Source organism: Dyadobacter sp. HNCC25DJ184 (genome assembly GCF_056895215.1).
The window spans coordinates 115,343-197,945 of the sequence record NZ_JBXHAQ010000014.1 but is presented as its reverse complement, the minus strand read 5'-3'; the positions used below and the strand labels follow the sequence as shown (position 1 = coordinate 197,945).

At 42.9% G+C, this 82,603-nt stretch carries 61 protein-coding genes and 1 pseudogene (1 of these 62 only partly in view); 30 read left to right on the top strand and 32 right to left on the bottom strand.

Annotation, left to right across the window (positions count from 1 at the left end):
• A pseudogene (locus AC1XUD_RS20365) lies at positions 1–345 on the top strand (hypothetical protein); the annotation flags it as partial.
• 897 nt (positions 346–1,242) lie between these two features.
• Here the strand turns inward: AC1XUD_RS20365 and AC1XUD_RS20360 are convergent.
• The gene (locus AC1XUD_RS20360) at positions 1,243–1,971 is read right to left on the bottom strand and encodes a LytR/AlgR family response regulator transcription factor (RefSeq protein WP_483362863.1); all 729 of its coding nucleotides are present in this window, start codon (positions 1,969–1,971) and stop codon (positions 1,243–1,245) included.
• A 51-nt stretch (positions 1,972–2,022) separates the two neighbouring features.
• Positions 2,023–3,156, bottom strand: a complete 1,134-nt coding sequence (locus AC1XUD_RS20355) for a sensor histidine kinase (protein WP_483362862.1) — start codon at positions 3,154–3,156, stop codon at positions 2,023–2,025.
• Positions 3,157–3,445: 289 nt separating this feature from the next.
• Here AC1XUD_RS20355 and AC1XUD_RS20350 point away from each other — a divergent pair, with 289 nt between their 5' ends.
• Entirely contained in the window at positions 3,446–5,911 is a 2,466-nt protein-coding gene (locus tag AC1XUD_RS20350; RefSeq protein WP_483362861.1) for a TonB-dependent receptor, read from the top strand.
• 425 nt (positions 5,912–6,336) lie between these two features.
• The gene (locus AC1XUD_RS20345; RefSeq protein ID WP_483362860.1) at positions 6,337–8,979 is read left to right on the top strand and encodes a patatin-like phospholipase family protein; all 2,643 of its coding nucleotides are present in this window, start codon (positions 6,337–6,339) and stop codon (positions 8,977–8,979) included.
• Between the two features lie 17 nt (positions 8,980–8,996).
• Here the strand turns inward: AC1XUD_RS20345 and AC1XUD_RS20340 are convergent, their stop codons facing one another.
• From AC1XUD_RS20340 to AC1XUD_RS20330, 3 genes are all read right to left on the bottom strand, one after another.
• Positions 8,997–9,815 (bottom strand): helix-turn-helix domain-containing protein, encoded by an 819-nt coding sequence (locus AC1XUD_RS20340; RefSeq protein WP_483362859.1) that lies wholly within the window; start codon positions 9,813–9,815, stop codon positions 8,997–8,999.
• Between the two features lie 75 nt (positions 9,816–9,890).
• A complete protein-coding gene (locus AC1XUD_RS20335; RefSeq protein ID WP_483362858.1) occupies positions 9,891–10,778 on the bottom strand; it encodes an SDR family NAD(P)-dependent oxidoreductase in 888 nt (295 codons plus the stop codon).
• Positions 10,779–11,004: 226 nt separating this feature from the next.
• A complete protein-coding gene (locus tag AC1XUD_RS20330; RefSeq protein WP_483362864.1) occupies positions 11,005–11,229 on the bottom strand; it encodes an SDR family oxidoreductase in 225 nt (74 codons plus the stop codon).
• 224 nt (positions 11,230–11,453) lie between these two features.
• Between AC1XUD_RS20330 and AC1XUD_RS20325 the strand changes: the two genes are divergently transcribed.
• Together AC1XUD_RS20325 and AC1XUD_RS20320 are read left to right on the top strand one after the other, a co-directional pair.
• Positions 11,454–11,798, top strand: coding sequence for a winged helix-turn-helix transcriptional regulator (locus AC1XUD_RS20325; protein WP_483362857.1), 345 nt, complete (start codon positions 11,454–11,456; stop codon positions 11,796–11,798).
• A 168-nt stretch (positions 11,799–11,966) separates the two neighbouring features.
• Positions 11,967–13,955: a hybrid sensor histidine kinase/response regulator gene (locus tag AC1XUD_RS20320; protein ID WP_483362856.1), complete on the top strand. Its 1,989-nt coding sequence runs from the start codon at positions 11,967–11,969 to the stop codon at positions 13,953–13,955.
• An 81-nt stretch (positions 13,956–14,036) separates the two neighbouring features.
• Here the strand turns inward: AC1XUD_RS20320 and AC1XUD_RS20315 are convergent, their stop codons facing one another.
• Complete coding sequence (locus AC1XUD_RS20315; protein WP_483362855.1) at positions 14,037–16,604, bottom strand: TonB-dependent receptor; 2,568 nt, start codon at positions 16,602–16,604, stop codon at positions 14,037–14,039.
• A gap of 569 nt (positions 16,605–17,173) precedes the next feature.
• On the opposite strand from AC1XUD_RS20315, the gene AC1XUD_RS20310 reads away from it, so the two are divergent.
• On the top strand, positions 17,174–17,734 hold the full coding sequence (locus AC1XUD_RS20310; RefSeq protein WP_483362854.1) for an ExbD/TolR family protein: 561 nt from the start codon (positions 17,174–17,176) through the stop codon (positions 17,732–17,734).
• A 139-nt stretch (positions 17,735–17,873) separates the two neighbouring features.
• On the opposite strand, the gene AC1XUD_RS20305 is transcribed toward AC1XUD_RS20310, so the two are convergent.
• Entirely contained in the window at positions 17,874–18,503 is a 630-nt protein-coding gene (locus AC1XUD_RS20305) for a hypothetical protein (RefSeq protein ID WP_483362853.1), read from the bottom strand.
• 884 nt (positions 18,504–19,387) lie between these two features.
• Between AC1XUD_RS20305 and AC1XUD_RS20300 the strand changes: the two genes are divergently transcribed.
• Together AC1XUD_RS20300 and AC1XUD_RS20295 are read left to right on the top strand one after the other, a co-directional pair.
• On the top strand, positions 19,388–21,256 hold the full coding sequence (locus tag AC1XUD_RS20300) for a M61 family metallopeptidase (protein WP_483362852.1): 1,869 nt from the start codon (positions 19,388–19,390) through the stop codon (positions 21,254–21,256).
• A gap of 39 nt (positions 21,257–21,295) precedes the next feature.
• Positions 21,296–21,982, top strand: a complete 687-nt coding sequence (locus AC1XUD_RS20295) for a hypothetical protein (RefSeq protein ID WP_483362851.1) — start codon at positions 21,296–21,298, stop codon at positions 21,980–21,982.
• A 56-nt stretch (positions 21,983–22,038) separates the two neighbouring features.
• Here AC1XUD_RS20295 and tamL read toward each other — a convergent pair whose 3' ends face one another.
• From tamL to AC1XUD_RS20275, 4 genes are read right to left on the bottom strand one after another with little or no spacing between them, the layout of a single operon-like run.
• A complete protein-coding gene (gene tamL / locus AC1XUD_RS20290; RefSeq protein ID WP_483362850.1) occupies positions 22,039–24,312 on the bottom strand; it encodes a translocation and assembly module lipoprotein TamL in 2,274 nt (757 codons plus the stop codon).
• The gene (locus tag AC1XUD_RS20285; protein WP_483362849.1) at positions 24,309–29,282 is read right to left on the bottom strand and encodes a translocation/assembly module TamB domain-containing protein; all 4,974 of its coding nucleotides are present in this window, start codon (positions 29,280–29,282) and stop codon (positions 24,309–24,311) included. Before AC1XUD_RS20285 ends, tamL begins: the two co-directional genes overlap by 4 nt.
• A gap of 39 nt (positions 29,283–29,321) precedes the next feature.
• On the bottom strand, positions 29,322–30,068 hold the full coding sequence (locus AC1XUD_RS20280) for a porin family protein (protein ID WP_483362848.1): 747 nt from the start codon (positions 30,066–30,068) through the stop codon (positions 29,322–29,324).
• Between the two features lie 21 nt (positions 30,069–30,089).
• Positions 30,090–31,184, bottom strand: a complete 1,095-nt coding sequence (locus tag AC1XUD_RS20275; RefSeq protein WP_483362847.1) for a PCMD domain-containing protein — start codon at positions 31,182–31,184, stop codon at positions 30,090–30,092.
• Positions 31,185–31,552: 368 nt separating this feature from the next.
• On the opposite strand from AC1XUD_RS20275, the gene AC1XUD_RS20270 reads away from it, so the two are divergent.
• Positions 31,553–32,488: a lysophospholipid acyltransferase family protein gene (locus tag AC1XUD_RS20270; protein ID WP_483362846.1), complete on the top strand. Its 936-nt coding sequence runs from the start codon at positions 31,553–31,555 to the stop codon at positions 32,486–32,488.
• A 179-nt stretch (positions 32,489–32,667) separates the two neighbouring features.
• Here AC1XUD_RS20270 and AC1XUD_RS20265 read toward each other — a convergent pair whose 3' ends face one another.
• A complete protein-coding gene (locus AC1XUD_RS20265) occupies positions 32,668–35,136 on the bottom strand; it encodes a mechanosensitive ion channel family protein (RefSeq protein WP_483362845.1) in 2,469 nt (822 codons plus the stop codon).
• Positions 35,137–35,520: 384 nt separating this feature from the next.
• On the opposite strand from AC1XUD_RS20265, the gene AC1XUD_RS20260 reads away from it, so the two are divergent.
• Both AC1XUD_RS20260 and AC1XUD_RS20255 read left to right on the top strand, forming a co-directional pair.
• Positions 35,521–36,252: a hypothetical protein gene (locus AC1XUD_RS20260; protein WP_483362844.1), complete on the top strand. Its 732-nt coding sequence runs from the start codon at positions 35,521–35,523 to the stop codon at positions 36,250–36,252.
• Between the two features lie 142 nt (positions 36,253–36,394).
• Positions 36,395–37,153, top strand: a complete 759-nt coding sequence (locus tag AC1XUD_RS20255; RefSeq protein ID WP_483362843.1) for a hypothetical protein — start codon at positions 36,395–36,397, stop codon at positions 37,151–37,153.
• A gap of 159 nt (positions 37,154–37,312) precedes the next feature.
• Here the strand turns inward: AC1XUD_RS20255 and AC1XUD_RS20250 are convergent, their stop codons facing one another.
• The gene (locus tag AC1XUD_RS20250; RefSeq protein WP_483362842.1) at positions 37,313–37,963 is read right to left on the bottom strand and encodes a hypothetical protein; all 651 of its coding nucleotides are present in this window, start codon (positions 37,961–37,963) and stop codon (positions 37,313–37,315) included.
• Positions 37,964–38,470: 507 nt separating this feature from the next.
• On the opposite strand from AC1XUD_RS20250, the gene AC1XUD_RS20245 reads away from it, so the two are divergent.
• The gene (locus tag AC1XUD_RS20245) at positions 38,471–39,868 is read left to right on the top strand and encodes a sulfatase family protein (protein WP_483362841.1); all 1,398 of its coding nucleotides are present in this window, start codon (positions 38,471–38,473) and stop codon (positions 39,866–39,868) included.
• Between the two features lie 176 nt (positions 39,869–40,044).
• Positions 40,045–42,468, top strand: a complete 2,424-nt coding sequence (locus AC1XUD_RS20240) for an ABC transporter permease (protein ID WP_483362840.1) — start codon at positions 40,045–40,047, stop codon at positions 42,466–42,468.
• A gap of 22 nt (positions 42,469–42,490) precedes the next feature.
• On the opposite strand, the gene AC1XUD_RS20235 is transcribed toward AC1XUD_RS20240, so the two are convergent.
• The gene (locus AC1XUD_RS20235; protein ID WP_483362839.1) at positions 42,491–42,892 is read right to left on the bottom strand and encodes a T9SS type A sorting domain-containing protein; all 402 of its coding nucleotides are present in this window, start codon (positions 42,890–42,892) and stop codon (positions 42,491–42,493) included.
• 315 nt (positions 42,893–43,207) lie between these two features.
• Between AC1XUD_RS20235 and AC1XUD_RS20230 the strand changes: the two genes are divergently transcribed.
• Entirely contained in the window at positions 43,208–44,269 is a 1,062-nt protein-coding gene (locus tag AC1XUD_RS20230) for an alginate export family protein (protein ID WP_483362838.1), read from the top strand.
• A gap of 49 nt (positions 44,270–44,318) precedes the next feature.
• Here AC1XUD_RS20230 and AC1XUD_RS20225 read toward each other — a convergent pair whose 3' ends face one another.
• The 9 genes from AC1XUD_RS20225 to AC1XUD_RS20185 form a co-directional block, all read right to left on the bottom strand.
• Positions 44,319–45,068, bottom strand: coding sequence for a metallophosphoesterase family protein (locus AC1XUD_RS20225; protein ID WP_483362837.1), 750 nt, complete (start codon positions 45,066–45,068; stop codon positions 44,319–44,321).
• Positions 45,065–46,144 (bottom strand): ACR3 family arsenite efflux transporter, encoded by a 1,080-nt coding sequence (arsB, locus tag AC1XUD_RS20220; RefSeq protein ID WP_483362836.1) that lies wholly within the window; start codon positions 46,142–46,144, stop codon positions 45,065–45,067. Before arsB ends, AC1XUD_RS20225 begins: the two co-directional genes overlap by 4 nt.
• A 6-nt stretch (positions 46,145–46,150) precedes the next feature.
• Positions 46,151–46,567: an arsenate reductase ArsC gene (locus AC1XUD_RS20215; RefSeq protein ID WP_483362835.1), complete on the bottom strand. Its 417-nt coding sequence runs from the start codon at positions 46,565–46,567 to the stop codon at positions 46,151–46,153.
• Between the two features lie 43 nt (positions 46,568–46,610).
• Positions 46,611–47,108 carry a GNAT family N-acetyltransferase gene (locus AC1XUD_RS20210; protein WP_483362834.1) on the bottom strand — a complete coding sequence of 166 codons (498 nt, stop codon included), beginning with the start codon at positions 47,106–47,108 and terminating at the stop codon, positions 46,611–46,613.
• Positions 47,109–47,129: 21 nt separating this feature from the next.
• Positions 47,130–47,693 (bottom strand): DUF6428 family protein, encoded by a 564-nt coding sequence (locus tag AC1XUD_RS20205; RefSeq protein ID WP_483362833.1) that lies wholly within the window; start codon positions 47,691–47,693, stop codon positions 47,130–47,132.
• A 62-nt stretch (positions 47,694–47,755) separates the two neighbouring features.
• Positions 47,756–48,085, bottom strand: a complete 330-nt coding sequence (locus AC1XUD_RS20200; RefSeq protein ID WP_483362832.1) for an ArsR/SmtB family transcription factor — start codon at positions 48,083–48,085, stop codon at positions 47,756–47,758.
• 268 nt (positions 48,086–48,353) lie between these two features.
• Positions 48,354–49,907 (bottom strand): SusD/RagB family nutrient-binding outer membrane lipoprotein, encoded by a 1,554-nt coding sequence (locus AC1XUD_RS20195; RefSeq protein ID WP_483362831.1) that lies wholly within the window; start codon positions 49,905–49,907, stop codon positions 48,354–48,356.
• 33 nt (positions 49,908–49,940) lie between these two features.
• A complete protein-coding gene (locus AC1XUD_RS20190; protein WP_483362830.1) occupies positions 49,941–53,120 on the bottom strand; it encodes a SusC/RagA family TonB-linked outer membrane protein in 3,180 nt (1,059 codons plus the stop codon).
• A 475-nt stretch (positions 53,121–53,595) separates the two neighbouring features.
• Positions 53,596–54,099 carry a DUF7678 domain-containing protein gene (locus tag AC1XUD_RS20185; RefSeq protein WP_483362829.1) on the bottom strand — a complete coding sequence of 168 codons (504 nt, stop codon included), beginning with the start codon at positions 54,097–54,099 and terminating at the stop codon, positions 53,596–53,598.
• Between the two features lie 202 nt (positions 54,100–54,301).
• On the opposite strand from AC1XUD_RS20185, the gene AC1XUD_RS20180 reads away from it, so the two are divergent.
• Complete coding sequence (locus tag AC1XUD_RS20180) at positions 54,302–54,712, top strand: RidA family protein (protein ID WP_483362828.1); 411 nt, start codon at positions 54,302–54,304, stop codon at positions 54,710–54,712.
• An 18-nt stretch (positions 54,713–54,730) separates the two neighbouring features.
• Here the strand turns inward: AC1XUD_RS20180 and AC1XUD_RS20175 are convergent, their stop codons facing one another.
• Positions 54,731–57,247 carry a phosphocholine-specific phospholipase C gene (locus tag AC1XUD_RS20175; protein WP_483362827.1) on the bottom strand — a complete coding sequence of 839 codons (2,517 nt, stop codon included), beginning with the start codon at positions 57,245–57,247 and terminating at the stop codon, positions 54,731–54,733.
• A gap of 158 nt (positions 57,248–57,405) precedes the next feature.
• Between AC1XUD_RS20175 and AC1XUD_RS20170 the strand changes: the two genes are divergently transcribed.
• Positions 57,406–59,541 carry a hypothetical protein gene (locus AC1XUD_RS20170; protein ID WP_483362826.1) on the top strand — a complete coding sequence of 712 codons (2,136 nt, stop codon included), beginning with the start codon at positions 57,406–57,408 and terminating at the stop codon, positions 59,539–59,541.
• A gap of 362 nt (positions 59,542–59,903) precedes the next feature.
• Here the strand turns inward: AC1XUD_RS20170 and AC1XUD_RS20165 are convergent, their stop codons facing one another.
• Positions 59,904–60,488, bottom strand: coding sequence for a DUF4142 domain-containing protein (locus AC1XUD_RS20165; protein ID WP_483362825.1), 585 nt, complete (start codon positions 60,486–60,488; stop codon positions 59,904–59,906).
• Between the two features lie 326 nt (positions 60,489–60,814).
• On the opposite strand from AC1XUD_RS20165, the gene AC1XUD_RS20160 reads away from it, so the two are divergent.
• From AC1XUD_RS20160 to AC1XUD_RS20095, 14 genes are all read left to right on the top strand, one after another.
• Entirely contained in the window at positions 60,815–61,387 is a 573-nt protein-coding gene (locus AC1XUD_RS20160) for a Crp/Fnr family transcriptional regulator (protein WP_483362824.1), read from the top strand.
• A gap of 353 nt (positions 61,388–61,740) precedes the next feature.
• Positions 61,741–62,259: a YceI family protein gene (locus AC1XUD_RS20155; protein WP_483362823.1), complete on the top strand. Its 519-nt coding sequence runs from the start codon at positions 61,741–61,743 to the stop codon at positions 62,257–62,259.
• A 30-nt stretch (positions 62,260–62,289) separates the two neighbouring features.
• Positions 62,290–62,508, top strand: a complete 219-nt coding sequence (locus tag AC1XUD_RS20150) for a tautomerase family protein (protein ID WP_483362822.1) — start codon at positions 62,290–62,292, stop codon at positions 62,506–62,508.
• A 7-nt stretch (positions 62,509–62,515) separates the two neighbouring features.
• The gene (locus tag AC1XUD_RS20145) at positions 62,516–63,250 is read left to right on the top strand and encodes an SDR family NAD(P)-dependent oxidoreductase (RefSeq protein WP_483362821.1); all 735 of its coding nucleotides are present in this window, start codon (positions 62,516–62,518) and stop codon (positions 63,248–63,250) included.
• A 68-nt stretch (positions 63,251–63,318) separates the two neighbouring features.
• Positions 63,319–63,699 carry a nuclear transport factor 2 family protein gene (locus tag AC1XUD_RS20140; RefSeq protein ID WP_483362820.1) on the top strand — a complete coding sequence of 127 codons (381 nt, stop codon included), beginning with the start codon at positions 63,319–63,321 and terminating at the stop codon, positions 63,697–63,699.
• An 11-nt stretch (positions 63,700–63,710) separates the two neighbouring features.
• Entirely contained in the window at positions 63,711–64,796 is a 1,086-nt protein-coding gene (locus AC1XUD_RS20135; protein ID WP_483362819.1) for an NAD(P)H-dependent flavin oxidoreductase, read from the top strand.
• A 4-nt stretch (positions 64,797–64,800) separates the two neighbouring features.
• Entirely contained in the window at positions 64,801–65,550 is a 750-nt protein-coding gene (locus tag AC1XUD_RS20130; RefSeq protein WP_483362818.1) for an MBL fold metallo-hydrolase, read from the top strand.
• A 157-nt stretch (positions 65,551–65,707) separates the two neighbouring features.
• The gene (locus tag AC1XUD_RS20125; RefSeq protein WP_483362817.1) at positions 65,708–66,235 is read left to right on the top strand and encodes a hypothetical protein; all 528 of its coding nucleotides are present in this window, start codon (positions 65,708–65,710) and stop codon (positions 66,233–66,235) included.
• Positions 66,236–66,335: 100 nt separating this feature from the next.
• The gene (locus tag AC1XUD_RS20120) at positions 66,336–66,986 is read left to right on the top strand and encodes a cysteine hydrolase family protein (RefSeq protein ID WP_483362816.1); all 651 of its coding nucleotides are present in this window, start codon (positions 66,336–66,338) and stop codon (positions 66,984–66,986) included.
• Positions 66,987–67,097: 111 nt separating this feature from the next.
• The gene (locus AC1XUD_RS20115) at positions 67,098–67,445 is read left to right on the top strand and encodes a nuclear transport factor 2 family protein (RefSeq protein ID WP_483362815.1); all 348 of its coding nucleotides are present in this window, start codon (positions 67,098–67,100) and stop codon (positions 67,443–67,445) included.
• Positions 67,446–67,586: 141 nt separating this feature from the next.
• Positions 67,587–69,275: a PQQ-dependent sugar dehydrogenase gene (locus AC1XUD_RS20110; RefSeq protein WP_483362814.1), complete on the top strand. Its 1,689-nt coding sequence runs from the start codon at positions 67,587–67,589 to the stop codon at positions 69,273–69,275.
• Between the two features lie 101 nt (positions 69,276–69,376).
• Complete coding sequence (locus AC1XUD_RS20105; RefSeq protein WP_483362813.1) at positions 69,377–70,510, top strand: glycoside hydrolase family 76 protein; 1,134 nt, start codon at positions 69,377–69,379, stop codon at positions 70,508–70,510.
• A 177-nt stretch (positions 70,511–70,687) separates the two neighbouring features.
• Positions 70,688–71,536: an SMP-30/gluconolactonase/LRE family protein gene (locus AC1XUD_RS20100; protein ID WP_483362812.1), complete on the top strand. Its 849-nt coding sequence runs from the start codon at positions 70,688–70,690 to the stop codon at positions 71,534–71,536.
• 287 nt (positions 71,537–71,823) lie between these two features.
• Positions 71,824–73,287 (top strand): Gfo/Idh/MocA family protein, encoded by a 1,464-nt coding sequence (locus AC1XUD_RS20095; protein WP_483362811.1) that lies wholly within the window; start codon positions 71,824–71,826, stop codon positions 73,285–73,287.
• A gap of 87 nt (positions 73,288–73,374) precedes the next feature.
• On the opposite strand, the gene AC1XUD_RS20090 is transcribed toward AC1XUD_RS20095, so the two are convergent.
• From AC1XUD_RS20090 to AC1XUD_RS20060, 7 genes are all read right to left on the bottom strand, one after another.
• Positions 73,375–74,064: a phosphonatase-like hydrolase gene (locus tag AC1XUD_RS20090; protein WP_483362810.1), complete on the bottom strand. Its 690-nt coding sequence runs from the start codon at positions 74,062–74,064 to the stop codon at positions 73,375–73,377.
• 159 nt (positions 74,065–74,223) lie between these two features.
• Positions 74,224–75,561: a DUF5690 family protein gene (locus tag AC1XUD_RS20085; protein ID WP_483362809.1), complete on the bottom strand. Its 1,338-nt coding sequence runs from the start codon at positions 75,559–75,561 to the stop codon at positions 74,224–74,226.
• Between the two features lie 27 nt (positions 75,562–75,588).
• A complete protein-coding gene (locus tag AC1XUD_RS20080; protein WP_483362808.1) occupies positions 75,589–76,560 on the bottom strand; it encodes a metallophosphoesterase family protein in 972 nt (323 codons plus the stop codon).
• An 11-nt stretch (positions 76,561–76,571) separates the two neighbouring features.
• Positions 76,572–77,729, bottom strand: coding sequence for a TIGR03364 family FAD-dependent oxidoreductase (locus AC1XUD_RS20075; protein ID WP_483362807.1), 1,158 nt, complete (start codon positions 77,727–77,729; stop codon positions 76,572–76,574).
• Between the two features lie 43 nt (positions 77,730–77,772).
• Positions 77,773–78,861 carry an alkaline phosphatase family protein gene (locus AC1XUD_RS20070; RefSeq protein ID WP_483362806.1) on the bottom strand — a complete coding sequence of 363 codons (1,089 nt, stop codon included), beginning with the start codon at positions 78,859–78,861 and terminating at the stop codon, positions 77,773–77,775.
• Between the two features lie 33 nt (positions 78,862–78,894).
• The gene (locus AC1XUD_RS20065; RefSeq protein WP_483362805.1) at positions 78,895–80,373 is read right to left on the bottom strand and encodes a SusD/RagB family nutrient-binding outer membrane lipoprotein; all 1,479 of its coding nucleotides are present in this window, start codon (positions 80,371–80,373) and stop codon (positions 78,895–78,897) included.
• Between the two features lie 11 nt (positions 80,374–80,384).
• Positions 80,385–82,603: the 3' portion of a SusC/RagA family TonB-linked outer membrane protein gene (locus AC1XUD_RS20060; RefSeq protein WP_483362804.1), read on the bottom strand. 1,033 nt of this gene lie beyond the right edge of the window; only the last 2,219 of its 3,252 coding nucleotides appear in the window; the start codon falls outside the window, past its right edge; its stop codon occupies positions 80,385–80,387.

Genomic DNA, 82,603 nt, shown 5'->3' with positions numbered 1-82,603 from the left:
TATAAAACTGCTACAACAAATGCAAGAGGATATGATTTCCACACCGTTATTTTGCTGAATTACGATGTACTCAACTACAAAGAGACCTTTTTTCTGCAGTTAGGAATTGGTACAGCTTTTAATATTCAGAGATTAAAATATCCGTATAGAGAGCCTTGTAGTAGCGGGTGTGCGACTTTTATTGGCGAGACATCAAAGTCATATCTTGAAGTACCTTTTAATTTGAATATAGAGTATTCCATCCGTAACAACTTTAGGCTAGGGTTCAAATATGGATGTTTTTATAGCAGAGATTCTGGTATTATTGGGATGCATTTTGGTCCTAAATTTAGAGTTTCTATTTAATGCTTAATTGATAGAAAGTATTATAGTGCAGTTTTTATTATCTATTATCAAAGCAAATAAACAATGAGAAGAATGTTGCTTTTACCCCTGTTAGCTATTGCGGTTCGGTCTGGATGTCCGAAAGAGAGCGAATCATATTCTCCGAAAGATTCTGTTTCCTATAAGTGCTAGAAAGGGAAATAAGCCTAGTGGACTGTAAGTGTCCCAATTCAAGCCGCCTGCCGTCATTTCCAATCAAATATCCTTTTTCATACTGAATTTGAGAGAACGTAGGGAGAATGATGCAAATAAAAAAAAATTCACACCAGATTTTTAACAAACATGAAAGGGAGGCTACATGAAAAATAGAGAAGGCGAAAATAATCTATTTTGCGAAAAATTGCGCGGATATTTACTTTCTGCTTTAAGGAAATTTCCCAGAGAATTTTATGAGCAACTCAAACCTATTTTGCCCGACATTTAAGCCAAGCTATGGCCATATGGCCAGAATCATTAATTCTTCAACAAGTATACTTTCAGCAATCATCTGATGATCGTCTTTTTCTGCCAAAAATATTTAAACGCAAGTATCGTGATAACCATCCTGAGGTCCATCCTTTTTTCGATTTCTTGTCGAAAAGGTTCTTATCAAAATATTGATGAATATCAGTGGGTTTATCTGTCCGTTCCGGCCGTTGTTCAACGGGGACATAAGGCCCTTTAAATTCCTTATGTTTTGCCTGGCCGCTTTCGTTACGAACAATTTGATCATTAGATTCAATCACCCCCAAAGCGGAGTACCTATTTCGCTGAAGTTTTGGTTTCAATTGCGCTATAACCGGCTGATTTTGAAGTATATCACTTATATAATCTTCCATATCCCTGGTGGTGTTAATAGATGAAATTTAATGGATTTTCTTACTTTATCCAAAGCTTCTTATTCACCACGCGTTCAATCACCTGTTCGCGGTAGTTGCGGCTGATGGGGATACGGATGGAATTCATAAATATCTCGTTTCCCTCTATTCCTTCAATTTTATCAAGCGAAACAATGAAAGATTTGTGAACTCGCATAAAAGACTTATTATCCAGGTTTTCTTCAATATTTTTCAGATAAAGCAAGGTCATGAACTGCCCTTTTGTGGTGTAGATCGTGACATAATTTTGCATTCCCTGAACGTACAGAATTTCTGCCAGCTGTATTTTTTCATATTTGCTTCCACATTTTATGAAGAAATAATCAGGTGCAGCTTCGGCAGATTGGGTGCTGTTGCTGGTTTGATTTGTAATGAGTCGATGGTAGTCGCGGGCTTTTGTGGCAGCTTTAAAGAAACGTTCAAACGTGATGGGTTTCAACAGATAATCAAGCACATTCAATTGAAAACTCTCTAATGCAAAACTTGGGAATGCTGTGGTGATGACCACCATCGGCGGATTTTTTACAATTTTCAGAAAGTCAATGCCATTCATTTTCGGCATTTGTATGTCCAGAAATATCAAGTCTACAATGTTTTCGTCCAACTTCGTCATCAGCTCAACGGGATTCGAGCAAATTCCTTTCAACTTAAGAAAATCAACTTCTCTCACATAATTGGCAATACCTTCGCGGGCAAGCGGCTCGTCATCTACAATGATACAATTGATCATGAATCTGCAAATTGGTGTTGATAAATTTTATAAAATGAGGGTTCGCTGAAATCAAACCGCCACTTCAATTCGCTGTTGCACAGTCAGTTCAGACAGCTCCACATTTAGCTTCACTTCGAAGTGTGTATCCGTCTTCTGAATTTGCAATTCGTGCTGTCCGGGATATATCAGATCAAGTCGCCGCTGCACATTCACCAGACCAATACCACCATAATGCACCACATCCGTTTTCATGATCGGTGAAATGCTGTTGGAAATCACAAACTCCAACTCATTCTGTTTAAGCTTTGTACTAATTTTTATCCAGTTAATTTCATCCGAATTCTTTGAGACATGCTTAAATGCATTTTCTACAAAAACCATCAGAATAAACGGAGCTATACCGAGGCTTCCACCCGAATTGGCATAGGTCTTCATGTCAATTGCAACGTTATCATTTTGCCGTAGCTTTTCCAGCTCAATAAAGTTGAACATATAGGAAAGCTCCTTCGTCAATGGAATTTGCAAATCATTACATTCATATAACTGATATCGTAAAAGTTCGGAAAATTTGGCCAACGCATCTGAAGCCTGATCCGCATTTTTGTGTATCAGAAAGAATATGGAATTGATGGTATTGAACAAAAAATGTGGATTAAACTGGTTCCGGAGAAATTTCAATTCCGTCTCCAGCTTTTCCTTTTCCAATTCCTTCTCGCGGCTTTTTGTCTGGATCCAGTTTTTGGCAAGTTTAATACTCATCGCCAGCGTTGTACTCGCCACTGTTGAAGGTAGCGCATTACCCAAAAAACGCATAAAACAATCAGCCTCGCTCCCACCGCCGTATAGCTCGGCAAGCGACCGGCCGGTTAGAAATGAACTGAAATAATATCCACTAATTATGATCAGAGTAGCAACAATGATAGTGATCAGCAGCCTGATGATATATGCAGCAAACCTACTCTTTTCCAGATACTTAGGAATAAGATAATAAATATTGAAATACGCCGCTAATGCTTGAAATACCAGGTAAAAACAAAACTTTATGGCAAAGGGAAGTATAACGATCGTACTGTTCACCTTCGCCGGACTGCCCAATGTAATGACCCACCAGGTGTAGTGATATGCCAGCCAAAAAGGAATGTGATACAGCTTGTATTTGAAAAACCAGTTTTGGCTCGCTTTACTATAAGTCAATCCACTCATACAGAATACGTTTGGAGAATATTGGTTTGTCCAATTGCAATACCGAAAGTAATCAATACCGGACGCTTTTCCTGCCCCTGATATATGAACGGTTGGTAATTATTGACCAAATCACATTGTCGGACGACATCTGGTCTGAAATCCATATTTATTCCAGCCCAGCAGTCCTTTCACCGGATTTGTGCATTTGGTCAACTCGCTTTCGCACTTTATCAAACGGTTTTTCTTCACTTGTTTCACTTCTTCTCTTTTGTGGCAGAAATCCATTAGCCACAATCCAGTCACTCCAATGAAAAGAACATTGTTTTTTGTATTAATGAGCATATATCTCGCTAGCCAGGCTACCGCTCAGATTTCCGGAAAGTTTGTTACCACAAACAACCTACCTGTTCCATTTGCCAATGTAATGCTAATGAGCTCGTCAGACTCTTCGTTGGTTGCAGGCGTCACTACTGATGAATCGGGAACTTTTCTAATCAACCATAAAAAACCTGGTAATTATTTCGTCAAATTCACCGGAGTAGGATATGCAGAATGGAATTCTGGTGCCTTTGAACTCACCGCAGAAAATCCACAAAAAAGCATCGGTATTCAGTCTCTATCCGAAGACGTTAAACAATTAGGCGAGTTGACAGTAAAAGGCCAAAAACCACTTTTTCAACAAGAAATTGACCGCACGGTTATCAATGTTGAAAGCAGTGTACTCACAAAAGGGAGCTCGGCATTGCAGGTTTTGGAACGCTCTCCCGGGGTATATGTGGACCGGCGAAACAATAATATTGCACTGAACGGAAAAAGCAGCGTAATGGTAATGCTCAATGGAAAGTTGATGAGACTTCCGATGGCCCAACTGACGGCCATGCTCAACAGCATGAACGCGGATGATATCGAGAAAATAGAACTAATTACGACGCCACCAGCCAAATACGATGCAGACGGAAGCGCTGGTATGATCAATATTGTGTTGAAGAAGCGGGAGGAAGTTGGCACTACCGGCTCGGCTTCTGCCACGGTCGGGTATGGATATAAGGAAAAAGGCGCTGGAAGCATCAGTTTGGAACATAATACTGGAAAAATAAACACTTTTGGTTCCTATTCCTTTTTACACGACCATGGACGAGATGGCTGGGATGCAACCGGAGGACAGAATATGCCAGCATTCGGTGGCGAGCTTACGGTGGACGCAGGAAGTCAGACAACCGCCATTTCAAATGGTCAAAATGCAACGCTGGGACTCGACTGGAATCCTGGAAAAACAACAGCCGGAGCGAGTATCAATCTGAGTGGGAACAAGGCACAGCGGGAAATGAGCAATTACGGAGCATATAAGCTTGTTAATTCTGATTCGTTGCTGCTTTTGAAGGCGAAAATTAACAGCCAGTCACGGTGGACCAACATGCTTACGAGCGTTTATATCGAACAAAAGTTACGGGAAGGAGAAAAATTAAACGTGGATTTCGATTACCTGATCAACGATAGCAAAAACCCGAATGAAGGATATACCGCCTATTTTGACAAAAACGGAAATGAGGCCATTCCAGCCGGCAAATTTTTCTCTAATCAGCAAAAGGGAGTATCGGGCTCTACGATTCGTGTAGGAGTGGTTAAACTGGATTATGGGCGACAATTATCTGAAAAACTTAAACTTGAAACTGGAATCAAAGGCACACTGACTAAAAGTTCGAGCCTGTCAACCATCGAAAATTTTATCGACGGTGAATGGGTCGGGAGTTCCAGATATACCAATGATATTGATATGAAGGAAAGCATCGGAGCTGCATATGCTTCATTCAATATGGCAGCCACGAGCAAATTGAACATCATGGCAGGCATGCGATACGAATACTCACATACCTATGCAGACGCAGACAAACCTGAGAACAGAATTGACCGAAGGCTAGGCAAATTATTCCCAAGTTTCTTTCTTTCGAAAAAGCTGAATGACCAGTCTGAGCTCCAGTTTTCATATACCAAACGGATTAACCGTCCATCGTTCAACGACCTTTCCTCTTATCTGCTGTATATCGACCCGATGTCCGTTGCGACGGGCAATCCCTCCTTGCGCCCTACCGTTACGACCAATCTCAAAACGGGATATAATTTCAAAGGCTTATCCTTCTCTCTTTTGGCAAGCAGAGAAAAGAATCCGATCGTGCTATATCAGTTGGCGGCAAGTCCTGCGGGAGATATCATGTACAATTCCCCACAGAATATGGCTTTTCAAAATAGCCTGATGCTTCAGGCCAATTTACCAGTTCCAGTAACCAAATGGTGGAATATGAGCATGGGAATCAGTGGCGGTTTGCGGCAATTCAAGCTCGATCACACCGTCGAAAAATTGAAGAAGACGTACCCAACCTGGTCGATCAACGGAAGCCAGACTTTTACGTTGCCCAAAAATATCTCGCTCGAACTTTCAGGTTTTTACAACGGATTGCAATACGAAGGATCCAAAAAAATTGATGGATTTGGTATGCTCAATGCTGGCGTAAAAATGGATCTGAAAAATAATTGGGGAAGCGTTCAAATGTCGGTTAGCGACTTATTCAAATCGATGCGCGTAAGCGGATATTTCGGAACACTCACCGAAGAAGCATTTTCGCTATATGCGCATTTCATCTACCGCGCCGAATCTGCCAGATATCGCACGGTAAGACTCACTTACTCAAAGTCATTCGGAAATGTGAAAATTAAGAGCGAACTCAAACAGGGAAATAGTATAAAAGATGAGCAGGAAAGGATTCGGAAGAACTGATCGTTACTGATTCATAAACAAGATGCAGCCACCCCAGAATACCGAAATCCTTTCACCTAATCTTCCCCTGATCTTTCATTAAAAGCATCATCTGCGCGTATTTACAGCCGCACCGCGGATCATCCACGAATTCCCCAAAACACCACCACCAGTGCGTAACTCTGGTGCGGAAGATTATTACCAAGCGCCCCCTTTAAACCACTCAATAAAAGCCCCTTATAGCTCTTGCCTCTTCCAACCTTAATCTTTATATTACAGGTCGCATCCAGTCTACTATCCGTTAAGAGTTCCGTTTTTTCCATTACAATCATTTCTTATTAACACACGCTCCAACAAACCTGCGCGGTTTAGTCGGATTTTGGTGTGGATGAAGTGGTCTGAAAACTGATGGATATCCGGAATTAACCCAAACCCTTTACAACGTTATGAAAACCCCGGTACTCACGAAGCGTAAGATAGAAGTAATCGAAAAAGCCAGACTGGCATTAAATGGTAAACATTTTTCCCTGAAAGAACTCAAAAGTCTGACCACCGAACTCGAAGGACTAGATCAGTTTAATTACGCTTCTGAAATTTTGCTGGAGCAAATTACCATGGCCGAATCCGTGGGTATTCCGGTGCCGTTGAAGGACAAACAGACGCTTGCCAAATACATTTACAAAGACCAATCGCTCCCCTCATCGCTCAAATTTAAAAAGGCGCTGGATATTCTGAATCTGGTTGATGACCTGTCGACCTCAAGAAGGTGTGAGACGCTGGGACTTGCGGGTGCAATTTATAAAAGGAAGTGGCAATATAACCATCAGTTCAAAAACCTGGTTCTTTCGCGTTACTATTATAAAAGAGGGTACGATGAATGGGCTGAGTATATTAAAAACGGTGGTGCATTGTGGGATAAGAAATCAGGATTTAATGACCTTGGTTTCACTGCGATCAACTATGCCTATCTGAATGAATTGATGGCGGTCGATATGCTGGAAGAACATGGAAAAGTCACCAATATCACGCCTGGTATCGTCGAAAGATTGCAGGAAGCGGAAAATGTCAGGCTGCATATTATTGCCGTATTGACCCAGTATGAAACTTCCGAAGACTTCAAGAATCACTTTGACAAATGGGTATATCCAACCATCGCAGAGGCTTATTTTGGGACTCGGCAATACGACAAAGCGGCAAGCTATATCCTGAAATATATCAATGTAAGCAGATCAGAAAACGCAAACCAGGACGACCCTGATAATGAGAGCATTGCCTGGGAGGCAAGGACATTTCACCAACAGCTCCTTGTCATTGCTTACCTGCAATTGTTTCAGCAAGAGTACATTCTGGCCAACACCGAAAATATCCCTAAAGACCATATTCTCGGCAGGATCTCCACTGACATAGATATTCGTAAAATCAACGATTGTATCAATACATTCCGGGAACTGGATGGCGGGACTACAGAAGCCAAAATCAAAAAGGACGGGAAACTTGGACTGGCCCTTTCAGGCGGCGGTTTCCGTGCTTCTATTTACCATATCGGCGTTCTGGCTGCATTGGCGGAAGCTGACAGGCTCAAAGAGGTGGAAGTAATTTCGTGCGTTTCGGGAGGATCTATAATTGGTGCATATTATTATCTGAAACTGAAATTATTGCTCGAAGAAAAAGAAGACTCGGCCATATCTCGCGAAGACTATATTGCTTTGGTAAAAGAAATCGAAACCGATTTTCTCAAAGGCGTGCAGCATAACCTCCGCTTCAAATTGCTTACCGATCCCTGGAAGACGCTTCAAATGATCTATAAGAAAGATTATTCCAGAACACACCGGATTGCGGAATTGTATGAAGAGTATCTGTACAACGATCTCTTAGGCAAAAATGACGACGATGAGCCGATCTATATGCACGATCTTTATATCAACCCGGCGGGAGAACAGAATTTCAGGTTAGCGACGGATAACTGGCATCGTAAAAACAAAATTCCGCAACTGGTGCTCAATGCCACTTGTCTGAATACGGGTCACAACTGGCAGTTTACGGCCTCGTGGATGGGCGAGCCACCAGGCGCGATACAGACAGATATCGATGTCAAACCTCGACTGCGACGGATGTATTATTCAGATGCCCCAAAGGAATATCAAAAATTTCGATTGGGATATGCCGTGGGTGCGTCATCTTGTGTACCGGTACTTTTCTCCCCGCTAATGTTGAAAGACCTGTATCCAGGAGTCGACCTGCAGCTCGTTGATGGAGGACTACATGATAATCAGGGAATTGGGGCGTTGATCGAACAGGAATGCAATGATATGATTATCAGCGACGCCAGCGGTCAGATGGGCACAAATTCAAAGCCTACCAGAGGAATGGGAGGGGTTTTTTATCGAGCCGATACCATTTTACAGGAGCGGTTGCGGGAGTTACAATTCAAGGATATTCAGGAGCGAAGCCAGACCACACAGATCCGGGAATTGGTAAAAATACATTTGAAAGACGGCCTGCAAAGTAAGCCTGTCAACTGGAAACATTGTGACGATCCGGCCAGAAAAATCATGTACAATTTCACCGAAAAGGACGAATCAGCGTTGACAGAATATGGTGTATTGATCAATGTGCAACAGGCGTTATCCGAAATAAGAACGGACTTGGACTCATTTCACGACACAGAAGCTTATGGATTGATGTACAGCGGCTATCAGCAAACAAAACTCAAACTGAACGACGAAACTTCGCCAGCCATAGAATGGGATTTTTTGAAAATAGAAAAACAAATGACGGATTCCGAAGAGGCGCAGGAAACGATCAAAAAGTTAAAGCTCAGCAAAAATCTTTTTTTCAAAGGCATATTATTGCTCGGTCTACAGGAGCCGGTTAAATGGTCGTTTATTGGCCTGGCGATTATAATTGCACTTGGAGCTATGCACAAAATTCAGTCCCAGTACTACTTCTCATTACAGAAAGCCATTATTACCGGTTTTGTAACCGTGTTCAGCATTGCTTTTCTATTTGCAGCCGTTATGGTGATCTATGGGGTGTATGTCTGGATATTTGAAGAGGCATATAACAGATATGGCAAGCTTCGGGAGTAAACTGAAAACTCCCGATGTCAATGTTTCGCTAGTCTGGACGGTGGTATTCCATAAGCTTTTTTGAAAGCATGCGAAAAATGAGAGAGGTCTTCAAACCCAGTTTCCAGATATACTTCTGAAGGTGCGTGGCCTTTTTCTTTGATCAGATAATGAGCTTCCTGTAATCTCCGTTGCAGCAACCACCTGCTTGGGGAACTACTGAAGATATACTCAAAATCTCGTTTGAAAGTCGCCAGGCTCCTACCGGTCAGATATGCAAATCTGTTGAGATGCACATTAAACTGGAAGTTTTTGTTCATAAAAGCCTCGAGGTCGATTTTGCCGGGCTCGCTAAAATCGAACAGTATATCCTTCATTGCCGGATCTGATTGCAGCAGGATCATAATCGCTTCACGAAGTTTCAACGATTGAAGCTGCTCGTTAATCAGTTGATCACCTTCCACATATGGCAACAGCGAATCCATGAAACTCTTAACCAGCGCACTACTTTTCAGATGCAGGACACCCTCCGATTCCCGGCGTTTAACCGTTTCTGACTGATAGCCATATTCCATACTGAAACTTCTTAAAGTCGGCTGATCCAGATAAATGGAAAGAGAGCTGAACACCCCTCCTGGTGGTGGCTGCTTCACGAATCTGACCAATTGATTACGTCGGACAAACCGATAATCGCCTTCCTCGAAGATATATTCATTGTCACTGTTATTCAACGTCATCTTTCCCGATATCTGATAACTCAGTACATGCTCGGACGTGAACTGCTCTCCTTCCCGATTGCGGTTGAAGTAACAGGAATATGCAATACCTGATTGTTTATTTGATTTTAATTCGGCCATATTCAAAAATATAAAAAAGCGAGGGACATCATGGTATATTCTCACCCTTGATGTCGCCCGGCCTTAAGTTCGATATTATTTTCTCTGAACGCCAGCGATATACCACTTACCTTCCGCCGTACCAAGAAAGTCAACCGAATCATCGTGATCGGTGGACAAACTAACATTCATCCATTCCTGCATTTCAGCTTCACGCGCCTCATTGGCGCTTTTCAAAATCCCGATTGCCTCGCTACCCAAAACCAAGTGTACAGGTGGTGCAGGATGCGATGCCAATGCATACATTGCCTTTGCCGCTTTCGCCGGATCACCAACCGGAATGAAATTTCCACCTTGAAAGAAATCTGCCCGCTGGTTCACAATCTCATATCCTTCGATTTGAGATGCATATGACATTGAGGCACCAGCCCAATCGGTACGGAAACCGCCTGGTTCAACGCTCGTAACATATATACCCAACGGTGCAACTTCCTTCGCCAGGGCTTCAGTAAATCCGCCTAAACCAAACTTTGCAGCCTGATACATCGTCAAACCGGCATTACCTACCCTCCCACCTATTGAGCTGATCTGCAAAATTCGTCCTCCTCCCTGCTCACGCATATGCGGCAAAACGGCCCGGGTGATTTCAATCGGTGCATATAAATTTGTTTCCAGTTGGCTGCGCACCTGTTCATCAGTATAAGCCTCTGCCGCTCCTACAATTCCAAAACCAGCGTTATTAACGAGTACATCGACTCTGCCAAAATGGACAACGGCACTTTCCACCGCGACATGAATCTGTTCGGAATTAGTAACATCCAGCTCTATCGGAAATATCTGATCGCCAAATTGACTTACCAAATCGTCCAGCTGACTAATATTCCGCGCCGTTGCCGCTACTTTGTCTCCGTTTTCTAAAACTGCTTCTGTAAGGCTCCGCCCCAGTCCACGGGAGCTACCTGTAATAAACCATACTTTTGTCATTTTGTTTTTGTTTTAATGCAATACAAAAGTAGTTTACAACTAAAGGTTGGACTTGGCTGAAAAGCTCAAAGTAGTTGGTTCAAAAGCTCATTTGCGTATCGGGGGGACGGTTGAACTCACAACATAAATCCTCCGTCCAGGATAAACTCCAAATTGGTAATAAAACCTGCGTTTTCAACCTTTAAATAGAATACCCGCTTTTCAACGTCTCCCGCAGCACCCATTTTCATGAGTGGGATCCTATCGTAAGCGTATCAAACAATTGCTGTAAAGTCGCCTCGTCCATCCCTGATTTGTTGAGTACCCCCGTTTTCGTAGGCCCGAGACTGACGATATTCACCCTGGTCTTTCTCGGCGGCAGTTCCGAAGCCGATGTTTTGGCAGTTGAATTCAAAGCTGCTTTGATGGCATGATATACAGAGCTGTTGGGTTTATTCCCATTTGCAGCAATGGATCTGCTTAAATTGCGTCCTTTCTCCTCCCTCCGATAATCACTTTTGCATCAAGTGCGACTAATTCTTTAGCGGTTGCATAGCCAATTCCACCATTTCCGCCTGTTGCGATTGCTACTTTTTCTCTAAAATTATTAAGTCTGTTTTTTCTACAAAAGGATTTTGAAATTGGTATAATTTTGTAATCAGTATTACATAGTATATCAGATATCCAGTTAAGGAAATGAACAGAGTCCAAACGGAAGAGCTTCGCGCACTGCAGGATGCCCTTTATTTTATTGGGGGAAAGTGGAGGATTCCGATCATCAATTCAATTTGCAATGGCAATAAACGTTTTCGTGAAATCGAACGCAGTATTCCGGGAATTACTACAAGAATGTTGTCCAAAGAACTAAAAGAAATGGAAATGAATAAATTAGTCAGAAGGACGGTTTATGCAGATATTCCTGTTTTAATCGAATATGAACCGACGGAGTACTGCAAGTCTTTCGGAAACATCATCGAATCGATGATAAATTGGGGAAGAGAGCACAGGCAAGCGGTGATTGAAAAATCGGCAACAAAATGATATTCATTAAAATAGCCCCTTATCTAGGATATTAAATCCAACATCTCTGGTTAAATAAAGAATTATTGAGAAAATTTACTTTTTATCACTATTTTTCTGTGAAATAGTTTTACGCCTCTATTAGATTCAATGCTCAAACTATTTTGAAATTTCATCGCTACGCTAGTTATGTCCGACCACTATTATCAAGACGAGTCTGTCGACCCCGAAAGTCAAACGGATGACATGGCGATGCATTTGCAGACCCTTCTCGCCTCCATTGAAGATATTGTTTTTGAAATTGACGGATACAAGACTTTCAAAAATGTTTGGTGTCACGATGAGTCTTTACTCTTCATACCAAAGGAACATCTTTTGGGAAGAACCCTCGACGATGTTTCAATAGACTTGTATAATTTGTTCTCATCCCCCATCGATGAAGTAATTCTTACCGGACAAAGTCGGGAAGTGGTTTATCCACACTTGGATCCAAACCTAGAATGCTGGTTCCGAGCCAAGATCAGACCTGTCGTTAAGTCAAAGAATCTATCGGAATATGTACTGGTTTTGATCATTCAGGATATTACGACCCAAAAATTGGCGGACAAAGCCTTAAGGGAAACTAAGGAACGACTTGAACGAACCAATGATCTACTCCATTTTAGCCAGAAGCTGAACCAGACTGCAGGATGGGAATATAACGTCCAAACTAATGAGTTTTTCTGGACGCTTCATACACATGAGCTGCTGGACCTCGAGCCCGATTTTAAGCCCGGCCGACTAAGCGAAATGGCTATTGTGGCGGAAAAAGACCGGCTATTTATGATGGAAAAGGCGCAAGAAGCCATTCATGACTTTTTACCTTTTGATTTTGAACTGCCGCTAGAGACAAAGCGAGGTAATAAAAAGTGGCTTAGGGCGATAGGATTTCCTATCGTTAAAGGCGATAAAACCACAATGCTCAGGGGGGTAGTTCGGGATATTACAGCTGAAAAAGAAAATGAACTCGAGCTGATAAAGGCCAAGGAAACCGCTGAGATCGCCTTCAAGGCAAAGTCGGATTTCCTTTCCGTTATCAGTCATGAAATCAGGACGCCGCTGAATGGTATTATTGGTATTTCCAACTTGCTGAAATTGAACCACACTGATGACCAGAAGGCTTATGTAGACAACCTCATTTTTAGCGGCAACCATCTTCTCGAGCTCTTGAATGAAGTTTTAGATCTGACTAAAATTGAAAACGGTGCTTTGGAGCTCATTATGAGCGAAGTATATATCCGGAATTTGATCAGTAATATCACGAGTCAGTTCGAGGCACTGGCAGAAGCAAAAGTAATTACCCTGACCAGCACTGTTGACCCCGAAATTCCGGAGATAATCATCGCTGATTCAGTTCGGCTTGGACAGATCCTAAACAATCTCATCAGCAATGCCATCAAATTTACGGACCATGGTGGCGTATCGATCCAGTTGCGGCTACTTCAAAAGGAGGCGAACAAAGCGACTATCAATTTTGAGTTAATTGATTCGGGTATTGGTATTCCTTATGAATTTCAGGAAACTATATTCCAGAGTTTCAAGCAGGTACATCAAGGTGCTTACCGCAAACATTCTGGAACGGGACTGGGACTTACAATCACTAAAAAGTTGCTGGCACTTCACAACAGTAAGATTAGTCTGGCCAGTACGCCAGGAAAAGGCACCCAGTTTTCGTTCGATTTGATTTTTGAAATCCCCAATAAAGTGGATCAGCCAGTAACGGATAAAAACATCAAATCGCTCGATAACAAAAAGCATAAATTCATCGGACTGCGTGTGTTGCTCGTTGAAGATAATCAGATCAATATGATGGTTGCAACTCGGCAACTGGAGTATTTCGGAATCCGGCCTCATTGCGTATTTGGAGGCCAGGACGCTATCGAATCCCTTAAAAAGCAGCCATATGACGTGCTACTGCTCGATCTACATATGCCCGAAATTGATGGCTATGCGGTTGCTGGATTTGCTCGAGAGCATTATCCAAAAACGCATATCGTCATTTTTACGGCCGATATAATGAAAGATGTAAGGGAAAGGCTGGCTGAAATGGATATCCACTATATTCTAAGTAAGCCGTTTGCTCCTGAAAAATTATGGGAGATTCTTTATCAGTTGACGGAAGACTCGTTGGAGGTTTGACTTCCAATTCCAATAAAATAAGAGCCGCCACAAGGGAAATTAAATCCCTCATGGCGGCTCTTATTTTTTTCAGGAGAAATATCAGAAAGAATAACGCAGCGTCATACCGTAAGTTCTTTGATCTCCAAGTACTGCCGCATATTGACCAGCGTTACCTGCTGCAGGCAATAGCTGCTCAAAATAATTTTTGTTTCCAAGGTTACGGGACCAGACAAGAATTGTGATACCGTTTGAAGCACGGAAACCAACTCTTCCATTGATGATCGCATACCCATCAATATTCAAATATTGAGACGGCGAAGAGCTGGATGAGAATTCTGAACGGTAGAAACCTTCCAAGGCAAGGAAGTACCGCCCTTTCAAACTGATCATCTTACCACCAGTAGAAACTTCGCTACCCAATGAACCAGCCCATTTTGATATACCTGGTAGTCTGCCACCCGAAATATCTTTAAAGGCTGACTCACCCCCCGTTTCTTCCAATGGAACCGGAGCGTTTTTGAATGAAACATATTTGCCATCCGTATAGGAAACTGCTCCCGTGAATGAAAGATTGTTCGTAACTCTCAGATTTCCATCCAATTCCACTCCTTTCACACGTACCTTTTCTGCATTGGCAAGATACCCTCTGTTAACCCCGACCTCCGCAGTTTGTACCTGCGTCTGGTAATCTTTAATGTCTGTATTGTAAAGTGTCACATTTATATTAGACTGAGGTGTAGGTTTGATTTTCACCCCCACTTCATAGTGTGTCACATATTCAGGTTTTACCTTCGCAAGGTCAATCAGAACCGCCCCATTGGCAGTCGGCAGACCTCCGAGGTTCACACCCACCGGCTTGTAACTGTTCGCAAAAGTAGCGAACGCATTTACGTTTCTGTTTGGCTTATATGCAAGTGTTACCTGGCCAGAGAAATTGTTTTCGTTCACTTTGAATTTGAATGCCTGGTTGGTATATACCGAGTTTTTCAATGCAATAAGAGCAGGATCATCTGTCTGCAAACCACCGTAGGTTTGTCTGTTGTAATCCACATCTTTTTTGTCATAGTTGAAGCGCAGACCAGGTAGTAAGTGAAGCGAATTTGTGATTGCCCAGTCAAACTGAGTAAACACTGCCGCGCCGAATGTCTTTAATCTCGAGGTAGTGTGCGTTCCAAAACCATCAAACAAACCAGGTGTCTTCCATAGTGGGCTAGTCGAACTTTGCGAGAATCTCCACTGCGCAGAACCAGATTCTTCCGTTTGAACAGGATCTGATTTCAAATCCTGATTAATCAAAAATACTCCAAAAACACCGCTTAGCCGATCTGTGAACTGGCCAGCATAACGAACTTCCTGCGTAAACTGATCGTGTCTTGAATTACCCTGAGATTTCGTCAAAACCGGTAAACCAGTGAAGTCGCGGTCATTGGAAGGATCCCATATCCAGTAACGCCATGCTGTAGTCGATGTCAATTTACCCTTTCCAATTTTTGCATCAATGTTCACCGACGCTCCACCGAAATCATTGTTAACTCTCCATGGAGAATCCGCATCTGTAATTCTGTCGAAGGGATTGGTTGTCGGCAATTTATAGTTCAAATCCGCAATAATATTGTTGAACTGACGATACGCGGCACGTTTTGTAGTTACAACCCCTGCCACTACTGTCGCATTACCATCCGGTCTTTGACGCGCATTGTCTCCTGCAAAAGTGATGTTTACCTTATCGTTCGGTGTGTACAACAACTGTGCTCTGAACCCTACGTTGTTCAACGTATTTACAGGCTTCAACGTAGTTTGGTTGTAAAGTGTACCGTCGCGCTGAGTTCCTGAAAACGAGAGACGACCCGCAAGCTTTTTACCAAGAGGGCCCGTTACTGAGGCTTTTGCCTGGATATAGTTCAGGTTTCCGTAGCTTGTTTCAAAACTTGCTCCCGGCGTAAAACTTGCAGCGCGGGTTGTGATATTAAAGGCTCCTGCGGTTGTGTTTTTCCCAAACAAGGTTCCTTGTGGTCCGCGAAGTACTTCAATTTGATCGATATCAACAAAGTCGATAACTGTTGCAGCTGGACGAGCATAATAAACGCCATCTACATAAAACCCAACTCCCGGGTCGATACCGTCATTGGTAAGACCGAAAGATGAACCCATTCCACGAATATTAAGGGTTGTATTCCGTCCGTTGGATGAGTAAAGCTGAACCGAAGGGATCATCTCTTTCAAACGGTTGGGGTTAAACGCACCTGCATCCTCAGCAGTTGCCCCGCGTATAACGGTAATTGGAATTGGAATTTCCTGCACCGACTCCTGACGACGGCGGGAAGAAACAATCACATCCTCAAGCTGATTGGAATTGACATCCAGTTTAATCTCCACTTTGCTACCATCGATTACGACTTCTTTCTTAATGTAACCAACATAAGAAACGACAAGCGTAAAAGGCAATTTCTGACCTGTAACAAGTCCGAATTCTCCGTTTACATCTGTAACAGCTCCGTTGGTGGTTCCTTTAATGGTTACGGTCGCGCCAACTAAAGCTTCGTCGTTGCGTGAGTCGAGTACTTTCCCGGCGACTGTAGCATTCACTGTTGGTGCGTTTTGTGCCGATAGTAATAGTGGGAAGAAAAATACAGCGAGAAAGGTGGTTTTTCTTAAAAATTGTTTCATGCTATTGAAGTTGGTGGTTTCTGAGTTTCTCAAAACTGTTAAAAATGGTTGCTAGTTGGACGTTTCCAATTCGGAAGTTCGGCTGATCCGAATAATATGCTACTGGCAACAACAACCTTTTGTAAGTCCGAAAATCGATTTCATTTTTAGTGTCCTTTTATACATGGCAACAAATGTATAAAATTTATATAGTATATAGAACTAGTAGGGTAATAAAAATTCACCAATTTGTTTTTGAGTAGTAGTAAAGAAAATGAGCCTCATGCTACTCCTTACACCTCCAAACACAAACATATATGGCGATTGGAGACTACCGAGGGCTTTTTTGCATATCCACAAAAGTGGCCTGATCAGTTTCATGCTCCGTTGCCGACCTGTCATTTCTTCGAAAGAAAAATTTACAAAAAGTTACGGGAGTCAAAAAAAACACTGTATTGATGTGTTTATATACAATTTAATTATATATTTAATTAACCGATTAAATTTACGAATTTGGAACGATGGATATGAGAGAATGCAATTACCCAACGCATGATTTTTCATAGAATCACTTTAACCTAGATACGAATATGGCAGCAATCGCAGAATCCGACAGCAAACAACTTCATGGCGACCTCAGAATCAGGGGCAAAAGGCTTTCAACCCGTGTAGATATGACGCCGATGGTAGATCTTGGCTTTTTGTTGATCACCTTTTTTATGCTCGCGACGACCATGACTAAACCCACGTCCATGACGGTTGCAATTCCTGTGGACGACATTCAAACCGACCCGGTCAGAGCGTCCGGGGTTCTAACATTATTTCTAGGTGCAAATGACAAAGTTTATTACCTGGATGGAATTGCCGCGGATGATTCCAAAGCCACTTCTTCATTAAAGACTGTAAACTATGGGACGGATTTAAGAACTGCGATTTTTGCTTCCCAAAAACGGGTCAGTCTTACAAACCATGACGAAAAAAATAGTCAGCTCATTGTCGTAATAAAACCGACCGCCACTTCCAGTTATAAGAATATGGTAGACGCTCTGGATGAAATGGCCATTACCAGATCAAGGAGATATGCGCTGGTAGATAACCTCACAGAATCGGAACGAAAAGTTCTTGGAAACAGGATTTTAGGCAATAAATAACACATCTGCTTTATATCAATACCATTTGTATAATCCATATTATTACTCATCAACTCGTTTAAAAATCAAAAGCCCTTAATCGCCAGACTACTAGAACCTGGCGTTTAAGGGTTTTAGAGGCTATAATTTAGTTTCCTGATTAGAACGTAAACCATTTCTCCGGCATTGCTGCGAAGGTATTCCCCTCCCCCACTTTCTCCTTATATTTCGGTGCCACAGAAGGATTCTTTGGATAACTCGCGCCATTCCATTTCAAAAGCCGATTCGCACTGCCACTATATACTACTAAATTTTTCCATCCACTAGTTTTCTCCTCGAGTATTGTAACTGGAAAATCGATCACAGTAAAATAGGTGATAAGCTTCTGTTCGTCTGACAAAAGTATTGCTGTGCAACCTCCTGAACCACACCAGTTCATCCCTTTGAACCAAACAAACTGTTCATTTTTTCCATCTGCATTCAGATCAGTCAAAAAATAGGAGAACTGGCGATCTTTGGGATCAATTCCTACAAGCTGTTTTTCTAGAATCGCAGGAAGAGCATTTCGGATTTTACCAATAATTAAAGTATCCGAGGTTTCGGACAAGTCTGACGTATCGCCCGAATGAACGGATTGAAGGATGTCATTCCCGGTTACTGCGGAAGTATCAACAACGGTAGTATCCCCCATAGCTTCTTCCGTTGACCGTGTTTTATCACTTGAGCAGGCATTAATCCCGCCCACTAGAATCAATAAAGCTATTCCTGAGTTTTTTAAGTTTTTCATCATTTGAGATCAAGAAAGTCTGAACGAATTTGAAAAGGTGCACAAATTTGTAACTGACGTGCGTAGACTATTGCAAAGAAAATCTACCCGCAAAATAGTGATTCAACTACCACTTTTTCAACAAAAAGCTTTTTTATTAAAAACTATTTCGATTAGTTTGTGTAGGCTAGAATCGATATACAATACCGAACGATTGTGATTTAGATTCCCGGCAATAGCCAAACCACTCACTGCTCAACTACTTTTTTAGCATGAAAAATAAAATACTATACACACAAGTCATTTGTATTATCGAAGCATCCGCCTCATTGAAACTATATGTAGAACACCTTGTGTTGCGCCTGACGAATACTATCGCCCTGTTGTTTAAATTAGTCTCACCTGAGAATATAAAAAACGCCTTAACTTTAGCAGGAAAATACAATCAATGGCTTGATTTCAACGTTACGAGACGCTCTCCCATTTATAAAAAGTTATCAAAATTCTCCTGTCCGCTATTGGTCAGAGTATAACTCGCTACATCTATTTTCCCAATTTTAAACTTACAATTTTCATATAAAAAATTAAGAAAATTGTAGAATACAAGTCTCCGTTTTACAGTGCATATCTTCCATTTTTCTACAGATTTTCACACAAAATAAGACATCAGCAGGCATTGGATCTGTAAATTATTCATAATGATAAATGAAATCAGGGAGAATAGGGCGGTGAAATATTCTAAATACAATTTCAAAAAAATCAAATTAAATTCGATGAAATAGTCACAATCATAGGATCATTATTCACAAATAAGAAATTCCCAGGTCTTGAGAGATGCGATGTTTTGAATCACATTTGCTCAGCATTTTGATCAAACAATAATCGCTTCATTCATTAATATAAATTACATGATTAACAATATTTTACGCTCTGCATTAATCCTGATTGGACTTTGTGCGTGTTCCACATCCAGAAATCAACCAGGTAATTCGTCCTCAAAAGATGTTATAAGTGTTGCCATTGACCTGGTTCATGTTGAAAATGATCAAGTCCGTGTAAAGGTTACTCCTCCTGTTCAAAAAACGTCAACCGTAACTTATCAATTTCCGAAAATTATACCCGGAACATATGCAATTGCAGACTATGGGAGATATGTGGACGACATCAAAGCTTTTGATAAAAGTGGTGCCGAATTAAAGATTTCCCGGACGGATTCAAACACAGTTAAAATTGAAGATGCGACGCGATTGGCATATATCTCTTATCTGGTAAACGACACTTTCGATTCGGAAGATGGAAGCGACACTTTTTCAGAAGACAGCAAACAGATCTTTTCTCCCGCCGGCACCAATATCGACGCCGGAAAGCAGTTTATGATTAATATGGCCGGGTTTGTCGGCTATTTCACGGATCAACTCGAAAAGCCTTATCATATTACCATTACCCATCCGGCCGGGTTGTACGGCACAACGGCATTAGTGGACACTGACAATACCACAGAAACGGACAGCTACCATATTGCCCGTTATCCGGATGTGGTTGACAACCCAATCATGTATGCAGCACCCGACACAGCCAGATTTATGGTTGATGGAATGGAAGTATTGCTGGGTGTTTATTCAAGATTTGGAAAGACACACGCTAACGATCTGCGCCCCGACCTTCAAAAAATGATTACGGCCCAAAAGAAATTCCTGGGGAAAATTAATGACACGAAAAAATACGCGGTTCTAAATTATATATCCTCTGGAGCGAACGACGACGCAAAAGGTATAGGCGCATTGGAACATAACAATTCCACTTCGGCGGTGTTCAGAGAGCCTATGAAAAGCAAAGATCTGATTCATGTAATCAGTCATGAATTTTTTCACACGATTGCTCCACTTAAAGTGCACTCCAAAGAGATCCAGTATTTCGACTTTAATGCTCCGAAAATGAGTCGCCATCTGTGGTTTTACGAGGGTGTGACGGAATATTTCTCCAATTTTTTCCAGGCCAATCAAGGGTTGATTACTGACGATCAGTTTTACGATTTGATGGCCAGGAAAATCGAAAATTCGCACCAGTACAAAGACAACCTGTCCTTTACAGATATGAGCCAGAACATTTTGGAAAGCAAGATGAAAGCGCAATATCCGAACGTATACGAAAAGGGTGCATTGATTGCCATGTGCCTTGATATCATCATCCGGGAGAAAAGCAATGGAGAAAAAGGACTGCTTTGGTTAATGGGCGAGTTGTCGAAAAAATATGGTCCTGAGAAACCTTTCGATGATGCGGAATTAATCCCGGTTATTACGCAGCTCACCTATCCGGAAGTGGGTGAGTTTCTACAAAATCATGTGGAGAAAGGAGAAAGGATCAGCTACGATATGTATTTCGCAAAAGTAGGTCTTAAAAAAGAAATCGTCTCTTTTCCCGAACCGGTTGTTTTTATAAGCAATGATATTCCATATGTTAAAATGGATTCCTCTAGCACTCATATGCTGGCCAGCGTGCCTGATTCTGCCAATAACTTTTACAATACACTGGGTATCAAAGACAACGACATCTTCGTGAACATCAACGGTATACCAATTAATATGAGTGATCCGACTTCTATCATTTACCTCGGATATGATCTTGACGAAGGCAGCCCGATCACAGTAAAAGTGAACAGAGAAGGCAAAGACCTTGAGCTAACGGGCAAAGTCAAACTGAATTATGAGGACGGGGACGGATATCGATTCAGGGACGATTCGAAACGGGAACTGAATAAAAACTGGCTAAAAAATTAATGAATGAATATGATCTTTGTAAAACCAAACCAATTCAAAATGAAACGGATTCTCTACCCTTTGCTTTTTATGATAGTCGGCAGCCACGCCATGGCCCAAAAGGAAGTGGTTGTAAGCGCACTTTCAAAGTATAAAATTGACGAAAGTATATTGGATCCCAAATTGCGGGACAAGCCTACCGACATTTCTTATGATTTGAAGGAAACGGTTGTAACGGAAGGCCAGGAGAAAATCACGCTGGCACACTACGATGCTTCAAAAGCGGAAGATCAACGTTGGACGGTCATTTCTGTTGACGATCAGGATCCCAGTTCAACCGAAATAAAGAGATTTCTTAAAGAGCATAGTAAGCCGGCTTTTCCAACTCCGAAAATAGATGACAGTAGCTACAAGATCGACAAAGAAGATGCCAACAACCTGGTAATCAGCTCTAAGATCGACCCTACCTCCCTCGTTGAAGACAATGCTTTTTTAAAAGACTTCATAAACTATTTGACTATTGACCTCAAAACAGGAAAAATAGTAAAGGCTGAGGGCATCAATGAGAAACCATTAAAAATAAAAATATTCAATGTGAGTAAGATGAATACATATACCGAATTCGACTGGATCGAGGCTGACAAAAGGTATTTGCCCAAAAAAGATTATCTCAATATGATCATCAAGATATTGGGGAAAGACGCCAATAGTACTACCATTTTTGAATATTCGAATTTCAAAAAGTAAACACATTATCCCGGTCTGCCTGATAATTCAGCTGGGCCGGGATAATAACATACGCATCAGAACGGATAACCGACACCGATGCTCAAAATTAGATTCTCTTTTCGCCAGTTTTGGCTTGATAACTTGAATTCGTCCAAAACCCACCTGTGTCCTTTGGGATACCATGGTTTCTTAAAAGGGAAAGCAAGATCGAATCTCAAAATAAACAGCGAAAAGTCAAACCGAAGGCCTGCTCCCCCGCCGACAGCCAATTCAGAGAAAGCGTCATGCAGGCTGGCTCCGGGTTTTGTCGGATCATCTTTTCGAAGCCAGATATTTCCTGCGTCGATAAAAGCCGCTAGTTTAATCAGCGAATTGACCGAATGCCGCCATTCGCCATTCATCTCCAATTTGAAATCTCCATATTCAACATTGCTCAGAACTTGATTTGTGGAACGAAAGCTCCCCGGCCCGACCCTACCCGATCGAAATGCGCGAAGACTGTTACTTCCTCCAATAAAGAATTGTTCGCTATAAGGTAGTGTCTGCAAATTTCCATAAGCCACGCCTACACCAACCGACGTCCTGACAGCCAGCACATTACTGGCTCCGACTTTCATATATCCCCTTATTTCTCCTTCCAATTTTAGAAACTGAGATATCGGCAGGCCAAAAATACTCCGCTCATTTTGACGATCCGGGTCCCGGGGAATCAATAAGCCAAGCAGGTTTCCGCTGGATTTTAATTTGAAACCCATACCACCTTTCAGCCAGGCACCCGGCACAGCCGGTTTGTCGAGCCATACTCCATAAGAAGTCGCCGCATAGATTTGAGATTGGAACGTTTGCCGCAACGATGGAACAAGAACCAATACCGAATCGAAAATGGGAGAGCTTTTATTAAGCCTGAAAACCCCGATATCGAAAGGTGTAAGACTGTGTTCGACCGTCCTGTTGGATCTGAATTTATAGTCAAGCGTTAATGCTGCAACGTTGATCGAGAACAATTGCGGAATGTGGAAATATACTGATCCCAGTGAAAGTTTGGTTTCGGGTAACGCGCCGTTCAATCCGCCACTGATTCGAAATCCGGGTATTAAACGGGGAAGTGCCAAACTTAGTTTTCCACCAAAGTTGAAAGAATTGATCCCCAGCCTCCCTCCTCCAAACTGCAAGTCTGCCCCGCCCTGAATCTCTAGTGTCAACTTTTCAGCACCACCGAAAAGATTGCTATTAAACAGGCTTGAAGTGAGCTTTGTACCCAGGTAATTATTCCCTTTTGCACCCGCTGAGGCTTCGAATTTAACATGGTACTTTTTGAGTGGAGTGACGTAAAGGTGCGTGGTCAGAAAATTAATAGAATCAGTCGGATTTTGGGTAAATGAAAACTTTACGAATTGAAACGTTTCAAGGTTCAGCATCCGCTGTATACTTAGAAAATGATTCTTTTTGCTGTAGATTTCTCCATTTTTTAACAGAAGAGCATCCCTGTAAACACGCATATTAAAACCAGCCACCTGTTCATGCTTTCCCTTGACGTTCAATCGTTTCACAATTTCCTTTCGACGACTCAGAGAGTCCTGGTTGAAGGGGTCACTGTTATGCACAAAAATCTTTCCAACCGTCCACGGGCTCATTGCTTTCTCTGTAAGACCGGGTTTGAGAAACACATAAATGTCGTCGGTTTTGTTTTCTCCAATCGTATCAGCCCGGAAGGCTATATTGTCGGGGTTAAAAAGAAAGTATCCCCGATTTTTCAAATTTTCATTGATACGCTCCCGTTCTTTGGTGAGCACATCCAGCTGAATATAGTCACCGCGGTGCAGCAACGAGCTGTCAGCAGTGAGTCTGAGTGCATTTAAAAAAGTAGTAGAATCTTTGGGATATATAATATTGCCGATCACCGAGCGTTTCCCGGCGCTCACCTCATAATTAACTACGGCTGTCTTGTCCTGTTTCTCAGCGGAAGCTAACACTTTTGAGTTAAAATATCCCGCACCAAACAAGTGCTGTCTTAATCGTGAAAGCATTTCCACTGTATCAATCTGGCTCAATAAGACGGGTGGTTCCGCTAACAAAAGCGTTCTTTTCGGCAATACGTCCTTTTTTTTGCCATATAGGATATTGAAAACAATAAGCTTATAAGGTATCCCAAGGAATCGGCTATTACTGCGGCTGGCAAGTTTTCTCTTCGTAGAACCAAGCACAGCCGGATCTAATGCATCTACGGCAGTGAGTGTTGCTCCCTTATACAAATAGTCATTTTCGGGTATGGTTCGTGTAACGCTACACCCGATCGTAATCCAAGCCAACATAAACCATCCCAACTGGAAATGCCTGGACAACCTCATTGCGCAATATTTTTGTGATTTCGTTTTTCGGAAAATACCTTCTCGCTGTCGAAATCCCATACAATGATGAATTTGACGCCAGTTTCCATATGCTCTCCATGAAGAGTCAATGCATTGTCGCGAATATGATAACCTTTGATTCGATATTTGCCCTCGGCATTCAGCAGATATTCCACAGAAACATCATTGGCAAGGCCGGAAAGACCCGAATTGGCACCGGACAGCGTTTCAATTCCCAAGTTGTTACCAACATATAAATTAAGTCTGTGATGAAAAAGGGATTTCCCCAAACCCAGCTTGATATCGGACCTGGCCGAAGACCTGCCTGCTTCGGCAGATTCTGACCAGTTAACGCCCAGCGTTATATCCACAGCTTTGACCATACCCGCCAGCATATTGTTCAGCTCGGTCGTCAGTACATTGCCAATCGTATTATAAGCTCCGATTTCGAGACTGGTGTTACTGAGTTGATTCAGGCTACCAAAGGGGCTGTCGCCCATGAATGAATTAAGAACCAGCAAACTCATTACTTCCTTGGTGACCTCAGACGGCTCGCCGTTGATTTCTTTAATTTTGGAATAAATAACCCCATTGTAAGCGTCCTGATCTTTCTCATTCATATCCAGCTCAAAGGTGATCTCCGGCTTTTTTATATTGCCTTTTAACTTCAGCTTTACCAGAAATTCGAATTTCTTTTTGCCGGCTTCGGTATCCGTGCTTTGCCCCTGCAAAAGCATACCTGCCGAAGTTGTAACCTTATAGGTCGCCGTCAAATCGCTGATTGGCTGATTCGGATCTCCCTGCCACTGTATTGTACTTCCGTTATCTATTGAAAACTCCTTCCTGATATTATTACCAACACTAAAAGTATAGGTTCCCGACGATACCTCATACTTCCCGTTCAGCTGCGTTTCCCCACCCTCGTGCTGCGAATAGTTCAGATTGGATTTGCCGTGCGCGACTACTTTTTCGCCGGTATATTCATCAAGTATCAGCGTAAGTGTGGCGCCAGAGGGAACGGTCAGATTTGTATTGATTATTCCGTTTATCCTCTCCTCACTCGCCTTTCCATTGATGGTAGTTTTCAACCCGTCACTCAAAACCGGCTGACGAAATTCCAGTAAGCCCTCCCCAAAATCGTCGGTACGAACGGACGCGTTTTTATAAAAAATATTAGCATCCTCGTCCAGCGAAATTTGTCCGGTCAGATTATATTCTTTTAGATTTCCGTTTAATTCGAGGTTTGCACTCGTCTTACCTTCGCCATAAACGAGCTGCTGTCTACTTCGCAGATCGCTGATCGCGTTCAATTTTGTCGTCTCAAGCTTAATACGATAGGAAAGTTTTTCAAAATTGCTGGCGTCAACCGAGCCCGTAATGGTTCCGTGGCCATCTTTTCTATCGCTGAGTTCAATTGGGCGAATAACTATCTTATCGCCTGAAAAATCCAGGCCACCTCTAACGATGTGAAACTGACCGCCTGTTTTCCTGACAGCAAATGATGTGGAATCGATGTTTAAAAAACCGTTGATATTTGTGCTGGTTGAATCGAGGGACAATTTCATTCGCCCCGATAAACTGCCTTTCAATGAGTCTATATCGCTTTTTACAAATTCACCCAGTGATTCAATCGGCATTGCATTAAAATCGATATCAATATCTCCTGTCTTTTGGCTGATATTATATTTTCCGTCAGCAGCCAATCTTCCGGTCCCGGCGTCGAGTGTTGCTATAACGGCATAGTCGTCGGTGGACAGACTTCGAATTTCAGTAGTCAAATTACCAACCGGCACTTTCTTCACCTCCAGGTCTTGAATGCCGAGATTGACCGTCAGTCCAAGAGGGGACAATTGCTTTAAGACGATTGCTCCGTTAGCCGTTCCCGCCAACAGTGATGTATCTGTTTTCATCAACGAAAACAGCGTTTCGAGATCGAAATTCGCCACCTTAATGCGATATGGAAGCCCTTCCGAATCTGTATCATTTGTTTCGAAAGTCAGTGTTTTTTGTCCATTTCTAAGACCAATCCGGGAACCGCCAAAATTTTTCAGGTTAGTATGAATCACGTTCTCCTCGCTGACTTTCCAACGCTCGCCGTTGAGATATAACGAGTCCTGAATGGACAAGAAGGGGTTTTTGTCACGAGCATAAAACAGATATGGAATCCGGAAATAATCATCATTCAAACTTGCTATCGAAAGAAGGCCGTCATGAATTCCTTCACGAATACTTCCGGTTAACGAAACCTCGGGAAGCAAGACCGATTTGCCAATTACACTTTTGGCCGCAAAGGAATAGGAAGTAAAAAGATCGCCTGCGGGTTCACGACGAGATTGAACGGCCACATGAAGTGAGTCAACTGTAATCTTTTCCGCCGCCACGGAGTCTATATCAGTTTTAAAATCGAAGGAATTCGCTGACTTATCATAATGCAGCCTAAATTGAAATGGCGTAACATAGTCAAGCGCAGCAATCATCGACTGCGTTTCGAGGGGAATATGTACATTACCCTGAGCGTCCAATGTTTCAACAGATAACGAATCCGAAAACGGCTCGCTAAAAAGAATGGCCTTTCCTGTATTTCTCAAAAATGCCGGAATCTGAGTCACTCCAAATCTGCCCGCCATGTCCATATCCGCCAGAGGAGATCTGAGGCTCAGGATCTGCTGCCCATTCTGATAATCGGCCCGCAAAAAAACAGAATCAATCTCATAAGTCTGGCCATTGACATCGGACTTTATTTTGGACAGGGTAATTGCTCCCACTAGCGTATCAAGAGAGGATTTTTTGAGTTCCCCGGTAACTAATGTGCTGATTGAGAGGCTATCATCAACCAATCCCAATTGTTGAAGATTCACATTATTTATTACACCTTCGACCTTCAGAAATTGGTTGTTATTGTTGAAAGAAATTTTCGGGGATAGGTCAAAACTCAAGTCAGGATTTTGGGAGCCTATGTTCGAGTAGAGTTGTCCATCCTTCAAGCTTCCCTTAAAGGATATAGATCTGAAAGGAATGCCGCTCACACTGGCTATATCGGCAAAGCCTGTCGTTTCGAATTTCATTCGTTGAAGATCAGAGAGTCCAGTTCCTGTAACATGACTGCGGAAGGAAAAAGGCCCTAAAAGTGTGTCGCCAACCAGCTTTCCTAATAGCAATCTTTTGGAATGGAAATCAACATCATAAGCTATTCTGTTAATATCTGTATATGAATGCAATGTACCTTTCAAATGAATCCGGCCAATATCGGATATTAGTGAAAGGTCCGGTCTTAACTCTTTCGAAGTAATGAGGATATTACCTTTGAGGCGTGCAAATCGGGGGATTTTGTTAAAAATATTGTCGTTCAAAACGCCTTTTGCCAAGATTTCATTGAGTCCGTTTTTGCCGGTTGTTGCGCTTGAAACATCCAGTTTCAGCCATGTGTTGGAATTTTCCGGAACATGAATCTCGCCTTTTCCCACCAGTCGGTTATGATTCGTCCTGATATCATAATTATCCAGCCGAATATTTTCGGGTGTGCCACGGGCAGAGAATTTGGCTTTGATATTCTGCTTATATAGCGGTTTTATTTCCTCATATCGAAGCAAAACAGGTAGAAAATACGTGAGCTCCAGCAGATTGAGTACGTTTGCATCAAGCTTGGCGGCAAAGCGGGTCGACAACGGATCAGACAGTAATTTTTGCATTGAGTCATAGTGCAAATCTGCGCTGCCATGAACATTGTTCCGCTTAGTTATCACGGAAAAGTTATTGACATTTGCCACCGTGTCGGTAACACTGATTTTAGCTGCAATCTGGAGTTTAAAATCCCTCGAATCGGACAGTGACAATTTACCGAATATCCCGCCTATTTCTTTCTCGTTGTACTTCAGGTTAGTGGCAGATATACTGATATTTTTGTAGTCGTTATGATATGCGTCAAAACGTTTGTCACGATATTTTTTCCGGTCCGTTATGTTCAGCGAAAAACGGTTCCTATTGATTAAAAGCGTATCAATTTTGATCGTAAGTTGCTCCGATTTAGAACCGGATATACCATTATTAGTCTGATCACCCGATTTGGTTTTTATAGCTGTGAAATGATCATTGCCAATAATAAGGCCTGCGCTGATTTTCTGGTCCGGTGCAGAATAGTATCCATTCCTTAAAAAAAACCGTCCGAGTGTCGAATTAACAGAAAGTCCCTGACCTGAATTCTCCATTCGAAATCCGGAATGCAGGATTTCTGCCTTTGACACTTGAATCAGTTGCGGCCAGGGGCTAATATCATGATTATCAGTTACCTGCTTTTCTTGTCTGTAATTTCCCGAAGTGATATTCACCTTTGCTGAGTCCAGTAGAAAATCTTCAAGTACCCATTGTGCAGGAATTATTTCATCGACTATATGCAGATTCGAACGAAGCGTCGCGAGATATATGGTCGCCTTGTCATTCTGTTTTTCATCGTCATAAATTACTGATAACTGCCGGATAGTTATCCTTTCAGGTATTAGCCAGGCTATGCCCGACTCGCTGTGATCATCTGCCTTATTGCCGTCGCCAAGTGCATCCAGCAAGAACTGATAGTTGAAGTTTTGCTGTTCCTTTTTATGTAAAATAACCGACTGCAGTTGAATCAGGTCTATACTTTTAAATATGGACTTGCTGCCTTTAAATAGAAATCCCAACTGGATTTCCGCGGATAGCCTTTTCAAAGAAAGCAAATGGCGGCCTTCCTGATCTGACAGTACAAAATCGCTAATTGTCAGCGAGTTGATACCTGTCGTATACAGCCGCCCGATCGTGACTCTGGTACGAAACTTTTTGGCGAGATAAGTTTGGAGATGTGCCCGTGCCCATTCATTTCCCCTGTCTGACAACAGAAAAGAAGCCCCTCCAACAACTAGCGTGAGGCCGATAATAGCCACAATGCATATTGTGAGAAGGAGCACTTTCAGGGATCTTAAAACAGCTCGCATTTTCACCATCCCTTTGCAGACTTTTATTTGCTGTAAGACATTATTTGGCTAGAAATGGTAGCCCACGCCCAGATTTACGTACAGATTATAAAGGTTGAAATCAATACTTTGAAAGTCCTTCTTCATCAGTGGCGTGATTCCATAATTGAAGTTGGCTGACACAAACAAATGACGATTCAATTTATAATTCGCTCCCAGTTCAATTCCTGCATTAACCGACCGCACCTGGTCCGAAAAATTGTAGCTTGCTTCGCTGATATTCTCACGTTCACCTACCGGCGTTTTATCGCGAATATAGCCGTCTTCGGCCTTACCGGTAAAACTGCTTTCAAGTAAGTAGGAAACAAATCCACCGGCGTGAATGGAGAATGGAGAATTGAAAGAATAGGTTACATGAATAGGTATTGTGACATAACTGTTCTTGACTTTTGTTTCGACAGTGCCTGTAAAATATCCCGTCAAACTTTCGGATTCACCATTGCTACCTTCATTGAATGTAGTATAATAACCTTTGACCGACGCATTGGTAGTCATCCCCTTCTGTTCGAAACGGATTGCTGATGCAAGACCAAATTTACTCTGAAAATGATAATGGGCACCCGCCTCAAGACTAAGTTGCAAGCCTGGATTGTAGGACTCAATTTTTCGGATCGAAACAGGAATGCCTATGGGAGCCGAGGCGCCGATGAGAAAGCCAGCCCGGAAATTAAAGTCAATTTTTTTAGCGGTCTGAGCAATTGTTTTAGTATTGCAAAAAGTCAGGAAGACCCATATTATTACGAAGATCTTTTTCATGTGATAAAGGCTGAGTTGAATTTACTCGGTCACGATTTTTACTTTGTCGACATATAATTTGCTTCCCACGGCGCCTTCAAAAACAGCACCGTTTACGCTTGTAGTAAAAATAATTGAAAGCTTATAACCATATGCGACAAGATCAGCCTCGTTTATTTCACCACGATATTGGAAGGGAATGTCAAAAGTATGATAGTCGGTACCCGAAGTGCTGTTTCCGTCTGCTAACTGGGCAACAGCGATCACACTTGCGTCGGTAAGGACGTTGCTTCCGTTCAGATAAGGCTTTTCTTTCGAAGATTTAAATAACACAGCATAGATATCGCACCGGTCATTTCGCGAAGGAGAAACCGTCTCTCCATTCCGATCTTTGACCGCACCGCCAGATATATATTTGTACGAGCCTGTAAATCGTAATGGTTTCTTATTGAAGGGTATACCAAATAATGTGGCTTCCAGAGGTGCCGTAAGTGCCTTTGCGCCGTCAAAAGTGCCAAGAAATAGATTGCCCGCAGCAAGTGGCATACTTACAATAGCCCCTAACGCGCCCGTCGACATGGTTTCAAGATATGCCGCATAGCTTCCTTCCACGGCTACCGAAGTGCGTTGAGTGGGATATGCTTCCGGTACTTTGTTTTGAGCGATCAATGAAAAACCGCTGTTGCCAGATGCCCACACATTTTGATCTTCACCGAATACAATTTCATATGGCGTATAATAATTGGCTTCAGGGGTTAATTCCCAGTTTTCAAATCCGAACGTGTCTGTCACTGTGTTCTGCAGCAAACTCACTTTATATTCCTTTTTCCATGCCCCATCTTCCGAAGTGACTGTATAGGTAACGGGTGCTGTGAAGTCCTGTTTCGTACCGGAGGCCGGACTAATCGTGGCTCCCTCGGTGAGCACAAATTCAGGGGCGAAAGCAGTGATATCCAGCTTCTCGTAATTTACGAAAGCAGCAACAGTAGTGTTAGTGATCGCGGGAGGAGAAATTAATACCGAGTCAGGAATTGCGACTTCAATGATATCTGCTTCCATATTGTCAGCCTCTGGTTTTATACAACCAGAAACAGAAAAAAATAGCAGCATCGGGAAATAGTAAATACTTTTTTTCATAGGCTAAGCTCAACAAAGATGTGGCTATATTCAAAGTTTGTGTATTGCCAAAAATAAAAACTTTTCGTATAGAATTGCAGCTTACTTAAATATAATTCAAAATATAGTTACTAAGTGTAGCTACATGAATTGTCGATTTATGAAAATTTTCTGGCAAAATATAACACAGTTAATTCGCCTGTGAAACAGCAATTTAAAGCATATTCTTTCTACATATGTTGGAATATAATTACAATATTTTAATATATCTCAAATCAATTTTTTCTTAACTTCGCTACTACTAATTTGATAGCAATTCCGATTCCGGCTCAAACGGACCACTTATAGTATCAAGAATTTCTCACACAACCGTTAAACTCACATCAGCCATGATCGTAAAGCAACTTGCGGAATCCCGTCGTTCAATTCCATACGAACCGAAAGAGTCAATTTTTGGAAAGAGAGCCACCAAAGTATTCGATTCTGTTTTTATTTTTTTTGCCAAAACTCTATCTACATCTTTATATATGATCGTCTATCATGTTTTGAGATACAGATATAACGTAATTAAAAAAAATCTGTCGCATTCATTTCCATATAAAGATGAAAAAGCGATAGCTAAGTTAATACGAGAGTACTACAAACATTTGGCAGATCTCGTGGTAGAATTACCGCTATTTATGGTAGTCAGCTCGGCAAAACGCAGAAGTCTGGCAACGTATAAAAATCTTGATTTATTGGGAGAATACTTCCGTGAGAACAAGCATATAGTTGCGTTCGCGTCGCACTACGGTAACTGGGAATATCTGATCAATTTACCAAATCTGGTTAATTTTGAGGTATTTACGGCCTACACACCCATTTCAAATAAACGTCTTGATGACTGGGTTTTCAGAATGCGATCATTTTTCGGAGTGACTTTGATCGCCAAGCAACATTTTTATCGGGGGGCGTTATCAGCATTGAGAAGACCTGAAAACCCGTCACTTGTTGTGGTTATCGCAGACCAGCGCCCACCACGCGGAAGCTCCAAATATTTTGTTGAGTTCCTTAATCAGAATACCAATGCTCAGATTGGTGCAGAACGTCTGGCGATGTCATCGGGAGCCGCTATTGCTTATCTTGATTGCAAAAAAACTTCGCGTTTTCATTACGAATTCACATTTCGTCTGATTACGGACCAGCCTGCTCTAACGAAGCCTATGACCATTACCACCAGCTATTACAATATGCTGAAAGGAAGTATTGAAAGATCGCCGGCTCACTGGCTTTGGTCACATAATAGATGGAAAACCATGATGGAACCAGAGGTGGCTGAAAAGTAAATTTCAGTTGAAAATTTTCACTCCGCTATCGGGCCTTTCAACTCTGGTAGGTCAGTACAAAATTGGAAATGTGTCCAAATCTGAAGAAAACAAATTAGCATCAAATGTACTATACCACCGCAAACCTATACCACGACACTATATTATTGCTGATATCCACCAAATTGAGCAAAATCACTTTATTCTTTTTTCTCAGATGCAGGAAAGTTTTTGACGAAAATCTCTTGCTGTGGAAAGGCAATTGAGATATTATTCTCGCGGAAAAGGTTATCAATGCCTTCAATTACCTCGTCTCTCACAACAAGCGTTAGATCTAAATTTCTGACCCAGAAGATCATCAAAATATCGATTGAGCTCGCATTAAATTCATTGGCAACTACAAGCGGTGCCGGTTTACTCAATATTTTGTCATTTCCAGCAAGCATTTCCTGCACTATCTTTTTCGCTTGCGCCAAATCGGTACCATATGCAACGCCGATTGTAATCATTAATCTCCTCCTGTCCCTACCCATTGTCCAGTTGATAAGGTGTTGGCTCAAAAGGTCGCCATTTGGTACGATCATACAGGATCCGTCAAATAGTGTGATGATACTGCTTCTGAATCCAACCGATTTCATGGTTCCTAATTTCCCATTAACTTCCACTTGATCTCCCACACTCACAGGTCTCTCAAAAGCGATAATTAACCCGCTTACCAGGTTGCTGACCAGACCTTGAAGCCCTAGTCCTATACCGACACCTAAAGCACCGATGATAATTGTCAGCCTGTCAAGAGGTATTCCTGATGCTGCGAAAGCTAGCAAAATACCCGCCGTTATGACGACTATTCTGATCAAAAGCAGCCAGTTTGCCGCAATCGAGCTCCCTGATTTTGGCGCATCGGAGGCATGCAGCCCGGGTTCGGTAGCAAAAAACGATACGATTCTTGATATCATTACCGACGAGCCGGTGATTCCGAGGAACAACAGCATATCCCGAATTGTGAAGTCGTAATCTCCGATTTTCCTCGGCTCGGTTATGAACTGATTAAAAGGATGGACGATCTGCTTAAACTCATAGTAGTTTCTTCCAACCAAAATAACCCACCCTAAGCAAAGTAACACATACAAAAAGCCAGGGGTTTTGTTGCCCAGGCGATCAAAATTCACATAAAAAAGCTTTCGATCTGGATTTTTATAAATGGAATTGGCCAGTCTCAAGCTGTCGTCGATGAGCCGAACTGTCCATAGAAAAAGAATAGCAACAACCAGTCCCACAAACCCTGATATCATTAAAGTCTTCGACAGATTATACCTACCGAAAACATTCATGAAAGCGGCAATTATTTCAAAACCCACCATAAAACGGATGGCGTAAATGATATATCGTTCCTTCAACTCCTTCTGATGCTTATCGGCAAGAATAAAAATTCCGTATCCGACCCCTACTACCTCAAGCAGGAGCATGATCCATCTTTCCGTATGAGAGGCAAGAAGAATTAAGTTACACAAGCAGGCCGCAATGAAGATTCCCGATACATTTAACCAAAAAATAAACCAGTATCGGGTAATAACATTTCGAAATATAAGCGTTAGACTCACGATTGAAATCAGCCAGAGACTAAAACTCACGATGAATGGAGGGTCGATGAAGATGAATTGGAATAAGGATATTACAATTAAAACCGAAACTAAAAACGGATATTTCAGTATCAGCAGATATTCACGCGTGCCGTCGACAGATGGGTGTTCGGCATATCGGGTACCAAGCGAGCGAAGGAAAATATTGCTGATGGCCAGGGCAATTAAAAGGATCAAAAAACGCCCCAGATAGTTCACCATATAAAACCCAAAGGCCATTTTCTCCTTTGCCAATGAGAACTTGAGAATTTCCATAAATGGTCGTGTTGGCTGAACCGAGTGCCAGATATTGGGAAACTCTCGGGTGAGTATCAAGTCAGACATTCGCGCTTTTTCGGCTTCCAGCCCTTCCAAAGAGAGATCCAGCTCAAAAACCAACGGATCAAGCTTGGCCTGCATATTCTTCAGGTTTATTAGCGTAATCTCAATCAGGGTATCAACCGGACTAATAGAGAGATTGGACAGCCTGAGTTTGGAAAAGTAAGACATAATTTTTGCCGAATCCATTGCAACCGTATACAAAAGTGTATCCGTGGCCAAAGAATCCAGTCGATAGCGATATCCTGCAACACGCTCGGCCATAAGGTCCACTTTTGCCTTTCTCAAAGACATATCCCTTAGAAGCTGAGTTAAGATTGCAGTCGAAATGTTCAGATTTCGGTGTGTTCGGAAAGCCCTTTCTCCCGCGGCCATCCCACCCTTGACGACCAGAAACGACTCATTCGCTTCCTGAATTTCCGCCGAAATTGAGCTGGTATCCAACTCACTTTTCATAAAGAGCTTCGCCGACTGAATTTCCCGTTGAATATTATCCAGCGTTCGCTGCTGTCCCTGAAGGACAGTTTCTTCCTTGTATTTATTTTGACTGCTTTCGGCTACGGAACGAATAGCTCTTTGAACGCGGGCAGCATAACTATTGTCGACAGCTTTTGAAGTATCACTCTGAGTCTGCCCTAAAGAAATAAGGGGTAAGATTAGAAAGAGAAAATGAATTGTGACAATTAACCTAAGTCGCAAATATGAAATCATATCGGAATACGATGGGGTTTAAGGATTATTCGGAATGCTGTGAGCGATATGCCGAGTTAGCAATTCAGAGTATACGATACCTGCCGGACAAATACAGAAGTTGAATTGTCCAGAAAAAATAATGATATGTATTAACAAATACTATTTTTTTCGAAACGCGATCTTCTGTTCAGATCAACACTCAAATATATAATGCAACTAATTTTATATTATAAAGTTTCTACATAATTTTATCGAATATTAAAATTAATTGTATTTTTAGAAGTCGTCGTTTTCCTATAGACCACAAAAAACTACTACTCGCAATCGTTGTTCGATGAGAACGAATTACCGGAAAATTGCGAGTTTTATATGTGTTATGAATTAACTAACTATTAGCGATTTATGAAAAGAATATTGTGTTTGATGGTTTCGGCTTCTCTATTTTACAGTTGCGCCACGAAGACCTCGAGCAACACTGCGAATGTCAGAGCCAACCCTTTACCAGATAGTGTAAAGATTTATACGCTCCAACCTAACGAGATTCTTCCTCCAAATTCAGAATTTATTGAGGAAATCGAGATGGGAACATATCGGTCATCGGCAGGGTGCGGATATAAAAAATCAATGAATTATGCACAGTTTACTGCCAGGCAAATCGGCGCTAATTTGGTTCAGTTTACGCAGGTGAAAACACCAACATTTGAAAATGCATGCTATCAAATCAAGGCCAAGTTGTATAAGAACTTCGACGAAGCAAATTTGACTGAATTCAAACATATCAGGGCAACTGCCAATAAATCAACCCTTCCGAAAGATGCAGACTATGCACTGGTTCATTTCTACCGACCTAAAAGTATCAATGGTGTTGCCCTCTCCTACCACATCAAAATGGACGATAGCACGGTGGTGGGAAAAGCATCCAATGGGGCAACTTTTGATTACAGAGTCACGAAGTTTGGCAAGTACAAATTCTTCGGCAAAACGCAGAAGCAAGATGCAGTGACGCTCCAAATCGAAAAAGGACAGGAGTACTATATAAGATGTAGTTTGGCCAAGGGCACCTCCATATCACTACCTGATATCTACGTCATTGAAAATTACGTTGGAAAACAGGAGATGGCAGAATTGCAATAATTCTGACAGCTAATGATAATTTAAATCCATATTTAACAATTGTTTATCACATCAATACTCACCTTATGAAACTCTTTCTAAAACTTCTTATCTGCTCTCTCTTCGCGTTGCCGGTGATGGCACAGCAAGGCATAAAAATGACGTGATACTCCAGCTAAATGGAGAAGAGCTTGCCGGAAAAGTAACAGAGATTACCGATAATGCCGTCAAATTTGTTTACGCTGGGGAAACGCTTTCATACTCGATAAAGAAAGCCGATATCCTAAAAATCACCTATGCCAGTGGAAGGATTGAAGTTTATAACAAACCTGCACTTTCATCCGGTGGTGGGCAAAACAATGCCACGGCACCTGCCTCGGGTGGACTTTCAGACCATCATAATAAGGTAGCCATTCTACCATTCTCCTTCACAAAAGACGGACAAAAAGCTGCTGACGAATTGAGTAATGTTGTTCAAAGTGCCTGTTATTCATTTTTGGTAAAACACGCCGGTGTTTTGACAGTTATGGACACACGTACTACGAACGCAAAACTGATTAAGGCGGGTGTTACGCGGGAGAATATTCAGGGGTATACAATGGACGATATCTGCAATATTCTTGGTGTCGAGTTTGTGGTTGACGGGTCGGTTTTATTAAACAAGGTCTCAGAAACTGCCTTAGCGTCAACCGGATATAATGATAAAACCAAGGTAAACCAGAAGGATATAAAGAGCACAGGCTACAGTTCTTCGACCGCGACCAACTATGAAAATTACGAAACGACAATTAATATAGAAATCTATAACGATAAGGGCAACAATATGTTCAGCCAATCCAGAAAATCATTCTTCAAGTCGCAGGATGCATATCAAAGCGCATTGGAATATGTGTTGAAACGCGCGCCTTTGTACAGTAAGTAATATATTAAACGTCTACAATAACGAACGATTCGAGGTCAATTATAAAAGCTCCTCTCAACCTGTTCATCTGGTTTAGAGGAGCTTTTTGATTTGTTCCGTATTGTAAAACTTTCGGTGCCTCAAATAATTAGTACTGGAATCTTACGGATATCCCGGTGCTCAAAGACGCGATGTGGAATGACGACGTTCCTGTCGCCAGGTTTCCCAGCCGAGCTTCCATTTTTCTTTCGCAGAACTAAAGTCCGCAAATAAGCCGATGGAAATATATTTAGAAATCGTCCCTCTAAACTGTGCCCCAAGCAAATAGGTAAAAGCGGTGTTAGAAGAAAGGTCAAGAACATCACTGTATACCACATTTCCCTGGGGGTCTCTAACATCAATTTTAAATGAATTGACATTTGTAAACATCACTCCCAAACCACTTTTCAAATCCAGATTCAATACTTTGGAAAGTGGAACCGTATAGTGCGGGCCAACTAAAACCATGATCGGCTGATAAGCGGCCGACTCGATTTTTGTGGGATATCCCAATTGATTTGTAAACTCCTTTTCCATCGCCACGTTGTTCATGTTATTTTTTTGGTAGCTAAACCGCGAACCAATCGTAAGGCCTTTTGGAAATATTTCTAACCTTGAGTTGTTCTCCAGCAAAACTCCCCACCCTGCCTCTGCATACCCACCATCGCCGAAATTTGAAGAACCATATTTACCCAACGGAATGCTACGGAAAAATCCGATCGTTTGTCGTTCCTGACAGACACCCGCCAGACTGAGAAAGCAAAAGAAACAGGTAATAAAAATTTTGGTCATGGATTCGTTTTTTGTGATGGCTAAGACTACGCAGTAAGGTCAGAGCCTTGGCATTTTCGTTTATATCAATGTTCTACTCCGCTTCAAACTTCATCGTTTATAAGTCAAGATAATTAATGGATACAGTTATATCAAATTAAAGAATCGTCAGCAGCCCGGAATTTGTCGACATTTCTTGGGAAATATACGGAACCAAGTTTATTCTAGTGTCCGGTTTTTTATATACTAATTCGATAGATTATATATTTTTATTTTAAAAACTGCGTATTTTTGGTTTCAGACAACACGATCAAAATCTGGCCGAGCAATCGACAGATACTAAACAAAGCTCAACCAAACCTTCTAACTCTTAATGGTTCCCGATTGATCTATATAATTTCAACACCGATCCCTACGAAAAACCAACCTTGCCGACAACGAGCCGCAAAAACTTTTGGAGCTGAATAAATTACTAATGACCTATATCCAGCAGGGTGGACAAACACTCTGGCAAAAACCTGATCAAAAATGGAAAAACTGAAAACCTTACTCTTTGCTTTTTTAATACTGAGTTTTCAAGATGCAATCGGACAAGCCGCCGGGAAATCCCCTAATTTTATTGTCATTTTTACAGACGATCAGGGATATGGGGATCTGAGTTGTTTTGGCCACCCGTCGATCAAAACACCCAATATCGACCGTATGGCATATGAAGGTCAGAAATGGACCAATTTTTATGTAGCAGCCAATGTTTGCACACCTTCGCGATTTGGTTTGCTGACCGGAAGACTTCCTGTGAGAGCGGGAATGGAAGGACCGGATGCAAGGCGTGTATTTTTTCCCGACTCCGAAGGCGGCATACCTGAGACGGAATTAACCATTGCTGAATTGCTGAAAACCAAAGCATACAAAACCGCCTGTATTGGGAAATGGCATTTGGGCCACTTGCCGCAATTTTCGCCCAACGCTAATGGTTTCGACTATTATTATGGAATTCCGTATTCCAATGATATGGATCGCAATACGAAGTTCCCATACGAAAGGTTTCAGCAATCGAACCCCGATATCAGAGGATTTAACGTGCCGATTTTGAGAAACGGTGTAGAAATCGAAAGGCCGACGGAGCAATCTACGATCACGAAAAGATATACCGAAGAGTCAGTCAAATTTATAAAGGAGAACAAGTCGAAGCCTTTCTTCCTTTATCTGGCGCATAGTATGCCGCATATACCGTTGTTTGCCAACAAAGACTTTGAAGGAAAAAGTGACAGAGGGCTGTATGGCGATGTCATCGAGGAAATTGACTGGAGTGTAGGGCAAATTTTTAAAACCTTGAAGACCGAAGGCTTGGACAAGAATACCTACGTTGTATTCACAACGGATAATGGGCCTTGGCTAATATTCGGTGAAAACGGCGGGTCGGCAGGCCCGCTATATGGCGGCAAAGGAACAAGTTATGAAGGTGGCCAGCGTGTACCATTTGTGATATGGGGAAAAGGCGTAAAGCCGGGAATCGTCACGAAAATTGGAAGTACACTGGATCTCCTACCCACCATATCAGGCCTGGCTGGAGTAAAATTACCAACCGACCGAAAATTGGATGGCTTTGACCTTTCGCCCCTGCTGCGCGGAGAAGTTTCGACTCCGAGGGATGTGATGTTTTTCTACCACGGAACCCAGCTTTTCGCAGTAAGAAAAGGAGCGCACAAACTGTACTTTTTATCTAACAATCCGACCGGATATCCACCCAAAATAGAGAAGCTGGAGAAACCCACGCTGTTCAACGTTTTGACCGATCCGTCCGAAAGATTTAATATCGCCGAAGCAAATCCTGCCATCGTCGAAAGTTTAAAAAAAATAGCGGAAGAGCACTTGGCTGGTGTTGAACAAGTACCTAATCAGCTGACCCGGGTTACGAAAAAGTGACGAGCAAAACGGGTTCGGTTGGGTGGTGATAGGTTAAAATGGGCTGAGGTTGTAATCAATAGTGATTCATTAAATAACTAATTATTTAGTTTTTTAACTATATAATTAGTTAATTTAGTGAGTTATAATTGCTATATGACTCAAACTTATTATCTGATCATTAATTCACGTTGGCTATGATACGGAACTATATCACAGTTGCATGGCGTAATCTGCTGAAATACAAGGCGATTTCCTTCATCATGATTTTTGGATTAGCCTCTAGTGTAGCAGCTTTCCTACTAATTGCACTGCACATATTCTCCGAGTTTAGCTATGATGAATTCCATATCAATTCCGAGAAGATCTATCGTATCCGACTGGACGATTACAAACAGGGCGTTCTGACAAATAGCAGCGTGATCAGCTATTTCGCGGAAGCTCCGGCCATAAAAGAAACCTTTCCTGAGGTAGAAAATTTCGTTCGGCTACATCGGGCAGACGGCATGATCAGCTACCGGAAACCGTCGGGCGAACTGGTCAGTTTTCACGAGAAAAAAGCATTCTATGCTGATTCATCTTTATTCAATGTATTTTCATTCCCGTTGCTAAAAGGTTCTGTCAACCGGGTGCTACGCAGGCCAGAGTCGGTTGTGATTTCAGAAACGATGGCCCATAAATATTTTGGTCAGGAAAATCCTATCGGCAAAACGCTTCGGTTAAGTACCGACTGGCAGGGAGGCGACTACGTAGTGGAGGGTATATTTGCTGATATTCCGGCAAATAGTCATATCCATTTCGATTGTGTTTTTTCGATCCAGAATCTTCTCAAAAATGAGCAGTTTGCCAATGGAGGCTGGTACTGGACAAATTTTTATACATATCTGCTCCTGAGGCCAGGCAGCTCGCCAAAAGAACTAGAACGCCGACTGTCCAGTATTATCGAAAAACATATTGGTAAGCAACTGAAGAAATATAAGATCAGACAAACGTTCGTTTTACAACCACTTCGTTCCATCCACCTGCATTCCCAAACAGCCACCGAAGTCGAAGCAAACGGAAAAATTGTTATCGTTTTTGTACTCATCCTTGTTGCTTTACTGATTTTGGTGATTGGCTGGTTAAACTATATCAACCTATCCACGGCCAGAGGTATTGAACGGGCAAAAGAGGTTGGGCTCCGCAAAACGTTGGGGTCTGAAAAACGACAATTGATTCAACAGTTTTTTATTGAATCCCTGGGTATCAATCTATTGTCTGTGTTGATAGGGTTCGGTCTTTTTTTCTTAGCCCAGATCATCTTTCATGACTGGTTTCAGGCCACGAATGGCTTTTCCATGGTCCGGAAGCCCTTATTTTGGATCCTTTCTTTAGCGGTGGTTTGTATTGGGTTCGTTCTTTCCGGGTTTTATCCCGCTTTTATCCTTTCCTCGTTCAGACCAATTGCCATTTTAAAAGGGTATTTACCTAAACAAGCCGGTGGGGAATCGTTCCGTAAAGCCTTGGTGGTGTTTCAGTTTGCAGTTTCGATTTTCCTGATCATTGCGACGCTGGTCATTAATCAGCAGCTTAATTTCATGCAGAAGCAGGATTTAGGCATGAACATCGACCAGAAGCTCATCATTAAAGCGCCCAAGGTGTTACGAACAGATAGTTTTAGCAATGACGTTCGCTTTTTTAAGGATCTGACTTTGGCGCATACGGATATACAACAGGTGACGGTTTCCTCCGAAGTTCCGGGGCAGGAAATTTTCTGGACAGACGAATTGCAGCGGTTCCATGAGGCTGCTGCCGATTACAAACTATGCAGCATATTGGCTGTCGACGAGGATTTTATCCCGACCTACCAAATTCAATTGTTGGCGGGGCGAAACTTCAATAAAGACTTATTACTTGATAACGACGCCATTATTATTAACAAAAGCGCGCTAAAGGTTTTTGGCTTCGCAACCGCCGAACAGGCAATCAATCAGGAAATTGGAAAGGTAATACCCAAAAAGATTATCGGTGTCGTAAATGACTTCCATCAGCAATCGCTTAAAATGTCAACGCGCCCTATTATTTTTCAGCATATTCCCTGGAATAGCAGCTTTCTAACGATTGCGTTGCGTGGCAATGACATACGCCAATCAGTAGCGATGCTCCAAAAAGCCTATCAGGAAGCTTTTCCTGGAAATGCGTTTGAGTTCTTTTTCTTGGATGATCATTTCCAGCAACAGTATGATTCCGATGAACGGGTAGCCACTCTGTTCAGTTGGTTCGCAATGATAGCGATTAGTATTGCCTGTTTAGGTCTTTTGGGTCTGGCCATGTTCACGGCTAAAAATCGAACAAAGGAAATTGGTGTTCGAAAAGTGCTGGGAGCCAGCGTTGGAAATGTTGTAATGCTATTATCCAGAGATTTTCTTAAGCCAGTGGCTTTGGCTATTTTACTAGCCTCGCCCGTTGCCTGGTACGCTATGACTTGGTGGTTACAGGATTTCGCTTATAAAACTGAGATCAGGTGGTGGACATTTATAATAGCCGGTGGGCTGGCCATAGGAATTGCCTTGGTAACCGTAAGTTTTCAAAGTGTCAAAGCAGCGTTGAGGAATCCGGTCAAAAGTTTACGTGGCGAATAAGTTGCTTCAAAACCTTTTCAACTCATTCCCTTATCACTTTGTGGTTTGATATGGCGCCGGTATCACTCGTGATGATCACAAAATATACACCGCTTGACAAATCGCTGAGATTCACAATATCAAAGTCAGGCCCGGTATTTTGCTTTTTCCTGTCATATAGAACTTTTCCCAGCGGATTAATCAGTCTAACATGGTCAAGCGATTTCAGGTTATTGCTTCTAATATATAACATCCGCGGAGTGGGATTTGGTAAAAGAACAATATCCAGGTCGAAGTCAAATCTTGCCAACCGTATTTCACTGAATGCGGAGCTGCCATCTCGGTCAATCATTTTCAGGCGATAGAACTCAGCTAAACGGCTGACATCCTGACGTTTTTTTTGTCCAACCTTTACCGATGAAGAATTTTTGTCTTGTTTGCTCATTCAATTCATCCTGCTGCAATAGAAGTCAGCTATTTTTGTACCTTTACACTAAATTACCCATAGACTAAATATACTATCTCATTGCGTTATCTGGTACTCCTAACCTTCTTTACAATACTGGGGAATCACCGGGCGTTCTCTCAAACGGGCGATTCACTAACGCGCACACTGAATATAGACTTTGAGGTCAGACCAAGAGCCGAGTACAGGAATAATTTTATGTGGACACCCGCAGATTCGATTATGCCTGAGTTTTTCGTTACGCAGCGAAATCGATTTTTAATCACTTATGCCGGTCCCAAGCTTAAGGTCCATATGTCGCCGCAGGAAATTCATGTATGGGGCAAATCCGGAAAGTTTTCAAGCGTAGGCAGTATCAACGCCTTCGAACTTTACATCGAACCGACGCTGAACAGGCATTTTTCATTGCGAATTGGCAGGCAAGCCTTGTCACTGGATAATGGCCGGCTGTTTTCTGCCGCACCATGGGGTCAGCAAAGCCGGGCCCACGAAGGTGTTCGGCTTTTTTACAAAAACAAAATAGCGACGGACCTTACCCTTGCATTTACCAGACCATATGGTAACCATTTCGATGCTGCCTATTCGCCCGTCGCTTCCCATCAATACAAATATTTAGCAGTACATTATCTTAAAGTCAAACTCAACAGATCCTTTGACTTGACGACGATCAATGCCATGGACGTTTTTAAAGTTGCGAATATGGATGGTACATATCACGAACGGTTCACGAGCGGCGGGCGACTGGAATATACCAACCGAACATTTTACGCCACTGTAAATGCCTATTACCAGTTTGGCAAAAATAGCGGTCCGAAAAAGATCAAAGCTTATTATATCCAACCGGAAATAAGCGTGAATGTTGAAAAAACGATACTGAGATTCGGGGCTGAGATTTTGAGCGGGAATAAAGAAACGGTGGGAGGTGATGTCACAAATTCATTCGTTCCCCTCTATGGAGTTGCATGGAAATTTATGGGAAACATGAACCTCTTCACTAAATTCCCGGCCGATGTTAACGACAACGGACTTATAAACCCTTATCTGTTTGCGCTTTATCAGGTTAGCAAGAAATTATCCCTTCGTGCTGATGCGCATCTATTCTATTCTCAGCATCAACTCAGCGAATCCGGGCAGACCCTGACCGGAAAATACCTCGGATTTGAAAACGATATATCCTTGAATTTCAAACCCATCGATCGCGTCGAGATCATATACGGTTTGTCATACACTTTTGCGGAAAAACGGATGGAGGCATTGCACAAGGTTCCTGACACGAGTAAAGTTCCGGTTTGGAGCTACCTCATGATTTCTTACATACCCAGACTGCTGCATAAGGAAAAAAGGGTTTTGAGATAGCGCTTCTTCCTGCACAAGCTCCGATCCTGGAAGAAATATTTACGATCTCTTAAAGTGCCATCCTCAGATTGCCAGCAAATACATCCGGAAGTGGGCTAAGTTCGATTGCCTTTGCCGCCTTTTCAACATCGTAATTTACTCTAATGAATTCCACATGAATGGCATTTTGATCGCTGATTCCAGCCCCTTGATCAATGGTAAGCATGGCGTAGCATGCTCGTGCATCGCCATCTTTAGGTTTCCCGACAGACCCTGTATTAATCAGGTGACGGAAATGATCATTGCCATTTTCTCCGGAATTAATGACACGGTGATATGGCTTGTGCGAATGACCAAAACAAAGGATATCAGCGTTGAACTCCCTCACCATTTCCAGCATATACGGTTCCGGCAGTTCTTCCAGAAGATATTCATTTATACTACGAGGGCTTCCGTGCACCATAAGAAGATTGAGGCTGACATTTTTCAAATGGAATTCAAGCCGCAAATGTCTGGGGAGTGTGAGCAGGTAATCCCGCTCTTTTTTACCCACTAACTGATACGCATATTCGCTGTTATTCTCGGTGCTGCATTCTCCTTCGAAATTGGGAGTTTTGGAGACTTTGAGGTCGTGGTTGCCTGCAATGGTAGCTATTCGAAGCTTGCGAATTAAACTGATTACCTGATTTGGCCATACATTATACCCTACCAGGTCGCCCAGGCAATATACCGCGTCAGGCTGTTGCTTTTCCAAATTTTCAATCACTGCTTCAAATGCAGGAAGATTGGCATGGATATCAGACAATAATGCAATTTTCATGAATTAGAAATCGAGGTCTTGTAATATTTATCCCGAAGCCAAAAAGCCACATTTACCAAAGCTATTAAAGCAGGAACTTCAACTAACGGCCCTATCACACCGACAAATGCCTGACCTGAATTGATACCGAAAACACCAATTGCTACCGCAATGGCCAACTCGAAATTGTTTCCGGCGGCTGTAAACGCGATAGAAGCATTCTGGCTGTAATCCGCTCCGAAAGATTTAGCAAGAAAGAAGCTGACCAGAAACATGATTGCAAAGTAAATCACAAGCGGCGTCGCTATCAAAAGCACATCGCCCGGTAGCTGCACGATAAGTTCTCCTTTCAAACTGAACATAAGAATGATCGTAGCAATTAGCGCAACCAAGGTTATGGGTGATATCAGCGGAATAAACTTCTTTTCATACCACTCTTCCCCTTTAAGGGCAGTCAGGCTCAAACGGCTGATTACTCCCGAAGCGAATGGTATACCCAGGTATATGCCCACACTTTTCGCGATTTCAGTGATGGTAATATTAACCTCCAATCCTTTTAATCCAATTAATGGAGGCAGTAGGGTGATAAAGAAATAGGCATAAAAACTATAAAGCAGAACCTGGAACACGCTATTGAGTGCTACCAGTCCGGCGGCATATTCCCTGCTTCCTTCAGCCAACTCATTCCAGACCAAAACCATGGCTATACACCTGGCAAGCCCTATCAGTATTAACCCGATCATATAGTCAGGATGGTTTTGTAAGAATACAACTGCCAAAATAAACATGAGCACAGGGCCGATGATCCAGTTTAGAACCAGAGAAGCCGTCATCACTTTTGTGTTTCGGAATACTTCTCCCATCTTGTTGTATCTTACCCTGGCCAAAGGCGGGTACATCATCAGGATCAGCCCAACTGCAAGTGGTATATTGGTCGTCCCGCTGGAAAACTGGTTGATATATGCAGGGAGTGCGGGAACAAAATTGCCAAGACCTACTCCTACTGCCATGGCAAGAAAAATCCATAACGTCAGATATTTATCCAGAAAGCCAAGTTTTTTGCGCTTCGCTGCTGGCGCACAGTTGATTGCCGACATATTCGTTTATGTAATATTCTCTTTAACAAACTCTTCCGAATACTTCTTGATCATTTCCCGAACCGAGCGGAACTGTTCTTTTACATATTCCTCGGTTCCCACAGCTTTCGCCGGATCGGGAAAATTGTGATGGAATTTTTTCGCATCAGTCGGAAAGTATGGACAGCGCTCCCTGGCATTATCGCACACCGTTATCACAAAGTCGAAGTCAATGTCTTTGTATTCGTCAATGTTATTGGATGTATGCTTTGAGATATCTATTCCATCTTCTGCCATGATCGAAATCGCCTTTGGATTGACACCATGCGTTTCAACCCCAGCACTATATACGGTCGCTTTGTCTCCGGCAAATGCTCTTAAATACCCTTCCGCGATCTGGCTCCGGCAACTGTTGCCGGTACATAATACTAATATTGTTTTCATATTTGTTTTTAATTTGAAAAGCTAATTGCCCTAAGGCCAATAACTATTCAATTCCTATAATTTTACTTCGTCTTTCCAAGAGATTGACATTTCGCCAAACCCCTTTCATTTTTCCTATATTCTCACGGTATCCTATGACCCGGAAATTATTCTTGACATGCAAGTTTATACTGGTCAGGTTCTCGGGGAATATTCCTGCCTGTAAAGTCCAGTACCCCTTTTTCTCACTTTCACCGATCAGGTGTTTTAATAACATATCACCTATTTTCTGTCCTCTGAAATCGCTTCCGATATACACACTCACCTCCGCGACCCCGGCGTAAACGCACCGGCCCGAAACCGGAGTCAAGGCGGTCCATCCTGCGATTTCACCTGTATCCCTGACGGCGACAAAACGAAGATCAGGGATATGCGACTCGTCCCATACTGTCCATTCGGGAGGACTGGACTCTAGCGTAGCTTCGCCAGTGGCAATTCCCTCGGCATAAATTTTAGAGACAAATGGCCAGTCGCCCGGCTTCATGGAGCGGATCAAGATCATAGGGTTTTCTTTTGAAAATTATTAACAACATCCCCCTCCAGGCGTGCAAACCAATTCCTCGGCACCGACGATTTGTAGTTCTTTGACGTCTGGCTTGGCTGCTGTATCAACCTTGCTTTCAGAACCACAGCAAGGTGCAGCGGCTGTAGTCGTTCCACAACTTTCGTTTCTGGTCAATGCTTTACACTGCGTAAAATCCGGAACAAGATTAACTGTGAATGAATCTCCATCCGTTTGAAATTCGCCAGGATACATTTGACGTGTATCGAATTTTGAATTACCAAATTCGATTTTCACGGTTGCCTTAGGATTCAACGGAAGCGATTTTTCGACGAGATTGATAATCGATAAGGCTTTGCCGACTTTCATCGCCCTGTCTGTTTCAGATATGGATGGCTCCCATAATTGCACAATCACTTCCGTCCAGCTATTCATCACTCCGCCGCAATCAACCGATACGATGGGTGCTTGTTTGATCTCGGTTATATGATAAGACCCATCCACATATTGCCCTTCGGCGTACTGAAATTGAAGCACCTTGTCCGGATTTTCCAGGAGAGCGCTCTTAAAAGATTGCCAATTCATTGAGTTGTAATTATTCATTGCTATATTACGATTAATTGGAACATAAAAAAATCTATCAGTTCTTAACTGCAGCAAGAATCCGCCACTTGCGTTTCAAACAATTCACCAAAAATAGCCTTCGCCTCTTGCCAGACTGCTTCATTGATACAATAGCAAACCCTCGGCGGATTGATCTCACCATGAATAATACCAATTTGTTTCAATTCTTTTAGATGCTGAGATACAGTAGCCTGCGCTAATGGCAAAACCTCTACCAAATCTCCACAAACACACGAATTCACCTTCAATAAATGCTGAATGATCGCAACCCGGGCAGGGTGCGCCAGCGCCTTCGCCAAATCAGCGATTCGATTTTGTCTCTCGGTAAAAACTTCTGTCCTGGTAACTCCCATGTGTCAAAGGTAATAAGATTTTTATTTATCGCAATAATACGATAGATTTTTTTTGCCATACATCAAGGAAGGATCACACAAGGAGCTTTTTATAAATCTGTTCCCTCTATGTTTTAGCGCCTTAGCGGTGAAGTTTTGACTCAACTATTAAGGAGATAAGGAACATTGAGTCTTAACTTTTCTTAACGCCTCAATGATGAAAATACAAAAAAAGAACCCCAAGGTGCGTTAAAAACACCATTGGGGCTCATTGAACTTTAATTATTGCTTACTTATTCCACCACAGGTAGGTTGTGATATCGTCGTTACCCTGCGCTTTTACTGCGTTCTGGTAGTTCGCCAGATTTACACTTTGCTCCTTTACCGGATAGTACAATCTCAAAGGAACGCCTTCTCCAAAAAGAGGCTGAAATTTATATTGAATCGTCTGACCATCCACTGTTCTGTTCCAAACTACATCGCCGGGTTTTACAAGATAAGTGGGATAACCAGTTCGACGGATTTCGCTCCATGCTTCATCACCCTGCGTATAAAGCGCCAGATATTTCTGGTTCAAAACATTTTCCTTATCAGCCTTGGGAAGAGCCGCCAGATAAGTTGTGATATCTGCCTGAGATACACCCCATTTTTGCAAAGAAGCTGTTACACCATCAATATATGCCTGCTGATCCCAATTTTTATATTCAGATATCAGGAAGGAAACTTCAGCAAACTCCTGCAAAACCTCCCCGTAATTCGAAGCATTTACGACAGTTCCAGGGAGACTGACGTCGGTCGCTGTCAGCAAGCCAGCAGCCGCAACGGGCAATCCGTATGGCTGACCAACATATTCTCCAGCTGCATTCTTGATTGCATAAATCGGCAACCTTGGATCCTGCACTTTAACTGTTCCCAGCTGACCTTTCAGCACATTAATAATGATATGAGAAACCGCAAAATCCTTACGGTTGGCTGTCACTGTTGCGCGGTAAAGCGGTGCTTCGTTCGGTGCAAGTGTCTGATACTTGAATATCGCATTATCTGCATTTGAAGTAAAAACACCTTTTGCCAGCGCGTCTTCAAAGTGAGTGTTCGATTCCGCAGGAAGTTTAGTTCTGATACGCGTTGCGATACGCAGGCGAAGCGAGTTTGCCAATTTAGCCCATGACTCGTTTTTTCCTTTGTAAATTACATCGTAGCTACCAAATGTATTCGCTGTTTTGTATTTAATAAGCGTGTCGCCTGCCGCTTTCAATTCATTCAGAATATCCTGATATATCTTTTGCTGACTTGCATATGCCGGACTAAGGTTCTCCGGAGTTTGCTGCAACGCCTGGAATTCAGGATCAGGGTTGCCATAGGATTGATACGGAATATTGCCAAAAACGTCGGTCAAACCCTGAAAAACATATGCTTTCAAAATCCTTGCAATCGCGATCTGATTCTGGTTGGTCCCGGCTACACCCGCCGCGGCTACATCTTTTTTCGTTGGATCAGTATTCAGAATGATGATCTCGTTCAGATTGTTCAACGCTTTGTAGGCATTGCTCCAGTAGGTATCAGAATATGAGCGGGGTATATCGTAACGCGATTGATCGCTGTATATATTCTGGCTATAATACTGGGCAAACAAGACAGAGCCCCGCAAGGAGATATTTTCGTTACGAATATTGTCGATGACCTGTTTTTCAGCTGACAACAATATAGTTGTTGTAGTCACATTTGTTGGCCGGTTCGGATCTTTATTGATATCCTCAAATTTGCTGTCGCTGCATGATGCGAGCAATGTTACCGCGCCAATCGCGAGAGAAAAAATGCTTTTTTGATATATGAACGTTTGCATGATATTCAGATTTTAATCTTGATAAATAGCGCCTTAAAACTTAAAATTCACATTAAGTCCGTAAGTGGCTGGCAACGGAATATTTCCACCCTCCACACCTTGAATGTTACCACCGCTACTCGTGAATTCCGGATCGATATATTTGCTGGCGGTATATACATTCACCAGATTTCGTCCATATACTCCAAAGTAGATTTGCTTCAAAGCCTTGGTTGACAACGGCAAACTATATCCGAAAGTAACCTCTCTCAATTTCACAAATGTTGCGTCGAAGATTGTCTGAGGTGTCGGACCGCTATATTCACCGCGCGCCCATGCTTGTGCGGTAATTCGTGTGTCGTTTGCGGTGATATTGCTCACCGAATAAGTACCGTCGGAGTTGTAAGTTACCGTTCCTTTTACGCCATCGAGAATTACACCATTTTCACGAACGTTATTGGCCGCGGTCTTGTCAAGAACCCCCGCATACATACCGACTTTATAAGTTTGCGAAAAGAATTTCCCTCCCACTCGACCATCGATGAGGAAGCCAAGATTGAAGTTTTTGTATTTGAAACTGTTCTGAAACCCGAACAGATATTTCGGCAGAACACTCCCCAGTGGGGTCAGCTGCTGTCCGCGATCGTAAGTTCCGTCCGCTTTGATTACCTTTTGTCCATCTGTTGTATAGATGAAATCGTTACCAAGAATTTCTCCATATGGGCGGCCTTCACGCGCTACCAGCGTAACGAGACTGTTTGTTAACTGAAACGTGTTCACACCCGGCGCCAGTTGAATAACCTTGTTGCGGTTCCGTGACCAGTTAAGGGTAGTATTCCATTCAAAACCGTTCTGACGAATCGGTGTAGCGTTGAGCGTAACTTCAATCCCTTTATTGTTGATTTTACCCGCATTGATCACTTTGGAATCGTAACCAAAAGCAGAAGAAACCGGGATATTGATGATCTGGTTGCGGCTCACGTTATCGTAATATGTAACATCCAAACCAACTCTGTTTTTGAAGGCCTGAATAGTAACACCTGTTTCCCATGAACTTGTAATTTCAGGCTTCAGCGACTGGTTATTCAGCTGAGTTGGAAGTTTGTAAGAAGGCAGTCCGTCGAAAGATTGGCTTGCTTCATACGCGCGCTGCAATTGATAAGGATCCGTGTCATTACCAACCTGCGCCCAACCCAGACGAACTTTTGCAAAATCCAGCCAGGCGATATCTTTCACACCATTCAATTCACTCAGAATCAAACTCGTTGTCAATGAAGGATATGCGAATGAATTTTTCCCGATTGGCAATGTGGATGACCAGTCATTACGAAGGGTACCATCTACGAAGAGCAAACTTTTCCAGCCAAACGAGAAACTTCCAAAAATGGAGTTGATCTGTTTTTGATATGCATTGGAATTCACCAAAACCGAGCTCGCATTTTTAAGATTGTAATACTCAGGAATGATCAATCCACCTTGCGTCACAGCATCGCTGATCCGACGTTTCTGGTTCATAATATTTCCTCCGGCATTGACATTCAATGAGATATCTCCCCAGCTCTTGTTTGCAGAAGCCAATAACTCATAATTAAACTCGCTAAAATTGTTGTTGTATTCCTGATACTGCGACTGCGTACGTGAATATACAGCGATACGGTCCTGATATTGATATTGGTATATATCTCCATTCACTTTTCCGCTCAGTTTCAGCCAACTATTCACGTCATAAACAATACCTACGTTACCATAAAAACGATCACGATTCTCGTCCATATAGCTTTGATATGCAGACCAGTACGGGTTGTCGATAAACTTGGCCGCCTCCCCTGCCGGTGTATTCTGATAGCCGCTTCTGTTCCACAAAATCTGCGTTCCGTCAGCCCTTTTATAGTTTTTCAACTTGTCATAATCCACCTGCACCTGTCCCCATTGAAATGCTTCGAGGATAATGTTACGGTTCGTTGCGCCTGTCCACGGACGGCCGGTTGAAGTATTTTTGATATAGTTGAAATTGTTATAAATCTTGACCTTACCCAGTTGCGACGATCCCGAAAAATTGATCGAATTCCGTTTCAGAGACGAATTAGGAACTGTACCGCTCACGTTTTTATTGGTATAAGATAGTCGATAAGTGGAGTTTGCATTTCCACCGCTGATCGCAAGACTGTTCGTGTTGGCCACGCCCGTTTCAAAAAAACTGTGAACATCGTTTTTAGGATAACTCCAAGGCTGGGGTTTCAGATATTCCGCAGTATTTTCCGGGTCAAGGTTATACCAGTGTAACACCGGCGTTCCGTCCAGTTTCGGCCCCCAGCTTTCATCCACTGCATACTCAACAATGTTGAAATCTGTTCCGCCGATGTTCGCTTTTTGGAAGGTACTGGAAAAACCACCGCCATATAACTTCTGACGAGCTGGCAGTCGAACGATCTTTTCAAACTCGACTCCCGTGTTCAACGTTACGTTGACCTTGCTGTTTTCTTTTCCTTTTTTAGTAGTGATCAATATTACCCCGTTGGCGGCTCTCGTACCGTAAAGTGCTGCTGCAGAAGGCCCTTTCAAAACCGACACATTCTCAATATCATCGGGGTTCAGATCCTGGATCATATTCCCAACGTCTTTCCCACCACTTCCCGCACTGGTCGCCGCGCTGTTCAAATCTGCATTGTCGATCGGCGTACCATCGATTACATATAAAGGTTGATTGTTTCCTGATATGGAATTGATCCCGCGCAAAAGTACACGAGAAGAACCACCCATATTACCGCCTGAAGCAGTTACCTGCAACCCCGCCACTCTACCGGAAAGTGCGCTCAAAGCGTTGGTCGGCCTGGTTTGCAGCGCCTCGCTTTTGATCTCCTGTACAGAATAACCCAGGGCACGCTTTTCGCGCGAGATGCCCAAAGCGGTAACCACCACCTCGTTCAGCACTTTAGTATCGACCTGAAGAGCCACATTAATTTCGCTGCTGTTCCCGATAGTCACGTCCTGAGCCAGATAGCCGATAAAAGAGACCACGAGCACAGAAGCATTGTCATCCACATTAAGACTAAATGCACCATTCACGTCGGATAATGTACCGGCAGAAGTACCTTTTACAGCCACCGAAGCACCTGGAAGTGGCGAGCCGTCACCAGCATCGGCAATTTTTCCTGATATAACCCGCTGCTGGGCACTGACGTATCCTGTCATAAGAAATGTCAGTATCAATAAAAAGAGGAGTTGTTTTTTCATATTTGCATTTTTATTAGATTGGTGAGAGCTACTAATTTAAAAATAAACTTTTGTAAGTATTAAAACACACGGGACGATATTAGCAATATCGGAAATTATTCAATATTTTATTCTGTTTTATACACCATACAGACGACATATATTATGCATTTCAAATATTATTCTGCAAACATATTAAAAATGAATTAAAAGTCATATAATCTATCGATATTATAGAGTAAATACTTCAATTTGTCTTATTTTTAGAATTTGAATTCAGGAGAAAAATCAAAAGCTGATCGGACAGCGCTAGGTTTTCATCAACCTTTGAGAACCAATAACATATATGGAGGTCGCGATCGGGTCGGATATATGTCAAAAAACAGCCGAGTGTTCGAAATTGCTCGAATCGGTCGTTGATTTATAGGAAGTATGCGATTATTTGAATACTGAAAATTGGGAATAACGCCATGTCACCACCGAGTGCAAATCAATGCTACTTCGAGCCCCCCTTCTTAATATACTTCTCTGCAGATTGATCCAGCATTGCTTTCACTTTATTGTAGTAAGGTTCAGCGATTTTACTCGGTCTGATATCCCAGCCTTTGTCATAGTTCACAATGCATGAGCCTATGAAACTGCCTGTTGTTTCCAATACAACCGGATCGTAAATGAATAGCTTGAAGAGTCTGCCTTTATCTATTCCGTATTTGGCTGGCAGCTTTAAGACCATCGCCGAAAATTCGTATCTGCCCACTACGCCGGTTATCCAGAATGCGCCGGCGGTGTTTGGATCAGGTGTAAGTTCTTTAAAATCAGCACTGATCTCGCTTTCCTTGGGGGGGATGATATCTGTTCTCTGCTTACTTAAATATTCATCAATGGCCCTGATTGCGTGCTCGCGTGTGTCCAAGCCATCCAACTCACTCAGCTCCTGAAGCCGCTTGCTTTGGGCATCAGTAAGCCTGATGCTTTTAGGAAGTCGTTTTTGTTGGATCATATGGCTATTAGATGAGTTTATCTCAAAATTACATCCCTTTGGAACACTTGGCCATCAAAATCACGGAAATTGCATTTTCATTGGCAAATTTAGATTTATTCCTATTACAATCTGGAAACTGAGAATGTAAGAAAACTCACTATTAATAGCACTCAGGCACATATTTTGCTTCGGTAAAAATCAACACCAAAACGATTGGATAATGAGCTCACACATTGAATTTCTAAATCCGGATGAACTGCTGAAAAATCCGGCGTTTTCGCAAGTTGCGATCACAAAAGGAAGGGGAAGTACCATCTATATCGGCGGTCAAAACGCGATAACCAGCGACTTGAAAATAGTCGGAAAGGGCGATATCACCGCGCAAACGGAATATATACTGGGCAATCTTGAAATTGCCTTGAAGGCAAGTGATGCAACATTAGATGACCTCTTTAAACTGACCATATATATTGTGCAAGGCCAGGATGTACGGAAGGGTTTTGAAGGTGCTCAGAGTTTTCTGACAAAACTGAAAAACCCTCCCGTTGTATCTGGTATCGTCGTTGCCGGCTTGGCCAATCCCAATTATCTGGTTGAAATTGAAGCAGTTGCTTTCAAGGAAGAAAAATAACCTGCGATTACCTTCATATCAGATTCTTGCCATGAAAGGATCTGTTACGCTCTCCTTTCCGGTTTCAACGTGCCCTGCATATCGCCTGATTTCTCCCGACTGGTCGATTTGGATACTGATGTCATACCAATTGTGATGCTTGCCCAGTTTCATGGTGCCGGTGGATTTACCGCCAGCCACCATTTTCAACTTTAGTGGCTTATCGCCATAAACATTATCAACCAAAGATATATCGGTCAGTTTTCCACCATTATTGCTCACGGTGAATTGCAAATCACCTGAAGGTTTTCCCGCTTTGTCTTTATGATATGCACTGGTTACGATAATATCTGAGCCCCGCGCATCACCTGCAAACTCACGAAAAAATCCATTAGGGCCATATACCCTTAGATGATATTTACCGCCTTCGAAATCTGAAACCTGCCAGGTCTGTTTTAAAGTATCGCCCGCTTTAACTGCGTAATTCCAAACTCGTGACTCTTCATTTTGATACGGGTTCATGGCATAAATAATAAACGGAGCCCCGACGGATTTTTCTCCAAAAATCTTATTTCCAGCGTGCATTGTCACTTCAAAAGTTTTTTTGTCTTTGGATAAATTGCCATCTACATACAGCTCATATGGAATAGCGCACGAGGGCCGCGTGCCCGGTTCCTGCTTCGGCAAGTAGGGGCTGATCGATCCATTCTTATTAATCTCCCCTATCTCGCTCGATGATAACGCCTTAAAATTCGAAGGCGCATCGCGGAATTGTGCTTTATGGATGGTCATTACAAATTCGTCACGATTGACAGGTTGCGGCTTTTTGTAGGTCGACGGATCATATGGATGAAAAACGGAACTGATATTGCCGCATATGGTTCGCCTCCACTCTGATATGTTGGTTTCCTTTACCGTTTTGCCTGATTTATGGCTCGCAAATTCTTCCAGAAACTGAATTATAGATGTGTGGTCAAAGACCTGAGAACAAACTTTGCCTCCTCGCGACCAGGGTGAAGCAATGACCAGCGGCACCCGGAAACCCAGTCCGATAGCACCTTCCCGTGCGTTCGGCTTAGGCACTTGCGACTCATCCTGTTCCAGTGTTACATATTCAACTTTTATATCTATGCCATCTGAAACTTTTCCGGAATCTGGCTTAAACGGATTGGGAATCGAAAATGGCGGTACGTGGTCGTAGTATCCGTCGTTTTCATCATAACACAAAATGAAAATTGTCTTCTTCCAAACCTCAGGATTCTTTGTCAGGATATCAAGTGTTTCGGAAACGTACCAAGCGCCGTACCAAGGTGCTGATGGATGATCGGAAAAATTCTGAGGCGCAGCCAGATAGGAAATTGCGGGCAATTTCCCCTCATCAACATCTTTTCGGAACTGATAAAAAATATCACTTTTCGGAACCTGTACTCTTCTCTTTTCTCCGTTTTCCTCATATGTTATGGTGCTCAATTTGAGATAATCCGGGTCCTCGCGGTTGGAAACAAAGGCACGATGGTGCAAATCGCGTTCCGCTACCGAGAATTTTTTAAGATTTTCTTCACTATATTCGGCAAGGTCAGCTTCATATTTTTCGAGCAGATCTAACTGATTATCGTAACTTTTGGAAAGTTTGATTTTTTCATCAACAGAAGCGGTAGCCAGCTTTTCCTTTAACTCCGGCAACTCTTTTTTCAGCTTTTCAACCTCCAATTTTGCATAATGGATATAGTCCGCAGACGATTTGACGTGATATTGTTCATATCTTTCAAGGGGATTACAACCAAAATTACTTAACCAGGAACCGAGCCCGGGATGAAATTGCATAATCGCGCCCACTTCATTTTGATAGAATTTCCACGCTACATTAGCCTCTTGCAGACGCTCCGGAAATGATTTCCATTTGACAGGCTTGTTAATAGAAAAATAGCTGTTCCGCACCACGGCCAGCGAATTAATATCTGGATTTTCACGAATCGTTCCTGACCACAGAAAATAACGGTTTGGATGTGTCGGAGTCATTGACGAGCAAAAATTCTGATCACATACGGTAAATGCATCGGCGAGCGCATAGTAAAACGGCAAATCTTCGCGGTCATAATAGCCAAGGGTGAGCGGCATATCCGAATATTCCTTGTGCCCGGACCTTTTGGAAATCAGCCATTTATCGTACTTACCTCCATTATAAGCATCCACCTGCGATTCACGCGAATGTGGGAGATCGTGCATCCAGGTTGCTTTGGTATTTTTAATATCTAATCGAAAAGGCGCATATGTATCTCCCTTTTTATCGGTCTGAAGCCACACTTTATTCTTGTTCGGCAACGAAATTGCCCGGGGATCATTGAAGCCGCGAACTCCCTGGAGTTTGCCATATGTATGGTCGAACGAACGGTTTTCCTGCATCAAAATAACCACATTTTCGGCATCCAGATAGGTAGTGCCCGGGTCGGGATGAATGGCCATGGCGCGTTGCACCGATTCCGGCAAAAAACTTATCATTCCTGCGCTGCCGGTCAACATGGCGGCCTTTTTTAAAAATTCTCTTCTTGAATCCATGGAAAACTCTGTGGTTGTTCGACTACCAAAGAAAGCAAATTGGACAGTTTCGATACTTAGTATTAATGATATGATAACAGAAAGATTACAATAGCCTCTTTACGTTGGCACAGCGTATTGAAATCATTGATCTACCTGAAATCTCACCGATATACCCCATGAAATCTTTCATTTTCTGGCTGTTGCTTCTACCCTTTCACCTGTTGGCTCAGACTGTGCCTGACCAGAAATTTATTCAGGAAGTAGTAACCATCCATTCGCCTAAAGATGGATTTCCAGAAGGAAAAGTCTCCTGGATAACATTGAAAAATAATCAGCCAATAGCGCTGGTTGGAGAAAAATCGGTGCAATTCAGCAACGGAAAATGGGTGACGGTTCCCAATGAAAAAAGAGCGTCAAAACCCGACTTACCTGCTATGCTTGGGCCACAAGTTCTGTCGACCGTACCCTATCTGGATGGATATGCGATAGGCTGCAAAGACGGATTGTATTTTTATAAATCCGGAAAGGAATCGGAAAGAATATTCCCGAAAAATGCTAGGTACAACTGGTCACTTCGAAATGTGGCGGCACTGGCTGTCGATTCGAAGGGACGTCTTTGGTTTGGTGCGGAAGAGGGAGTTGGATATACAGATGGAAAAACATGGAATTTATTTACGGGCGAGGAAGGTTTACCGTATAATCAGTTCACTTGTGCCGCGGCCGGGCCAAATGGAATTGTTTGGTTTGGCACAAAAAAAGGCGCTATTGAAGTTGACAATAACGAATTCAAATATCGATTTAGTCGTCGATGGCTGCCTGATGATCAGGTAAATAGCATTGCAATAGCACCAAATAACGGGTCGGTTTGGATCGGGACGAATAAGGGTGTGAGCCAAATTGTTCCAACAAAATTGTCACTCGAAGAAAAGGCGAGAATTTTCACGAAGCAAGTGGAAGAGCGTCATAACCGAATGGGTTTTATTGCGCAAAGTCATCTGAAAGAACAGTTTAATGTAGCCAGTTCTGAGGTCGCAATTTCCGATAATGATGGCATGTACACTGCTATGTATGGTGCCGCGCAAGCGTTCAGATATGCAGCAACCGGCGATCCGGAGGCAAAAAAACTGGCTGACCGCAGTTTCAAATCCTGCAAATGGCTGGTTGATATTTCCCATGAAAAGGGTTTTCCGGCGCGGGTAATTATCCCCGTCGACTGGCACGAGCCTGTGAATGAGATATATAGCCACGAGGCTAACCTGCGCCATCAGCAGAATGATCCGATGTGGAAAGACATATATCCCCGTTTTCCAAAAAGCAAAGACGGGAAATACTACTGGAAATGTGACACGAGCTCAGATGAGTTGGCAGGGCATTTTTTCTTCTATGGGATTTATTATGATCTGGTCGCAAAAACTGAAGAAGAAAAGCAGGCCGTACGTGACGTGGTTGGGGATATCACCGACCATTTAATTCGCCACGGATATAAGCTGGTAGACCACGACGGGAAGGTAACACGCTGGGGTGATTTCTCGCCGGAGTATTTCAATTCGGTATATGGTTACGATCAACGGGGCCTCAACTCGATGATAATGTTGTCGTTTTTGAATGTGGCAAAGCATGTTACGGGCGACAAAAAATATGATCAGGAAGCAAAAATTCTGCGTGATAAATACAACTATCATATCAATGCTATGCACCCGAAGGAATTTTTCCCGCCTGAAAACGTCGTTCCCTGGGACAATAACCTGTGTCTGATGAGCTTTTACGGTTTGCTTAATTACGAGACAGATCCTTCATTGATATTGATGTACCGCCAGTCGCTTGAAATTGCCTGGCAGCATATCAGCAAGCAAAAAAACGCATTCTGGGATGCCATATATGCTTCGCTTGCCAATGGCTTTACCCGGCAGGCCGACGAGAAAATGTTTGAGAACAAAGGCCTATTCCCTGAAAACAGACTCTATGCCAGCAAGGTGGTCAAAACGTATTATAAAGGAAATCACCACCCCGAATTCATCCTCGAAAACCTGCAGAAAATTCCGCTGGATCTGATCGGATATACCATGGACAATACCCACCGACTGGATGTAGTTTTCGATACTTCCCCTATGCAAAAAGAAAATATCGGATGGCGGGTTGACAGCTATGCCTTGCCGATCGACGAGCGCGGCCATGTGCGTCAGGATCGTGATGGATTTGCTTTGCTGGCCTCCGAAGGAGATGGTCACGAGGAACATGAAGGTACGTTCTTTCTTCTGCCATATTATATGGCATATTATCACGGATTGCTGAAATCGGGTGACACGAAATAATAAAGCAGCGTTTCTCAATATCTTCGAAGCTTTCGGAACGGGGCCGGATTCAACTATTTTAACTTTCCTCTCGCGCTCGCAAATGTATGTGCGAGAGGCCCCATACCTAAACCGGCCAATCTCCCTCTCCGCCGCGTCCCTTTGGGTATATCAGGAACTGAGTTAAATTGTTTGACGATTTGGTTCTTGTTCACGCATTCTCATCAACGAGCTATTGAGTCATAGGCAGAACATTACTAACATTGCTTGTACTGTTGGAGTACCCCATACTGATGTTAAAATTCCTGCTGTTGAGGCGTTCCGTACATAAGAAAGTTGGCGGCCACACCGTGACCGCCAACCTCAAAAACTCTTGTCTCTAACTATTTTGACTTATCCAGACTTTTTACGTGTTCACCATGTGCTTTGATAACCGGTAAGGTCTTGTCGATAAAGGCTTTAAGATCCGTGTCTTTCACATCTTTCTGCGCATCCTCGAAAAGTTTCACCGTCTTATCGTGATCTTTCTTCATCTGCGATATGTAGGCTTCGTCAAAATCCTTTGCACTCTTCCCGCCCAGATCCGCAGCATCCTTTTGCTTTTCTTCATTTGGCGCCGAAGGAAGCGTAATATTTTTACTGGCGGCTAGTGCCTTTAGTTCATCATTTGCTTTCGAATGGTCTGTTATCATTTGCTTTGCAAATTCTTTCACTTTAGGATCAGTGGCTTTTTCCACCGCTATTTTGCTCAATGCAACTTCTGCCATTCCACCATTCGCTGCTTCCACTACAAATTTAGCGTCGTCTTCTACGCTGGCAGATTCAGAATCCATAGCATTTGAGTCGGCGCGCGCCTCGTTAGTACTGTCGGCGAACTCGGTTGTGTCTGTCGCTTCAGTCGACTTTGGCCCGCAGCCATATAACATTGCTACGGTAGCAAGTGTCATAAATATTGGTATGTTTCTCATTTTTAACGAATTGTTTAAGTGGTGATAAAATTTGCTGCGCCGTACAATGTCGTCACAGATACCACCTAAACATAAAAAAGCGTGCCCACTTGGATCTAGTGGTTTGGCTCACATCCCGGTTCGTCGCTCTTTCAAAACCGATCCATATTGGGTAATTTCTGCATCAATCGCATCAATAATAAGTAAATTTCGGATGACGGGCTCGGCGATGGCCGCAATAGTCCGGACTCCTTTGATATAAATTATCAACTACTGAAACACTGGTGTCTGTAATTTTGACGGAATTATTACCTTTAAAATCGCAGGAGAAAATATTCAAACCGAACATGGAAGCGAAGGAAAAATTAAAAGAACATGTGGCCAAGTTAACTACCTTAACAGACGACCAGTTTGATTATTTCTTTTCACATTTTAAAAGAGAATCATTTAAAAAAGGCCAGGCGATAATTACCGAAGGTGATCATGTAGAGCGTGAATATTTTGTGATATCAGGTTGTTTGAAGACTTTCTATATCAACGACGATCTGAAAATGTTTATTCTGCAATTTGCCATGCCAACATGGTGGGCGTCAGATTACAACGCGCTGTATAACAATACAAAAGCGACCATTAACGTAGACTGCGTGACGGACGCCGAGGTGCTCTACATCACCAACAGCGACCGGGAAAAGCTTTGCAGTGAAATTAGCACCGTTGAGCGTTTTTTTAGGTGGAGAACAAACAAGGGATATGTTGCCGCTCAAAAAAGACTTCTATCTTTTATGAACAACAATGTAAAAACCCGTTATGAAGAGCTTCTCAAACAATATCCCGAACTTTACAATCTGGTTCCTAAAAACCTTATTGCTGCGTATTTAGGTGTTTCAAGAGAAACGCTCAGTCGCCTGTATCATCCCTGAACAGAATTCAGAAATCCGGTTTCCGAAGCTCCGGTAAGCCGACTTATTCAATCTCCGCCAATCGCAGACATATAGGTCTGGCGTAGCCACCACTTATACATTTAGAGTCGATATTTAACTCTTCAGAATAACTACCGGTATTCCCCGATAGCGGCCTCGTCTTGGGCGCCATTTCCATAGATTCCAGTTCTTGATATAAGACGATCTGATCATTCTGACAATTCACTACCCATAATCGGCGGAAGTGATCTACATCACATAATTCAACCCTCCCTTCGAATGTGATCTACATCACACGACTGGCTCAAAAATGCGGGCGAAATTTGATGAACAATTTAAACAAAACAGAAAACATGGAAACTCAAAAATTTGAAATCGTAAGCAATGAAAGCAACATCGATTGGATCGGCAGAAAAGTTACTGGTGCGCACAATGGTACTATAACTATCAAAGCGGGTGAGTTAAGTTTAAACAACGGTCAACTCATTGGTGGTAAGTTCATTATCGACACAACTTCAATCAAGATATTGGATATATCTGACCCGGCATTAAACGCGCAATTCTTCGGCCACCTGGCATCGGATGATTTCTTCTCTTTGGAAAAATATCCGGAAGCAACGTTAGAAATTACGTCAGTTTCAGGTACTCATATCGAGGGCAATCTGACAATCAAAGACATCACGCATCCGGTGTCATTTGACGCAGCAATTCATGTGAACGACAACGAGTTGACGGCGACTGGCCAATTGATTATTGACCGTACCAATTATAATATGAAGTTCCGCTCTGGCAACTTCTTTAAAGACCTGGGCGATACGTTGATCTACAACGATTTTGAACTAAATGTAAGTATCACCGCAAAAGCTGCTTAACCGGCAAATTTTGCATAAAAAATCAAGGCCATGCCATACGTGAAAATAGAAGTAACCCGTGAGGGGGTTACGAGAGAACAAAAACAAAGCCTCATTAAAGGCGTAACAGAGCTCATTACCAACGTATTAAATAAAGACCCTCAATTGACTCACGTCGTGATTCAGGAAATTGAACTGGATGATTGGGGGTTTGCCGGAGAACAGGTTTCGGTATTGAGAGAAAAAGGTATCACAGCCGATAAAAAATAAAATGACGATGAAAAAGCAAACAATAATAGTGACCGGCGCCTCCTCAGGTATCGGGAAAGAGATAGCCCGCCACTTTTTGAAAAACGGTGATAATGTCGTGATCAATTCGACGACTGAAAATAAACTACAGCAAGTTTATAATGAACTGGGAGCTGGCGAAAACCTCGCGATGGTAGTCGGAAATGTAAGCGAGAAAAGCACTGGCGAAAAGCTGTTGGCTACTGCGGTTGAAAAATTCGGAACAGCCGATGTACTGATAAACAACGCAGGGATATTCGAAACCAAGCCATTCCTCGAAGTAGACGAAGAGTACCTTGACCGTTTTCTGGACACAAACCTGAAAGGCACCTATTTCACGACTCAGGCGATTATTCCACAAATGCTTAAGCAGCATGGCGGGGTGGTGATCAATATTGGCACTCCGCTGGTTAACCATGGGCTTGGTGGGGTACCGATCACTGCACAAATGGCGTCCAAAGGCGCTATACATGCACTTACGATCCAACTCGCAGCAGAGTTTGGTAAGGACAACATTAGAGTGAACACCATCGCTCCTGGTACAATCCGCACGCCAATGCATGGAGAAGATGCCGACAAAAGCGCTGGCTTACATTTACTTAACCGTGTAGGAGAAGTGGAAGATGTTGCGGAAATTGTATATACAGTTGCCAAAAGCAACTTCATAAACGGCGCGATTATCAATGTTGATGGCGGTTTCACCGCAGGGCATAACCTGAATTAATTCCGATATCCTTATTAACCGCTTTTTCCCAGGCTTTGCCGGAATTTAAAGCACAACATTTTAACGAAATGAAAACTAATCAGGAAGATTCATTGGCCATTACCAGGGTTCTGGAGGATTATTATTTTAAAGGTATTTACGAAGGTGATATTAGAATCCTTGGAAGCACGTTCCATCCCGGAGCGTTGTTGTTTGGCGATGTAAAGGAACAGCCTTATGCCAAAACGCTCGAAGAATATCTTGACGCCGTAAAAAACCGCCAAAGTGTGAAAGATTCCGGCAAGCCATTTAAAGGGACCATCATATCAATTGATGTGGTTAATTCTATTGCCGTTGCAAAGCTACATGTGAAAATGTACGATTTTAATTATGATGAGTTCCTGGCGTTTCATAAAATTGATGTACGCTGGGTAATCGTTACAAAGATGCTGACAGACGTGGCTAGTTAACTTTGAAAGTTATGTGGTATCAAACAAAAGCCTCGAATAAACTGGGTATTCAGTATCCTATCCTGCAAGGCCCGTTCGGTGGCAATTTATCGTCCGTAGCGCTCGTTTCGACGGTGTCAAATGCGGGAGGCCTTGGAGGTTTCGGCGCATATACTTTAAGCCCTCACGAGATCATTGAGGTTGACCGGCAGCTAAAATCGGCGACGAAAAAACCTTACAATATCAACCTGTGGGTTTCGGATTCAGACGCAATCGACGGAACGGTTTCAGACGAAGATTTTAAGCAAACGCAAGCATTATTCAAGCCCTATTTTGACGAGCTGGGAATAGCTCTGCCGCAGAAACCGGCTCCGTTCAAAACCCGGTTTGAAAACCAGGTTGAAGTAATCCTGCACCAGCGGCCGCCGGTTTTCAGCTTTATGTTTGGCGTTCCGTCGGCAGATATTTTAGAGCAATGCCGACGGCTTGGAATCGTTACTATCGGCGCGGCGACCACTTTAGACGAAGCCGTGGTATTGGATGCTGCCGGAGTGGACCTGATTATTGCTTCCGGCTTTGAAGCAGGCGGGCACCGACCATCGTTTCTCGCCTCAGCGGAATCGTCGACCTTTGGGACGTTTGTGCTGGTTCAATTAATTAAGGAAAAGGTTAAAACTCCGATTATCGCCGCAGGCGGTATTGCTGATGGAAAAGGTGTCGCTGCTGCACTTGCCCTGGGTGCAGATGCGGCTCAAATTGGCACTGCTTTTTTGGCTACGGACGAATCGAATGCAAGCGCGATTCACAAACAGATGCTTTTTTCGGATGCTGCTGCAAATACCTCCCTGACACGTGCATTCACGGGTCGGTTGGGAAGGGGAATAACCAGTCGTATTTCCAGGGATATGTATCAGAAGGAAAGTCAACTTTTACCCTTTCCGCTTCAGACACAGTTTATAGCGCCTTTGCGGCAAGCGGCTATCGAGCAGGAAAAGCTGGATATGATATTATTCTGGGGAGGCCAAATTGCTCCCGTTTTGAAACACACCAAAGCAGGCGAATTGATGAAGTCCCTGATTGAAGAAACCACAGCATATTTCGACAATTTAAAATCATGACGTTATGAAAAAAAATGTCAGTGTTATATACCTGGGCGGCCCCACGACTATACTGGAAATTGGTCGTCTACGCCTGATGACAGACCCAACCCTTGATCCCGCTGGCAAAATGTTTACCATCAATGACAAGCCCGCGTATCAAAAAACCGCGGGACCTGCCAAAGCGGATATTGGAAAAATTGATGCGGTATTGCTCAGTCATGACCAGCATGGAGATAATTTGGACAACGCGGGAAGGGAATTTCTAAAATCAGTCCCAAAAACATTCACCACCAAAGTTGGTGCCGACAGATTAGGCGACAACGCGATTGGCTTGTCGCCGTGGGAGCGTATCGTTTTAAATGATGAAGTCACCATTACGGCAACACCAGCAAGGCATGGACCAGCTGGAAGTGAGCATCTTACCGGAGAGGTGATTGGCTTTATCGTTTCTTCCAAAGGTGCGCAGATATACGTCACCGGGGACACAGTTTTCTATGACGGTGTAAAGGAAGTTGCTCAAAGGTTTAAGCCAGATTACGTATTCATTTTTGCAGGCGCTGCCAAGCCCCGTGGCCCCTTCAGCGTAACGATGAGCACTAATGACGCAATTGATACCGCATTTGCATTTCCGTCGGCGACAATCATCCCAGTGCATTTCGAAGGCTGGTCGCATTACACAGAAACTGGCGAAATGCTTCGTCAATCCTTTACCGCTGTGGGAATCGTCGACAGATTGAATATCCTGACCGCAGGCTTAAAAACTGAATTGTAAGATCAGAATCAGCGGGAAATTTTAGTCGAAAATCTGAGGGCGAAGCTTGGTTGGCCGATATGAACTTTTGGTAATATGTTCAATATCAAGCCAATAATCCTCCCATTTGTGCGATAGTAATACTATAATTTAATACGCATTTCAAAAAATATAAGTCATGCAAAGTGATCAAATAATTGTTGATTCGAGCTTCTCGGCTATCGTCAACGCACCAATTGAAAAAGTCAATATTCCGGAATGGTGTTTTACCCTGAGCGAAAAAGAATATCAGGCATGCTCACCAGCGCATATTGCTGCCGGTTTTACAACGTCACCCGAAGGCAAACGTATGTCGATAAACGTGGAAGTTCTTGGTGGGAGTTTGATGGTTCAACACTATATAGAAAAATTGGCCGAACCGACGCACTTGATACTGGAATCAATTTCAGATGTTTTCACACCCAACGGTCGTGTCACGATTCAGGTTAAATGGGAATTGAGCGTCAAAAAAATTGATGATAGCACATGCGAATTTACGAATCGGGTACAGTCAAGACCGACAGAAGAGTTCACAAGATTTCTTGATAAACAGGGATTGCCTTTTGATGTGTTCAAGTCGCAGCGCCAGCCGATATCTATTTATCACAACCAAACCGAAACGCCGCTATTTGCCCAAAGTATTGAACGTCATGCACTGAGAGCGTAGTCAAGTTTTGTCATGAATAGTCATTCAATTGCGAAGTAATGAAATTACAGCAACTGGAGTGAAATTAATGAGCTCAATCAGAATCTTTATCAGATATAAAATGAAAACACAAACTTATGAACGTGAAAAAACAGGATTGCTACTTATAGATCCCTATAACGATTTTCTGTCGGAGGGTGGAAAAATCTGGCCGAAAGTGAAAGGTGTTGCCGAGGCTAATAATCTGTTAAATAATCTGCGGACAATAGTAAAAGCAGTTCGCGATGCGGGTATCCAGGTATTTATCGTTCCTCATAAAAGATGGGAACCCGGTGATTATCAACATTGGAAATACCCCAACCCTACCCAGGTGGGTATCATGGATCGGCATACATTTGCCAAAGGAACATGGGGTGGAGAATGGCATCCGGATTTTGTTCCGCAAAAGGGGGATATTATCGTAAAGGAGCACTGGGCTCAAAGTGGTTTTGCCAATACCGATCTGGACATGTTGCTCAAACAACGAGGTATATCACATGTAATCTCCATTGGCTTACTTGCAAATACATGTGTCGAAAGCACCTGCCGTTTTGCAATGGAACTTGGCTATCATGTTACGCTTGTTAAAGATGCCACTGCCGCCTTTACACAGGAAATGATGCATGCCGCACATGAACTCAACGGGCCAACATATGCCCATGCATTACTCACTACAAGCGAACTGATCGAGGCACTGCCGAACATCGGTCCTCAACACAAGTCTCATCAGTAAAGACCGCAAATCGCCGTCTTCTCAAGTAAATCACACATAATCTCAAGCCATACTGACACGCAACTATATCGACTTCGGTTTAGTTTTGATCTGTTCTTAACCTCAATAACTATGGACCATCAAAAAACACTAAGTCGGCTTTATCAGGATTTTAACGAACGGGATATTGATGCGGTTTTAGCACATCTTCACGCGAACGTAATTTGGCCAAATGGATGGGAAGGCGGCTATGTTCAAGCACATGACGAAGTGCGGGGGTATTGGTTGCGTCAGTGGCAGGAGATTGACCCAAAGGTAGAGCCTGTATCTTTTCATACAAGGCTAAACGGGGATATTGCGGTGGATGTTCATCAGGTAATTAAAGACTTAAATGGTCAGGTGCTGAGCGATGGCCAGGTAATTCATGTTTACACTTTTGAAGAAGGGAAAGTTAGAAAAATGATTATTGAATCAAAATAAGCTATTTTTAATAGTGCAATTCAGCAATATCTTGCGGCCCGATTTGATACCTAACCAATAAATCAAAACGGAGATATTCACTTTTGGAATGTTTGCAAAGATTGATTAAACTCTTATATACCTGGCAACCAGCTTTACACCATGAAGAAAACCTACGCCACCGGATTATTAATATTATCACTGATTGCTACGTTAACCTTGTCATCATTAGTGATCCCCAAAAACAACCAGGAAGATCTTCCCAACGCGGGATTGACTACTCCTCAAGGTTTCAAGGCCGTCAAGCTTATTGAGGGTATCGGCAAAGTGCGACATCTGATTGTGACACCCAAAGGGAATATCTATGCGAGATTAGCCGCGCCTGTCAACGGTCAGGGGACATTGGTATTGAAGGAAAGTGATGGAAAAGCGGCAGTTAAATCTGGTTTTGGCAACTATGGAGGGACGGGTGTGCAGTTATATAAGGGCTATTTATATGTTTCCTCCAACTCAGAGATTTTCCGCTACAAGGTGGATGCCAGCGAGCAGGTGATAGATACTGAGGCGCCCGAAAAAATTGTTACGGGACTAGTAGACAAGGGCACTCATGAAACCAAGTCTATTATGATGGATAACGCGGGCAATATGTATATCCCTATCGGTTGCCCATCGAACTCATGCCAGACCGAAGACAGGAAGAAAGGTTCAATGGGACAGGCTGGTTGCCCTTTACTGGAGACTTCCGGCGGCGTATGGCAATTTAAACCCGATAAACTAAACCAGACCTATGCCGATGGAGTTCGATATGCAACAGGGCTAAGGAACGTGGTTGCGGTCGACTGGAATAAGCAAACAAACCAGCTATACGTAATGCAACATGGCCGCGACCAGCTCAACAACCTCTTTCCCGACCTGTATGACAGCAAACAGAATGCTGAGTTACCGGCCGAGTGTATGTATGCGTTGAAAAAAGGTGATAACGCCGGTTGGCCTTACATTTACTACGATCCGATGCAACATAAAAAAATCCTGGCACCTGAATATGGGGGTGATGGTAAAAAAGAAGGCAGTGCGGAATATATAGACCCGGTGGCGGCTTATCCTGCACATATGGCCCCGAATGATATCCTTTTTTATACCGGCGACCAGTTTCCTGAGCGATACAAAAATGGTGCTTTCATAGCGTTTCATGGCTCATGGAATCGTGGACCGGAGCCTCAGGCAGGATATTTCGTTGTTTTTCAGCCTTTCAAAAATGGACAACCCTTTGGTAAGTGGGAAGTGTTTGCAGATGGTTTTTCGGGATCGCCGGAAAAGACAGCATCCGGGCGTGCCGATCACCGCCCCTGCGGATTAGCCCAAGGGCCTGACGGATCACTTTATGTGAGCGATGATTCAAAAGGCGCCATATACAAGTTTACGTATAGCAAAGCGAATATAGGTCAAGTCACCGTTGCCGGCACCACTCCTACCACGGCTGCCAAACCAGAAAAGATCGAAAACAAAATTCCGGCAGCCATTAAAACATCCTATACAGCAGGAGCAGCGGTTTATACTAAAAACTGTGTTGTGTGCCATCAGGCTGACGGCGGTGGCGTTCAAAATTTGAATGCACCTCTTATAAAAACCGATTTTGTTTTAGGAAGCAAAAGTCAGCTGATCAATATAATTCTGAAAGGTATGAGCGGGGTTGATATCAATGGGGAGCGATATAGCAACGTGATGCCGTCTCATAGCTTTTTGAATGATAAGCAGATTGCCGACGTCTTGACTTATGTCCGAAACAGCTTTGGCAATAGTGCCAGCGCAGTTACCGCGGCTGAGGTTGCCACTACGCGAAAGGGAAAATGATATAACTCGCCATCAAATGGCTTCTGGTAGAGCGGGATTACTTAAAACAGAAGTATATTCAGACTTTTAACCTTGTTGAAATTAATCTACTGATACTTTAAATGACAACAATCAATAAAAAAAGCTTCCTGCTCGTACTATTCCTGACCGGATTTTCAAATTTCGGTTTTGCCCAGGAGCAGGTAAAAAATGACGGCCGTTATAAAAGAGAACTTCAATCGTTACAAACGGCGATTGACAAGAATTTTTATGATAAGGCGTCCGGTTATTATTTTGTCGTTGTTGATCCTGCTCAGCGTGAAAACAAAAACGGCTATCTGAGGGAATATAGTTATTTGTGGTCGTTATGTGCGCTTTATCAGGCTGCAAACGAGATCGAAAAATTGGATCCGAAAGCTAATCTGATGGGGCCTTTGTTGAAAAACATTAATTATTATTATGATCCTGCCCCGCCAAAGCCCGGCTATTCCGATTATATCATGACATTAAAACCGGGAGAGCGCTATTACGATGATAATGAATGGATTGGCATTACTGCTTTGGACGCATATGCACGACAAAACAAGAAATCTGATCTGGAACTCGGCAAGGCGATGTATGATTTTATTATGACGGGATACGATGATGTTTTGGGTGGAGGCATATATTGGAAAGAGGGCGACAAAACCTCTAAAAACACTTGTTCGAATGGCCCTGGTATTTTGGTGGCATTGCAAATGTATCAGGCAACAAAAAATAAGGCTTATCTCGATACTGCACTGAAAATTTACAAATGGACAAACGAGAAATTACAAAACCCGTCAAAACTGTACGAGGACAATATCAAAACAAAAGATGGGAAGGTCGAGGGTCCGGCATTCTCATATAACACCGGCACCATGCTGCAATCAAACGTGTATTTGTACGAAATAACGGGCGAGAAAAAATACCTTTTGGAGGCAAATGCCATTGCTGATAGCGCCCTCTCATTCTTTTACGGAAAAGATAAATTCAGAGACGATTACTGGTTTAATGCAGTATTGCTGAGAGGCTACCAGCATTTGTTGAAATACAACAAAGACACCAAATACATCTCGGGCTTCAAAAAAGCTTTGGATCACGCCCTCGAAAATGAGAAAAATGATCAGGGCTTATTCGTTGATAAAAATGGAGTGCAAAATTTGGTTGAGCAAGGCGGAATGCTGGAAATACTGGCTCGATATGCCTGGTTGGAAAGTCGGTATAATTTGAAATGATTGGGTGAATTCCTGGAAAAAACTGCGCCTAATGTTAAAGCATAATATATAGGAAAAGTAGCTAAAGGTCGAATATGGCTTTATATTGAGACGTCAGTTTCGGCTATCATATAAAACCGGATCTGGCAAGGCCGGGGCTATTCCTTGCTTTCAATATCAACCTGAATATTCAATTCTATGTTAAAATCATCTTTTTTACTTCTGACCGGCCTGGCTGTTGGTCTTTGTACAAACCTGAAGGCTCAATCAATTGATTTGAAACCTGTATGGGAGACTGATACCACGCTCACGACGCCAGAATCCGTTCTGTTTGATCCAGGTCAAAAAGTACTTTACGTGGCATGTATCAATGGAGGCCCTAAATTAGAAAACAAGGGCAGCTTCATCGCAAAGGTGGGCCTTGACGGGAAGGTGATCAAACTAAAATTTACAGAAGATCTCAACTCTACCAAAGGGATGGGTATACTCGGTAAAAAACTTTATGTAACTGAAATGAACCAGGTTGCCGAAATCGATCTTGGTAGTGGTAAAGTGCTGAACAGGTACCCAATTGAAGGAGCCCAATTTCTAAATGACATCACTGTTGATAGCAAAAAGGGAATTATATACGTGACAGATTCGAAGGATAGTAAGGTCTGGGCGATTAATAAGGGAAAAGTCAGTCTTGTATTGTCGGGCGATCCGCTTAAAGGCACGAACGGGTTGTTGTTCGAAAATGGCCAGTTGCTGATCGGTAATGGCGACGGAACGCTCTTGAGTCTGAATCCGGAAAGCAAACAACTAACCACAATTGCCAAAGTAGGTGGTGGTATTGACGGGATTGTAGCCCTGGGAAACAAAGCATATATCGTAACCGAATGGGGAGGTAAAATCTGGCACGTTTCGGCTGACGGGTCAACCCATCTTAAACTGGATACATCAGCCGAAAAGATTAATTCGGCGGACGTAGGATATGATCCAGCTGGCAAGGTGCTATTTGTTCCTACTTTTTTCCATAATACGGTAAAGGCTTATTCAGTTAAGTGAACTGTTAGTTTGAACTAAGCAGCAAGGCAGTCAAAAAATTAATAGGGAAGCGGGTAATTATCTCACTCGCTTCCCTATTCTATTTTCTGCTCAATCCCAACCGAAAAGATATGTTTTGAAATTCTCGACGATGGGGGTCGTTGCCGACTAGTACTATGCGTGGAAATCTCAGTATTTATTTCAAGTAAATTATGAAAACATACTCCTTAACTAAATTAAAAGGAGTCAGAAAAATCAAATAACAGACAGATATCTTTTGCAATAATTCGACTAAATCCAAATCCAAAATGAAAGAAATGAGTGAAAGTAATGAGTCAAACTCCTCAAGGAGAGACTTCATGAAGGCTGCCAGCCTATCGGCTGCCGGATTTATGATTGTGCCGCGACACGTATTAGGCGGAAAAGGCTATGTAGCGCCAAGTGACAAGCTGCTTGTGGCGGGTGTCGGTGTTGGTGGTAAAGGGACTTCGGATCTTGCCAATTTTGCAAAAAGTGGGAAAGCCGATATCGCCTACCTGTGCGATGTGGATGACCGTCGCGCTGTAACAAGCATTACCAATTTCCCTAAAGCCAAATATTACAAAGACTTCCGGGAAATGTTTGACAAGGAATCTAAGAACTTTGATGCGGTTTCCGTTTCCACCCCAGACCACACTCACGCAGTGGTAGCAATGGCGGCAATGCAACTTGGGAAGCACGTCTACGTTCAAAAACCGATGACGCATGACATATACGAAGCCAGAAAATTGACCGAAGCGGCTGCCAAATATAAAGTTGTGACCCAAATGGGAAACCAGGGTTCTTCGGGAGATGGCGTAAGAACACTGCACGAATGGTATGATGCCGGTATTATTGGAGACGTTAATGAGGTTTTTATATGGACTAATCGCCCGATCTGGCCACAAGGTATTCCCTGGCCAACTGAAAAACCACCAGTTCCAAAAGAGCTCGACTGGGATTTGTGGTTGGGTACTGCGCCTAAAAAAGATTATGTGGACAATCTGATCCCGGGAAGCTGGAGAGGCTGGTGGGACTATGGAACCGGCGCACTCGGTGACCTTGGCTGCCACTTGATGGAAGCTCCATTCCGAGTGTTGGGATTGAAATATGCAACTGATATGCAAGCAAGTGTTGGAAGCGTTTTCACTGCGTTTGGCAAAAGAGGTATCTTCCCTGACAGCTGCCCGCCATCTAGCCACGCAACGCTTACTTTCCCAAAAACGCCAAAAACAAAAGGCCCCGTAACCATGCACTGGATGGATGGTGGTATCAAACCGGAACGTCCTGAGGAACTGGGCGCCAACGAATTATTTGGTGATGGCAATAGCGGTATTTTATTTGTAGGTTCAAAAGGAAAAATGATGGCCAGCGAATATGCGGCTAATCCACGCCTGTTACCTTTAAGCAAAATGCAGGAAGTGAAGGTTAAACAGAAATTTGCCCGTGTGCCCGGAAGCGCTGATGGCCACTATGCACAATGGGTGGAAGGTTGTATCGCAGGGTACGGTAAAATGGAACTGAGTTCTCCGTTTGAACTCGCAGGTCCGTTGACAGAAGCTATTTTGGGAGCCAACCTGGCGATCCGAGGGGCAGATATGCCGAAGGCAAGAGAGGATGGAAAAGGATTCACGTACCCTGGCAGCAATATGAAAATGCTTTGGGATGCCCAGAATATGAAAGTGACCAACTTCGATGACGTAAACCAATATGTTCGACGCAACTACCGCGAGGGTTGGAATTTAGGAGTTTAGGTATTTAAGAATATTTGAAATGGGCTGTCTTCACAAAGGCAGCCCATTTTTTTTGCATTTCAATATTGGCCGTTTTACTCAGGTCAATTATACCAACTCCTTTTCGACTCCTTTCAAAATCGTTATCAACTCGATGAGATCATCTATAATATAATCAGGATTTGCCCCACGAAGTTGCTCGGTAGTATGTGCGCCGGTTGTAATACCAATGCTCAAACCACAGCCAGCGTTTTGTCCCTCCTCTATATCGATCGCAGAATCGCCAACTTTCACTACCTCGCTTCCGTCTGATATCCCGAATTGTTGCATCGCCTGAAGTATCATATCCGGATTAGGTCTGTTCAATGACACGTCCGAAGCGGTCACCAGACTATCGAAGTCAGTTCCCAACTTCCAACCTATTTTTGCTACCAAAGCTTCGGCAGTTTGTCGGTTGTAGCCTGTGTTTAGAACAACGGCTATATTATTTTCTTTCAATGCGTGGAATACCACTTTGGTATTAGGCTGTTCAAAAATTTCCTGGGTCCCATATGCATTGTCCAGAAGCGTGAGGAATCTCTCAAAAATTTCTTTGGCCAACTTTTCGTCCTCGATCTGTCTCAGTTTCAAGATACTTCTGATCGCCTGCAGCTTTTCCTTTCCGGCTCCGGCAGCCAGTACTTCCTCCAATGTTACATTCTGCCCGCTTTCATTGACAGCAAGCATCAGCGTCTTATACACCACATTATTTTCATCGACCGTGGTCCCTGCCATGTCGAAAACGACCATTTTAATCATTGCTATATGTTTATTTTGAATGGTTTATATTTTCAGAAACTATGTTCATAATACTGGTTTTATATAGTTCAGTCCTCCTATAATTTCAGGATATTAAGGTAAAGCGAGAAAAATTTTCCTCTTTTATTTCTGACTCTTTACATCAATGTTTTGTCAATTTTACTGTCTGACCCCTAGCGTGGAGGTAGCTGCTTCAACAGGTATGTCATTAAGTAATGCTTTCCTATTAGTTTGACCTGTTTTCTTAGAAAAAAACAGATATGAGAATCCTAGAGAAAGCAGCGCTATGACTGTCACGACGTAACAAAACTGCATCAGCAACCCGGACCAGTTCAGATCTTTCATGAAAAACTCTTTGTAAAATAAGAGCACAACGCTACCCATATAGCCAAAAGCATCGCAGATATAAACAAAAAAACCGGCGTTCGCTTTCATTTTAAACAAGGCAATCATGCGTTCAAAAAGTGCTACCTGTATGGGTGTATACGCAAGAAACATACCTGTGCCCAGAATGACCATCCAACTAAAAGGCCCGATCAGTTTATATGCAAAAGCCATTGTGCTGAGCCCGCAAATTGATATGCCAAACGCAATCAGTCCCTGAATGGCAAGAAAGCCTGTTGCGTTACTCCTGATGACAGACAGACAGCCAACTGTCAGCAACACAATAAGGCCACTTATAACTTCTGTTTGCGAGAACACATTCTTATTCCATCCCGGCTGAATTTCATTCCATATCTCCACCGAAAAGTTATCTCTGAAATCCCTCATGGTAGCCAGCAGAATATAAATGAGGACAAAACCCATTATCCCTAAACCATAGTTTTTGATTACCAGTCGCTTATCCGCCCTCGTCATGGGCAATCTTTCTGAACGGAGTATTTTATCCGAAGCAGTGGGTTCGGGAATAACCTTCAGCATCCATGAAAAAAATAAAAATGCGGGTAAAAATAAAAGACCAATTATGGCAGGAAGCCAGAACTCGGTGAGGCCCGGAAACATATTCTGGATCTGAAAGTAAACCGTTTTAAGAAATCCGGAAGAAACGATCAAACTGATACTCAACCCCATACCCAATGCCTCCGTAAATTTGCGACCCTCTAAATAGCTGAAAATTACGCCCCAAACCATCCCAAGCGGAAGACCGTTAAAGAACAGAAAAATAAGGTTATAAGGCGCAGGAACCAGTCCAAACAAAACAAGTGATGCCTCTGCAAAAACTATTAACCCTACAATAAGTGTTTGCCGGAAAGATGGCTTTAACTCCGATATTACTTTGATTCCCAGCCATTTGGAACACATATATCCCATGACCTGCGCTACAATCAGGATAGTTTTATAATGAAGTCCCCACAATTCGTAGTTGTTGTATGTCCCTGCAGTGAACGGTTTTCGAAAGGCATACATGCAGAAGTAAGTACCGAAAGCCGCCACTACACACCAGATAATAAAAAAAGCTTGGGAACGCACAAGCCATCCCTTGATCAATATCTTCATTCAGAGCTTAAAATTTAAGAGACAAAATCACAAATTGATATTGTGATTACTGATCCGGGTTGGAAATCTGGCGCGTACCTCTTCGGGTGTTTCTTTCATGTAGGTTGTGCTTCGGCCATCGATGGTCAGCTTACCGGCAGGATCGAGCGTGATGAATGCATATAGCGGATCTTTGTAATAGTGCGCTCCGCCGTTGGTGTACACATATGAGGCGCTATTGATGATAAAATAGTGCACTCCATTACGCTCGCCATAGCGGTCATCGTGATCGTGTCCCATAAAAACGGCTGCCACTTTATTGGCCGTTTTATTCTTTTCGGCGTTGAAATTCGCCTCATCGAAGATTTTCAGAATATCGTCGGCATTACCTAATTCCTGGAAAAAATCACTGAGAAATACTGGCTGGTGCATGAACACGATGACCGGATATTTCGCCTTGGCCAAATCCTGTTTTAGCCATTCCAGTTGCTTTAAATCTGTAAAGCTTCGTTTAGGAGACGGCAGCGGGCCCCAGTTCGACGCACTATAGTCCAACAGTGTCCCATCGTCTTTTTTCAGAAAATTCCGGTCCAGCACGACAAAGTGAAACCCTTCCCTGTCGAATGAGTAGTATCGCTCAGGCATACCCCACATTTTCATAATCGTCTCTTTATCACAGAAATCCATATCGTGATTACCCAAAACATGATATTTGGGACCTTTGAAACGATTCCACTGCTCCATAACGACCTCTATACCATCGGATTTCGTCGGCCGGCAAAAATCGCCGCATTGAACAATAAAGTCAGGATTTTCTTTCATAACCGCATCCATAAAGCCGGTCATTCTCACCTCCTCTTTTCTCCCGAACTGCAGATGATGCAGATCCGTGATGAATCCGAAGCGCAGCGGTTTCTTCCTTTCAATATTGCTTGACGGAATCGCGTAAACCGTTTGGTTCAGCAATATCGTCCCAGCCGCTATTCCGATATTCTGGATAAACCTTCTTCTGTCCTGCATGACGACCAATGTTATTGGTTAAAAATTTTTCTGATATTCTCCTGTGCATAACCTGCCGAGCATGTCATACCCTTTCCCCCGATTCCAACTGCAACAAAAATTCTGTCTTCAATATTATGTTCAAATATTTCCTCCTCGTCATGCAAGCCATAGTAACCCGCCCACGATTCGCTTAAATTGGTCATGTCAAAATCTGCGATTCGGGAAGCCTCTCGCAGCATCAGCTCGTTGATATGCTGATTCAAATGATACCCCAGATTTTCCTCCTCTCCTATCTTTCCATATTCATGGGAGTCGCCTATAATAATCGTCCCGTCGATCGCCTGTTTCAAAAGGATATGGATACCGTAACTTTCCAGCTCTTGCAAATGCTCGGGGGTTTTCATTCCTGCAAAACCTTCACAAGCGGTGAATGCTTCATATCGGCGTATACTCAGTCCAGTTGCTATATTTCCTGCAAGTGCTAATCCCGGATTCGGTTTTGTTCTGAGCATTTGCAACTTGCTTACTGACAGCTTCTGCTCACTAAATAATGTCGGAAAAAGCAGTTTGAATTCATGTCCGGAGGCGACTACTGCCCGCTCGGCCGATATCCTTTCACCACCCGCAATTGTCACCACCACCTCATTTCCTGAAATCTGGCAGTCGATTACTGCCGTCGACCGTTTTATAGTCAATGCAGGAAATGAGTCCTGCATATACTGGTGAACCTTATGAATAAAAAGATTTGGCTCGACACTCACTTCCTGTGGGAAGTATAGCGCTTCCCGGCAATAGGACGATTTTAAAACCGGATATTTCGCCAACAGCTGTTTTGATGACAGCAACTCTGATGCATAGCCGTTTGTATCATATCTGGCTTTTAGCTCATGTATCAATTGCTGCTCGTCGTCGTCTGAAGCAATATAAACGGAACCGTTGTTACGCACAGAAACGTCGAATTTCTGCTGAATGGATTTATACAATTCGGTCCCGTACACGCCGTAATCGAACCACCGCCCGGCCATACCGGAGGCGATTACCATTCCAAAATTCCGCACCGTAGCATTGACCGGCCGCTGATCTTTTTCTAACAACAATACCTTTAATCCGTCTGCTGCTGCGTGGAAAGCGTGAAACGTACCCAATGCACCAGAACCGACAACAATCAAGTCATATTTATTAGTCATGTAACTCAATTTAACGTATCCTTATGTATATCAATCTTATAAATTACTTTTTGATCGCGGTTTGAACCGGTTCTCCCACCGTATGATTTGCCGTGAATTTGAATCCCATAATCTGGGCAGCAGTCTGGGCAAACTGGTCCTGATATATCTGGGTTTTATCTTTCATTTCTCCACCTTTTGGCGTGTCCGGACCAATAATTGCGAGAAAAGTCTCGTTTGACCCTGGCGCCGAAGTTCCATGTCCCGTCCAGCTTTTACTGGTTCCCCGGCCGTGATCCGGATAAATCATGAACGTAGTTTTGTCCTTATAAAAAGGATCCTTTTGCATCGTCTCCCAAAGCGTTCCGATCATTGCATCCAGATAATGTGCCGCGTCCAGATACGAATCATATTCTCCTGCATGACCAAAATTATCAGGATCTGCAAAATCAATATGAACTACTTTCGGATGATTGGCATTAATATACGACTTCGTCAATGCGTAAGTGTGAACATCAAACCGGATATCCTTGCCGTAGTAATCAGGGATGAAATTTTGCTGTTCATTGGAAAGAATCTGCGCCTCCGATAATTTCTCCCCTTTCACAACCTCTCCGGGAATATTAACCAGCATACCATTCCGGTCGCGATTCACAATCCGGCCGACTGCATCCCATGAAGCAAATGTGACAACCTTGCCTTTGAACCCTTTCTGCTTTTCGAAAAATTCCAGCACATTTTCATTAGGGTTGTTGGGATAACCGTTGCTATTGATTTTTTCATCATAATAACCACAAAGCGTCTCACTTCGCCCGGGATATGAAAACCAGTATTTATTTTTAACATTTACGTTATTCCCATAATCTCGATTACCATAAAGCTGCCCCTGACCGGCGATCGCTTTCCAAAAAAACGGCATCAGTTTTTCCCTTCTCGCAACCGGGGAGGCATCCCAATACTTTTTAAATAGCATTGTCGAATCCTGTTTGCGATATTTCTTATTGTAAATCAGGATCGAATCGGCGCCGTGAAATATTTCCTGCCAACGGTATCCGTCAATGGAAATCAGTACAATATTTTTGGTTTGCTGGGCATACCCTGTGAGGGTAAGCACCAGCAAACAAAGAATCAAGAATCCAGTTCTTCTTAGCATTATTATTTTGGTAGGTTTAGGAAATAGTAAGTTTTATTTAATTAACCACATTTGCCCGTTCTGCGTATCCGCGCCGCCAAATTGTGATTGATTAGCGGTTTTCAGGTTGCTCTCATTGGTGGTGTACTCAGAAGTCGGATATGCCCAGCGAGTGGGAATTTGGTTATTATTCGCATTCGACAGACCAATATCGAAAGTTGGAATCCCTGTCCTGCGGTTATCATAAAATGCCTGTTTGCCAGAATTCTCGAAAAAGGCCATATACTTTTGTTCAAGTATTTTTTTAAGACCGTCAGCTGCCGAAGCCGGATATGGATTCGCTTTCAGAAAATCAATTACGGATGAGCTCGGAATACTGTAAAACTTCATCGATTCTTCGATTCCTTTCTGATAATAATCAGCTGCATTTCCTGAAACCCAGCCACGATTGATACCTTCGGCAATAGCAAAATTCACTTCAGGGGCACCGAGCTGAATCGCAGGCACTCCTGCCGCTGATGTTTCCCAAAAATCGAAATTAATCATCGACAAAAGACCTTTACTCGATTGGTCAAGTAATGTCGACTGCAGGTCGCCGGTTTTGCCACCGCCATATCTTGCAAATACGTCCGCATTACTCGCCAATGCTTCTGCAGGCAACGCTACAACCATCAAACGAGGGTCCCTGGTGGTTTTGGCGATATTCATGTAGGTGGCTGCAATCGTGTTCCGCTTGTCATTTTTAACGACAACACCATTACTTGGCCAAAGTGGATAAGTATTGAAAGTGTTATAAACGATCTGAAAATTATCAGCATTGGTAAGGATCAACGGATACTTTGCGGGGTCAGATACTATGGCTGAGAATTGCTGTTTTACGTTGAGCTCAGGTGTATCGTCTGCTCTTTTGCTAAGACTGATTAAAGTTCTCAAACGGAACGAGTTGACGAGTTTTTGCCATTTGGAAAGATCTCCGTTGTAAATGAAATCGCTGGGAAGGGTGACACGCTTTTCAATTAACGCAGGCAACTCGGCATTAGCTTCATCGAGCCATTTCAACACCTGAATATATACATCTTTCTGGCTGTCATATTTCGGTTTGAAATTTTGATCGCTTACACCTTTTATAGCTTCACTCATCGGTATATCTCCAAACATTTCAGTGGCTCTGCTGAAAAAATAGGCCTTGAAAAACTTAGCCATAGTCTTGTATGGAGCACCCAGATCGCCCATCTTATCGGCTTCGATTTCCATCTGATTTACGTTTCTCAAAGGCGTGTAAAACCCATCGAAAGACCCCGTAGTCCAGGAATATGACTGGCCATCATAATAAGCCTCATTTTGAGTCATATACTGATTGTGGCGCTGGTCAGTACTCCACGGCGAGTCATAAGATGTCAGCAGGATACCGGTCAATATAAGGTCAGCAGACGGTTTCGTTATTGCTCCCGGATCTTTTTGCAAGTCTGTGATATCCTCACACGAGGCCAGACAAATCGCGAGCGAAAGGATTATATATTTAAGATTTTTCATTGTGCTTGCTATTAAAATGTCAGATTCAGGTTTGCTCCGAAACTTTTCACAGACGGAGTTTGGAAGCTTGTTGTAGTACCGGTAAACTGGTCCAGGTCTATGTTTTTCGTGTACTTTCCTGTGAAATAAAACAGGTTTCTACCTACGAGTGATATACTTGCGGCTGTCGCAAAATGTGTTTTAGCCAAAAGTTTTGCTGGTAGATTGTAGCTGATCACCACTTCTCTCAACTTCACATAAGTCCTGTTTTTTGCCGCGACATAGGCAGACTGATAGTAATTGGTAGCCCAACCCTGCCACAAAACCGGCACATCATTTGGTGCAAATTCCCGGGTATCAGATATCACGTTTCCATCCTGGTCGGTATTCAACTGACCTTTTACGATACGCTCTCCGTCTGTCATCACACTTCCTTTATAGCCTTCCACATCTCTGTTATCCCAGTCCTTCCGGCGATATTCGCTCGCAGATTCCGGCGCAGTTCCGCTACCAAACTGCTTGGTATACATATAGTTGTTAACCTTCCCTCCAAAACGACCATCAACCTGGAAACTGAATACGATGGATTTGTATTTAAATGTATTGTTGATTCCCGCCGTGAATTTATTGTCGTAATACCCGATTTTGGTGTTATACGGATTATAGGCTGGCATACCATTGGTTCCTACAATCATTTTGCCTTGCTCGTCGCGTTGGAAATCCTTGATAAAGTAGCTGTCTGCGCGGTCGCCAAGTTTAATATTTCCATCACGAGTCTGTGTGCCATTGATATTATCCAGCCACCTGTGGTTGGTTGACCAGTTAGCCGCCACGTTCCAGGAGAAATTTTCCGTTTTTATAGCTGTTCCTTCAACTGTCAGTTCAGCTCCCTTGCGAATATAAGTATATGCGTTCTGCTGGATCCCTGATACCCCTGAGGTGACAGAAGTCGGAACGCTTACGATGCCGGGGCCTTCCACATTTCTGAAAACTGCCGCGTCGATAGCTAACCGATTTTGAAAGAAACGTATCTCTGCACCCAGCTCAAACGTCTTAACCCTTGCAGCCTGGAGGTTGTCGCTATATAGGGTTCCTGTATAGCTGACACCGGTGTATGAATTATTCCACCGACCTGAGTTTGAATAGGTTGGAATTAAACTGTAAATCCCGTATTGGTCACTTTCATTCACGAAGTCACTCGCCACATTGGCATATGAACCTCTTACTTTTACGAATGAAATTTTCTGCGGAAAGGAAATTACTTCTGAAAGAACAGCGCTTAAAGAGGCCGATGGATAAAAGTAAGTATTGTTTTTGATCGGCATCGTACTCGATTTATCAACCCTTCCGGTGACGTTCAGGAATAAAAAATCTCTGAAATCCAGATCAACAAAACCATATACACTTCCTACCTGCCGTTTTGCATAGTCGTTGGTCGAAGTGGCTGGTTGTACGGAATTCGAGAGCGCATATACACCCGGCACGATCAAGCCTTTTGTCGTTACTCCATACAATGAGCTAACTTTCACGGTACGTAAATTTCCATAAAGAGAAGCGTTTACGCCAAAATCCTTGTTGACGCGTTTCTCATATTTAACAGAAGCCTCCGTATTGTTTTCAAAGAATGTATCATAAGTCTCCGAGTATCCACCTGCCTGGTTGGGAAAACCGAAGTTGTAAAGGTTTGACGATATAGGTGCTCTGGTACTGCGGTTCCGGTTCCATGCACTCAAATTCGTGCGAAAATTGAATGTAAGGTTATCAGTAGCCTTATAATTCATTTGCAAAAAGCCGTAGGTATCGGTCTTATAGTAAGTTTTCAACGCCTCATATGCGGTCATCCACGGATTATCGTAAATGGTATATTCACGGTTAAACTGCTGAAGATTTTCTTTTCCGGGCTGCCAGTAATTACGCAGATCATTCACGTCATAGTCAACACCTCCCCAAACTGTGAAAATGTATATAGGGCTGGCCGGACCATAGTCGAGCGTTGGATAATTGGGAGAATACTGACGATTGTAATTAATACTCGCATCGAAGCGAAGCTTTTTACCTGCATTAATTCCACCGGCAATGTTCACAGTCGTACCACCCAGTTTGGTATTTGGTACCTGCCCGCGTTGATATAATTGAGAGACAGATAAACGAAAATCGCCAAAATCACTTTTATTGGATATAGCGATATTGTTAGTACTTAACAGCCCATTTCTCAAAAAATTTGTAAGGTTATCCTTACCTCTTGCCAGCC

Excerpts from the sequence above, each read along its gene's own strand:
- AC1XUD_RS20295 (WP_483362851.1), top strand. The coding sequence starts at position 21,296 with ATGAAACGGATTCTCTACCCTTTGCTTTTTATGATAGTCGGCAGCCAC.
- AC1XUD_RS20205 (WP_483362833.1), bottom strand. The coding sequence starts at position 47,693 with ATGAATTGGCAATCTTTTAAGAGCGCTCTCCTGGAAAATCCGGACAAG.
- AC1XUD_RS20160 (WP_483362824.1), top strand. The coding sequence starts at position 60,815 with ATGGAAGCGAAGGAAAAATTAAAAGAACATGTGGCCAAGTTAACTACC.
- AC1XUD_RS20065 (WP_483362805.1), bottom strand. The coding sequence starts at position 80,373 with ATGAAAAATCTTAAATATATAATCCTTTCGCTCGCGATTTGTCTGGCC.
- AC1XUD_RS20120 (WP_483362816.1), top strand. The coding sequence starts at position 66,336 with ATGAAAACACAAACTTATGAACGTGAAAAAACAGGATTGCTACTTATA.
- AC1XUD_RS20105 (WP_483362813.1), top strand. The coding sequence starts at position 69,377 with ATGACAACAATCAATAAAAAAAGCTTCCTGCTCGTACTATTCCTGACC.
- AC1XUD_RS20325 (WP_483362857.1), top strand. The coding sequence starts at position 11,454 with ATGAACAGAGTCCAAACGGAAGAGCTTCGCGCACTGCAGGATGCCCTT.
- AC1XUD_RS20275 (WP_483362847.1), bottom strand. The coding sequence starts at position 31,184 with ATGAAAAAAAGTATTTACTATTTCCCGATGCTGCTATTTTTTTCTGTT.
- AC1XUD_RS20180 (WP_483362828.1), top strand. The coding sequence starts at position 54,302 with ATGAGCTCACACATTGAATTTCTAAATCCGGATGAACTGCTGAAAAAT.
- AC1XUD_RS20090 (WP_483362810.1), bottom strand. The coding sequence starts at position 74,064 with ATGATTAAAATGGTCGTTTTCGACATGGCAGGGACCACGGTCGATGAA.
- AC1XUD_RS20310 (WP_483362854.1), top strand. The coding sequence starts at position 17,174 with ATGGCAGCAATCGCAGAATCCGACAGCAAACAACTTCATGGCGACCTC.
- AC1XUD_RS20130 (WP_483362818.1), top strand. The coding sequence starts at position 64,801 with ATGAAAAAAAATGTCAGTGTTATATACCTGGGCGGCCCCACGACTATA.
- AC1XUD_RS20200 (WP_483362832.1), bottom strand. The coding sequence starts at position 48,085 with ATGGGAGTTACCAGGACAGAAGTTTTTACCGAGAGACAAAATCGAATC.
- AC1XUD_RS20350 (WP_483362861.1), top strand. The coding sequence starts at position 3,446 with ATGAAAAGAACATTGTTTTTTGTATTAATGAGCATATATCTCGCTAGC.
- AC1XUD_RS20080 (WP_483362808.1), bottom strand. The coding sequence starts at position 76,560 with ATGCAGGACAGAAGAAGGTTTATCCAGAATATCGGAATAGCGGCTGGG.
- AC1XUD_RS20315 (WP_483362855.1), bottom strand. The coding sequence starts at position 16,604 with ATGAAACAATTTTTAAGAAAAACCACCTTTCTCGCTGTATTTTTCTTC.
- AC1XUD_RS20305 (WP_483362853.1), bottom strand. The coding sequence starts at position 18,503 with ATGATGAAAAACTTAAAAAACTCAGGAATAGCTTTATTGATTCTAGTG.
- AC1XUD_RS20300 (WP_483362852.1), top strand. The coding sequence starts at position 19,388 with ATGATTAACAATATTTTACGCTCTGCATTAATCCTGATTGGACTTTGT.
- AC1XUD_RS20270 (WP_483362846.1), top strand. The coding sequence starts at position 31,553 with ATGATCGTAAAGCAACTTGCGGAATCCCGTCGTTCAATTCCATACGAA.
- AC1XUD_RS20155 (WP_483362823.1), top strand. The coding sequence starts at position 61,741 with ATGGAAACTCAAAAATTTGAAATCGTAAGCAATGAAAGCAACATCGAT.
- AC1XUD_RS20175 (WP_483362827.1), bottom strand. The coding sequence starts at position 57,247 with ATGGATTCAAGAAGAGAATTTTTAAAAAAGGCCGCCATGTTGACCGGC.
- AC1XUD_RS20110 (WP_483362814.1), top strand. The coding sequence starts at position 67,587 with ATGAAGAAAACCTACGCCACCGGATTATTAATATTATCACTGATTGCT.
- AC1XUD_RS20265 (WP_483362845.1), bottom strand. The coding sequence starts at position 35,136 with ATGATTTCATATTTGCGACTTAGGTTAATTGTCACAATTCATTTTCTC.
- AC1XUD_RS20355 (WP_483362862.1), bottom strand. The coding sequence starts at position 3,156 with ATGAGTGGATTGACTTATAGTAAAGCGAGCCAAAACTGGTTTTTCAAA.
- AC1XUD_RS20140 (WP_483362820.1), top strand. The coding sequence starts at position 63,319 with ATGAAAACTAATCAGGAAGATTCATTGGCCATTACCAGGGTTCTGGAG.
- AC1XUD_RS20230 (WP_483362838.1), top strand. The coding sequence starts at position 43,208 with ATGTCGCCGCAGGAAATTCATGTATGGGGCAAATCCGGAAAGTTTTCA.
- AC1XUD_RS20195 (WP_483362831.1), bottom strand. The coding sequence starts at position 49,907 with ATGCAAACGTTCATATATCAAAAAAGCATTTTTTCTCTCGCGATTGGC.
- AC1XUD_RS20225 (WP_483362837.1), bottom strand. The coding sequence starts at position 45,068 with ATGAAAATTGCATTATTGTCTGATATCCATGCCAATCTTCCTGCATTT.
- AC1XUD_RS20170 (WP_483362826.1), top strand. The coding sequence starts at position 57,406 with ATGAAATCTTTCATTTTCTGGCTGTTGCTTCTACCCTTTCACCTGTTG.
- AC1XUD_RS20345 (WP_483362860.1), top strand. The coding sequence starts at position 6,337 with ATGAAAACCCCGGTACTCACGAAGCGTAAGATAGAAGTAATCGAAAAA.
- AC1XUD_RS20215 (WP_483362835.1), bottom strand. The coding sequence starts at position 46,567 with ATGAAAACAATATTAGTATTATGTACCGGCAACAGTTGCCGGAGCCAG.
- AC1XUD_RS20260 (WP_483362844.1), top strand. The coding sequence starts at position 35,521 with ATGAAAAGAATATTGTGTTTGATGGTTTCGGCTTCTCTATTTTACAGT.
- AC1XUD_RS20070 (WP_483362806.1), bottom strand. The coding sequence starts at position 78,861 with ATGCTAAGAAGAACTGGATTCTTGATTCTTTGTTTGCTGGTGCTTACC.
- AC1XUD_RS20190 (WP_483362830.1), bottom strand. The coding sequence starts at position 53,120 with ATGAAAAAACAACTCCTCTTTTTATTGATACTGACATTTCTTATGACA.
- arsB (WP_483362836.1), bottom strand. The coding sequence starts at position 46,144 with ATGTCGGCAATCAACTGTGCGCCAGCAGCGAAGCGCAAAAAACTTGGC.
- AC1XUD_RS20320 (WP_483362856.1), top strand. The coding sequence starts at position 11,967 with ATGTCCGACCACTATTATCAAGACGAGTCTGTCGACCCCGAAAGTCAA.
- AC1XUD_RS20280 (WP_483362848.1), bottom strand. The coding sequence starts at position 30,068 with ATGAAAAAGATCTTCGTAATAATATGGGTCTTCCTGACTTTTTGCAAT.
- AC1XUD_RS20075 (WP_483362807.1), bottom strand. The coding sequence starts at position 77,729 with ATGACTAATAAATATGACTTGATTGTTGTCGGTTCTGGTGCATTGGGT.
- AC1XUD_RS20125 (WP_483362817.1), top strand. The coding sequence starts at position 65,708 with ATGCAAAGTGATCAAATAATTGTTGATTCGAGCTTCTCGGCTATCGTC.
- AC1XUD_RS20210 (WP_483362834.1), bottom strand. The coding sequence starts at position 47,108 with ATGATCTTGATCCGCTCCATGAAGCCGGGCGACTGGCCATTTGTCTCT.
- AC1XUD_RS20135 (WP_483362819.1), top strand. The coding sequence starts at position 63,711 with ATGTGGTATCAAACAAAAGCCTCGAATAAACTGGGTATTCAGTATCCT.
- AC1XUD_RS20085 (WP_483362809.1), bottom strand. The coding sequence starts at position 75,561 with ATGAAGATATTGATCAAGGGATGGCTTGTGCGTTCCCAAGCTTTTTTT.
- AC1XUD_RS20100 (WP_483362812.1), top strand. The coding sequence starts at position 70,688 with ATGTTAAAATCATCTTTTTTACTTCTGACCGGCCTGGCTGTTGGTCTT.
- AC1XUD_RS20150 (WP_483362822.1), top strand. The coding sequence starts at position 62,290 with ATGCCATACGTGAAAATAGAAGTAACCCGTGAGGGGGTTACGAGAGAA.
- AC1XUD_RS20240 (WP_483362840.1), top strand. The coding sequence starts at position 40,045 with ATGATACGGAACTATATCACAGTTGCATGGCGTAATCTGCTGAAATAC.
- tamL (WP_483362850.1), bottom strand. The coding sequence starts at position 24,312 with ATGAGGTTGTCCAGGCATTTCCAGTTGGGATGGTTTATGTTGGCTTGG.
- AC1XUD_RS20250 (WP_483362842.1), bottom strand. The coding sequence starts at position 37,963 with ATGACCAAAATTTTTATTACCTGTTTCTTTTGCTTTCTCAGTCTGGCG.
- AC1XUD_RS20095 (WP_483362811.1), top strand. The coding sequence starts at position 71,824 with ATGAAAGAAATGAGTGAAAGTAATGAGTCAAACTCCTCAAGGAGAGAC.
- AC1XUD_RS20360 (WP_483362863.1), bottom strand. The coding sequence starts at position 1,971 with ATGATCAATTGTATCATTGTAGATGACGAGCCGCTTGCCCGCGAAGGT.
- AC1XUD_RS20340 (WP_483362859.1), bottom strand. The coding sequence starts at position 9,815 with ATGGCCGAATTAAAATCAAATAAACAATCAGGTATTGCATATTCCTGT.
- AC1XUD_RS20335 (WP_483362858.1), bottom strand. The coding sequence starts at position 10,778 with ATGACAAAAGTATGGTTTATTACAGGTAGCTCCCGTGGACTGGGGCGG.
- AC1XUD_RS20185 (WP_483362829.1), bottom strand. The coding sequence starts at position 54,099 with ATGATCCAACAAAAACGACTTCCTAAAAGCATCAGGCTTACTGATGCC.
- AC1XUD_RS20245 (WP_483362841.1), top strand. The coding sequence starts at position 38,471 with ATGGAAAAACTGAAAACCTTACTCTTTGCTTTTTTAATACTGAGTTTT.
- AC1XUD_RS20165 (WP_483362825.1), bottom strand. The coding sequence starts at position 60,488 with ATGAGAAACATACCAATATTTATGACACTTGCTACCGTAGCAATGTTA.
- AC1XUD_RS20115 (WP_483362815.1), top strand. The coding sequence starts at position 67,098 with ATGGACCATCAAAAAACACTAAGTCGGCTTTATCAGGATTTTAACGAA.
- AC1XUD_RS20145 (WP_483362821.1), top strand. The coding sequence starts at position 62,516 with ATGAAAAAGCAAACAATAATAGTGACCGGCGCCTCCTCAGGTATCGGG.
- AC1XUD_RS20285 (WP_483362849.1), bottom strand. The coding sequence starts at position 29,282 with ATGGTGAAAATGCGAGCTGTTTTAAGATCCCTGAAAGTGCTCCTTCTC.
- AC1XUD_RS20235 (WP_483362839.1), bottom strand. The coding sequence starts at position 42,892 with ATGAGCAAACAAGACAAAAATTCTTCATCGGTAAAGGTTGGACAAAAA.